Here is a 113,362-nt window from a genome sequence, read left to right as displayed (position 1 = left end):
TTGCCCCATCGTATCGTGTTGACTATTGTTTGATTTTTTTGTGTACGATTCTGTGGCTGCTCGTCTTGCCTTTAAAACGCTATTGGATAGCTGTGCGTTTTAATAGCGTTTCCGGGGATGTGAGTTAGCCGACGTATTGGCTTTGTCGTTTACGTCCTATGCGTTTTTAGTGAATGATACGTTGAACCTTTTCTCGTAAGGCTATTGGCATTGGCCGATAACCTGTTGTTATCGCTTGGTGGTAATTCCACTGCACCGAGATGCACGGCAGGCTTCCAGGCTGGCTGTGCGGCATTGGGTATCTCTTGTGGAAATATCTGTTGTGGCGGTACTTCGACCATTTCAAGTAAGGTATGAATGAAACATCGATGAAATATCACAAAACTCCAAAACAGTCGGATGAACGTGACAAGCTGCGTAAGTTTCGTGAGTTGGATGATGCATTTGCGCAAGCTTTGCGCCAGTTGGAAGGCCCTAATAGTGGCTTCGATATTCCAACTGGGCCGCCGGTACGCTCATTGGCAGCGTTAGAAGAAGATGACGCAGTAGAGCGCTCACAAGAACGAGCGCGCTTGTTTGAAGAGCGCCTGAAAGCGTTAATGGATGAGTACAACCAATCGGACCATGAGCTGCACGAGCTCATTTCAACGCTGTTGTTTTATGAGCTCTGGCCACAACATCAAGCCCCTGAGCTCACTGGTGGCTAGGGTTTGTACGAAAAGTCGCTGAGCGAAGGCCAGGCAAGGCAAAAATCAGCGAAAAAACGGACCGAGCTCGCGCACGAGTTTACATGTGTAAATGAGTATTTTGATCGGACTCGCGCACGAGCTGATTTTTAACGCCGTATGGTCGAGCGTAAGCAGTTTTCGTACAAAGCCTAGGCCTTTGATCAGGATCGGTAGCGATAAATACGCAAGCTGGGTAAAAATGCTTCGTGCTCAAGTTTTTCATCACGTCTTCTTGCCCGTGTGCGTTCCGTAGGGGGGTGTAGCGGCGGCAAGTTGATATGGGGCAGGCGTTGGTCAGGAGCGGGCACAAACAGCGGCATGGCAATATTGAGCGCCCGCCGTGAGTGCCCGTCGAGTAAAGGCTCAGTAAAAAAAAGGTTTGCCCGCATCAAAGGCGCCTGCGCTTGTACTTGTGCCAACGCCTCGTCGCCAGGAAGGCCAGCCAGCTTACGCAGCTGAATACGTATATGCGGCGCTTCGGTATCCAGTTGCATTAGTTTTTTCTCCGCTTCCTGCACGCTGAGACGCTTAATCGAGCGCCCGCTGCTGTACCAGGCAAGCCGTATACGCGAAACCGGCGCTTCCGCAATCGGTATTTGTCGCCAACACTGCTTCAGGTGGAGTTTGGCAAGCCCGGTACGGCGCAATACATTATCTACTTGAGGGTGGCGTTGTGGCAGGCGTTGCTTGATTTCTCCGAATGCTTTTGGAGAGAGCTCTTTTATCCTATGAATTAACTCGCTAATTGCTGTTTTAGCATGGTTAATAGTGCCAACTGCCTCAATAAGGGGGGCGTCAGCGGCAATCACTCCTATGTAATTACGCGTTTCACGACCGTCCTGGCCTTCCTGGTGCCACATATCCAGTAGTGCGTTTCGCAGCCAGTTTAATTCGACGGACGGCTGATGCATAACCCATGCCGCCGGGCGCTGCCTTTCGTAAAGCACCAGCGCCGCTTCAATAGCGCAAACCAGATTATCAAATCGATTATCAAGCTCATGCAATAAGTGATAAGCGGTTACATCGGGCTCTTGCATGACCAATATTTACCTCACCGTGAAAACCATTCGTTAAGAAAGAGGCGCATCTTTATCAGCTTGTGCCAGAAGGGTGTCCAGGTCAGCCTCGTCCATGGCTGGCTCGCCTGCGATACGGTGAGACTCTTCGGCCCATGCGCCAAAATCAATTAATTGACAGCGCTTACTGCAAAAAGGGCGGTAGGTGCTCTCTGGTGCCCAAGCCACTTTTTGGCCGCAGTGAGGGCAGTTAACTTCTATGGGAGTATCATTAGCAGGGTGAGTCATAATAATCCTGAAATATATAGATAAAATTGAATTAACGAGTGCGATAAATACTGTCCAGACGCTCAACCTGACGCATCATAAAGTCATAATCTCCGCTGTTATCTATCACATCGTCGGCGTTAGCCAAGCGCTCTTCACGAGACATTTGCGCTGCAAGAATGGCACGTACCTGTTTAGGGCTTACGCCATCACGGGCGAGTGTTCTTGAGAGCTGAACATCGGTGGGCACGTCAACCACAATTGTTCGAGCGACCAGCATGTTTTGTCCTGACTCAAAAAGTAACGGTGAAACGAGAAGTACATAGGGTGAATCGTGGGATAGAGAGGTTAAATGCGCGACTAACCGTTCTCTGATAATCGGATGAGTAAGTGACTCTAGCCATTCACGCTTGGATGAATCTTCAAAGATTAGTGAACGCAAGGCCGCTCTATCAAGCGTTCCATCTTGCTTGGCGACATCTGAACCAAAATAATCAATAATAGCGCTTAAGGCAGGCTCACCTGGTGCCACAATTTCACGGGCGACGATATCTGCATCTACCCAGCTGGCCCCTAGCGATTCAAACGCGCGCGCTACGGTTGATTTACCCGAACCAATGCCCCCGGTTAAGCCAATAATCATAGCGACCCTTTATTGCGTTCTTTAAAACGCTATTTTACGTGTTTTTACGTAGAAAGTCGGTACCTATAGCGCATTATGCCCATGTAGGCGCCGCTTTGGGCATGAGATGCAATATACCTTCTTGGTTTGTATTAAACCCCAGGAAAAAAGGACAAATAAAGGGCGATAAGGTCATGTCCAGCCAGGAGGCATGCCCAGCCTGCTAACGCGAGAAAAGGTCCGAAAGGAAGCGGCGCGCCTCGTAAGCGTGGAAAGCATGTCTGTGCCACAACGCCCACGACAGCACCCATCCCCGCTGAGAGCAGTAAGAGCAAGGGAAGGAAGCTCCAACCCAGCCAAGCACCAAGTGCGGCTAGAAGCTTAAAATCACCGTACCCCATTCCCTCTTTTCCAGTGGTTAGTTTAAATAGCCAGTAAAAACTCCAAAGGATCAGGTAACCCACCATCGCACCAACGACGGCATTAGTTAATAAGTAGGGCTGAAATAATAGCTGATATACAAGGCCAGCCCACAGCAAGGGAAGGGTGAGAACATCCGGTAACAAGTAGGTGCGAAAATCGATAACGGCCAGCACCAGAAGGGTTACACAGGCTGCATAAATAAACAGGCTGGAGAGGCTGATACCATGCAGTAGTGCTACTGTTAGGGCCAGTACGCCACTGATTGATTCAACAAAGGGATACTGCAAGCTAATGCGGGTGTGACAGTTTGCACAGCGGCCGCGTCGTTTAACCCAGCCGATTAAGGGAATATTATCGTGCCAGGCGATGGGGCTCTCGCAGCGTGGGCATTGTGAGCGGGGTGTCGCAATATTAAAGCGAGGTGCTTGTTCCATGGGCAGCTCAAGGGCCGCACGAGCCTCAAGCCGCCAGTGACGCATTAGCATGACAGGAAGCCGAGTGATAACAACGTTTGCAAAGCTACCCAAGCAGAGGCCCAGCAAACAAACCACCAAGCCGGTGCCCAGCGTAAGAGAACTCATAATGCTCCTCAAAATACCTAGATAACGGTACCCAGGTTAAAAATAGGTAAATACATTGAAACAACAATTCCACCAACCAAGATGCCCAGTACAACGATAATGAGTGGCTCCATTAAAGACGTCAGCGCATCCACCTGATTATCGACGTCATCTTCGTAGTAACTTGCTACACGGTGGAGCATCGTATCAAGGGCGCCGGCTTCTTCACCAATGCTTACCATCTGCACCGCTAAAGCAGGGAAACGGTTGGTCATTCGCATTGAAAAATGCAGTTGCTGACCTGTTGCTACCTCCTTTTGTGTCTGGAGTGCCGCTTGTTCATACACTTTATTGCCCGTTGAGCCTGCCGCTGTTGCAAGCCCTTCTACCAAAGGGATGCCGGACGCATACGTAGTGGCCAAGGTACGGGAAAATCGTGCAACAGCCGCTTTATTGATGATGTTGCCGATAACAGGAATACGTAGCAAAAGGCGATGAAGAAGGTAGACAAGCGCTGGTGAGCGTCGCGTTAGCCATCGCAGCAATAGAATCACTGCCGTGGCTGTTCCCAGCAAAGGTAGCCATAGTTGTTGGGCCAGCATCGATAAGTCGACGGTTAGCTGTGTCACCGCCGGTAGCTCAGCGTCAAAGCTTTGAAACATGCTTTCAAACTGAGGTACCACTTTAATAAGTAATAGCAGTGTAATCGCGATGCCCGTCAGCAAAACGGTAGTCGGATACCACAACGCCTTTTTGACACGCCCCTTTAGGGACTCTAGTTTTTCTTTATAAACAGCGTTTTGCTCTAACATTTTGTCAAGTGTGCCGGACTGTTCGCCTGCATCAACCAGATTAATAAACAAACGATCAAAATGTTGAGGGTGGCATCGTAAGGCGTCAGAAAAGCTTGTCCCTGATGCTACGTCATTGGTTAGCTGATGAACAAGCGCCACCATCGAAGGTTTTTTCAGACTTTCAGCCACTACCTGAAAAGCTTGTAATAGGGGGATGCCCGCTTGAATCATCGTTGCCAGCTGGCGTGAAAAAATCATGATATCGCGAGGCTTTATACGTCCTTGGCTATTCAGGTCGCTTTTTTTAGTGACACGCCGCACGTCAATATTTTGTTTACGTAGCTCGGCGGTAACGGCGACCTTACTATGGCCGATAATTTCACCATGTAGTAAGCGTGTTTGGCCCACCGTCCCTGTCCATTTCCAGCGATACAAGCGGGGTGACTTGGCTTTACGTTTAACGGCATATCGAGTCAAACGTTACTCCTTAATGACACGATTAATTTCCTCCAGGCTGGTAATGCCTTGGATAACGTAATAAAAGCCGCTTTGGCGAAGGCTGGCATGTCCTTCCTTTTTGATCTGCTCGTTAATCTCAAGTGCGGATGCGTTGTGCATAATGAGCTGCCGAATCGTTTCTGAAACGGGCACCACTTCATAGATGCCCACCCGGCCTTTATATCCATGCGTGCATCTTTTGCATCCTTCAGCACGGTAAAAGGTTGCTTGTTGAAGAGTATCTTCGTTGACAACTTCGCTGGATATGGCGTCTATGGGGATATTCGTAGGCTGTTTGCAATGACTGCATAATTTTCGAGCTAAGCGTTGTGCAATAATCAGACTCACCGAGCTTGCAATGTTAAATGACGATACTCCCATGTTGCATAAGCGAGTAAGGGTATCTGCCGCAGAATTGGTATGCACCGTTGAAAGTACAAGATGACCTGTTTGTGCTGCTTTTATTGCAATCTCCGCAGTTTCAAGATCGCGTATTTCACCTACCATCACTACGTCAGGATCCTGACGGAGAAAGGCACGCAGTGCATTGGCAAAATCCAGCCCAATATGAGGCAGCACGTTCACTTGATTAATACCCGCTACCTTGATTTCAACAGGATCTTCTGCAGTGCAGATATTCCGCTCTACTTGATTGAGTAGTGCGATGCCCGTATAGAGTGAGACCGTTTTACCACTGCCAGTAGGACCTGTGACTAAAATCATTCCCTGGGGCTGTTTGAGTGCCTTTTCATAGAGTCCCCTCTGGGTATCTGAAAAGCCCAATTGGTCAATGCCAAGCTGAAGAGAGGTAGGGTCAAGCAGGCGTAGTACGACCTTCTCACCGTAAACGGTCGGCAATGAATTGATACGCAGATCTAACGTTTGGTGGCGTTTTGCCGAGAATTTAATGGCTCCATCCTGAGGAAGGCGACGCTCCGAGATATCAAGGCGAGCCATGATCTTCAAGCGTGCTGCTATCTGATTTCGCATTGTCAGTGGTGGCTGGGCAACTTCAATAAGCACGCCGTCAATTCTAAATCGAATGCGGTAGTGTTGCTCATAGGGCTCGAAGTGAATGTCTGAAGCACCTCGATCGATAGCGTCCAACAGTACTTTATTAACGAATTCAACGACGGGCCCGTCTTCTATACTTTGGGCCATGTCCTCAAGCTGAAAATCCTCATCTTCAGAGGCCAATTTATAATCAGGCAGATGTTTTATGGAACCCAAAGAGGCATATTTATGATGGGTGAGGTAGCTATTTAATACGGTCTCGAGCTGATCGAACGGGGCCAAAATTCCTTCAATGCTAACGACATCCAGAGAGAATGTTAGCTCATCAAGTTGAGACAGGGCTGATGGGCAGAAAATGGCGACCGTTAGATGACGCCCCCGTTGAGCCAGAGGCAGGACTTTTAATGATGTTAAAAGATGGGCAGGAAAACTGGTAGCTTTTGGCAGTGCTTCTAACTGCAGAGCCTCTAAATCAATTACTGGAAAGCCATATTCCCAGGCAGCTGCAGAGGCGGCGGCGCTAGCGTCCACGAGTCTTTGTTCAGCTACATAGCGTAATAATGATACTCCCAAGGCGAGTGATGCTGTTTCTGCTTTTTCGGCCTGGTCGATGCTTAGCAGCTCACTATTAATTAAACGCTTGGCTAATCCTTCAAATTTCATCAATAATCTCGAAAAAGATGATCTTTTAAGCTTTTGATATTAAAGTATTAATTGTTGATTGTGAAAGATTGCTAACAATAATTCGCCTTCGCTCATGAATTAAAACGCTATTCTTCGACTAATAAATTGATTAATTATGATTAGTATTGTATCTGTGATACTGCTGCAAGACTAGTTGGTAATTTCAATAAAAAATGTGCGTGATGTCGATAAACAGGGGGCAGTTTGGATAAGCATAGCGGCAAGATCAAAGGGGATGAAGGTGGCTTCACGCTGATAGAGCTCATGATCGTCATTGCTATCGTAGGCGTTTTGATGGCAGTGGCAGTGCCCCAGTATGGGAATTACCTTGATAAAGCGTCTTTAACCGCATGCGAGGGAGAGCTAGCTTCCTATCGGAGTATGGCATTGGTAAATTATTCGCTGTCCAAAACAGCTCAATCAGACTCAGCTATTTCTGATGATTTCAGCTTTCAAGCCTGTGATAGCCACACGGATAGCCGTAAACAAGATTTGCTTGAAGCATTTACGAGCAGTGACACAAGTAGGGATGCCATCGAAATTCAGTCAGCACGCGGGGGCGTTATTAATATTGAAGCAGGAAAAATCGTGGTCAAAGGCTCTTAGTATCAGATAGGGAGTGGATGTTAAAAGACCCCGTATGATCTTTATATTTCCATACTCTGTGCGTATTTCCTCACTACACTACAAGCAATCGTGTTAGCCAATATGTTTAGTGAGAGGTTTTCAAATGAAGCGAACGAGTCTAGCCGTGTTGGTAAGCTGTCTGGGAGGCTTGATAGGTGCCAGCAACACGTTTGCACAGCCGCCTGCCCACGCACCAGCCCATGGCGCACGCGATAATGGGCAAGAGCAGCGGTATCAGCAAGGAAGCTCACGTTCGATGCGTGAAAGCCACAATAAGCAATATGTGGATTTGCCACGCGTCAATGAGCGCGAGCTGCTGCGCTTGCTACGCCAGTTTAATGCACCCGCTGCTGAATCACTGCCCCCCGGCATTCAACGACAAATTCAGCGTGGCAAACCGTTACCACCCGGTATAGCAAAGCGCTTTGACGGCTCATTGGCCGGTCATTTGCCGCGCTATCCTGGCTACGAATGGGAACGAGTAGGCGCTGATGTAGTGCTGATTGAAGCGGCCACGCGGGTAGTAGTCGACATTCTGGTGGGTGCACTGCGTTAATTTTCCTGCTTTTATTGCATCATCGTGACTTAAAAAGTCATATTGTGTGACTATGCTCAAAGTCCTCGCAATGCGTAGAAGGAAAAGCAGAGCAATGCATACATTGAAAGAGCGCCTGGATGTAGCCGTTTCTATTGCCCATGAGGCAGGAGAGCTTATTCGTCAGGCACGCGCAGACCAGTCATTTTCACAGCGGCTCAAAGCGGGTGATGAGCTAGTTACGGATGTTGACGTGGCCGTCGATCAGTTAATAAGAGAACGATTAAACACTTACTTCCCTGATGAAGCGCTCCTCAGTGAAGAACTATCGCCCGCGCATGCGTTAAATGCCGATGTCTCTAAACTTTGGGTGGTAGACCCCATTGATGGTACCGTCAATTTTGCGCAAGGGTTACGGCATGTTGCGGTGTCCATTGGGTGGATGGAAGAGGGGATAGCCAAGGTGGGTGTGGTCTATGCGCCTTTCCTGGATGAAACCTTCAGTGCGGCAGAAGGACAGGGCGCTTATTGCAATCAGCAACCTATCCAGGCCAGTAAGGTAACGAGGCTAGCTGAAACCCTGGTAGGTACAGGCTTTCCTTATCAAAAAGAGGCCCGCCAAAAACTACTAGCACGCTTGAATGAAGTATTGGCGCATTGTCGAGATGTACGGCGCAATGGAGCAGCAGCGTTGGACTTGTGTGATGTGGCCTGCGGACGCTTGGGTGCTTATTATGAAAGCGTTTCGCCTTGGGACTTTGTTGCTGGCTGGGTTATTGCCCGGGAAGCTGGGGCAAGCGTAGGGCACTTGAGTGCCGTTCCAAAAGGCGTGCCTGCGGATCTGTATCCTAATGAACTGCTGGTGACTGCGCCCGGCGTGTATGAAGCGATGCATCGCCTATTGCTAGATGCAGACCATGCCTAATGCCAAATACTTGAAAAGAAAGCGCAAAAAGAACTTTTCATTTGGTGCATAAAGCGATAGTATACGCACCGTCTTGAGGGAAATGCACAAGACATCGGAGTGTGGCGCAGCTTGGTAGCGCGTTGCAATGGGGTTGCAAAGGTCGCAGGTTCGAATCCTGTCACTCCGACCAGGAATACTGATAAAACGCCGTTTACGGGTCATGCCGAGCGGCGTTTTTTTGTGCTTGGTAATATTATGGCAAAGTATCGTCAGTTTTCACCCCGCTTGTGTCATAAGAGAAAGTGGAATCACACTAGGCGAAGGGCTTGATTCAGATAATTTTATTACACTGTATTAAGTGGTGGTTCATAACTAACCACACATATGTCTCCATAGGTATCGAGTAGCCGGTGTACTCCCTCACAGAGACGTTCAAACGAGAGGCAAGGTACGGCCTCGGCATATCCGCAACGAAAAACGTGGGGTAACGGTGTTTGGGGAAAGGGGCAGTCCAGTCAGCAAGGGCTTTGTGCAACAAAGAGCTTCTCCTGGGATAATCGAACTGATACCGTCGGGAAGTGGTGTCGCAGCCTCAAAAGGCTTGTGGAATATATGCATGAAAACATCCATTGGTCGGACTCTGAAAGAAATGCAAAAAAGCAGGTTTTGATAACCTGCGTATGTTGATCCAGTTGCAGCATCGCGAGGTGACATGAACGAGTTGCCGCATGTTCCTTCCGGCGGAGAAATCTTTACGCATATCCGCATCATCGTGGGTATGGTGCTAGGGCTCAGCGTTAGTCGCCTGATTATCGGCCTCACGCGTTTCGTTCAACATCCGGGGCGGGAGAAAATTTATCTCCTACACTTAGGCTGGGTGCTATTCCTTCTACTGTTTATCATTCATTTCTGGTGGTTTGAATTCGCGCTCGCCCATCGCCCGAACTGGTCCTTCGCAATCTATTTCTTCCTGGTATTCTATGCCAGCCTATTTGCAGCCTTGTCGGCGGTTCTGTTTCCGGATCGCATGGACGAATATCAGGGGTTTGGTGATTACTTCCAAAAGCGCAGCCGGAGCTTTTATGTTTTGCTGCTAGTGCTCTTGGTCGTCGATGTTATCGATACCCTGATCAAGGGCGGTGACTATTATGCAGCGCACTATGGCTGGTATTACCCGGTTCGTCAGGCGGTGCTGATTGCCGGAACCATATTGGCGCTGGTCTGGCGCTCGGAACGCTATCAGGCGGGGTTCGTTGTATTCGCGCTCCTGTTTCAGGTGATCTGGATCGTCAGCCTGTTCGAGGTGATCGACTGACCATAATAGCGTGTGGTGATACCCATGCCTCGTATAAATTGCTCGGCAACGTGGGTGCTGCATCGGCTAGTAAAATACGAACAGCCATGATCACGCGGTCAGTAGTGTTATCCAAGCGAGCGCCAGCACTATGCAAGCGGCGGCAACTGGAACGCCTGCACGGCAGAATTCTCGCATGCTAATGGTGATGCCGCGACTTGCTGCCTGCTCAACCACAATAATGCCTGCAAGACTTCCAAAAATGATGAGGTTACTGGAAAAGCCTGTACTCAATGCCAGCGCTGCACCAAGCGCATCCACATCCCCTGAATGCTGTAAAAATGGCGCCAGCAGCATCACTGCAGGATTATTCCCGATAACATTACTTAAGACTGAGCCGACAATAAAAAGTGTTGTTGGATCGGAAAAGTCGATACCTGCCGCCTGCATTTCGGTGATGATCTTTTGCGGCATCCCTGTCTGGGCGAGCGCGGCATTCACAACAAACAATCCCATCAATAAAAGCAGCAGATTCCCATCAACCGTGCCAAGCACTTCCTTGGAAGATAAGCGGCGGTTCACCAGAATAATACCTGCTGCTGACAGAGCAATAAGTTCGCGAGGTAAGTCTGAAAATACAAAAGCAGAAATTACACCAATCGTCACAATCGCAGCTTTAAGGGTTTCTCGTCGGTCCATTGATGCTATAGGCGCTGGCGACTCACGTGGCACGCTCGAATTATGCGGCGCAAGCTTCCAGTTGCCTCGATAGAGCAGGGCTACAACGCCCCAAACAAGTGGTAAGGAAAGCAACGCAGGTACCAGTGCAACCTTCATAAATCCGGTAAACGATAAGCCCAGCGCTTGGGCTGCAATCATGTTTTGTGGGCTGCCAATAATAGTGGCTACCGAACCGGTGTTGGTCGCAAAACAAAAGGCCAACAAAAATGGCGTTGGATTAAGGCCACGAGAAAGGGTTATCGACACTAACAAAGGTGTCATGGCAACCACGACTACATCATTCGTTAGCACCGCCGATAGGCCTGCCCCCGTTATTACCAACAGCGCAAGCAAGCGCGGAGGAGAGACGTCCATCGAGGCCACTTTACTGGCGAGCCATGCGTAAAACCCAGAAACGGAAAAAGCACCTGATACGATCATTAGCCCGAATAATAAGCCGATCGTTTCATAATCGATTGCATTCCAGGCCGCCTCATCGGTAATCCGCTGAAAGCCAATCATGGCGACAGCACCAACGACGGCAGCGCCCGTTCGATCAACACGAAAGCCAGGGAGATGGCCGAGAGCCAATGCCAAGTAGACCAGCAGAAAGATGATGACAGTTATATCCACTTTATCCTCGTGCCAACGATTTTGGTGCCTACGTATAAAAGACAGTAGTGCTAATGCCTAAAAGCTTATGCCAGGCCCGTTTTGTCGGCCCCCTTGGCTGCCGGGTTAATCTTGGCTTGCGCCAATGTTTTTTCGAGTAACTGGTCATAAATGGGGCGTCCGCCGATCCATTGAGCCACCATATTGGCAGTGACACACGTGGCTATCAGTGGCATAACCATTGTATAGGAACCTGTCAGTTCAAGGGTCAGGGCTACGCCGACCACGGGAGCGCGCACTGAAGCCGAGAATAGACCGCCCATCGCCGCTATACCGAATGCCAGTGGGACTATGTCGGCTGATGGCGCTAAGGCATCAAGGGTGCCACCAAAAGCCAAGCCAACGCACATTGATAAAGCCAGCATAGGCGCGAAGATACCGCCTGGTGTGCCGGCAGAATAGCTGGTAACCATCGTGCAATATCGCATGATCGCCAATAGCAGAAGAAACATTAATCCTTGGCTGTGATCAGCAATAAACGTCAGAGCATATTCGCCACCTGTCACGGATAACGGCATAAGAATAAGCAGCGCCCCAACAGCAAAGCCGACAAGCGCGGGAAAGAGATAGGGGACGCGTGCATTGATGCTCGATGCGAGTACCGCCATGTGCATAAGGCCTGCATTCAACGCAACACCGAGAACGCCGAGGAGACAGCCAAGCGCCACAAATGCTGGCAGCAGCCAATTTTCAGGGGCTGCAATCAACATGGAAAAATCGGGCGCTGTACCACCGATGACTTGCGTCATCACGGTTGCCAGCAGCGCGGCAACGATAATGCCCATATACGTCCGGAACGTATAAGGAAACTGGCGGTGTGTCTCTTCTATGATGAAAAGAATGGCAGCAAGAGGAGCGTTGAAGGCGCAAGCCAAGCCAGCCGCTGCACCAGCGCCAAGCATGCCGCGCCGCTCAGTTTCGCTTACCTTAAAAAACTCGGTGATCGCCGCGGAAAACGAAGCACCGATATGAATGGTGGGGCCTTCACGTCCAAGGACCAGGCCGGAAGCAATAGCCACCACACCCGTGAAGAACTTGATAGGAAGCACCCGGCGCCAGTGAACGGTCCTTAAGCCCAGCATGGCCCCCTCAATTTCCTGTACGCCACTTCCACGTGCCTCAGGGGCATAGCGGTTCACGAAATAGGCGGAAAGAACCGTAATGCACATCGTGATTAGTGCAGCCGAGATAATGAGCGCTGTACCGCTAATATGTTCAGCCAACAGGTGTGGCCAAACCTGGAGACGGTCGATCAAAAGGTGGAAAAACGAGCCGACCGTTCCTGTTAATATTCCCGTTATTCCGGCAAGTATGATATAGCGTATCTGGGCGTTACGATTTCCCGGTCTGTCTAGATTTTCGACAGGATCGTCCATCATTGAGTGTCTCAGTTTGGATAGTTCAGGGAGACATGCTCTGTCTCCCCGTTGGGTGCCCAGCACCTTGCTGAATATGCTTGAAGTAGTGAGCTTAAAAAATCACATTTCCGTTTGATTCAGTTCAGTAACCCCCATCTGAGAGGTTTCGCCTCACCGCGCATGTTATCAGAGTGAAACCTCTGCTTTTGTGATGGTGACGGGAATGGATTTATAAGCAGGGACCTCGCTTTCGTGGTCCTTGTCATCCAGACCAACAAGGCAGTTGGCTTCTGGAAAATACGTTGCCAATGAACCACGCGAAATCGAATAATCCACCAGTGTCAGCCCTGCCAAAATTCGATCTCCTGACCGTACATCGACGACATCACCTTCTTCGAGCCCCAAGTCTGCTAGATCATCACGATTTGCGAACAGTACATCACGCCTGCCGTGGACGCCTCGATAACGGTCATTCAAGCCGTATATTGTTGTATTGTATTGATCATGGCTACGTATGGTGGTCAGTGTGAGTGCTGTATCATCGCGTCCGTCATCCTCGTCTGTACCCGACAGGACAAGGAAATGCGCTTTGCCGTCAGGCGTATCCCATTCTCGCTGACTTGCACCAACTCTCAGACGAAAGCCGCCTGGTTTTTGAATACGCTCATTGAAGTCAAAGAAATCCGGAAAAACAGCCTCAATTTTGTCACGGATTTGGTTGTAGTCGGCAATCAGTGCCTTCCAGTCGACGGCCGTTTCGGGCAGTGTTGCCATGGCGAGGCCTGCAATAATGGCGGGCTCTGAGCGCAGTTCATCTGATGCGGGTTTTAGGCCACCCCTTGATGCATGGACCATCGACATTGAATCTTCGACAGTGATGCTTTGTGGGCCCGTTTCCTGGATATCATGCTCGGTTCGGCCTAAGCACGGTAGGATGATGGTTTCATGTGCTGTCAGCAGGCAGGTTCTGTTGAGTTTTGTGACAATCTGGATGTTGAGGTCAAGGCTGCGGAAGGCATCGTAGGCGATTTTGGGATCGCTCATGGCGACGGCAAAGTTACCGCCCAAACCGATGAATGTCTTTGATCGTCCATCACGCATTGCAGCCAGTGCGTTGACTGCATTATGACCATGGGCACGAGGGCTTTTAATACCGAATGCCTTATCTAGCCGCGACAGAAATGCCTCGTTTGGAATTTCTGTGATGCCGACCGTTCTATCACCTTGAACATTGGAGTGGCCCCGTAATGGGCAAATTCCAGCACCGGGACGTCCCATGTTTCCACGTAGTAGCAGCAGATTGGCCATTTGCTGGATGGCTTCGGTCCCGTGCCGGTGCTGCGTGATACCCATGCCATAGCAAAAGATAACGTTCTCAGCAGATGCATAGGTGTCTGTAAGCGCTTCAATTTGTTCACGCGGCAGGCCCGAACGGCGAATAATGGTATCCCAGTCTGTATTTTCAATATCCGACTTCAGCGCCTCGAAGCCGACCGTGTGTTCGGCAATAAAAGAGCGATCAAGCAGGCCGCTCCCACCTGCGGCCATGTCTTTCGAGTCAGCGTCAAACAACGATTTCATAATGCCTTTGAACACGGCTACGTCGCCGCCGACCTTCACTTGAAAGTAAGCGCGATCAATACCTGTTGCGCTATCAGTGAGCATTTCACCAGGCGATTGTGGGTCCTGAAACCGCTCCAGGCCTCGTTCACGTAATGGATTAATAACCACCACCGGCTTTCCGCGCTTCGAGACATCCGCAAGTGTTCTGAGCATACGTGGGTGGTTGGTTCCAGGATTGTGTCCTATACAGAAAACGGCATCAGCCTGTTCAAAATCATTAAGCGTCACTGTCCCTTTACCGATGCCAATCGATTTTGGTAGCCCGATACTGGTCGGCTCATGACACATGTTGGAACAGTCGGGAAAATTATTCGAGCCGAATTCACGTGCAAAAAGCTGATAGAGAAAAGCAGCTTCGTTGGACGCCCGCCCTGAGGTATAGAACTCCGCTTGCGTAGGATCGTCGAGATTATTCAGAGCTTCTGCAGCTCGGCTAAATGCTTCTTCCCAGCTTACTGGAACGAAACGATCGGTTTCGGCATCAAAACGTACGGGCTGAGTCAAGCGCCCTTGATTTTCCAACTGGTGATCCGACCATTCCCAAAGCTCTGAAACAGTGTGTGTTTCAAAGAATTCTGACGTGACGCGCTTGGATGTCGCCTCCCAGGTGACGGCCTTGGCGCCATTTTCGCAAAATTCGAACGATGACGTGTGCTCGGGGTCCGGCCATGCACAGCCTGGGCAGTCAAAGCCATCGGGCTGATTCATTTGCAATAATGCGCGCGTATGGGTACTCAGCCCCATTTCTTCACGCACAGCTTCGGCGACAGCTTTGAGTGCTCCCCACCCGCCAGCCGGTTTATTATAAATCTTGATTCCTTTGGCCATCGCTGGATCGTCCCCCGGTTTGTTTAAAGCATTTAATCAATCATTGGCAATATATATTAATTCTTAATGTTAGCTTAGCAAATGCTTTCGGCAAAACCGATTATTTTATATTTTGGGGAAACTGCCTGCCACAATAATGCATTATGTGTGGCTCGCTAATGATTTTGTCTATCGAGAACGCTTTAAAACGAAAAATGAAGTAAATGTGAGAAGGCTGCACAGGTTGGTGACACGGACATGTCACTTTTCACACCAAGAGATTTGTTGCCAAGGAAAGAGCGGGGCTTGCTCGTTACTCAAGTGCAAACTATTGGCATCAGTACACTGCTGAGCGTTATCCATTTCAAGGAGAGCCGTATGGACCGTATTTTTGCGTGGGATGATCATCATAACCGAGTGGTTTATCGCATACCCGGTTGTACTCATAAGGATGGACGTGAGGATAGCGATTTGTCGCCAGTATGGTTACCTGCAAAGGAGTCTGAGCTGCCGAAAAATGTGTGCCTTGAAGATCTTCGAAGAGTATCGGTGGACGAGTAAGTGAAAAAGCAAGAAAGTGCACTGGCGAGCTTAATCATATGCCCTGCCAGTGCCACTCCAATATTACGGTGTTAATATGTCAATGACTTTAACTTCATAATTGTCATCATGAATGGCGACTACCTTGATAAGAACGTCTCTCGACACCTGTTTGTATTTATCACGTTTATCAACTAGGCCAAAATGCTCTCGCTCCTCGCCGACAGTTAATGCGTCATTAAAATCCGTTTTTGGCAACATGAGTATATCGTCAATCATTATGGACATGGTATTTCTCCATCAGCCGTCGTTATTTCGTGCTACATCTTTTTTTAGGACTCCGTCAGAACGTTTTAGTTTGCTTGTGATCACACAATGGCTGCGTTAAAGGTGGCTTTAATGTTTGTTAATTTAGCGATAGAAAAGCCGCCGACAAATGGCGTGAGCGGCTTTTAGGAAAGCATAACGAATGAGCAGGTAATGAGCAGGTTACTCGCCAGCCTCAAGATCGGCTAGGGCTGCCGCGACAGCTTCTTCCCATTGGCCTTCCGTTATTCCCCAGTGCTTCATTTCAGCCGAATCAGCCTTACCTTCGGCTGCTGCACGGAGTTTTTCAACTGAGCTACTTTCAAAGCAGTGTTTTGCAAAGGCTTTTGTCATTCCGTCATGTAGTTGATCAATCATCTGCATAGCTAGCTCCATCCCTTGGTAAGTACCGAGCTTGATAAGGTAAGACAGACTAGAGTGTAGATTGTTTCTTATTTTTTGCTTTAGGATCCTAATCTTAGAGCATCAAGTTTGGAGTAGCGTATCAATAATAATTTTAATGGCGATACCCGTAAGCAGCAGCATGATTAAATTATCAAACCAACGGTGTGGCATTCGATTCCCCAGGTAGGCGCCCAGCGGCATGGCCGTCAAAATGATGCCTAGAGCAATGACGCTATAAAGCGAACGCTGCATGGTCAGTATGTCAGTCTTTAAGAGCGCGGGAATTTGCACGCAGGTAATCGCCACAAAAAAGACGGAAATTGAGCCAATAAACACAGGCCTTTCCAGCTTCATTGCATTCAAAAATGTAATTGAAGCGGGAGCGGACATGCCCGCAGCGCCTTGCAATATACCGCCCAGTAAGCCAGCCGGGATGACGATTCGTGAAGCCAGTGCGTAGGAAAGTACCAAGCGCCGTCTTGTTAGTTTGATGATTAGGTACAAGACAATCGCGCCAGCAACGCCTAACGAAAGCAGCTTTGGAGAGAGAACCACTAATCCCCAGGTGCCCAGAATAATACCCAACGCGCCCGCTATCGAAAAAGCAGCCAGAAACCGGATGGGCAGTAGGTAGCGCCGGTATTGCCACACCTGAAGTAGGTTACTAAGCAGGTTGGGAACAACCAGTACGGCAATCGCGAGCTTAACGTCATAAAGCATGGTAAATACCGGCACAACCAACACCGGTACACCCGAACCAATAGCACCTTTAATAATGCCAGCAGCTAACAGCGTCAATAGGGCGATGAGCAAGGTTTTCTTCCGGGCAAAAGTGAAGCAGCCGATTTCTCGGCTGCAGATATTGGCAATTGTGCTGCAAATAGCGCCTTGGAGCCGCGGTTATTTTAAAACATAACACGGCGTGTAGGGTTGGCCATCAAGCTTCATGCGTCCTTGGGCAACAAATGAGGTGAGTAACTCGTCCAGGCGCTGCATCAGGGCAGGTTCTGCGGTTAGCACAAAGGGACCGTGTGCTTTAATGGCTTTAATGCCTTGTTCCTTGACATTTCCAGCCACAATCCCAGAAAAGGCACGACGAAGATTGGCGGCAAGTTCATGCTTGGGCTGCTGGCGATGCAGAGCGAGTTCACGCATGGCTTCGTGTGTAGGTTCGAAGGTCGCTTGAAAATCTCGTGCAATGGTGAGGCGCCAATTATAGTAAAAGGCATCCTGCTGATTGCGCCGGAACTCTCTAATGGTATCAATCCCGGTACGCATCTTACGGGCGACCGCCACCGGGTCACCGGTAATGATAGTGTAGTAGCGACGAATTTCTTCACCCAGGGTATAGACCAGAAATTCGTCTATTTTTTGGAAATACGCTGCCGAATCTGCAGGCCCTGTGAAAATGAGAGGAAAGGGCGTTTCACTGTTATTTGGATGCAGCAGTATGCCGAGTAGATACAAAATTTCTTCAGCCGTACCGACCCCGCCAGGAAAGACGATAATGCCATGGCCTAGACGTACAAACGCTTCCAAGCGCTTTTCAATGTCAGGCATGACGACGAGCTCATTAACAATGGGATTGGGGGCTTCTGCGGCAATAATGCCTGGCTCGGAAATCCCTAGATAACGGCTATCCTGACGCCGCTGTTTGGCATGAGCAACATTTGCGCCTTTCATCGGTCCTTTCATGGCGCCTGGCCCGCAGCCGGTGCAGATATCTAAATCGCGTAGCCCAAGATGGTAGCCAACATCTTTTGAATACTCGTACTCATCACGTGAAATTGAGTGCCCGCCCCAGCAAACGACTAAACTTGGGTCACGCCCAGGTTTTAACGTGCCGGCTTTACGCAAAATATGAAAAACGGCGTTGGTGGTTCCTTCTGCCGTATTAAGGTCAAAGCGGTTGTGGTTCTGGATCTCATTATATACGTAGACAATATCGCGAATAATGGAGGAAAGGTGCTCACGAATGCCGCGTATCATCTGGCCATCGACAAAGGCTTCTGCTGGCGCATTGGTTAGCTTTAAGCGAATCCCTCTATCCTGTTGTAGCACCTCAATATCAAAATCTTTATACGCTTCAAGAATAGCCACACTGTCATCAGTGGGTCTTCCACAGTTCAAGACAGCCAGTGCACAGCGGCGCAGTAAATCATGTAAGCCGTTTTGTGAGGTGCTTTGTAGCCGATTAACCTCGTGCTGTGAAAGCACTTCAAGGCTTCCTTCGGGAGAAATAATACTAGAGATAGTGGCACGAGGCTGAATAATTGATGTCATTAGTGCGTCGATTCCTGGTCATTTTTTTAACTCCTTGCATACTAGCACGCTATAGCGGTGGGTACAGCGCAACCAGTGACAAGCCCAACTGTGCTACTCTATGCGCAAAATACGCGTACACGGTGGCTATAGAAAATGGCGTTTTATTATGTTTAATGCCCAGTACTTTCGGACATTTATTACGTTGGTTGAGACCGGTAGTTTTACACGTACGGCACATCGCCTGGAGATGACCCAGCCCGGGGTTAGTCAGCATGTACGTAAGTTGGAAAATTATCTTGATAAAACGCTAATTGAGCGTAAAGGGCGAAGCTTTACCTTAACGGAATCGGGTCGTCGTGCTTACGATTACGCGTTAAAACTCTTTGCTGAGCACGAACAATTTCGTCATGGCCTGGATGACGACTCCTTGGACAGTGGTGAGTGTCGTATTGCGTCGCCTGGAAGTGTTGGCCTTATGCTTTATCCGTTTATTTTAGGTCAGCAGCAAATGCATCCTAATTTAACCGTTAATTATAGCTTTGCGTTTAACCATGAAATTGTGAATGACTTGCTGGAAGGGCGCTACGATATAGGTATCGTTACGGAGGCGCTCAACCACCCTGATCTTACCTGCACGCTATGGCATAAAGAGCCGCTGTGCCTAGTGGTGCCCGCTGATTTTGCCGGAAGTACGCTGTCTGATTTAATGGGCATCGGCTTTCTTAACTACTACGATGGCATTAACCACGCGTATTCACTGTTGAGAGCGAATTATCCAGGTGAGTTTCGCTCAATGACACATTTTCGCTACCAGGGTTTTACCAACGAAGTCGGTATGGTGCTAGATGCGGTTGCTCGTGGGCTTGGGTTTACAGTAGTTTCTTTATTGGTATTAGAAACGTCACCGTGGCAGCGTCAGGTGAAAGCGTTAACCTTACCCATTGCGGTGAATGAAGAGCTCTATCTGTTACGTCGGCGTGACTCCGTACTTCCTAAACGCTATGAAAAACTGTTGGATGGTTTTTGTAAACAGCGCATCCAGGAAAGAACGCCTCTGGTACCCGAATAAGGGCTCAAAGGCGTTCACTTGATGAAGTGTTGGCTTACGTATTAAGCGTCTAGCGTATTTTTACTTCCTGTATTCATCGATACCTGGGCAAGAACAAATAAGCTGGCGATCCCCAAACACATTATCCACCCGATTAACGGTTGGCCAGTATTTGGCTGCAGTGACCGCTTCAGTGGGAAAAGCCCCCAGCTGGCGGTCATAAGGCCGTTCCCACTGGCTGTCCATAATGTCGGCCTGCGTGTGGGGTGCGTTAACCAAGGGGTTGTTATCCAGCGTCCACTCGCCACTTTCAACGCGCTTGATCTCTTCGCGGATGGCAATCATGGCATCGCAGAATCGGTCAATTTCATAGAGGGACTCGGACTCGGTCGGCTCTATCATCAGCGTGCCTGGCACCGGAAATGACATGGTGGGCGCATGGAAGCCATAGTCCATCAACCGCTTGGCAATATCTTCCTCACTGATACCTGACGCTGCCTTTAGTGGGCGAATATCAATGATGCATTCGTGGGCAACCCTGCCGTTAGTTCCCCGATAGAGAATGGAGTAGGACTCTTCCAGGCGCTTGGCGATGTAGTTAGCGTTTAAAATGGCTAACTGTGTTGCCTCGCGAAGCCCTTGGGCGCCCATCATTTTAATATAGGCCCACGAGATAGGCAGGATCGAAGCACTACCAAACGCTGCCGCTGAGACGGCACCGCTCTCTGGGTTCACACCATTGATAGGTGTCACCACGTGGTTGGAGACATAAGGCGCCAAGTGAGCTTTTACGCCGATAGGCCCCATACCCGGGCCGCCTCCGCCGTGGGGGATGCAGAAAGTTTTATGTAGATTAAGGTGCGATACGTCGCCCCCGAAATCGCCAGGACGCGTTAGTCCCACTTGAGCATTCATATTGGCGCCATCGACATACACCTGGGCACCGTGCTGATGCACCACGTCACAGACCTTGCGCACATGAGATTCGAAAACACCATGGGTCGACGGGTAAGTAATCATGATCGCCGAGAGCTTGTCGCTATGCTGGGCGGCTTTGTCCATTAGGTCATTTATATCGATATTGCCGTTCTGATCACACTCTACAACGACCACCTCCATGCCCACCATGGCCGCTGTTGCCGGGTTGGTACCATGGGCAGAGCTTGGGATCAGGCACACATTACGGTGTGCTTCGCCTTGAGCCGCCTGGTAACGGCGAATGGCCAGCAGCCCCGCGTACTCACCCTGCGCGCCCGAGTTAGGTTGCATGGAAATATGATCGTAACCGGTGATTTCTACGAGGAACGCGGCCAGTTCATCAATCATTTGATGATAGCCAGCGACCTGGTCGCGCGGCGCAAACGGGTGCAAGTCTGCAAACGCAGGCCAGGAAATAGGGATCATTTCGCTGGTAGCGTTAAGTTTCATGGTGCAAGAGCCTAAAGGGATCATCGCATGGGCAAGCGACAAGTCCTTATTCTCCAGGCGTTTTAGATAACGCAGCATTTCTGTTTCGCTGCGGTATCGGTTAAAGGTGGGGTGGCTCAAAAAATCACTTTCCCGCTGGCAGGCGGTGGGGATGCCCGTGATAGCGCTGGCAATTACCTGCTCGTCCAGCGCGGCAACAGAAAGCCCGTGTTCATTACCCAGCAGCACATCAAATAGGGTGGCAACATCGTGTGCGGTGGTTGTTTCATCCAGGCTGATGCCTACATCACCATTGGCGAAGTAGTGGAGATTGACATCGTGCGTCATGGCGCGGCCATGAATTTTACCTGCATCTACCTGGGTTAAGCGCAGCGTATCAAACCAGCTGTGATGCACCAGCGAAACGCCAGATTGCTGCAAGCCTTGCGCCAGCAATGTGGTGAGTCGATGGACACGCCCAGCAATTTTACGCAGCCCTTCAGCACCGTGATAAGTTGCGTAGAACCCTGCAATATTGGCTAAAAGAGCCTGCGCCGTGCAGATGTTGGAGGTGGCCTTTTCGCGACGGATATGCTGCTCGCGCGTCTGCATGGCCATCCGCAGGGCGGTGTTGCCTCGGCTATCTTTGGATACGCCGATAATACGCCCGGGAATAGAGCGCTTAAGCTTGTCTGATGTGGCAAAGAACGCCGCATGTGGGCCACCAAAGCCCATTGGCACCCCAAAGCGTTGCGAATTACCAATCACGATATCCGCACCTAACGCGCCGGGCTCCTTGAGTAGCACCAGGCTCAGCAAGTCAGAGGCTACACAGGTCATGATATTATGGGCAGTGGCCGCCTTTAACAGAGGTGCCAAGTCACGTACTTCGCCGCTGGCGGAAGGGTACTGAAGCAACGCGCCAAACACATCATGGTCGGCAAGCGTATCGGCAGGACCTGTAATGAGTTCAAAACCAAAAAAATCAGCGCGGGTTTTTACGACATCAAGGGTTTGCGGAAAAATATCGTCGGCAATAAAGAAAGCGTTGGATTTGCTCTTTTTATTACTCCGCTTACAGAGTGCCATGGCTTCTGCAGCCGCCGTGGCCTCATCCAGTAATGAAGCATTGGCAAGCTCCATTCCGGTCAGGTCCATAATAACCTGCTGAAAGTTTAATAATCCTTCCAACCGGCCTTGAGAAATTTCCGGCTGATAGGGCGTATAAGCGGTGTACCAACCCGGATTTTCGAGCACATTACGTTGAATAACCGCTGGCATATGCGTGCCGTAATAGCCTTGGCCAATATAGCTTTTAGCAACACGGTTTTGGCGCGCCAACTGGCCTAAGTACTCAAGCGCTTCAGCCTCACTACGTGGATCATCCAGGTTCAGTTCACGGCCAAGACGAATATCGCTGGGTATGGTTTGCTCAATCAGATCGTCCATGCGCTTGATATTGAGCACGTTTAACATGGTATCTACGTCGTCGGCATTCGGGCCGTTATGACGTTTGATAAAAGCATCGTGGTCGGCTAGTTCGGACAAGCGGCGTGTTTCAAATGACATGGGAAGATTCCGAGCGAGAAAGAGAAGCGTGGTAGAGGCATAAAATACAAAGCCTGCCGTAAAGGGCAGGCTTTGCGGTATTAATCGTCAGTGCTTAATGTGGCCTGGTAAGCATCAGCATCCAGTAAACCGTCCAGATTCTGGTCGGTCAGGCGTACCTTCATCAGCCAGCCGTCTTCATAGGGTGCGTCGTTCACCGTTTCGGGTGAGTCTTCAAGCGCGTCATTAATTTCGATAACTTCCCCGCTTACCGGGGCGTAGAGATCGGAAGCCGCTTTTACTGATTCAATAACGCCGAACTCTTTGCCCTGGGTAAGCGTTTGGCCCACTTCGGGTAGTTCAACAAATACCACATCGCCAAGCGCTTCTTGGGCGTGGTCACTAATCCCTACGCTGACGGTGCCGTCTTGATGATCAAGTACCCATTCGTGGCTTTTCGCGTAACGCAGATTTGCAGGAAGGTTGCTCATGATGATTCCCTTTATGAAACAATTGACTGGACAGGCTAATACTAGCGCTTGTCGGAAGTCTTGGCGACTACCAGCGTGCCAGCCAATAAGCGAATTTTTAAGCATGTTAACGTGTTTCTGATCGGAAACAAGTTTCCTGTAAGCTAAAAAATGCTCGGCGAGGGAGATTTTATGACTCAGTGTGCCTATCGGGCGGGGAGGTACGAAGGCATTTACTATTTAGAAGGGCCTGAGCATAGAAGCGAACAGGGTTAATGGTGTAAAACATACAGGTGGTTCACCTGAGCATGTTAATAATTGCCTCTATCATGCTATCAACGATGGGGCGTGCCCATGACATCGCTATATTAGCTAAACAAAATAATCGTGAATGCCCGTTTTCTGACGGCCAGACATCTATAAAAATTGAACTAATAGGGTAAGGAGAAGCGTGTGGAAACGTTAAATAGCCTTTTTGGGGCAATCAATGGCGTCGTATGGGGGCCATTGATGTTGATTTTGCTACTGGGTGTGGGGATCTACCTGCAAATTGGTTTGAAATTAATGCCCATCAGAAAGTTGGGCATGGGGTTCAAGCTACTTTGGCAGGGGCGTGAGCCTAAACCTGCCCACAAGGACTCCGTCGCTAAGGCTGGCGTCGACAAGTCCGATGAAGACGGCGAAATTTCCCCCTTTAATGCCCTGATGACGGCGCTTTCAGCCACCATCGGTACGGGCAATATTGCCGGTGTGGCCACCGCAATTGCATTAGGCGGCCCAGGTGCTGTGTTTTGGATGTGGATTACAGCGCTGGTAGGAATGGCAACAAAATTTGCCGAAGCGGTATTGGCTGTACGCTATCGTGAAACAGATAATACCGGCCACCACGTAGGCGGCCCCATGTTTTATATTAAAAACGGGCTGGGTAAAAAGTGGCTTTGGCTTGGCGCTCTGTTCTCGTTTTTTGGTGCTGTCGCAGCCTTTGGTATTGGTAATACGGTGCAGTCTAACTCGGTCGCAGATGCGATGGACGTCACCTTTGGCATACCGCATTGGCTAACCGGTGTTATCATCATGGTATTGGCCGGCGCGGTAATTCTAGGCGGCATCAAGCGGATTGCGAAAGTTGCTGGGAAGCTGGTACCGATCATGGGGATTGCTTATGTGATTGCCGGTGTGCTGGTGCTGATTGTTAACGCAGGGCAAATCGGCGAGGCCTTTGGTCTGATCTTCTACTACGCCTTTAATCCCATGGCGGCGGCGGGTGGTTTTGCGGGTGCCGCTGTGATGGCCGCTATTCGTTTCGGTGTGGCGCGGGGTATTTTCTCCAATGAGGCAGGTTTAGGTAGTGCGCCTATTGCTCATGCCGCGGCCAGAACTAAAAACCCGGTTCGCCAAGGGCTTATTGCCATGCTGGGCACCTTCATTGATACCATCATCGTTTGTACTATTACGGCGCTGGTGATCCTGACCTCTACGGTATGGCAAACGGGTGAAGAAGGCGCATCGCTTACCGCGCTCTCCTTTGACCAAGCACTGCCTGGATTCGGTAATCCCATTGTGGCTATCGCGCTGGCTATTTTTGCCTTCACGACTATTCTAGGCTGGTCGTTTTATGGCGAAAAATGTTTCCAGTTCCTGTTTGGAACGCGCTCCATCATGCTCTATCGCGTTCTGTTCGTATTAGCTATTCCACTTGGCGCTATTGCGCAACTCGGCTTTATCTGGCTCATGGCCGACACCTTTAATGCCATGATGGCCATTCCCAACCTGATTGCGCTGGCGCTGCTTTCCCCGGTGGTTTTCAAGCTGACCAAGGACTACTTTGCGGGCAAGGAAATTTTAGCCGGTGAAGAACTAGACCATGACAAGTAAGCGATATTTGCCGCTTAAGCAGTAATCGAATCGGGGAGCTATGGCAATAGCTCCCCGTTGTTCGTTTTTACCAAGGAACTATCATGAACGATCTAAAGCATACGCCACTTCACGCACTGCACCTTGAGCTCGGGGCAAAAATGGTGCCCTTTGCTGGATATGATATGCCGGTGCAGTATCCACTGGGGGTAAAAAAAGAGCATGAGCACACCCGGCAACAGTGTGGCCTATTTGACGTTTCTCATATGGGACAGATTCTTGTATCAGGGGAAGATACCGCCAAGGCTCTGGAAGCACTTATTCCAGCGGATTTAGTGGGGCTCCCAAAAGGTGAGCAGCGCTATGGTCTGTTTACCAATGCTGAAGGCGGAATTATTGATGACTTAATGGTCGTTAATGGTGGCGACCACTTCTATCTGGTGGTTAATGCTGCTTGTAAAGACCAGGATTTGGCGCATTTGCAGGCAAATTTGGGCGCCACCCACAAAATTGAGTTGTTAGACCGCGGCTTGCTTGCTCTGCAGGGCCCCCAGGCACATGCTGTTATGCAGCGCCTTTGCCCAGCGGCATGTGAACTGGTGTTCATGCAGCATCAACGTTTTACCATTGATGGGCATGAGGTATGGGTGAGCCGTAGTGGCTATACCGGCGAAGATGGGTTTGAAATTTCCGTGGCAGCCGATGCCTGTGAAGCGTTTGCCAAGCGTCTGCTGGCAGAGCCGGAAGTTGAGGCGATTGGACTAGGCGCTCGCGATTCGTTGCGCCTGGAGGCCGGGCTATGTCTCTATGGACATGATATGGATGCCACTACAACGCCAGTGGAAGCCGGATTGATTTGGGCAATTGGCAAGCCCCGTCGTCATGGGGGGGAGCGTTCGGCAGGTTTTCCTGGGGCGGATGTCATTCTTCATCAAATCGATGCCAAGGATCATTTACGCAAGCGTGTAGGGTTGCGGGCAGAAGGTAGGGCACCTATTCGAGAAGGTGCTGTGTTGCGGGATGCGTCAGGCAACGAGGTTGGAGTCGTAACGTCAGGCACGTTTGGGCCAAGCGTTGGGCATCCTGTCGCCATAGGGTATGTCAGCCGTGATTGGGAAGCGCCAGCAAGCAACCTGTTTGCTGATGTGCGTGGGAAGCAACTGCCGATGACTGTCACGCCTATGCCCTTTGTTAAGCCCAGCTATTATCGCGGTTAAGTCAACAGTAAAGAGTCGTTATAGAAAACAAAGCCCCTTTTGATAAGGGGCTTTGTTCGTTTAGCAAACGTGTTAACTAAGCACTGTGTTAACGCAGTACCTTGCCGGGGTCGATCGGCTTGCCTCCCTGACGTAAATCAAACAACAGATCGTAACGTTGAGTGGTATTACTTTGACCTACTTCACACAGCTCATCACCTGCTTTGACGTGCTGTCCGACCGAGACCAGCGTGCGTTCACACAGTGCATATACCGTTTGCAGATTATCAGCGTGGTGCACAATCACGACTTCACCTAGCTGGCGCATACCGTTTGCAAAGCGTACCTCGCCGGGGGCTACGGCCTGAGCACGCGCACCGGCTTGGGTCGCAAGCAGCATGGGTTGCAATGCTCCTCGGCTGTCTGCGCCAAAACGTCTAACAATGCGGTAGTCTTCCAGTGGCCAAGGCCAGCGGCGCGCGGATGCGGGTAATGAAGTAGGAGCGGTAGGCGCCGCAGCCGGGGTGCTGCTAGAGGGCGATGGCCGATTGCTGGGCGAGGCGTTGCTGGTGGGCGCTGGGCTACGCGTACCGCTGTTGCTTAAAGGAACGCTTATGATTTGGCCTATCCTTAACGCGGTGGGCGAAGTGCCGGGGTTGGCGCTCTGAATACGTCCACTGGTCGTGCCAAAGTGTCGTGCTATGTTGGAGTACGTATCGCCAGGCCGGATTTGATAACGGTAAGGGCCGCCGGAAGGAGCACGCTCTTGTTGAGTAGGTATCATCAAGCGCTGGCCGACCGCGAGACGACGCGCATTGACGCCTGGGTTAAAACGTTCCAGACGTTCAAGAGGTACGTTAGCGCGGTTAGCCAGTTTCCCCAGCGTATCCCCACGTTGAACGGCCACCCAGTTGCCACTGATTTGGCTCGCACTATGGATGGGTACGGCATCGCGTTGGGAGGAAGAGGCCGACGAACCCGCACAACCTGTTAATAAGCTAATTAGCAAGCAGGCACCAAGCCAGACAGTTAGGCGTGATCGGATTGGCTGTCCAACAAGGCATCTTTTTCCTGCCAGAGTGAATTGGTCCATGCGTGGAAGCGTTCCTTATGCTGCTTTTCTTCGTGGTAGTCGGATTCGTGCATCCACTGGGGAATGGGCAATGTTCGTGCCTGTAGTGTAATAGGCGCTTCCTGACCGCATAAAAAACCCCAAAACGTTGGCGACGGGTTAGCGTAACTGATCGTTACATCAAGAATACCATCCAATTGATCGCCAAGCAGGCTAAGTACCTGCGAAATTCCCCCTGCTTTTGGCCTTAACAAATGCTGATATGGGCTTTTCTGTGCGTCGCGCTTCGCTATGGTAAACCGTGTGCCTTCGATGAAATTAAATATGGCGATGGGCGCGCTCCGCGCCCGGTGGCACATGGATGCTGTGGATTGACGGTCTATCGTGGCAAGAGTGGGGTTCTTGGCGATCTGTTCACGGCTAAAGCGGCGCATAAACGGAAATTCAAGTGCCCAAAAGGCAAGACCTACAATCGGGATCCAGATCAATTGTCGTTTTAGAAAAAAACGCGGCATAGGGATACGGCGGTGCAAGGCCATGAAAAGAATAAAAATGTCGGTCCAGCTACGGTGATTGGATATGACCAGCCACCATTGGTGTGGGCTCAACGATTCAGGAATCGAAAAAGTGACATCTGGTCTCAGCCAGCGCTTCATCCACCAAAGATTAGCGCCGACCCAGTTAAGGGCCACGGCGCATAAGCCGTCAAGTACCCATGTTCTAAAGCGTTTCACTGGGATAACGACTTTTAGAAAAGTGAGCGCAATAAGGGGAATTCCCCAAAAAAGCGTGGTGAGCGTGAACAGCACAATGCTGACTAAGCCCTTTAAAATAGCCATATCCGTCCTTCAATGAAACGTATAACGATGCGTTTAATGCTAATGGATCAACGCTATGCTGCCCAGTACAATGGTAAAAAAGCACGTATTTTATCGTTGTTATCTTCTCGCGTTCCAAGAAGTAATTTTCCATCCAGCGACACTTCCGGCTCTTTAATGGCTAAGCTTAAGGCAGCCCGTGATAGGCATCACTTTTTGGGCTTGGGTAACCAAATATAGTAATAGACACAACACTGACAGTACCGATAAGCGCATTTTACGCACCACCGACAACTAGGCGAGGCATAATAATGGCAGGATTTGATAAGCGTGTTGCTTCCTATGCCGAAGCGATGGAAGGTATCGAAGACGGAATGACTGTACTGGCTGGCGGCTTTGGCCTATGCGGAATTCCAGAAAACCTGATAGCAGAAATAAAGCGTCGAGGTGTTAAGAACCTGACGATTGCTTCTAATAATTGCGGCGTTGATGGATTTGGTTTGGGCGTTCTGCTTGAAGATCGTCAAATCCGCAAAATATTTGCCTCTTATGTCGGCGAAAACGCGCTCTTTGAGCAGCAGATGCTCAACGATGACATTGAGGTTGTGCTTACCCCTCAAGGCACGCTGGCTGAAAAAATGCGGGCGGGTGGCGCAGGCATTCCAGCATTCTATACCGCGACAGGCTACGGTACCCCCATTGGTGAAGGTAAGGAGGTGCGCGAATTTAACGGGCGCCACTACATCATGGAAGAAGCCATCGTCGGTGACTTCGCAATAGTAAAAGGCTGGAAAGCGGATCGTTATGGCAATGTTGTGTACCGCCATACAGCGCAAAACTTTAATCCCTTGGTGGCGACCGCTGGAAAAATCACAGTGGTGGAAGTTGAAGAAATTGTAGAGCCAGGTGAGCTTGAACCCAGCCAGATCCATACCCCGGGTATTTATGTGGATCGGATTATTCAGGGTTCGTTTGAGAAACGCATCGAAAAACGCACGGTGCATGGCTAAATCGTTGACCGCTAACGGCTAAACAACTTTTTTAATCGCTGAATAATGAGGTTGCCACCATGGCTTTAACACGTGAACAGATGGCGCAGCGTGTTGCGCGTGAACTGGAAGATGGCTTTTACGTAAATTTGGGTATTGGTATCCCCACTCTGGTTGCCAACTACATTCCTGAAGGCATTGATGTGATGCTTCAGTCAGAAAATGGTTTATTGGGCATGGGGCGTTTCCCTACGGAGGAAGAGCTGGATGCTGACATGATTAATGCTGGTAAAGAGACGGTGACCGCTCGGCCTGGTGCTGCCATTTTTTCATCGGCAGAATCTTTTGCCATGATCCGCGGTGGGCATGTGGATCTCACCGTTTTAGGTGCGTTTGAAGTCGATCAGAATGGCAATATTGCGTCATGGATGGTGCCAGGCAAGTTGATTAAAGGAATGGGGGGAGCCATGGACTTGGTGGCTGGCGCTGAAAATATTATTTGCACGATGACCCACGCCTCCAAGCATGGCGAGTCGAAGCTGCTTGAGCAGTGTACTTTACCGCTGACGGGCGCTGGTTGTATTAACCGCGTTCTGACTGACTTGGCCTACCTGGAAATTAAAGACGGCGCCTTTGTGCTTAAAGAGCGCGCGCCCAGGGTCAGCATCGATGAAATTATCGAAAAAACGGCGGGTAAGCTGATAGTGCCTGACCATGTACCCGAAATGACGTTTGTGGAAGCGTAAACGCAAATGTAAGTACGTTACTTGTTATAAGCAGCCTTGGCGGGCTGCTTAGACAATCTCACAGCGGGCATGGGCAGGAATGAGTATTTCGGCGATGCGTTCATGGCCCGCATCGATATGTTTTTGAGTCAGCGCCAAACCGCCTAGGCAGAGGCGATGCTCATCGCCATCACTAAAGATGATGCGTTGCGGCATGGCAGGATAAAAATGATGCTCAATAAGCGTCGAAAGCGCAAACACGCCGTTTTGCGGCTCTTTTTCACCGGGCATGCCTGTTTTTTCTAGCTGGTCATTAAGCGCTGTTAGCGTATCGCCGAGCTCGGCACAATCAAAGCCTGCATGGTGTAGGCGCGGGCCCATAACCGCCAGCCAGGCAGCAAGTGGGTGTGCCTTTAGAAGCTGCTGATACAGCGACCAGGAGGGCATGGGCCACGGACGCCCGCGACACAGCAAGTTGTGGCCCTTGCAGTCCTGTGGGTGTGATTGATTCACCAGCGCAGCCAGCGCCTCACGAGGCAGTTTTGACAGCGTCCCCAACTGTAGCTCAGCTAATACTAGCCAACTTCCTTGGTCATCAGGTGCGAGAAGGCGAATGAGAAGGCCCTTGTCAGCCATCGCATAATGGGCAACCTGACGATACCCCATGTGCGCTAATCGGTTATTCAAAACGGAAGCAGCAAAAGGGCCATGGTTCAGCGTTACGAGCGTTAAGTATTCTGCCGTGGAGGAGAGAGGCCAAAGACGCAAACCGCCGATGTCGGGATGCGAATGAATATAGTCAAGCCAAAGCTGCTGTACGAATTCATCACGTTGCACGATGCTATCCTCGCCGCCTAAACAAGCGATGTTAGAAAGAGGGACTTGTTTAAAACCCAGTATAGGCAGGCGAGAAAAAGCGTGTTCAACGACTATAAACGGCAAATTTAACGTAACGAATCTTCATGGGGAGCTAATAACTGCTTCTCACGTACAAACCTGTCGAATTCGGTAAAGCCGCCTATGTGCGTTTGGTCGACAAATACTTGCGGAACCGTATGAATAGGCTTGCCTGCCGTTTTAGCGATATCCTCTTTAGTAACGCCTTCAGAGGGCATATCGACATAGCGATAACCCTCGATCGTACCGATTGTTTCCAAGTGCTCAGCAAGTTGCTTGGCACGGACACAGAAAGGGCAGGTCATTCTGCCAAAAATAACCACAAACATGCGAAAACTCCTAACGTCAAAATGATGGATAGCTCAATGGTGCCTATTGTGGCGTAGCTGTCCTTGCTTCGCCAATAGGGTAAGGCAATGACGCCGATGATATCGGCGTCTGCGGTGGTCGACTTGGGAGCCAATGCGGTAGGCAAACTCAGCGCGGCGAGTGCTGGCTCTGCCGCGGAGCAGGCCGCTGGTGCAGGGCTAACGCTTAACGGGGCGTTTTTGCAGCTTCCGCTGCAGTGTCCGGCGATGCATGCCGAGCGCGCGGGCTGTCGCGGAAATATTGCCGTCGTGTTCATGAAGCACTTTTTGAATATGCTCCCACGTGATTCGATTAATGGACGGTGGGTTATCAGCAAGCTCTATATTGGGGTCGCCTTCCTGGTGTTCAAAGGATGCGATAATATCGTCAGCGTCGGCTGGTTTGCACAGGTAGTTGACGGCTCCGAGCTTCATGGCCTCCACGGCCGTGGCAATGCTTGAGTAACCGGTAAGCACTACAATACGACAGCTTGGGACGGCGTCCAACATCTCAGGGAGCAGCTTTAGTCCTGAGCTGTTTTCAAGCTTGAGGTCGAGCGTGGCCATGGTGGGTTGAAATTGAACCGCTACCGCAAGCGCCTGGTCTGCATCATGCGCTGTCATTACCTCATAACCGCGGCGGGTGAACGCTCGGCTGAGCACGTGACAGAACATTTCATCGTCATCAATAATTAGCAGGCGCTGATCTGTCGTTTGCATGATGTCCTCAACGTTAGTGCTTGAAACACACTAAAACGCGTTTCAATTAGGCTGTGCCGTTAGTTTGGCTTAAAGGGGGGCGGAGCTACGCGGAAGTGTTACTTCTGTCAGCGTGCCACCTTCGGGATGATTATACAGACTAACACCTCCCCCAAAGCGATTGATCGTGGCATGAGTTAAAAACAGGCCAATACCCATTCCCTTGCTCTTGGTAGAAATAAACGTATCACCGAGCTGGTCAGCAATAGACATGGCAATGCCCGGGCCGTGATCACGAATATCAATGACAACGCTCTCTTCCTGCCAATCAAGGCGAATAGAAACCTGTTCGGGATTGGCATCAGCGGCATTGTTTAGCAGGTTCATTAGTGCCTGGTCCAGCGTTGTGTCAACGGCAAGCCAGGGTTTGCCGCGCCTTTCAATAATTTCAAATTGGTGGCTAACATCTGGCCGCAACACTAACCAGCGCTGTACAACGCCGGTTAGCCAGGTCTGGGCATCCAGTATTTCGGGTTCTGCCATGCGTCGCCGATCGGCACTGGTGACCAAATGCTGAAGACGAGATTTGCAAATGTCGACTTGCTGGCGCAGTAAGCGAATATCCTGCTGTAATGTTCCCCCTTCGGGGGCCTCATCCTGCATCTCTTTTAACAGTACGGCCATGGTCGAGAGCGGGGTGCCTAGTTCGTGTGCTGTGCCCGCCGCCTGAGTGGCTACCGCCAGCACCTGTTCGTTACGCAGCGCCGCTTCGCGAGTAAGAGAAAGTGCTTTATCTCGATTACGCAGTGCATGGGCCATTTTATAGATAAAAAACGTGACCAGACCTGCTGAAAGGCCAAAGTTAAGCCACATGCCCAGGACATGCAGGTTGAGCATTTCATCGCTATTAATATGCGCCAGTTGGGGGACATGGTGGTAAAAGAACATTAGAAAGCTGTAGCCAGCCATGGCGCAGATCGCACATATCCAGGCATGGCGCCACGGTAGGGTTGCCGCAGCAATCGTCACAGGCACCAGATAGTAGGTAATAAACGGATTGGTTGAGCCACCCGAAAAATAAAATACCAGGGTTAGGCCCGCAATGTCGGCCAATAAATGCAGCAGATACTCAATATGTTCCACCGCTCGCGGGCGCCCCAATCGCCACCAGGTGGCGATATTCAATAAGCCCATCGCGATAACGACACTGACGACCGCGGTTACGGGTAATTCAAAGGCCAGTAGCTCAACGCCGACTACTATGGCGATCAGAAACCCTGTCCAGGTGATTCCCCGAACAATAGTGAGGCGAACAAGATTGCGGTTCGGGGTCGAGAGGGGGAGCGGCAAAGCCGTTTGCATGGGCTACTACCTATTTACGTGAAGTTTTGATGCTGTGAATGACAACCTTAATGAGTAGCGTCATGACATAGGTCAGCCAGCCAGCGGATGCCATTAGATTGAATAACAGCATTTTTGGTGGCAGCCAGGTACTGCCGAAAGTCGCTTCCACCATGATATGAAAGAACATCGCGAGCAGAAGGGGTAATGCCAGAATATGAATCCACATATCCGTGCGCCGCTTACGGATATGGTAGCGGCGCAGTAGATAGCGCATTGGTCGGTGTGCCCAGCTAAATAGCACCAGTGCACCCACGATAAAAAGTGCTGCCAGCGTCGGCTCGGTATTGCCGGTATGTACGGAAATGGAAATCGACCAGGCGAGACCTAGCCATACCAGCCCCTCTATGCTGGCAATAATATCCGCATAGCGTCGCACATTTTGCATAAACAATTGGACCTTGAACCTCTAAAAGTGCCGTTATAATACGATACTTGTTAGGGTGTGTGACATTGATAAGCAGATTTCTCCGCCAAGTGGATCACGTATACTGTATTGGCTTTTTTCTTTAACCAGCTTAGGACTTACCGTGGACGCTATTACCCTGACCCGCCCCGATGACTGGCACCTTCATTTACGTGATGGCGAGGCGCTGAAAGCCGTGGTAGGCCATACCGCCGCCCAAATGGGGCGTGCGATTATTATGCCTAACTTAACGCCTCCGGTAACGACCACGGCTCAGGCGCTTGAATATCGTGAGCGTATTTTGGCTGCCTTGCCTAAAGGCAGCACGTTCGAGCCTCTTATGACGCTCTATTTAACCGATACCACGCCGCCTGAGGAAATTGAGCGCGCAGCACAAAGCGGCGTGATTAAAGCGGTTAAGCTGTACCCTGCTGGGGCAACCACCAACTCGGATTCTGGTGTCACCGATCTTGCGCACTGCGATGACACCATCGCGATGCTTGCCAAGGTAGGAATGCCGCTGCTCGTTCATGGTGAAGTAACAACTGCCGATATCGATATTTTTGATCGTGAAGCGGTATTTATCGAAACGGTAATGAAGCCTCTGCTGGCGCGCCATCCCGCGTTAAAGGTTGTTTTTGAGCATATTACGACCCAGCAAGCGGCAGAGTTTGTGGCAAACGCACCGGATAATATTGCGGCCACTATTACGGTGCATCACTTGCTGTTTAACCGCAACAAAATGCTGGTGGGTGGGATTCGTCCGCACTACTACTGCCTGCCTATCTTAAAGCGCGAACAGCACCGCCAGGCATTACTGAAAGCAGCCACCAGTGGCAGTCCCAAGTTCTTTTTAGGTACGGATAGTGCGCCTCACGCCAAGGGCGATAAGGAATCCAGTTGTGGCTGCGCTGGCGCTTACACGGCACCGGCGGCGATTGAATTATATGCAAGGGCCTATGATGAAGTGGGCGCGCTCGATAAGCTGGAAGCGTTTGCCAGTCTGAATGGTCCGCGTTTTTATGGCTTGGCGCCTAATACCGACAAAATCACGTTAGAGCGTAAACCTTGGCAGCTGCCGGAAGCCTATCCTTACGCGGGGGGCAAAACGATTGTTCCATTGCTGGCGGGAGAGTCGCTTGAGTGGTCCATTAAAGCGTAACTGTTGATGAAGTAAGAAATCTGTTGATGAAGTAAGAAACGAAAACGGAGCCATTCGGCTCCGTTTTCGTTAGTGGTAAACACCGGCTGTTGGTAAGACCTTAGCGCTGGCCAAGTGTTTGTAGCATGTGGTCCACCATGCGCGATGAGTGGGCGGCGGCTACGTCCAGGAACTGTTCAAAAGATAGGTGGTTATCATCGTTACCCGGAATATCGGATAACGCACGAATAACCACGAACGGGCATTGATACAGGTGACAGGTTTGCGCAATCGCCGCAGCCTCCATCTCAACCGCCAGCATGGAAGGGAACTGGGCCTGTGTCGCAGCCACGCGTGCAGGATCAGACATAAACGCATCGCCCGTCGCAATGAGACCCTCTCGGACGTTAACCTCGCCAACCTCTTTGATTGCCTGGCGGGCAATGGCGCGTAGCTGAACATCTGCCAGGTAAGCCGCGGGCATGCCGGGTACCTGACCTATTTCATAGCCGAACACCACTGCATCGACATCATGATGGCGTACTTCATCTGAAATGATGACGTCACCAATGTTGAGGTCGCTTGCAAATCCGCCTGCTGAACCCGTATTGATGATAGCGTCAGGGTGGTGGCGTTCCAGCAGAATGGCGGTACCCACCGCCGCATTCACTTTGCCAATGCCGGACTGTAGTATCACTACCTCAAGCCCATGTCGCATACCCGTATGAAATACAAACCCTGCATGCTCATAGCGCTCAGCATTGTCGAGCTGTCCGACCAGAATGCCGACTTCTTGCGCCATTGCGCCAATAATGCCAATACGCTTCATCGAATAGGCTCCTTCATCAAACCCTAAAAATTAACAGTACAGTGAACCTACGCGTTGGCGTCGTGATGCTCAGCCGCTTCAAGCGTATTTTCAAGCAAAGTGGCAACGGTCATGGGGCCTACCCCCCCCGGGACAGGTGTGATAAAGCTGGCCCGCTCGGCCGCGGCTGCAAAATCAACATCTCCCACCAGCGAGCCATCTTCCTGACGGTTGATACCAACATCAATCACAATGGCGCCTTCCTTAATCCATTCCCCTTTAACAATGCCAGGTTTGCCGACAGCCACGACCACCAGGTCGGCACGGTTAACATGGGCCTGCAAATCCTGGGTAAAGCGATGGCATACAGTGATGGTCGCGCCTGCCAGCATCAGTTCAAGTGCCATTGGGCGGCCCACGATGTTAGAAGCGCCAACGATAGTAGCGTTTAAGCCACGCACCGGCAGACCGCTTTCTGCCAACATGGTCATGACCCCTTTGGGTGTGCAGGGGCGTAGAGCCGGCAACCGTTGAGCAAGCCGCCCAAGATTGTAGGGGTGAAAGCCATCGACGTCTTTGTCGGGCTTGATGCGCTCTAGAATGGGATTTGCATCAAGATGAGCAGGCAGCGGTAGCTGAACCAGGATGCCGTCTATGCTTGCATCATCATTAAGCTGGTCAACCAATGCTTCCAACGCTTTCTGTGTGGTAGCTGTGGGGAGGGCATGTTGAAACGATAAGATGCCTGCTTGTTCGCAGGCACGATGTTTATTACTAACATAGACGTGAGACGCCGGGTCTTCACCGACCACAACAACGGCTAGTCCTGGTGCACGAGCGCCTACTTGCTGACGTTTAGCTATCTTCTCGGCAACGCGTTGACGGACATGAGCAGCGATGGCTTTTCCATCGATAAGTTGGGCGGTCATTTACAAAGATCCCTATGGAGGTTGGAGCGCTGATGCAAAAGCACGCTTGCTTGAGCATTTACTATCGGAAGTAATTTTCGCATGCCCAAGCGGCTAGGCAAAGCATCTACACAATCATTCGCTTTAAGTGTTGACTTTAATTTTAAAAATAGTAATATATGCCTCGCTTGAGACGAGCAGCGCGGTAAGCGTCAAAGGTGATAAATCGGGATGTAGCGCAGTCTGGTAGCGCGCCTGCTTTGGGAGCAGGATGTCGGGGGTTCGAATCCCTCCATCCCGACCACACTTAACGCGAAAGGCGTTACTTTGCTTTTCCAAGTTTGGTTGTGGTCAAGTGCTCATTGGCGTTCAGTGTTTTTTGGGATGCTTTATGTGCGCCCATAGCTCAACCGGATAGAGCAACGGCCTTCTAAGCCGTAGGTTGCGGGTTCAAGTCCTGCTGGGCGTGCCATTAGTAATGCTGTTCGATGGTCATTTGCCGGTTAGGAAAGTTTAAGTGCGTTAGTACTATCTATGGTGGGTGTAGCTCAGTGGTAGAGCCCCGGATTGTGACTCCGGTGGTCGTGGGTTCGAAACCCATCATCCACCCCATTCGATAGTAATATACGGCTACAGTTTTAGGTTGTGGTGGATGTAGCTCAGTGGTAGAGCCCCGGATTGTGACTCCGGTGGTCGTGGGTTCGAAACCCATCATCCACCCCATTCGTATTGCCTATTTAATATCTTCTCTTCATATCTGATACCACTTAATTGTGGTTTTTTTGTTTTTGATTTCTGCGTTTTCCTTTCATATTCCTTTCTGCATGTTGTAATGTCTGTTTAAAGACAATTCGTCATGCTTCCCTTGTTGTGCTTACTCTCCATGCACCCTGTGTTTAATTGCTGCTTAAGCTTTTTTTGTGGCTTTGTCCGCTTGCAAAGCTTTAAAGCAGTGGAGTTGTCTGCGGGTGATATTTTTACAGCGTTAATTGCTGCAAAAAGTCTTGAAAAAAGCTTTTTAAGCTGTGTAAATGCCCTTTGTTTAGTGATATTTTTCAATCAGTTGCTGGCGTTGTTTTCGCCTGTATTAAACGTGGGTATTAGCGCTGAGGAGAATGCAAGATGACGCGACAAACGGTAGTGCTAGGGGCGGGTATGGTGGGTGTCAGTATTGCATGGCATTTACAGCGTCGCGGGCACCAGGTCACATTGGTGGACAGGCGCCAGCCTGGTCGGGAAACGTCGTTTGGTAATGCGGGCATCATTCAGCGAGAGGCGGTGCGTCCTTATGCATTCCCCCGTGATATGAAAACCATTTTAAGCGTGCTGCCTAATAAGCGCGTGGATATTCGCTATCGCCCGGCAGGCATGCTGAATGCCGCTTCACCCTTGTTAAGCTATTGGCATAACTCTTCGTCAGGGCGCTATAAAAAAATCGTTCCTGAGTGGGCTTCTCTCATCCAATTGTGCTTAAAAACGCACGGTCCGATGATTGAAGCTGCTGGCGCCGAGCACTTGGTGCGCCGTGAAGGGTGGTTAGAGATTTACCGCACGCAACCGCGCTTGGAAAAACGTATTAAAGAGGCTGAAGAAGCTCGTGAGCGTTATGGGGTGCAGTTTAACGTGCTGGATCGTGCAGGCGTTGAAAGCAAAGAGCCGAATTTAGGTAAGGATATTATTGGTGCTATTCATTGGCTGGACCCTTGGACGGTGGCCGATCCGGGGGCCTTGGTGGCCGCCTATGCGCAGGATTTTATGGGCAACGGAGGTAAGCTTCTTCAGGCAGATATCCAAAAGGTTGAGCAAGCAGGCGAGCGCTGGCGGGTTGTTACTGAAACGCAAACCCTTGACGCTGATGAAGTGGTGGTTGCCTTGGGGCCATGGTCTGGCGAATGGATGAAAGGGCTGGGCTATCATTTTCCTACCTTTGTTAAGCGTGGCTATCACATGCACTATGCTGCCCAAGCGCCAGCCAGGCTGAATTACTGGTTAATGGATGCTGAAGTTGGCTATTTGTTGGCGCCAATGAACGCAGGAGTGCGCCTAACGACCGGTGCTGAGCTTGATCGAATAGAGTCGCCCGCTGATGAGCATCAGTTGGAGGCGGCGGAAAAAGTGGCCAGGACTATTTTTCCGCTTGGAGAGCGCCGTGATGCGGCCGCCTGGAAGGGCGCGCGCCCCTGTTTGCCGGATATGAAGCCGATTATTGGTCCGGCACCACGTCATCTTGGGTTATGGTTAGCATTTGGGCACGGGCATCAGGGTTTTACCCTTGGGCCAGCAACAGGTCAGCTATTGGCTGACATGATTGATGGCAAGCCGACAGAAATTGATATGTCACCCTTTCGAGCTGAACGGTTCTAAATCGTCACGCCGCTTTGTAGGTTGTTCGGATATTTGCTAAGCTGATTTGACGTTTGACTTCTGAGGGCAGGCTTTATGGATGTATCTATAAGCAATACGGTGAGTACAGCGCTTTATATGAATCAAGCGCAAACTGCTGAACAGGCCCAAATGCAGATTTTCAAAGACGCATTGGATATTCAGGCTCAACAGGTCACGGAAATCATGGCGTCAGCGGATATGGGCGCTGAGTCCAACCTTGCTCAAGAAGGTAATGTGGGTACGCAGGTTAATACCTACGCTTAGGCGGGTGCAAGCGACCACAATTAGCTATTATCTTTAAAACGCCGACCTGTTCGGCGTTTTTTCATTGGGCTCAAAAGTGATTTTTCATGCTTAAACGGCAGTCAGTTGTTAAACATTTTGACGGGTGAATATGTTGCAGTTATAAAATTTATTGCTTGCTGCGAACCTTGATAAATACGGCTGCTACTGCGGCAACGCCACCCAAGCCCAAAACAGAGGCAGCTATTTCTTGATCGTGTCGGTGTTTTTGTTGTTGTTCGGCCATGAACAATATGCGGTCAGCCGCACCAGGCATTATTGACTCGTAACGTTCCATTTCAGAAGACGGCGGTAGCGGCCCGGAGTACGTAAGGCTTCTCGCCTCATAAGAGCGCAGCCCCAGATCGGGCTACTTCACATTTTGAGAAGATGTAGTGGTCAACTGATTCCGGACATCGGTATATTGTTGATCCATAGCCATTACGCGGCCCTCATCGAAACAAGCTGCTGACGCAGCTCTGCATTACCTGCTTCGAGCGTAGCGATACGCTCCGATAATGTCCTATTTTCGGCAATTAACGCCGCTTTATCCGCCTCAATGTCCTCATTTCGGGATGCTAACTGCTCGTTAATGGCCTCTAGGCTTTCAAGTGCTTGGCCCATGTTTATCTCCGGTAATAATGTAACGGTCGCGGCTCGTCCGGCCAGTAGGCAGCGCTTGGTCAGGGCTTTCAATATGCCGCTCCCAGGCTTCCCGCGCTTCGACCTTAGTCATCTTGGTGAGCATCAGTTTGCTGTAGTCGAGATAACCCATAACTTGCCTCTACTGTTTCTAAGAAACCTCTATCATGCTGCCGCTACCTTAAGGATTCCTTACCTTGCGCTGCTCGTTTAATCCTTGGGGTTGAATAGGTAACGCTGACCTCTGCTTCAATCGTGAACGTGTCATCGCATCGCTCGCATTCACGCTCTTGCTCACTATTGACCATGCCGTCGATTTCTTCGCTTTCTACTTCAAACTGTAAATCGCAATAGGGGCAGCGCGGATTATCCTCAAGGCGGTAATCAATCTCGTCGTGCTCTTCCGGCATCGCTGCAAGCGCTTCTACCTTTTCTGCCTCGTGCTCAATCTCGGCGCAGGGCTTGCATTGCCAGCCGTGTTTGCCGCCCCATGGGGATTCTGTTAACTGGCTTCGAGGCGTTTTGCATGTACGACAAACGTCGTGCTTATCGCACTCGATATAGGTCATCCAATCGCGTGGCTTACCATTACATTCAGCGCAGCCGTTCACCCAGCACCATTGCCCGCCAATCAGCTCGGCAAATAAATGACGCTCAGGCGGACGCAGCACAACATCAGCGTTTTCTTCACTGGTGAATTGCCGGTCTTTGTAGTCTTTACGGAAAAGCTGAGTAGCTCCACTCCGGGTGCGCTTCATATCCGGCGTTAACAGCGGCTCGTTAATGAGGATTGGTGCCTGCATAATTTCCTCCAGACAAAAAGAAGCCCACTGGCGACGCACGTCATCACAGTGGTAGCCTTCGCTAATAAAAAAGGGGAATCACATGGCTTTCCACAACCCTGACCCGAAAATGCGGGATATTGAAAAGCGCAATGCTGCCGCACGTGCCGCGCTGTATCGCAGAATATGGCGCGCTCTGCGCAAGGCGGTGATGGCGAAGTCTAAAAAGCCCCGTAATGCGAGGCGCTAGGCTCTACGTTTTCGGTATTTGAACGCCCCGATCAGGCGTCAGTTAAAAGGGATTTCGTCGTCAAAGTCGTCATACTGCGCAGGATTTGGGGCGCCATATGACTGCCTGAGCCGTTAAAAGTAAAGACTATTCGGATTAACGTGCAGGAATAGCCTTTAAGATAGCAGCAGGTTCAATCTGATCACTTCGACGATGATATATATACAAGGCAGCTAGATATGGTGGAGGCGAAGTTGCTTCAGCCGACCATCTTATCAATGTCGCGAAAGATCGATGCCCACTTGTCGTCGTCAATCCTCAAGCCAACGAGGTTGCGCAAAAGAAAGGCGCCTTCTGCCGCCAGATAGGCAAGTCTGCGCTGTCGACTCTCCCTGTCATTCGCTTCCAGACCGTCCATGCGAACCCGATACCAGTTCTGCATTTCTGAACTTGCGTAGCCGCTGCTTACTAGCGTGGCGAGCATCGCAGAGACGGTCCTGCCGACGTCACTCTCTTCTCGTTGTGTAGACTGGAGGTGGGCTTTTAGACGGGCACCGGCAGTGCTGTCATTCCCGAGAATGGCTTGATACTTCTCGGCCCCGCGGGCCATCCACCTTTCCAATAATGCCTCGATCATCGCCTCGCGAGTCATTCTGATTCCTCTATTCATGTGGTGGTATCAAGTGGGGCCGCTTGGTGCACTTAAAATGGAAGCGGCGCTACTGGTATTCTTCCTGGTCTTCACCTTCGTATTTACGTGGATTTTCGATCAACTAGTGCAAACCAAGCGCGAAGCTTGAATTGCAAGCTGCCTCTAGCCAAAAACGTCCAATTTTGACCGATCTTTGCCTGTAACGTTTCTGGCGTGGCGACACCTCATCAATTTGATGAACATGGCGCTACAACCTTCATAACGATACAATCGCGACCAATTTGAAATACTAAGCACTGGTCACTTTTGTACTTGAGTACAAAACTGAGTACAAATTTATATTGAGGCAAGATGAAAGATACCCAATTAGCCCAGGAAGCGGATCTGCGCCGCACATTCGCTATCATTTCGCACCCGGATGCGGGCAAAACAACCATCACCGAAAAAATGCTTCTGTTTGGGAATGCTATTCAGCTGGCAGGCTCGGTGAAAAGTAAGCGTAATGACCGACACGCGACGTCTGACTGGATGAAGATGGAGCAGGAGCGGGGAATCTCGGTGACGACCTCCGTTATGCAGTTCCCCTATGGCGGTCGTATTGTGAACTTACTGGATACGCCAGGGCACGAAGACTTCTCGGAAGACACCTATCGAACCCTGACAGCCGTTGACTCCGCTTTGATGGTTATTGATGGGGCCAAGGGTGTTGAAGATCGGACCATCAAACTGATGGAGGTGTGTCGTTTACGTGCCACACCCATCCTGACCTTTATTAACAAAATGGATCGTGATATCCGTGACCCTATTGAGGTGATGGACGAGGTCGAGACCGTTTTAAATATTCAGTGCGCGCCCATGACATGGCCTGTCGGTATGGGGCGTCATTTCAAGGGTGTCTACCACCTTTACAATGATGTTATCCATCTTTATACCCAAGGTCAGGGCAGCCATATTCCGGAAGACAAGCGCATCGAGGGCTTGGATAGCCCTGAAGTGGATGCTGTTCTGGGCGAAGAGCAGGCTGAAGAGCTACGTATGGAAGTTGAGCTGGTGCGGGGCGCTTCGCACACGTTTGACCTTGAGGCTTATCGGCGAGGTGAGCTTACGCCCGTCTACTTCGGTACTGCGATGGGGAACTTCGGTGTACGCGAGATGCTGGACGGCTTCGTGGAGTATGCGCCTGCCCCTCAGCCGCATAAAACCGACCTGCGTGAGGTAACCGCCCACGACGAGCGTTTCACCGGATTTGTATTTAAGATCCAGGCCAATATGGATCCCAATCATCGTGATCGCATCGCTTTTTTACGTGTTTGCTCTGGCAAATATGAGAAAAATATGAAGATGCGCCATGTGCGTATTGGCAAGGATGTCAAAATAGCCGATGCGTTGACGTTTATGGCATCTGATCGCTCCCATGTAGAAGAAGCTTGGCCGGGTGACATCATTGGCTTGCATAACCACGGCACGATCCAAATCGGCGATACCTTTACCGTCGGCGAGGATATGCGTTTTACCGGTATTCCTCACTTCGCGCCTGAGCTCTTCAAGCGAGTCCGCCTGAAAGACCCGCTGAAAATGAAGGCGCTTCAGAAGGGCTTGCAGCAGCTTTCTGAAGAGGGCGCTACTCAGGTCTTCATGCCTATGGATAACAACGATCTAATCCTGGGGGCGGTGGGCACCTTGCAGTTTGACGTGGTCGCCCATCGGCTAAAAGAAGAGTACAAAGTCGATTGTTTGTATGAGGGGGTCAACGTACAAACGGCACGTTGGATATATTGCGACGATGCCAAAATGCTCGAAGAGTTTAAGCGTAAAGCCAGCACGAATTTGGCTATTGATGGAGGCGGTTACTTAACCTACATCGCACCTACTCGGGTTAATTTACAAATGACTCAGGAGCGCTGGCCCGATATTCGCTTCCAGCCCACACGAGAGCATTAAGTTAGCTACTTTTAAGATAAGCAAAGGTTGGCAAGCCCAGGGAGGGGCTTGCGTGCTCTATAAAAAGGGAAATTAGACAATGCTTATCGATGCCCATTGTCATCTGGACTTTAGCGCGTTTGACCAGGACCGCGATGCTGTTTTTGCTGCAGCACACGCGGCCGGCGTCTCTCATTTCATTGTGCCTGGTACTACTCGGCAACGCTGGCAACAGGTGCTGGCGCTAGGCGAGCGCAGTGATGTTAGCGTGTGCTTGGGCCTCCATCCCTATTTTATGGAACAGCACCAGCGCGATGAGGATATCCTTGCGCTGGAGCAGGCGCTGGGTTCAAATCCACGGGTCGCAGCGGTTGGGGAGTGCGGTATTGATGCACGCTTTAAAGATTCCTGGGAGCCGCAGTGGCGCCTTTTCGATGATCAACTGCACTTGGCCAAGCAGTACAAGCTCCCTGTCGTGGTTCATTGTGTGCAGGCCAATGACAAGGTCAGTAAACGGCTGCGCCAGTTAGCGCTTCCCCAAGCGGGGCTGATTCACGCCTTCTCAGGCTCTATAGAACAAGCCCAAAAGTTTTTAGACGGAGGATTTGTGCTGGGGCTTGGGGGCGCTGTTACCTATGAGCGTGCTCAGCGGCTGCGGCGAACGGTAGCGGCACTGCCCAATGATGGCTTTGTGCTGGAAACGGATAGCCCCGATATGCTGCTTAGGGGCCATCAGGGTGAGCGTAACGAACCCCAATGTGTCGCTCACGTGTGTCGCGTTGTGGCAACGCTGCGCAACCAAACAGAAGAAGAGGTGGCGGCACATAGCAGTGCCAATGCCGCCCGATTGTTTAAGCTTAAGGCTTTTCAGAATTCTTAAACGAGTGAGCTTGGCCTTTTTAAGCCTAGCCCTTTTAAACCTGGCCCTTTAACGTGGCCGCCAGTTGTTCAGGGTCAAGCCGTTCAATAGCGTAGGGTAGCGGCAGTAGGGTGAGTGCGTTGCCTTCCCAGTAAAGCGGCATCGCTTCTTCTGTCGCCTTGGTATTCATCACAGCCAGCAGCTCCACACTATCATTATCGCGTCTTACGCTTGCAACGATCTCGCCCATGGCTTTATCCAGCTCGGTTTTTATGCTGGCGCCTGTCTCGGGTAGCGTTGTCGATGTAAGTTCAGCGTGAACCAAGCGTTTTTTAACTTGTCCACGAAAGTGTGCTCGGGCTACCACCTCCTGTCCTGTGTAGCAGCCCTTTTTAAAGCTAATACCCCCTAATGCTTCCCAGTTCAGCATTTGAGGCAGAAATTGATCCTGCTGAGCCTCTGAGAGCCAAGCAATCCCGCTGCGAATGTCGGCAAGTTGCCAAGCAGCCTGCTGGGCTTCGTCATCCACCACCTGTTGAGAAGATGCCTCTATCGTTGTTTCAGTCGTGCAAAACAGCCAGCGTGGCATTTCCCCGGCAACGCGTACAACGCTCGATTGCTCATTAACGCTTTGTGCGTATGGCTGCTCAGGAAGGGTTAATCCCAGTGACTCAGCTAAGGTGTCTGCTTCTTTGCTGGCGCCAATAAACGTGATGTTCGTGTCATGGATTAATTCAGCTCGATAGAACGCGGCGAATTTTTTTAAATGGGCCGCTAATGAGTCGGTAAGAGACACACTAAGGATGAGTCTAAAGTGCTCAGCGTTAAGACGCAGCAGCTGTCCATTGGCGAGCATTCTTCCTTTGGGTGTGCAAAAACACGTAAGGGGGGCAAACTCGCCGTCAGCTAAACTGACCTGAGCGCTTGTTTGGCCCTGCAGAAATTTTTCAGCATCTGCCCCTATTACATCCAGCGCTGCCAAGTGATTAAGGCGCACATTGTCGGTGATCGTAGTAGAGGGGATAACCATTGCCATATAAACTCCTGATGGGTCGCTGATCGCTGAAAGTAGGGTTAGGACACCGAGCTTCTCAACCTGTGGGCGAATGATACTAATTGCAAGGTGTAATAGCGTGCTAGAATCTTTCTGTTGTATCAGTTTTGCATAAGATTAAGTGAGGAAGACAGCGTAATGGCACAGCAATCGTTAACATTTCAAGGCGTAAAAAATGCTGATCAAGTCAACAAGATTACCACGGCATTGATGATGTTGGAGGGTGTTGATAGTGCAGAGGTAGGTCGCCACGGTGCAGATGTGGATGGCCGTGTTAAACGTGAGGCACTGATTAACGCCGTAGAGAAGCTCAAGCTGGGAGTGAAAGTATCTTGATGCATCCACCTATTACGGTAATCAGCCAGCGTAACCATGTATTTCGCCAGCGTATTGAGGTCGATAGCCTGGAGGCCCTGTATGCCGATGTTCCCACTTTGGTCGGAGGCGAAGGCAGTGCGCCTGACCCGCACGACTATTTCGATATTTCTCTGGGAACGTGTAAGGCCATTACGGTGCAGATGTACGCCAAGCGCAAGAAGTGGCCGCTTACGGCGATTACTGTCACGGTGCAGCGGGACGACAGTGAGGAAGCGCATGGAACTTATAAATTGAATGTAGCGTTAACACTGCATGGGATCAGTGACCCGGAACAGCGAGCGCGCCTGGAGGCGATCAGTCATCGCTGCCCCATCCAGCGCCTGATGACGCAGGCAACTGTCGATATCACTACGCACGTTATTTAACTTTCCATTCAGGAGCAATGATGAGCAAAGAGTTTCGGTTGCAGTCGAAATTTAAGCCTGCCGGTGACCAGCCAAATGCGATAAAAGGACTGGTAAGCGGCCTGGAGTCAGGACTTGCCCATCAAACGCTGCTTGGGGTAACCGGGTCGGGCAAAACATTCACCATGGCGAATGTGGTTGAGCAGCTTCAGCGCCCGACCATTGTGATGGCACCTAACAAAACCCTCGCGGCTCAGCTTTATGGAGAGTTTAAGTCCTTCTTTCCGGATAACGCTGTCGAGTACTTTGTTTCGTACTATGACTACTATCAGCCCGAAGCCTACGTGCCATCGTCGGATACATTTATCGAAAAAGACGCAGCTATCAATGATCATATTGAGCAGATGCGTCTCTCGGCAACCAAGGCTTTGCTTGAACGTCGTGATGCGCTCATCGTTGTTTCCGTTTCGGCTATTTACGGGTTGGGTGACCCCGACCAGTATTTAAAAATGCGTCTGCACTTTACCCGCGGTGAGTTGATAGATCAGCGCGCCTTTTTGCGCCGCTTGGCGGAGCTTCAATACACCCGCAATGACATGGACTTTCGCCGAGGCACGTATCGCGTGCGCGGGGATGTCATTGATATCTTTCCTGCTGATTCTGATGAGAATGCGGTACGGGTTGAACTGTTTGATAACGAAATCGACTCTATTCGGATTTTTGATCCGCTAACAGGGGACATACGGGGCCAGGTGCCGCGTATGACGATTTACCCCAAGTCCCACTATGTAACACCGCGTGAAACCATTTTAGGCGCGATTGACTCGATAAAGGGTGAATTGAAAGAGCGTCTTGAATGGATGCGCAAGCATGAACGCCTGGTAGAAGCGCAGCGCCTTGAACAGCGTACGCTTTACGATATCGAGATGATGCTGGAACTGGGTTACTGCAACGGTATCGAGAACTACTCCCGCTATCTATCCGGGCGTGCGCCTGGCGAGCCGCCGCCCACGTTTTTTGACTACTTGCCTGATGACGCGCTGCTATTTATTGATGAGTCTCACGTCAGCGTGCCTCAGGTGGGCGGTATGTATAAGGGCGACCGTTCGCGTAAAGAGACATTGGTAGAGTACGGCTTTCGCTTGCCTTCGGCACTGGATAACCGACCCATGAAGTTTGAAGAGTGGGAGGCCATTGCTCCTCAGGCTATTTTTGTTTCGGCAACGCCTGGCAAATATGAAGCGGAGCATGCGGGCCAAGTGGTGGAACAGGTGGTGCGCCCTACAGGGCTGCTGGATCCTGAAATTGAAGTTCGTCCGGCCAGCACCCAGGTGGACGATCTGCTTTCCGAGATCGGTTTGCGTACTGCCGTCGGTGAGCGCGTATTGGTGACAACGCTTACCAAGCGCATGGCTGAAGATTTAACAGAATACTTTGATGAGCATGGGGTGCGTGTTCGCTATTTACACTCCGATATCGATACAGTCGAGCGCGTAGAAATTATTCGTGACCTGCGCTTGGGCAAGTTTGATGTACTGGTGGGTATTAACCTGCTTCGTGAAGGGCTGGATATTCCCGAGGTGTCGCTAGTCGCCATTCTTGATGCTGACAAGGAAGGATTCCTGCGTGCAGAGCGCTCTCTAATTCAGACGATTGGGCGTGCGGCACGTAATGCCCACGGTAAAGCTATTTTGTACGGTGATCGTATTACCGACTCCATGCGCAAAGCGATAGATGTGACGGAGAGTCGTCGGGCTAAGCAGCAAGCTCACAATGAAAAGCACGGCATTACGCCTACAACCGTGACGCGCTCCGTGGCAGATATTCTGGAAGCTGCGCAAGCACCCGGCAAAAAGAACAGCCGTAAGCGTGGGGCAGAGCGTAAGGTGGCAGAAGGTGCCGGTGATTACGATATCGCCAGTATGGGGGCACATGATTTGTTAGCCGCTATCAGCAAGCTTGAAGACGCGATGTTTGAGGCAGCGCAGAATCTGGAGTTTGAAGAAGCAGCGCGCCTGCGCGATCAACTGCATCAAATGAAAGAAAAACAGCTGGCGCTAGGATAAGGATATGCCAGAAGGACCCGAAATCCGCCGGGCAGCTGACCGAATTGAAAAGCAGATTGGCGGGCGGGTAATTGATGATGCCTGGTTTGTTTTCCCAGAGCTTGCTGCTCAAGCCGATTCACTGGTAGGTGTTGAGGTGACAGCGGTAGACACACGCGGTAAAGCCATGCTGATACGCTTTGCCAACCAAAAGGTGCTCTATTCTCATAATCAGCTGTATGGCGTCTGGAAGCTTCATCGGGTCGATCAACCACCTGTCACCAATCGCGCTCTACGTGTAAGGCTAGAAACCGAGGGAAGGGTAGCCAGCCTTTATAGTGCCTCGGATATTTCTCTTTGGGAGTCGAGCGAGCTTGAGAAGCATCCTTTTCTGGCTCGCTTGGGCCCTGATTTGTTAAGCCAGCAGGTAACGCCTGAGAAGGTGCTGGCGCGATTAACCATGAGGCAATTTTATCGGCGAAGCCTAGGGGCGCTGCTGCTTGATCAAGGCTTAGTCGCGGGGTTAGGCAACTATCTTCGCTCCGAAATTTTGTTTTTCGCCCAATTACACCCCAAACAGCGCCCAGCCGATCTAAGTGATGTTCAGCAAATGCAGTTGGCAGCGCTCATTGTAGAAATTACGCGGCAGGCTTACCGGTTAGCGGGCGTAACGAATGCACCTGCCTGGATTGAACAAGCAATAGCGGCAGGCGAATCTCGCCGCCAATGGCGATTTGCCGTGTTTGATCGGGCCGGGCTCTCTTGCCACCGCTGCGGCGACATTATCGAGCGAACGATGGTGGGCTCACGACGCTTGTATTGGTGCCCAGCCTGCCAGCCAGATGTGTAATTACTAGTTATACCGTTATCTTGTATGATTGCTAAAACGAATAATCCGCTTACTTGCCGATAGTTAACAAATCGTAGAAGCTGCCGCTTGGGGATCAATACGGTATACTGCTTGCACGCTTAAACGGCTATTTCCACCTTCGTTAAAGTAGCCGTAGACAAGACGAAAACCAAGGAGCTGTTACTCCATGACCGTGATTCGCCAGGACGACGTGATCCAAAGCGTTGCCGATGCTCTGCAGTATATCTCTTACTATCATCCTAAAGATTTTATTGATGCCATGGATGCAGCGTATAAACGGGAACAAAACCCGGCTGCAAAGGATGCTATCGCGCAGATTTTGATTAACTCGAGAATGTGCGCCACTGGCCATCGGCCTATCTGCCAGGACACGGGTATTGTTACCGTCTTCGTTCATGTAGGCATGAACGTTACCTGGGACGCGGATATGAGCCTGGACGACATGGTAAACGAAGGTGTTCGCCGCGCTTACCAGTTGCCCGATAACGTGCTGCGTGCCTCCGTGCTGGCAGACCCGGACGGCAAGCGCCAAAACACCAAAGATAATACGCCTGCTATTATCCACCACAAGTTGGTGCCTGGTGACAAGGTCGACATTCACGTTGCGGCAAAAGGCGGCGGCAGTGAGGCGAAATCCAAGTTCGCGATGCTCAACCCCTCTGACAGCGTTGTCGATTGGGTCATGGAGCAGCTTCCAAAAATGGGGGCAGGGTGGTGCCCACCAGGCATGTTGGGTATTGGGATTGGTGGCACGGCTGAAAAAGCGATGCAGATCGCAAAAGAGGCACTGCTTGACCCTATTGATATTCAGGACCTGCAAGCACGTGGCCCGAGTAACCGCGCTGAAGAACTGCGGTTAGAGCTTTTTGATAAGGTCAATAAAAGTGGTATTGGCGCTCAGGGTCTCGGCGGCCTTACCACCGTGTTGGATATAAAAGTAAAAGATTACCCGACCCACGCGGCGAATAAGCCGGTTGCGATCATTCCTAACTGTGCGGCAACTCGCCATGCGCATTTTACGCTGGATGGCTCAGGCCCTGCAGCGCTTGATCCGCCGAAACTGGAAGACTGGCCAGAAATTACCCGTGAAATGGGTGATAACGTGAAGCGCGTTAATCTCGATACCGTAACACCCGAAGAAGTTAAAACCTGGCAGCCAGGTGATACGCTGTTACTGAATGGTAAATTACTGACTGGTCGTGATGCTGCTCATAAGCGCATGGTGGATATGCTGGCGAAAGGCGAGCCACTGCCTGTTGATATGAAAGGCCGGTTTATCTATTACGTTGGCCCAGTTGACCCGGTACGTGATGAAGTGGTGGGGCCAGCAGGGCCCACAACGGCGACGCGGATGGATAAATTCACGCGCACCATGCTCGAAGAAACCGGACTTTTGGGTATGGTCGGTAAAGCAGAACGTGGCCAAGTGGCCATAGATGCAATCCGTGATAACCAGGCTGTCTACTTGATGGCAGTGGGTGGCTCGGCTTACCTGGTCGCTCAGGCGATTAAAAAATCTCGGGTCGTCGGTTTTGAGGACCTGGGGATGGAGGCCATCTATGAGTTTGAAGTAGAAGATATGCCGGTCACGGTAGCGGTTGATAGCCAAGGCACTTCGGTTCATCAAACCGGACCGGCCAAATGGAAGGAGATTATTGCTCAAACGGCGTAAGGCAGTCTGTGCTGTGATGAGTGATTAAATTAGAAGCCCCGTTCATACGGGGCTTCTGTGCATTGAGAACCATAGCGATACCCTGTTTGAAATATCCATACGTTTAATGGAGATGTAGGTATGGTCTCTTGGCTGCTAGGGACAGGCATTATGCTGATACACCTTTTAGGGGTGATGTCGGCGATCATGGCGCTAATGTCTAGCCGGACATCACAAGGCGCCATCGCATGGATTATCTCTCTTCTTACCTTTCCTTATGTCGCTTTACCGGCCTATTGGTTCTTTGGTCGACCGCGCTTTTACGGATACGTAATGGCCCGTGGGGAGCGTGATAACGTGTTAAGACGAGTGCTTGCTCGCTATCAAGAAAGCTCCTTACCTTATTTAGTCCCGTTTTCTAACTCTGATACACAAGCGGTAGAGCAGTTGGCCATGATGCCTCTCACTCGGGGCAATAGCGCTGAGTTGCTCATTGACGGTGACGCCACGTTCAATAGCTTGTTTGACGGTATTGATGAAGCAGAGCACTATTTACTGCTGCAGTTTTTTATTGTGCGTGATGATGCGCTGGGTCGCCGCCTTCAACAGCACTTGCTGGATGCCGTTCACCGCGGCGTACGCGTGTATTTTCTTTACGATGAAATTGGCAGTCGTAAACTCAATGAGCGCTATCTTCGGGAACTGGTCGCAGAAGGCGTAGAAGTCAGCCCGTTTCGCTCCTCAAGAGGCTTTAAACATCGTTTCCAGCTCAATTTTCGTAATCATCGCAAAGTAGCTGTTGTTGATGGCAAGCGGGGTTGGTTAGGGGGCTTTAATGTTGGGGTTGAATATCTGGGCCAGGACCCACGCCATGGGCCTTGGCGAGATACGCACCTGGTACTAGAAGGCCCCAGCGTATTGGGGCTACAAGAAGCTTTTTGGGAAGATTGGCACTGGGCTACGGGGGAGGTCGCCAGCTTGAATTGGAGGGCGGGAAGCCATCCTAAGATTGATCAGAATGTTGTTATTGTCCCTTCAGGCCCCGCGGACAAACAGGACACAGCCAGCCTGTTGATTCAGCAATTGATTCATAGTGCAACGCATCGGCTATGGGTCACCAGCCCCTATTTTGTACCCGACCAAGGCGTTCAGGATGCGCTACGCTTGGCTGCCATGCGGGGAATTGATGTACGAGTGATGATTCCTGAGCGGCCAGACCACCTGCTGGTATTTCTCTCAGCCTTTGCTTTTTTGGCCGATATGTTAAAAGCAGGCGTTAAAATATACCGTTATCAACCTGGGTTTCTGCACCAAAAAGTAATTCTGATTGATAATGATGCTGCCACCGTAGGTACGGTAAACTTGGATAACCGTTCATTTCGCTTAAATTTTGAAATTACAGCGTATATTCCTGACACCATATTTGCCGCCGAAGTGCACACTATGTTGGTGAAAGACTTTAATGATTGTCGGCGTATCACAATTGATGAAATTCAACAGCGTCCATTATGGAAAAAAGTAGTATCACGGGCGGCGTATTTAATGTCGCCTGTTCAATAGCAATAATCGGCAAAGGAGTGTTGGGTGAATCTTGAAACAAAATGGCTAGAAGATTTTGTCGCACTTGCGAATACACGCAGCTTTTCAGCGTCTGCCCGCCAGCGTCATGTTACTCAACCTGCTTTTAGCCGCCGCATTCGAGCACTGGAACAAGCCATTGGCGTAACCCTTGTTGACCGTTCAACAACCCCCGTAGGGCTTACGTCAGAAGGGCAGTTGTTTCTGGTGACTGCGCGAAACCTCGTTGAACAGCTTAACGAGTCATTAAGTCATTTGCGTGGTTTGTCGATTGCCAATGAAGCACTTGATATTGTGGCCGCCCACTCATTGGCATTAAGCTTTTTCCCCCCTTGGATTTCACGCCTTCAGAAAGGCCTTGGGGAGCTGCCAACGCGTTTGGTCGCCATGAATGTAGGCGAAGCGATCCACGTGCTGCGCGAAGGTAATTGCGATCTCATGCTGGCCTATTATGACCCCTTTGCCACTATGCAGTTGGATGCCGAGGTTTTTCCGTCCTTCTCGATAGGCAAGGTCAATATGCTGCCCGTCTCGCTACCCGACGAAACGGGGAAACCCTGTTTTTCGCTGCAGCAAGAGGCCTCAATTCCCTACCTGGCCTATACCCAGGGCGCTTTTTTAGGACGCAGTGTGCGAATGCTGTTAAAGAATGACCCTCTGCGCATGAAATTACGTACGGTTTATGAAACCGCCATGGCAGAAGGATTAAAAGGCATGGTGCTTCAAGGTATTGGAGCGGCATGGATCCCTGATTTTTGTATTCGTGAAGAGCTCAAAAGTGGGCGCTTGGTCAGGGCTGGTGATGAAAGTTGGGACATTCCGCTCGAAATTCGCCTTTATCGCTGCTCTTTGGTGCATAAACCTGGCGTAGAGAAGCTTTGGCGACAGATGATGAAGCTACCACGTGATTTTTTACAAGCGTAATGGGTTAAGTTGACGTGCCGAAGTCAGCAGGCAGGCCAAGAAAGTTTTGAATAATAAAAAAATGATCTTCGAATAGGCTGTCTGGCTCTAAATCAGCCAGTGCCACCCACCGCGCTTGGTCGCCACCTTTCACAGGTTTTAAACGCGGTAGCTGTTGGTCTGGGCGTAGCGCAAAGTAGAAGGCTTCCGCTAGTGTGCGTCCTCGCCAGCTTCGGTGCGGCTCATCAAAAAGGCGCTGCCCACGTAATGATCCTTTTAGAACGGGCTCTGGTACTTTCAAGCGCAGCCGTTCTCTGAGCTCACGTAGGCACGCATCCAACAGACGCTCATGGGGGTTAATAAACCCACCAGGCAGCGCAAGTAATCCTTTGCCGGGCGCTGCATTACGGCGCACCAGAAGTACATGCCCAGATTGCACAACCACCGCATTCACGGTAACAAAAATAGGCGGGTAGGGAGCATGTGACCAGGCTTGGTGGTACTGGTCCAGTAGTCGTTGCTCTTCCAGTAGTTGTTGATAGGCGCTTTCGTGACAAAATTCGCTAACGCGACTGACCACGCCGGGCGGCAGGTCATGATAAGCCCCCGTGCTCAAATAATCGTCTGAAGCGCTTGGCGATCGAAATAGTCGTTCACGAATCTGGCTGGCTGAAATGCCTTCAATCAGCGGAACGCTGACGGATTCCCACTGCGGAAACAGAGACAAGTAGTAGCTTGACTGGCCACGGCTTGCACCAATCAAACCAATGCGTGGTAAACGAATATTAGCCGGTGCGGCTAAGTCTCGTACCTTTCGCTGTACATCTCTTACCCAAACATCATCGTTATAAAGAGCATCCAGCAGTGGCGTGATTTCTAACCGCTGGTTATCAGCGTCATCAAACCCGGAACGAATCATTGCCTGGCGTTCATCAAAGCGCCATGGGTTTCTCAGCGAGCGCGCCTGCCATGCAGAGCCTGCCAGTACAATGACCTGACGTGCCTGGTTAAGCGCTTCACGGATAACGGCCAAGTGGCCTAAGTGAGGAGGCTGAAAACGCCCAATAAATACCAAACAATCAAAGGTGTAATCAGGCGTAGAGCATGTTGCATCAAGGGCCATGGTGCTTCCTTTAACATTTGGTCAAATAACAGCGTCATTATGAAGAGAGCGGTTCAGCGGCGCAATCTAGCGAAGACTACGTACTGCACCCGTATTGGGTATGCTGCTAAGCTATTGCACATAAAGGCATCCATAAATGACTCAAGGGACTGAATATGACTAAAGGCACCCTCACTTTTTGGTGGAAGGTGGTTCAGGATGCAACGAAGCTATGGTTAGAGCGTCATGCGTTTACCTTCGCGGGCTCATTAGCGTTTTATACGCTTTTTTCATTAGCCCCTACTATCATTATTGCCGTTACGGTTATCGGTATTGTCTTTGGTGAAAACGCTGCTCAGGGTCAAATCGTGGCCCAGCTGCAGGACTCACTGGGTACCGATGTGGCCTCCGCGATTGAAGAGGCTGTTATCCACTCTCGGTTCGAAGAGTCTGGTGTATTACCTTCTGTGTTAGGCGTTGGTGCTTTGCTAGTCGGTGCAACAACCGTCTTTGCTCAGATGCAGCTTTCACTGAACACCATTTGGGGAGTGATCGCCAAACCGACCAGTAACAGTTTGTTTGTATTTATAAAAACGCGCTTTTTATCGTTAATGGTTGTCTTTCTTATTGGAATTATTCTATTAATTTCTTTGGTATTAAGTATTGCTTTGCGAGGCATCCTGCAAATGGCGGGCGATCTTGTGCCGCTCGCCAGCTATATCACGACACTATTGGATTCTCTTGTGTCACTTGGCGTTGTTACCTTGCTGTTTGCTGCTATTTTCAAAGTGTTACCTGATGTAGTGCTACGTTGGCAGGATGTCTTAACCGGGGCTGTTGTTACGGCCGTCTTGTTTACTATCGGCCGCACCGTGATTGCGATTTATCTAACCTATACCGCAACGGCATCGACATACGGCGCTGCCGGGTCGGTGGTGATGGTATTGCTCTGGGTGTATTACTCGTCGCTTATTTTATTGTTTGGTGCCGCCTTTACACGCTCGCTTTTACTGCGTCGAGGCAGAAAGCTTATTCCGCGAAACAGTGCCGTTCAGGTTAGACAGGAAGTCTTGGAAACAGAGGCGTTTACGCCCAGAAGAGCAGGAGACGAATAGTGTCAGCGTGTTGCATAAAAGCCTCGGTTACCGGAAAAGTGCAGGGCGTAGGGTATCGCCGCGCCGTTCAAAAGCAGGCGCTACAGGCGGGAATAACCGGTCATGCCAAAAACCTGACTGACGGCCGGGTTGAGGTACTTATGTGTGGCGAGCGTCATCATGTAAATATGCTAGGTAAGTGGCTTTGGCAAGGCCCTGCTAATGCGCAGGTAACCCATGTCGAATATGAGGCATTAGCCCAATGCCACGCTCCTGAGGCTTTCACGACGCATTAGGCTAATGTTTATTTTAGGCTTACTTGGCGTGCTTCCATTGCGTAATGTTTTCCGCCGTTAGAGCGATAATGTTTTGGCGCGCTTCTGGCGTTACCCATGCATTGTGGGGGGTGACAATCAGATTGAGCGGTTCATCCAGCGCTGCCAATAGTGGATGCCCCTCCCTTGGCGGCTCTACAGGAAGCACGTCTACCGCTAACCCGCCGATACGCCCTTGGCGTAATGCCTCAAGCGCCGCTACTTCATCAATAATGCCACCGCGAGCGCAATTTACGAGCAGAAGGGATGGTTTGGCCGTGGCCAAGCGCTCTTGGTTAATAAGGTGCTGCGTATCAGCATTAAGCGGGCAGTGCAGGCTGATAATATCGGCCTCAGGCAGCACATCATCGAGAGAAGGGCGTGCGTCGTTAGCCTCATTGCCAGGGCGTGCCGTAAAGGTCACCTGCATGCCAAAGGCCTCCGCCAAGCGCGCCACTTCAGTTCCCAGCTCGCCCTGGCCCACCATCACCAGCCGCTTGCCCGCTAACTGTAGCGTTACGTGGTCCTGAAGACAGAAAAAGTCGCTTTGCTGCCAAACACCTTTGGCGACTTCCTGTTGGTATAGAGGTAGCCGGTTTGCCAGGTTAAGTATCAGCATTAATGTGTGCTGAGACACGCTTGCCGTGCCGTATGCCGCAACATTCTTAACGCTGATATTAAGTGCTTTTGCTGCCTCAAGGTCGATATTATTTAGACCAGTAGCCATGACACAAATCAGGCGAAGCGAAGGCAGCTGTTTTAACGTTTCCCCATCCAGCACCACCTTGTTTACCAATGCGATGTCAGCATTTGCCAAGCGCTCTTTAGCTTGTTGCGTTGTACTTTGATCGAAGACATCCAGTTGAGTAACCGCACCGCGAATAGCGCTTAAATCTATTTGAGGCCCAAGACTTTTCGCATCCAACATGACCGCATGAGGCATTTTATTCTCTCCAGTTACTGCCAGGGCTCGTTTACCTTGCTCGGCAGGGGGCACAAAAGGGTATAATATTGTCGCTTTATCAACCGCAGCCTTGGATTTTATATCGGCAGGCCACATATTCGCAGCTGGCTGCGTTTATATTCGCCAATATTCTGCCGTCGTTGAGCTTTTAGGAATTATCAACATGCCTATCTATGAATATGAGTGCAAGGCCTGCGGCCATCGCATGGAAAAATTACAGAAAATCAGCGCAGATCCGTTAAAAGAGTGCCCTGCGTGCAATCGTAATGACTTGGCGCGGCTTGTATCCGCGGCTGGGTTCCGCCTGGCGGGCGGTGGTTGGTATGAAACCGATTTTAAAACGGGAAGTAAAAAGAACCTGGTCGCTGATGCAAAAAGCACAACGGGTAACACCAGTGCTAAAAGCGACACTACTTCCACGTCAAAAGACACTGCAGCTTGACTGTAGCGGTCGGGGCCTGGTTGGCCCGTGACACCTTATTTGCCACGAAACAGAACAGGATTTGACATGCGCAGCCATTATTGCGGCCAGCTAAACGAGACATTGGTAGATCAAACGGTCACCGTTTGCGGGTGGGTACACCGTCGTCGCGACCACGGCGGGGTAATTTTCCTCGATATGCGTGACCGTGATGGCATCGCTCAGTTTGTGGTAGACCCGGATACTGTTGATGCATTTGCCAATGCCGATCGTGCGCGCGGTGAGTATGTTCTGCGTATTACCGGCCGCGTTAGGCTACGCCCTGAAGGTACCCAAAACCCCAATATGCCCACCGGCATGATTGAGGTGCTGGCCAAAGATGTTGAAGTGCTGAACACTGCTGCCACGCCTCCGTTCCAGCTTGACGAACATGGCAAGGTGGGTGAAGAAGTTCGCCTGAAGCACCGCTATATTGATCTGCGTCGCCCGGACATGATCGAAAAACTGCGTCTGCGTTCGCGCATTTCGCATAACGTTCGTGCATTCCTGGAAAACCAGGGCTTTCTGGATATCGAAACGCCGATCCTAACGCGCGCAACGCCGGAAGGCGCCCGTGACTACCTGGTGCCTAGCCGTACTCATGCGGGCAGCTTCTTTGCACTGCCTCAGTCACCACAGCTATTTAAACAGTTGCTGATGGTGGCGGGCTTTGATCGTTACTATCAAATTGCCAAGTGCTTCCGTGACGAAGACCTGCGCGCCGACCGCCAGCCTGAGTTTACTCAGATTGATATCGAAGCGTCGTTTGTCGAAGAAAACGACATCATGGGCATCACTGAAGACATGATTCGTCAGCTCTTCCAGGAAGTACTGAGCGTTGAACTGCCAGAATTTCCGCGTATGACGTGGCAAGAAGCTATGGACCGTTTTGGTTCAGACAAGCCGGATCTCCGTATTCCGCTTGAGCTGACCGACGTTGACGACCTGATGAAACAGGTCGATTTTAAAGTTTTCTCTGGCCCCGCTAGTGCCGAAGATGGCCGTGTGGCCGCGCTTAAAGTGCCGGGTGGTGCCAAGCTCTCGCGTAAGGAAATCGACGAATATACCAAGTTCGTGGGTATTTACGGCGCGAAAGGGTTGGCCTGGATTAAAGTCAACGAGCGTGCCAAAGGGCTTGAAGGGCTTCAGTCGCCTATCGTCAAGTTCATGGAAAACATCGTTGAAGAGCTGCTTGACCGTCTTGGCGCAGAGGATGGCGATATCATCTTCTTCGGTGCTGACAAAACGCGCATCGTCAACGAAGCCATTGGCGCGCTACGCGTTAAGCTGGGTGCTGATCTGGATCTGTACACTCAAGTGTGGGCACCGCTGTGGGTGGTCGACTTCCCGATGTTCGAGGCGGATGACAATGGCCGCTTGAGCCCGTTGCACCACCCGTTCACCGCGCCTTCCTGCTCACCTGAGGAACTCAAGGCTGACCCTGCAAAAGCGCTTTCACGCGCCTATGATATGGTACTCAACGGCACCGAGCTGGGTGGCGGCTCTATCCGTATCCATAATCAAGATATGCAAAGCACGGTGTTTGAGATTCTGGGGATTGGCCAGGAAGAAGCCCAGGAGAAGTTTGGCTTCCTGCTGGACGCACTCCAGTACGGTGCGCCGCCCCATGGTGGTTTGGCCTTCGGTCTGGACCGCCTGGTGATGTTAATGGTCGGCGCAAAAACCATTCGTGAAGTTATCGCTTTCCCGAAAACGCAAAGCGCCGCTTGCTTAATGACGGATGCACCAGGTGAGGTTAGCCCTGACCAGCTAAAAGATCTTAATATACGCTTGCGTCAAAAAGCCAAGCCTGAAGCGGCCAGCGAGTAAGCCTGACGCCATTTGATGTAACGGCTATGAGTTGCACAATGGCTAAAAACACCGACGCCCCGGCGTCGGTGTTTTTGTATCAGTGCTTTTTGGCGTGTGGAATTTGTAACCTTGAACGGATAAACGTTAATGGATAAGGCAGGCGCTGCGTTACCCGTGCGCATATTAGGCATCGACCCTGGGTCCCGAATTACTGGCTACGGTGTTATCGACCTTATCGGTGTTAAACCCTGCTATGTTGCTAGCGGCTGTATTCGCACCTCAGAAGGGCCACTGGAGCAGCGTTTAGCGCAAATATATGCAGGACTAAGCGAAGTAGTGGGTTTGTACAAACCCACAGATACTGCGATAGAGCGCGTTTTTATGGCTAAAAACGTCGATTCCGCGCTGAAGCTTGGTCAAGCGCGTGGTGCTGCGCTGGTATGTATGGCAAACCACGGGCTAAGCGTCGCCGAATATGCCGCACGGCGTATCAAGGAAGCGGTAACCGGGCAGGGAGGCGCAGATAAAGAACAGGTTCAGCACATGGTGACCGCGCTTTTAACGCTGTCTGCCACACCCCAAGCGGACGCGGCAGACGCCTTGGCCATCGCATTAACCCACGCTTATACCAACAATGCAGTTCCCAGTACGCCTCGTGGGCGCGGTCGGCGCACCTCAACAGGGCGCTGGCGACTCTAACGACTACTGGTCACCTGTACAGAGTAGCATTATAGTAACCGTCTGTTTTTACTATCGCGAGCGTATTTATGATCGGACGTCTAAGTGGCTATTTGCTGGAAAAACAACCGCCCTGGATCGTTATTGACGTTCATGGCGTGGGTTATGAGCTTGAGACTTCAATGAATACGCTTGTCTCGCTTCCTGCGTTAGGCGAAAGCACATCTCTGTATACTCATTTAACCATTCGTGATGATGCCCACCTGCTGTACGGGTTTGCGCGACAGCACGAGCGCGCCTTGTTTCGGGCGCTGATTAAAGTCAACGGTGTAGGCCCTAAGCTAGCGTTGGCGATCTTGTCAGGAATGGATGAAGACGCCTTCATGCGCTGTGTTCGTGATGATGACAGCAAGGCGTTAACCAAGCTGCCCGGTGTCGGCAAGAAAACCGCCGAACGGCTTATTATCGAAATGCGTGACCGTTTTCCCGAGTGGGAGCAGGGTGCCGATGCGCCGCTTGCCCTGGAAGCCACCAATGGGCAACCGAGCCGTAATAACCTGGCCGATGCTGAGTCCGGACTCGTTAGCCTGGGCTACAAGCCAACCGAAGCCAGTAAAATGCTGTCGGACCTTGATCCGCATCAATCGGCAGAGGCCTTGATCAAGGCGGCGTTAACACGGCGAATGAACGGCTGATAGCGGTCACCGTTTTGCCGTCATCCAGTGCAAGCAGATCGCCAGATATTCAAAAAGAGCATCTATGTTAGAACATGATCGGTTGATAGCGGCTGAACCAGAGCAGGGAGAAGGGCGGGTTGATTATGCCATTCGCCCCAAACGACTGGATGATTACATCGGCCAGCCACGGGTTCGCGAACAGCTTGAGATATTTATTGGCGCAGCCCGATTACGCGAAGAGAGCCTTGACCATACCCTTGTGTTTGGTCCTCCAGGGCTGGGTAAAACCACCTTGGCCAACATCATTGCAACGGAAATGGGCGTAGGGCTTAAGTCAACGTCTGGCCCCGTTTTGGAGCGTGCTGGCGACTTGGCCGCCATGCTGACCAACCTTGAACCGGGCGATGTCTTGTTTATCGATGAGATCCATCGGTTATCGCCGGCAGTTGAAGAGGTCCTTTATCCCGCCATGGAGGACTTTCAGCTGGATATCATGATTGGCGAAGGGCCCGCTGCACGATCCATCAAGCTGGACTTGCCGCGCTTTACGCTGGTGGGGGCGACGACCCGCGCAGGCCTTTTAACGGCACCGCTACGTGATCGGTTCGGGATCGTTCAGCGGCTGGAGTTTTACAATCTCGAAGAACTCACTGAAATTGTTACCCGTTCAGCTCGCCTGTTGGGTGTAAAAACCAACCATGAAGGCGCGGTTGAGGTTGCCCGGCGCTCCCGAGGGACGCCACGTATTGCCAATCGCTTACTACGCCGAGTACGTGACTACGCAGAAATTAAAGGAGATGGCACCGTAGACGTGGCATTGGCGGATGCGGCGCTTAATATGCTCAATGTGGATCACTATGGTCTGGACCACATGGACCGGCGGCTGCTGCTTGCGATGATCGATAAGTTCGAAGGTGGCCCTGTAGGCGTCGACTCTCTCTCGGCCGCCATTGGAGAGGAGCGCACAACGATAGAAGATGTCATTGAGCCGTATCTTATTCAACAAGGGTTGATGATGCGCACGCCGCGCGGACGTACCGTTACGCGTCAGGCATGGCGGCACTTTAACCGCGTTCCCAACGAGCACTCGGTTGATATGGAGGGGGAGCGTCGCCCATGAGCACTTCGTTTTCAATGCCTCTACGTGTTTATATGGAAGATACTGACGCTGGCGGCATTGTCTACTACGTTAACTATTTGAAGTTTATGGAGCGAGCGCGCAGTGAGTGGCTGCGCGAGCAAGGGCTCAACCAGCAAACGTTACTAGACGAAGGCACGCAGCTAGTGGTATATCGCTTAGCCTGTCACTATGCGAAACCGGCTCGCTTGGACGAAGCGCTTGAGATAACCGCACGCGTCACGGATATAGGGCGATGCCGAGTAACGTTTGAACAGTTTGTAATGCGCGGTGAGGAACTCCTTTGCAGCGCGACAGTCGAGATAGCGTGCTTGAGCGCTGAACGGATGCGGCCCAAAGCCTGGCCCGCTTCTTTTCAGTCCCAGCTGCAAACGTTAGTGATTTCTTAATGCTCGATTTTTAACAGTCGATTTCTTAACACTGCGGTTTCGTAATTTAGAGACCATCATTTGTCGGGCTTGACCGACAATCATTGATTGATGAGGGCACCTGTGAACGATAACACCATGTCCATCCCGCACCTGATTATGAATGCCAGCACGGTTGTACAGCTGGTAATGCTACTCCTGGTGGTGGGGTCAGTCCTCTCTTGGGTGGTGATTTTTCAGCGCAGTATTGCGCTGCGCCGCGCCAAGCAGGAATACGACCAATTCGAAGAGTCGTTTTGGTCAGGTGTCGACTTAAACGAACTTTACCGAGAAATACCAGCTGATGACCCGCGCCATGGCGCCGAACATATCTTTCAGTCTGGGTTTCGCGAATTCAATCGACTAATGCCAAAAACTCACAATGCCGACACCGTGCTTGAAGGTGTGCAGCGCAGCATGCGTGTTGCCTGGTCACGCGAAGAAGATCGCCTGACCCAACACCTGGTGTTTTTGGCAACGGTTGCCTCTGCCAGCCCCTATATCGGCCTGTTTGGTACCGTCTGGGGCATCATGGGCTCTTTCCAGTCCCTTTCAATGACCCAACAAGCGACACTGGCAACCGTAGCACCCTGGATCGCCGAGGCGCTCATTGCGACCGCTATGGGGCTTTTCGCGGCTATTCCTGCTGTTATCTTCTATAACCGGTTATCTAACAGTGCGTCTCGCTTACTCGGTAAATATGAAGACTTCGCCGAAGAGTTTCACGCTATCTTGCACCGTAATTTGCAAGGCCGTGATGGCAAGCCTAGCGCCAGTTAAGGGAGTTAGCCATGCAAGGTCCATTTAATCGCAGCGGCAAAAGTAAGCCGATGGGGGAGATTAACGTTGTCCCCTTTATCGACGTTATGTTGGTACTGCTGGTCATTTTTATGATTACCGCTCCGATGCTAACGCAAGGCGTTCAGGTGGATTTGCCTCAGGTGTCATCCGAACCGATCGATACTCAGGACAGTGACCCGATCATTATTTCGGTGGATCGTGAAGGCGGATATTTTATTACGCTGGGTGAAGATTCAACCGCCGTTTCGCTTGAGCAAATATCAGAACGCGTTTCGGCCATATTGCAACGTCGCCCGGGCACGCCCGTCATGGTGCGTGGCGACCAAGGCGTACAGTATGGACAAATTGTTCTACTCATGAGCACGCTCCAGCGCTCGGGCGTTGAAAATGTAGGACTGCTTTCAGAGCCACCGCAAGATGGGTAAGGGCAAGCCGCAAGTAACCGTTGCTGCGCCGCATGACCCGCAAGACGTTGGCTACACGTTGCCAATCATCCTCGCGGTCGCTGTGCATTTGGCTATTATTGTTTTTAGCCTTATTAATTGGCCCAGTTCAACCCCGGAGCCTGACTCTTCATCCATTGTTCAGGCCACGTTTGTGAGTACCGAGACGTTCACAGATCAGGCCCAGCAGGTAACTGAACAGCAGGCGGCAATGAACAGCTCAACTGAACCTGTTCCTGAGCCGGAAGTGAGTGAGCCGGATGTAGCTGAACCGGATAACCAAGAGGCCGAGCAGCAGGCTGCCGCTGAAGCTGAAGCTGAAGCGCAGGCACAAGCTTTGGAAGAAGCCCAAGCCGCAGCAGAAGCCGAAGCGCAACGCCGTGCTGAGGAAGCCGAACGACTAGCGCAAGAACAGGCGGCGCAAGCTCAAGCCCGTGAGGCAGCGGCCGAAGCAGAAGCCCAGGCAGCAGCTGAAGCAGAAGCCCAGGCAGCGGCCGAAGCAGAAGCCCAGGCAGCAGCCGAAGCAGAAGCCGAAGCAGCAGCCGAAGCAGCAGCCGAAGCAGCAGCCGAAGCAGAAGCCGAAGCCCAACGTGAGCGTGAAGCTGAAGAGCAGCGTGCTCGTGAAGAAGCTGAACGCGAAGCTGCTGCCGCAGCGGAAGCCGCCATGCAGCGCCAGTTAGAAGGTGAGGCGGAAGCTGCAGCCAATGCACAGCAAGCGCAGCAGGCCGCCAATAGCTTTATCAATATTGTGCGTCGAGCGGTTGAACAGGCATGGTTGATTCCACCTGGAGCAAGCGATTCATTGAGTGCTACGCTACAAATACGTTTAGGCCCTTCGGGCGAGCTGCTTGCAACGTCAATTGCTACATCAAGTGGTGACAGTGCATTTGATCGGTCTGCCATGCAAGCAGTTGAACATGCTGCACCGTTTGGTGAATTAAGAGATTTACCTGCGGAACAGCAGCGGAACTTACGTCAATTTAATCTGCGATTTACCCCGGGGGATGTTCGCTGATGCAAAAACTAAGGAAAGTGTGGTTATTTTGCGTACTACTGCTAGTGAGTGGTTTCGCAGCTGCGAATGCAAACTTGACCATCGAAATTACACGGGGCAGCGACCAGGCATTACCCATTGGGGTGGTGCCTTTCGCAGGCAATCAGGGCATGTCGGAAGATGTTGCTCAAATCATTCAGGACGATCTTGAGCGTAGTGGTCTATTCTCACCGCTAGAGCGTAGTGCCATGTTTGACCAGCCAAGCCAAGCGGATGACGTTGAGTTTGGAACCTGGCGGTCATTGGACGTGCGTTATCTGGTCGTCGGGCGTGCCGAACAAACGGGCAACGGCTATCAGCTACAGTTTGACCTGATGGATGTCAGTGGCCAGCGCCGGATGATTGGCGAAACTGTCACAGCGAATGCCGATGATCTGCGTGGGGCAGCACACTATATCAGCGACCAGATATTTGAGGCGATTACTGATATACGTGGTGCTTTCTCAACCAGCATTGCTTACGTGACGGCCCAAGGGGTTGGCGATAATATGCAGTTCGGTCTCTACATAGCTGATGCTGACGGTCGCAATAGCCAGCAGGTATTAACGTCTGATCAACCGATCATGTCGCCCGCTTGGTCGCCGGACGGACGCAAGCTTGCTTATGTTTCCTTTGAAACGGAGCGTCCAGCGATTTATATCCAGGATGTCGCCACCGGTCAGCGTGTCATGGCAACATCATTTGACGGTATCAATGGTGCACCCACGTGGTCCCCCGATGGTCGCCGTATCGCCATGTCGTTATCCAAGGATGGGCAGCCTGAAATCTATATCATGGATATCGCTAACCGCTCGGTAGAACGCGTTACCAACAGTAATAGCATTGACACCGAGCCCGCTTGGTCGCCGGATGGTCGTAGCCTGCTGTTCACCTCTGATCGCAGCGGCGGCCCTCAGATTTACCAACTATCGTTAGGTAGCGGCGAGACAAATCGCGTGACGTTTACCGGCAATTATAATGCCCGTGCGCGTTACTCTCCGGACGGCGATCAGATCTTTTTAATCCACCGTTCCAGCCGAGGATACCAGGTAGCACGCCAGGATTTGGATGGAGGACGGCTGGTCGTAATAAGCGATTCAATAAGAGATGAATCTCCTAGTGTTGCGCCGAACGGGACCATGGTAATCTTCGCTAACCAAGAGGGTAACAATGGGGTGCTAAGTGCCGTTTCTGCCGATGGGCGGTCGTCATTCCGGCTTCCTGCTGCTCAAGGCGAAGTGCGTGACCCCGCATGGTCACCGTTTTTAAACTAATGATCTATAGTGTTATTTTTTTCAGGCAAGGAGTCTGATTATGCAACTTAAGCCGTTGGCTCGCTCATTGGCCGTAGCGTTATCTATCGTAGCGATTGCTGGCTGCTCCAGCACCGGCGGAACCCAGGATGGGGATTCTTACGGAAGCCAGGATGGCAGCAGCATGGGCGCTGGCACCTCTGGTGCGGGTACCGGTGGTCAATATGGCTCTACTACCGGCTCTGGTACAGGCGCTGGTCAACAAGCGGACTCTCGCATTCCTGAGGTACGCACGATTTACTTCGATTATGACCGTGATACTATCAAGAGTGAGTATGAGTCTGCGGTAATGGCTCATGTACGCTACCTGCGCGCTAATCCGAGTGCCCAAGTTGTGTTACAGGGACATACCGATGAGCGTGGTACCCGGGAGTACAACATGGCATTGGGCGAGCGTCGCGCACGCGCTGTTCAGCGTTTCATGAATATCCAAGGCGTTTCTCCTTCACAAATGACTGTTGTAAGCTATGGCGAAGAGCGTCCGGCAGTAAGTGGTCATAACGAAAATGCTTATGGCCAAAACCGTCGCGTTGTATTTAATTACTGATATTGTTGGCGTGTAAACTGCACGCCGACTTTGTCTACGGAGTCGTCATGAATCACAGTCTCAAACGCTATTTTGAGAGGCTGTGCGGTGCGGGAGCCTTAGTGCTCCCGCTGTCCGTATTGCCCCTTGCAGCTATTGCCCAGCAGCCGCTGGTCCAGGATCTTTCTTCCGGTAATTCCAGCGGATTTTATCAGCAGACTCAGCGTCAGGAAGCATCCGGTGGCAACCTTGTGCTGTTCAATCAGGTGGAAGAGCACTCGCAGGAAATCCAACAGTTGCGTGGCCAAATTGAAGAGTTACGCCATCAGCTTGAACAATTGCGTCGCCAATCGCAGCAGCAGTATCTGGACATCGAAGACCGCCTAATGAGCAGTGGACCCTCGCCCATAGAGCAGTCTACGCCACAGGTTGAACCTGAGGCCGCTCAAGAAGTTATCAGCGCACCCTCGGCACGTAACGTGAGTGATGATGCCCAGGCGGACTATCAGGCTGCATTTGCCCATGTTCAGGCACGCCAGTTTGAAGAGGCGATTCAAGCATTTGATGAATTCGTCACTGCTCATCCTGATACCAGCTTGACCTCTAACGGCTATTACTGGTTAGGTGAGCTGTATGCCGCTGAAGGCCAGCTTGATAATGCCGATGCAGCCTTTAGCCGGGTTATTACCGACTTTGATAGCAGCAGTAAAGTGCCCGATGCCCTTTATAAACTTGGTTTGGTTAAAGCACGTCAAGGCGATGCAGAGCGCAGTCGCGAACTGTTAGAGCAAGTGCGTGACGACTATCCGCAAAGTAGTGCGGCTGGACTTGCCAATGATTTTCTCCGCCAGTCGGCTGGGTAATATCACGTTAAATGTTTGTTTTCAGGAAGTGTCATGAGTTGCAAAATCGACTATCAAGCATTGCCGCATTTGCTTGAAAACCGTGTCGTATTGGTCACTGGAGCCGGCGATGGGATTGGTCGTGCGGCAGCGTTGCAGTATGCGCAACACGGTGCGACCGTTATCTTACTAGGCCGTACTATCGAAAAATTGGAGCGGGTCTACGACGAAATTGAGGCGTTAGGCGGGCCACAGCCCGCTATTTTTCCGCTTAATTTTGAAGGCGCAACGCTTAGTGACTTCGATGACATGGCAAAAACACTCGATAAAGAGTTTGGTCGTTTGGATGGGCTTTTGCATAACGCTGGATTGCTGGGCCGGATTACTCCCTTTGAGCAATACGATGCTGAGCTATGGGAGCAGGTCATGCAGGTGAATATCAATGGCCCAGTATGGATGACTCAAGCGTTATTACCGTTGCTTAAGCAATCAGACGACGCCTCAATTATTTTCACCTCATCCAGTGTGGGACGAAAAGGGCGCGCGTATTGGGGGGCCTACTCGGTTTCCAAATTTGCCACCGAAGGGTTTGTTGAAGTGCTGGCCGACGAGCTTGAGCATCAAACCAATATCCGGGTGAATACCCTTAACCCAGGAGCTACCCGTACTCAAATGCGCCGAAGCGCCTACCCTGGCGAAGACCCTGCCACGCTTCGGACGCCCAATGACATTATGCCGACCTATTTATGGCTAATGGGTCCCGATAGTACCGGCGTTAGCGGCCAAAAGTTTGATGCGCAGCCGGCGCGTGTTTAATCTTTAATTCTACCGTTAGGGCTTGAATGCAGCGCCTTTAAAAAAAGAGCCCTTAAAAAGAGCCTTAAAGCAAGGCCCTAACGGTGGTTATTACGCCAGCTGTGGTGATAGCTCACTACGCCGCATCATTAAAAGCGTTTAATGCGTCAACCAGCATTGAGCACTCTTCAAACCACAGGTCGGCGGGCCACTTCTGATAATCATCCTCTTCACTGATATAACCATATCCTACCGCAACGGCTGTCATGCCAGCGGCTTTCGCTGCTTGCATATCGCGTACGTGGTCGCCGACATACCAGCACTGTTCCGGCGCGACGCCCAAACGACGGGCCGCTTCCCACAAAGGTTCCGGGTCGGGCTTTTTAACACTCAGGTCATCGGCACACAGTAATGCACCTGGCTCCAGCGCTAATGCGGTTAGTAAAGGCTCGGTATAGCGGCGCGGCTTATTGGTGACAATCCCCCAGGGCCGTTGATTTCCGTGCCACTCAATAAGCCATTGGTCAAGCGGGATAAATACTTGGCTATGCACCGCTACGGCTTGTTCATAGGCGTCGAGCAGAAACTGGCGGGCGGTATCATGGCCTGGGGCTTTGTGATCAATATCCAACGCCAGGGTGACTAGCGCGCTCCCCCCGTTTGAAACCTGGCGACGAATCTGCTCGTAGGCTAGGGGCGCCAGCCCGTGGTGGGCGCGTAAGGCGTTAGTTGCTTGAGCAAGATCGGGCGCGGTATCCACCAGGGTTCCGTCAAGATCAAACAGAATGGCAAGCGGTGGCGTCGTCGGCATCTATTGACTCACTTTGCGGCAATACATCATGTAGTTTACAGAGACATCGTCAGCCACTAAGCGGTAGCGACGAGTAAGAGGGTTGTACGTCAGCCCTGCTTGCTCACGTACTTCCAGGCCCACTTGGCGTGACCATGCCGCCATTTCAGACGGACGAATAAATTTGGCATAGTCGTGGGTGCCGCGGGGCAGTAGCCTAAGGACATATTCGGCGCCTAATATCGCAAATGCGTAGGATTTTGGCGTACGGTTGAGCGTTGAAAAAAACACATAGCCGCCAGGGCGCACCAGCGTACAGCAGGCCCGAATCACTGAAGCGGGGTCAGGTACGTGCTCCAGCATCTCCATGCAGGTAACGACATCAAAATGTCCCGGGGTTTGAGCAGCCAACGCCTCAACACTAATATTTTGGTAGTCAACGGATACGCCGCTCTCTTCTGCATGCAGCCTGGCAACGCCAAGCGGCGCTTCGCCAAGATCAATGCCCGTTACCTTGGCACCGCGATGTGCCATGGACTCACTCAGGATACCGCCCCCGCAGCCCACATCCAGCACCTGTTTTCCGGCTAAACCGGCACGTGCATCAATAAAATTCAGGCGCAGGGGGTTAATCTCATGTAGCGGCTTGAATTCACTCTTTGGGTCCCACCAGCGGCTAGCAAGTGCTTCAAATTTAGCAACTTCCGCTGCATCGACGTTGCCTTGGTAGCGATCAGCAGTGCTATCCTGAGGTGTCGCTTGCATGTGTTGACTCCCATCGTCAGTCAGCAATGGATAGTGTTTTCCTATCCAGCCAGGTTGTTAGCATCAAGTGCGAGTGGCATCCACTCAATCATTCAGTATTATGGACATTCTAACCACTCCCAGGTCAGAACGCATGAAAAGGACCATTGTATGAATCTTATGGCTATATTTTCTCGCTTTTCCGCCGTACAAGGAGTTCGGTAAATGCGAGTATTTCTTTACGGCAGTGAACTAAGTGCGGTGACAGCAGCGTCCGCATTAGCCTGGGTAGGTCATCAAGTAGAGTGGTTACCCCATCAGAGTGCGCCCTGGGCGGTTCTTTCGCAGGTGGATTGGCTGCGCAGTGAGCCGGAGCTAATGCCGCATATCCAGCAGGGATTGGCCGATGGCACGTTAGTACTGATTGATGATGTAGCACAAGCGTCTTCGGCGGATGTTGTCTGGCTTGCACTTTCGCCAAGCCAGCGTAACGACGCCAGCATACTGCTTCAACAGTCGGAACTATGTCTGCAGCAAGGTGCCGTTTTAATTAATAACTCTACGTTTCCGGTCGGCGAAACGGAGCGCTTGGATGATTTAATGAGAGGCCAGCATAGCAGCGTGGCCTTGCCGGATACGCTTGAAGAAGGGCGTGCCTGGGCGTCGTTTACTCGCCCCTCGCGTTGGCTGCTTGGATGTGATGATGCCCACGGAGAGCACGTTGCGCGCGAGCTTTTACGTGCGTTCAACCGCCGACAAGAAGTTTTCCAGCCCATGCCGCGCCGGGCGGCAGAGCTTACCAAGCTTGCCATCAATGGCATGCTGGCTACACGAATTAGCTACATGAATGAAATTGCCGGTTTAGCCGATACACTAGGCGTGGATGTTGAGCATGTTCGCCAAGGTATGGGGGCCGACACACGTATCGGTTTTGAGTATTTGTATCCTGGCTGTGGTTTTGGTGGCCCCAACTTTTCGCGGGACTTAATGCGCCTGGCAGATGTTCAGTCAAAAAGCGGTCGATACTCCGCGTTGCTTGAACAGGTCATGGACATTAATGAGCATAAAAAAGAGACACTGTTCCGTAAACTTTGGGCCCATTTTGAAGGCGAGTTAGCTGGTAAAACGATCGCTATATGGGGGGCTGCGTTCAAGCCTGGCACAGCACGTATTGACCATGCGCCGGTATTGACGCTTTTAGACGCTTTGTGGGCACAAGGTGTAAAGGTAAAACTGCATGATCCCGCCGCTACCAGTGCATTGCATCAGCTTGTTGGGCAGCGCGATGACCTTCAAACATTTGATCAAGACCTATATCAGGCATGTGAAGGTGCCGATGCGCTAATGCTGGTTACGGAGTGGAAGTCATACTGGAACCCAGACTGGCATCGACTTGCAGGGCTACTCAGCGCTAAGCTGGTGTTAGATGGCCGAAATATTTACGACCCTACATTTGTTGCCAACTGCGGCTTAAAGTACCGTGGTATTGGTCGTCGTGCTGACCCTACGTCTTTTTGAGAAAATGCCATGCCTAATCCGACGCCTTCCCAACGTATTGTTCCCGATGTAGGCCAAAGCTTAACGGCCCAGCATCTGCGCCATCGAAAAGGACCACTTGTATGGCCCTTATGGCTTGGAATGCTCTTGCTCTGTGCGCTACTCGCAGGCGCCGCTGTCGCGCTGTGGTTTGAACGCGAGCGTTTATTAACCGAACTCCACCGCGTCAGTGGCGAGGTCTCTAACGTTCATGCTCGGTTGGACTCAGGTGATACTGATGTGCAGGATACAATTGCGCTTGTGCAGGCTCAGATGACAACGCTGTTCCAGGAGCAGGAGCAGCTGTCTGTTGCGTTAATCAATACGCGTGAAGAGCTCTATGGTGCGCTGACAGATGACGAAGAGCGCCCATCCAATGAGATGATGACGTCGTTTAACCAGCGCCTTTCCCAATACCAAGAGCAGGCTGCCTTACGTGATCGTCGCTTGGCAGCGTTTAGCACCTCCTTGGATGCACTGGAACAGGCGGGCATATCCGGTCGGCAAAACCTTGTTGAAGAGGTTAATCATTTGGAGCAAACCACCGCTCAGCAGCTTACGTCACTGGAAGAGCAGGTCAATCAGTTAAACCAAACAGTAACAGGGCAGATGGAAGAGCAAATTGCTGCTTTTAGCGAGCGCTTTAATCAATTGGACACTCAGCTAAATACGCTACAGTTAGCGTCATTCTCTCCAAGTGATGAAGTTGAGGCATTTGAAGAGCAGTGGAGTCAGCGTTTATCTGCCCTTGAAAGTGACATACGGCAAATTCGCCAGGCCCAACTAGCTTTTAGCGCCCAAATAGAAATGCTTAGATAGTATAGAAATGCTTAGATAGTAGTGGAACAGGCTATAACCGCCAACGAAACGAGTTTGTTAGGGAGTTTATTGTATGGGAAGACAGTGGCGTTGGCTTTCAGCTACTCGGATGGTTTGTTTTATTGCGCTCCCTCTGTGTTTTGCCTATGTTCCATCAGTTTTGGCGTTAACGGCGACCATCAACGGGATTGGAGGCGACGTTGAAGATAATATCAGTGCCTATTTAGAGAGCATTGATGCTGAACAATATACCCAAACTCGTTTAGAAGGTGAGATACGCAGCCGAACAAGAGTAGCGATGCGTGTCTATGGCTATTATGAACCCACCGTTGAGGTTGAAATTGAACCCGCGATTGTACTCAACATTGATCCAGGTCCTCGGGTCGAAATCCAGGACCTGTCGATTAACGTTACTGGCGATGCTAAAGATGACCCTCCCTTTAAAGATGCTCTGGATAGTTTTCCCTTAAAAGTAGGCGACCCGTTAGTTCAGCCGCCCTGGGATCAATTGCGTTCACAATTTTCGGGGTTAGCTATCGAACGTGGCTACTTTGATTGGGCTTTTACCAAACGGCGTATGGAAGTGCGCCCTTATTTACGAAGTGCGCGCCTCTATATGGATTTTGATAGTGGCCCACGCTTTCGGTTTGGTGAAACCAATATCACAGGGAGCCACATTGTTCTTGATCGCCTGCATAACATGCAGACGTATGAGAATAACGATCCCTATCTCGCGGAGTCGCTTGCTACTTATACGCAGCGCTTGGTTGAAACCGGTTGGTTTAGATCCGTTTCGATTCGCCCTCGTTTGACAACGGCCCAAGAGCTGGTTGTTGCGCCTCCTGAGGGCGGTGCCTCGCCTTGGTGGGAGTCAGCCACGGCTTCCCAGCCGAAGCGTCCGCGGATTAGTAGTGCGGCCCTGGCGAGCGTACTGACTATCAATAAAAATGACGATATTCGTTTGCCCATTGATGTGAACGTTGATCCTGCGAACCGCCACCAGTTTGAGGTGGGTATCGGTTATGCGACAGATGTAGGACCCCGTTTACGCTTTAGCTGGCACCAGCCATGGATTAATAGTTTAGGTCACAGCCTGAATCATGACCTTTATCTTTCCACGCCGGAACAGCGCTTTACCGGTGTGTACAACGTTCCCCTTGAAGACCCGCTCCGCGATAGCTATCGATTGCAATACGGGGTTCGCAATATTGATGATAGCGATACCCGGTCGATGCAAGGCTCTGTTGAGCTTGCTCGTCGTTGGCAATTTGACAACGACTGGATCCAGTCGGTGTATTTTCGAACAACGTATGAAGACTTTACTCAAGGGGGAGAGGCAGACAAAGTCTGGCTCTATTACCCAGGAATCCAGTGGTCTCGAACGCGGACACGGCCACAGCGGTTCCCTCTTTGGGGCGACCGTCAGCAGCTCTCGATTGAGTATTCCGACACAGTGTGGGGATCAGACGCACAATTTGTACGTTTAACCGGTGATGCCGAATTTATCCGCACTATCAGCAACGATAATCGCTTTTTAGCACGGTTAAGCATTGGCGCTATCGAAACAGATGATTTCTCCAAGATTCCACCGTCATTGCGTTTCTTTGCAGGGGGCGATCGCAGCGTGCGCGGTTACTCCTATGAGACTTTGTCGCCACGTAACGCAGAGGGTCGCTTGCAGGGCGGGCGTCAAATGATTACCTCGAGCCTTGAATATCAGCGTCGTGTTAGGGGCGACTGGTGGGCGGCGACGTTCGTGGATACCGGTGATGCCTTCGATAACTGGGGTCCACACGATTTAAAAACCGGCGCTGGGGTGGGTGTCCGCTGGGTATCGCCGGTAGGGCCAATTCGCTTTGATGTAGCGCACCCCTTCGATAACGACGATGCATATCGTGCGCATTTCTCCATCGGCCCGGAATTCTAGGAGCACGCTTTGTCCCAGGTTGAATCTTCTACTTCTACGACGCGCCAGCAGTACTCAACTAGACACCGTGCATGGCTATTGATCTGGAGTCTGATACGGCTGGCCATTGTTCTGCCACTCTGGCTATTTGGGGTCGTTGCACTGCTTTTGGGTACGGCATTATCGCCTTGGGGGACTGATTTTTTATTCTCACAAGGGGAGAAGCGAGGATACTTTTCTTACGAGCAACAAGAAGGCGCGTTACTGGAACAATTTTCCTTAAAGGGATTTCATCTTGATCTAGGCAATCTAGCGGTCAGCATTGATGACCTTGAGCTTGCCTGGGGCGGTGACTGTCTCCTCTCTGGGCGACTCTGCCTGGATACATTGCACACTGATGGGTTAAATGTGCGCTTACGTGCAGATGAAACACCTGATGAGCCACAAGCGTCAGACGAGCCCTTCAGACTGCATCTGCCATTTCCTATCGAGCTGCGCTCGGTTGTTGTCAATAATAGTAATGTGCAGCTTGCGGATGGTACGCGTATTCAATGGGCGTCGTTTGAATCATCTGCCAGTGCCGCGTGGAGCAACGTTGATTTAGCGCCAACTCATCTTGATCAGTTGATCATTTATTTACCGCCCTCAGCGGGTGTTCAACTTACGCAGAATGCTCAAACCTCGCTAGCGGCTGAGGGCATTGACGGCGCCATTGCCGTGGCCACGCCTCAACCTCAAGATGACGCCTTACCTGCCCCGTCACCCGAGCAACGCTTGGCTGACAGGGAGCGTATCGAGCTGCCCGAGATCGCTTTACCTGTCGATATTAGCGTGAGCGACCTGACAGTAACCGATACTCAGTTGACAGGTGCCTTTGAATACGCTGTCGAACGCTTGCAGTTAGCGGGTAGCACAAAGGAAAGTAAGGTAGATATCACATCTTTTGATGTGGTGACCAAGGATGTTGAAGCCACCCTTGTAGGCAATGTGGACTTAACCGGTAGTTATCCACTGGAAGCGCAGTTAAATGCCGAGCTGTTTTTACCCGAACTTTATCCAGAATTAAGAGGGGAAAAACTGGCCCTTACGCTGTCCGGTCCGCTAAACAATCTACAGGCTGAGCTTAGTGCCTCAGAAGTAGTAACTGCATCACTTGCAGTAAGCGTAGATGCATTAGCACCCGACGTACCTTTCCATGCGCGGCTGCAAAGCGACCGGTTGCAATGGCCTTTGGTAGAGGAAACGCCGCCAGCAGGCGAGAGTGCTCTTGAGCCTTATGTAATTGAAGCCGTTGACCTTACGGTAGAGGGTAGTCTTGAGGCTTACCGCACCGAGGTTAGCCTACGCGCGCAGGGTCCTCAGTTACCACCTACTCAGGTAACGCTTACTGGCGATGGAGACGTTGGTCATTTTCAGTGGCAGCCTTTAGTTCTGCAATTGGGGGAAAACTCGCTGCGAAGTGAAGGGCATGTCGATTGGTCAACACCCGATTTATCCTTTCAGGCGCGTTTGCAAAGTGAACGACTGCAATGGCCCTTGGTAGACGAACCTGTGGCCGACGGTGCGAGCGGAACTCAGCCGTATGTGGCCGAAGCGGTCGACCTAACGGTGGAGGGCAGTATGGAGGCTTACCATGCGAAGGTTAGTCTTGAGGCATATGGCCCTGAGTTGCCACGCGCTAGCGTTACTCTTACTGGCGACGGCGATGCTAATCATTTCCGTTGGGAGCCGCTGGTTCTTCAGGTAGAAGAAAGCAGGCTGCGTAGCGAAGGGCGTATCCACTGGGTGGCGCCGCTAACGGTCGATGCACAGGTCTGGTTGGATCAATTTAATCCCGGCAATTTTGTTGACCAAATGGAGGGTAGCTTAACCGGCGATATTGATCTCAACGTACGCCAGCTAGACGATGTATGGTCGGTTAGCGTGGCAAATATCGATATTGAAGGCAAGCTTCGCGATTATCCCTTGACCTTGCAGGCGGCGCTGGATGCTAACAGCAATCTGGAGATCGATATTCACCAACTTCAGTTCGCTCAGGGCAACAACCGGCTTCACGCGTCAGGCCAGCTAAGCGAGCAGGCAATGTCCTTGAAGGCTGATATTGATCTGCGTGAACTCAATACGCTCTCGCCTGAGTTGGGCGGTACATTAACGGGCAACCTGCAGGCCGGAGGTAGTTTTGAGCAACCTACCCTTGTTGCCGACTTGTCAGGCAGTGATCTGCGCTTCACCGACAGCCTTGTGCAGCAGCTCTCGCTTAACGCTAATGTGCAGGGGCTTGAGGATCCAAGGCTTGATGTTCAGCTAGGCTTGAAAGAGATTTTTGCAGGCGGGCAGGATCTTGAGGCCGTTGACCTGAACCTAACCGGCCGACTTTCTCAGCACCAGCTTGAAGCGACCGTGCAAGGTCAACCAGAGAGTCCATTAAGCCGTGCGGTGGTGGCGTTGAATGGTCGCTTTGATCAACAGCGCCAAGTCTACCAGGGCCGTTTGACACCGCTGGAAATTGACTCCGAGGCGGGCACTATTCGCCTGGCGGAACCCTTGGACCTAAGCTATAACCTCGCCAATGGTCAAGCGCGTCTATCCGCGTTTTGTTTGCGCCGTGAGGAAGGCGGGCTGGTGTGCTCTGAAGAGCCGATTAATGCCTCGGCTAACCAGGGCCGTGCGGTGGTAAGTGTACGCGAAGTACCTATGGAAATGCTCGAGCCTTTCCTGCCCGAAGAGTGGACGTTTGAGGGTGATACAACGGCCGATATGGTTGTTGACTGGCATCAAGGCGGAGCGCGCTGGCAGGCTGATGTAGAGCTGCTAAGCAATCTCGCCATTACCGCTGTTAACGATTATGGACAGCCGGTTCAGCTTCCTGCTATTGACCTCAATGTTCAGGTGCAGGCGAGTCAAGCGCAAGCGGACGCCAACATCGTACTCTCGTTTTCTGAGGCGGGAGAGCTAACCCTGAACCTTACCCTCGATGATCCAATGGGCCGAGGCACGCTAGATGGCGATTTGCGCGCGAATAAACTGTTGCTTGAACCTTATCTACCCATGGCTATCGGTTTAGACCGTCTTGAAGGCGAGTTTGATGGGCGAGTACTCATTGGCGGAACCACAAGCCAGCCCGATTTACAAGGTGCGTTAGCGTTGCGTAACCTGCATGTCCATGGGCCAGGTATCCCTGTTGACGTCCGTGATGGCGAACTTACGCTTTTATTTGATGGAGAACAGGGGAATATCAATGGGTTTGTGGAAGCCGAGAAAGGTCGGCTTAACATTACCGGCGACAGCTATTGGCCAGCGTTGGATGATTGGCGTATCGGTGTCGATCTTGAAGCAGTTCAGGAGCCAATTCTGCTGGTGCTGCCTCAATTTGGCCGTATAGAAGTCGCCCCGGATATTCGGGTGCGTGTTACACCCGAGTATTTACAGGTGCGCGGTAATGTTGATTTACCGTGGTCCCGGCTTGTTATTGGTGCCAGATCCTCGTCCGCTATTGAGCCAAGTCCTGATGAGGTCATCATTACTGAGCGCGACGACCGCATGGCAGAAGAGGCCGCGCTAAGGGCAGCGGCAAATGGGGGGATTAGCAACTCGGAGGAGCTAGGCCAAACGGGTATGGCGCTTGATGTATTGATTGACCTGACACTAGGTCGCGATATGCATATTTCCGCTTATGGTCTGGAATCCGATTTGGGCGGGACACTTCAAGTTCGCCAGAATAGCGGTGGACTTCAGCTTTTTGGGGATGTAAACCTGGTTGACGGGCGTTTCCAAGCCTTTGGGCAGGACTTGCTGATTCGCCGTGGCCGACTACTGTTTAGTGGTCCACCATCGCTTCCCGCGCTAGACTTTGAGGCAATACGTAATCCTGATAGAACAGAAGATAACGTTATCGCTGGGGTGCGCGTGACCGGAAGTGCCGCAGAGCCTAACGTCAAGATTTTCTCTGAACCTTCCATGGGTGAAACGCAAGCGCTTTCCTACTTGTTGCGCGGTCGCAGCCAGGACTCGAGCGGAGGGATGGATAGCGCACTAACGACCGCTTTAATTGGGATGTCATTAGGTCGTGTAGGTGGTGCTGTCGGCTCTATTGGGCAATCATTTGGCATTGATGACCTCGCCCTGGATACAACCGGCGCCGGGGATGATAGTCAGGTTGCCCTTAGCGGTCAGCTGACCGAAGACATTAGAATTAGCTATGGTGTGGGAATTTTCTCGCCCATTGCAGAACTAACCGTTCGCTATACGCTATGGCGGAACTTATACGTGCAGGCTGTATCGGGTACTAATCAGGCGATCGATTTGATTTATACTTTTACTCGCCGAGGCAACCCAGTGATTCAGCGCGAAACGAATAGAGAGTGATATGACACGATTAACCGAGAACTATGTTCATACTATTAGCGGACACTCCCTGCAAGCGCAGTATCCTGAAGGTTATCAGGAAATCGTTCTGGGAATGGGGTGCTTTTGGGGTGTCGAGCGGCTCTTTTGGCAGCAACCAGGCGTATACGTGACTGCCGCAGGCTATGCGGGTGGCCAAACGCCTGACCCCGATTATGATGCAGTCTGCTCGGGGCGGACCGGGCACGCTGAAGTGGTTCGCGTGGTGTATGACCCCAGCAAGACCGATATTGACGCCTTGCTCCAGATATTTTGGGAGCAGCACGACCCGACCCAAGGCAATCGGCAGGGAAATGACATAGGCTCGCAGTATCGTTCTGCTATCTATACAACCACCGATGAACAGCAGCAGTCGGCTGAGCAGAGTGCCAAAGCGTACCAAAAGGCGTTAGAGGCGGCAGGTAAAGGTACTGTTACCACCGAGATAAAGCCGCTGGATACTTTCTATTTTGCAGAAGCGTACCATCAGCAATATCTGGACAAAAATCCTAACGGATACTGCGGGTTAAAAGGAACAGGGGTAACATGCCCCATTGGCGGGTAGATAACGCGGTATTAGCAGGCAAAGGCGACTATTGCGTCGGGCAATAGTCGCCTGGGGCTTAATCGGTTGGCTGCACTCGATCAATGCGGTAAAGCGTTTCTACCTGATCCAGCCCAGTGACGGTGCATTTAAGGTCTTTAACACGACCATCGCTTAAGCCGTAGACCCAGCCATGTACTGAAATATTCTGGCCGCTTTGCCAGGCGCGTTGCAAAATTTTAGTGCGACATAAGCTTTTAACCTGTGCTTTAACATTAAGCTCACACATACGGTCAATTTGCTCATCCAACGGAAGGTGATCAAGCGAGTGGCGATGATGGTTATATTGCTCACGGACGGAGTGCAGCCAGTAATCAACGACACCGCACTCACCCCCCGTCACTGCCGCTCTAATACCGCCACAGCCGTAGTGCCCCACAATCATGATGTGGCTCACGTTAAGGACATCGACCGCATACTGCACAACAGAGAGCGCATTCATGTCGGTGTGATGTAAAAGGTTGGCGACATTGCGGTGAACAAACACTTCGCCCGGTGGCAATGAAATAATCTGATTAGCGGGAACCCGGCTATCAGAACAGCCTATCCATAAATAATCAGGATTTTGCTGATTAGACAGGCGCTTAAAATACTCGGGATCCTCTTCGCACATGCGTTCAGCCCAGGCACGATTATTTTCGAGGAGCGTCGCAATAGGGTCAGACATTGAGTCTCCGTATCGTTACATCGTCAAGTTAAGGCGAAATCAAGCAAGCGATGAAGGTTTTAACCTTCATCGCGACTAAGGTCAATAAGCATGTGCCGTCGGTTTCTTAACGCGCATGCCAATTTTTAGGAGCAAATAATGGTAGCCGACTCTGAGTATCAATATGACTTATTAGTGATTGGCGCAGGTTCAGGGGGCGTTCGCGCTGCACGCATGGCTGCAGCAACGGGTGCCAACGTCGCTATTGTGGAAGACCGCTATCTCGGGGGGACTTGTGTCAACGTAGGCTGCGTACCCAAGAAACTTTATGCCTATGCCGCACATTTTCATGACAGTTTTGATGACGCTGCAGGTTTTGGCTGGCAGCTATCTGAACCGGCCACCTTTGACTGGGCCACATTGCGAGACAATAAAACAAGTGAAATTAAGCGTTTAAACAATATTTACCAACGCATGCTGGAAGGGGCAGACGTCACTCTGCTTAGCGCTCGCGGTCGACTGGTCGATGCGCATACGGTGGCGTTAGAGGATGAAAACGGCGTTACTCACGTGAGCGCAAAAAAAATACTGTTGGCCACAGGTGGCTGGCCATGGGTGCCTGATTTCCCGGGTAATGAGCATGCGCTGGACTCTAACCAGGTGTTTGATCTGGATACATTTCCCAAGCGTTTTATGGTCCTGGGCGGCGGGTACATCGCCGTTGAGTTTGCGAGTATTTTTAATGGCCTGGGTAGCGAAACGCATTTGATTTATCGTGGTGATCTATTTTTGAAAGCCTTTGATCATGAAGTGCGTGAATTCACTCGTAAGGAAATGGATAAAAAAGGTGTCAATCTCCATTTCAACGCCAATATAGAGCGTATTGAAGCCATTGAGACCGGCTACAACGTTCATCTGACGACCGGCGAGACGTTAGAGGTAGACGCTGTACTGGCAGCAACAGGGCGTAACGCCAATATTCAGGGCCTAGGCCTTGAAGAGCTGGGTATTCAGTTGGATGGCAACGGTAAAATTCTGGTTAACGCACATTATGAAACGCAGCTCCCGTCTGTGTTAGCGCTTGGAGATCTAACGGCTGGTCCAGAGCTCACCCCAGTGGCGCTGGCTGAAGCCATGCAGTTGGTGGATTATCATTTCAAAGACACCACGCCGACACGGCTTGATTACACTACGGTGCCTACCGCGGTTTTTTGTCAGCCCAATATTGGCACGGTTGGCTTAAGCGAGGAGGGCGCCCGCCAAAAGTTTACTAACATTCGGGTTTACTCCACGGAGTTCCGGGCGATGAAGCACACCTTGTCGGGAAGCCAGGAGCGCACGTTGATGAAGCTTATTGTTGATGATGCAACGGATATTGTAGTCGGAGCGCACATGGTAGGCGAAGAGGCCGGGGAAATTATTCAAGGCATTGCCATCGCCGTTAGAGCTGGTCTTACCAAACAGGATTTTGATCTCACCGTTGGTATTCATCCAACCGGTGCTGAAGAGTTTGTCACCATGCGGACCGTTACTCGGCATTAACCTGCCAGCAGCTTCCTAACGTGCAGTACATCAAGCGAGCCAGTGGCTCGCTTTTTTAATATCAACGTTTTTTAAAAGTTGGACTAAACTCATATTTTTATTTAGCCAGTGGCGGTGTCAGTATTAAAAAACCAAGCCTAGTATAACCATAGGTTATGGAAAACGGGGTGGTGGATAATATGGCTTTTGAATTGCTAATAATCAGCTGTTATAATGATGATCAAATTCGCTACAGCGAAGCATAACCATGAATACGCCAATACAACCTTTTACCCCTTCATCTGAGCTCGCACGACCCACGGTTGCCGACGCGGTCGTTGGGTTTTCAGAAGCGCCTCTCTATATCCGAAAGCCAAATGCAGAGGACGGCTGGGGGATATACGAGCTGGTAAAAGCATGTCCCCCACTGGACGTTAACTCTGCTTACGCTTACTTGCTGTTAGCCACCCAATTTCGTGATACCTGCGCTGTTGCCACCAACGAAGAGGGCGAAATAGTCGGATTTGTATCTGGCTATGTAAAAGATAATGCCCCCGATACCTATTTCTTATGGCAAGTAGCCGTAGGTGAAAAAGCACGCGGTACAGGGCTTGCCCGCCGCCTTGTTGAAGCCATCCTTTCTCGTCCTGAACTCGCCGATGTTCACCACCTGGAAACTACTATTACACCTGACAACCTGGCTTCCTGGGGACTGTTTCGGCGTTTAGCCACTCGCTGGCATGCGCCGTTAAATAGCCGTGAATATTTCTCTACCGAACAGCTTGGTGGGGAGCATGACCCAGAGAACCTGGTTCGCATCGGCCCATTCCAAACTGATCACATCTGATTTTTCTTTCTCTATTCGTATTGCCACGATGTTCTCGACATCTCTCGGCTTAACGATGACACAAGGAGGTCGCCAATGAAGACCCAATCGCTTGAACGTATGGAATCTAATGTTCGTACCTATTCACGTTCATTTCCCGTTGTGTTTACTAAAGCGCAAAATGCTCGTTTAACCGACGAAAACGGTCGCGAATATATCGACTTTTTGGCGGGTGCCGGAACGCTCAATTACGGCCATAATAACCCGCATCTCAAGCAAGCCATGATTGACTACCTGTCTAGCGACGGTATTGTCCACGGTTTGGATATGTGGACGGCAGCTAAACGGGAATATCTCGAAACACTCGAAGAACTCATCTTTAAACCGCGTGGGCTGGATTATAAAGTTCATCTGCCTGGCCCGACCGGGACGAATGCAGTTGAAGCGGCTATTCGTTTGGCACGCGTAGCCAAAGGTCGCCACAATATTGTGACGTTCACTAACGGTTTCCACGGTGTGACCATGGGGGCGTTGGCCACCACCGGTAACCGTAAATTCCGTGAAGCAACCGGCGGCATTCCGACGCAAGGGGCAAGCTTTTTACCCTATGATGGCTATATGGGAGAGCATGCCGATACGCTTGATTACTTTGAAAAATTACTGGGCGACCAGTCAGGCGGCTTGGATATTCCCGCAGGGGTTATTGTTGAAACCGTGCAAGGCGAGGGCGGTATCAACGTAGCAGGCTTGGACTGGTTAAAACGGCTTGAAAGCATTTGCCGTGAACACGATATTTTACTCATCGTGGACGATATCCAGGCAGGCTGTGGCCGTACCGGTAAGTTTTTCAGTTTTGAGCATGCCGGCATCAAGCCGGATATCGTCACTAACTCGAAGTCACTGTCTGGCTTTGGTTTGCCCTTCGCTCATGTATTGATTCGTCCAGAGCTGGACATGTGGAAGCCTGGCCAATATAACGGCACCTTCCGTGGCTTTAACCTTGCCATGGTAACGGCGACTGCCGCGCTTAAAAAATACTGGGCAAACGATACGTTTGAGCGTGACGTACAACGCAAAGCCCGTATTGTTGAAGAGCGTTTCCAGAAGCTGGCGGCGCTGTTGACTGAAAATGGTATACCGGCTACCGAGCGCGGCCGCGGCCTGATGCGTGGTATTGACGTTGTTTCGGGTGACATCGCCGACAAGATTACCAGCGAAGCGTTTGCAAACGGCTTGATTATTGAGACAAGCGGCCAAGGCGGTGAAGTCGTTAAATGTCTCTGTCCATTAACGATTAGCGACGAAGATCTGCTTGAAGCGCTGGATATTTTGGAAGCGGCCGTCAACACGGTTATCAACGGATAACCTGACGTTACTTTGGGTAGTTAATGTACCTTAACGATAAACTCAACGGCTGGTATCGCCAGCCGTTCAGGCATGGAGCATATTATGATCGTCCGCAATCTTGAAGAAGCGCGTAAAACAGACCGACTGGTAACTGCTGAAAATGGTAACTGGGACAGTACCCGTTTGGTGCTTGCCGAGGATAATGCTGGTTTCTCTTTTCACATCACACGTATCTTCCCGGGTACAGAGACTCACATTCAGTATAAGCATCATTACGAAGCCGTTTTTTGCTATGAAGGCGAAGGTGAAGTCGAAACCCTAGCGGATGGCAAAATCTGGCCAATCAAAGCAGGCGATATCTATCTACTGGACAAGCATGACGAGCACCTGCTGCGCGGCAAAGAAAAAGGCATGACCGTGGCCTGTGTCTTTACACCGGCACTCAGTGGTAAGGAAGTGCATCGTGAAGATGGTTCTTATGCGCCGGCTGATGAGTAAGCCTTAGTTCTCCCGCGCTTATAAAAGCAGCCTTGCTAACGCAGGCTGCTTTTTAGTGCCTGTAGGATTAGACGACCAGGCAAAGCGCTAAGCCAGAATCCTACAGGTCTTTAACGATGCGCAGGGCATCATAAATCGCTGCGTGGGTATTTCGATGCGAAATGGCATCCCCAATCCTGAACAGCTGAAACTTTCCTTCGGTAGCGATAGGCTGCGGTGTGCCTACAATCAGGCTGTCATAGTTGACGGCCCCTTGGTTGCTCGACAGCGGCTTCAGCTCTTCGTAAAGATCGGCCATGGGTAACGTGCCGAAGTTGACGACTACCTGGTCTACGCGTCGCTGTTTGATGACATTGGTGTAATCACTGCTGACCGAGGCAACCAGTTCACTGCCGTCGCGCTTAATACCAGTCAGGCGGAAGGTTGGGGTGAACGTGGTATCCAGCATTTGTAGTGTACGCATATAAGGCACCAGGTTCATGGCCATGACCTCCGGCGCCAAGGCGCGGTCGGCTGTCATGTATTCGACCTTGCCGCCTGCTTTGGCAATAATCTCAGCCGCTTGCAGGGCGGTATGATCGCCTGCATCATCATACACCAGTACGTTTCTGCCTGGCGTCACATGGCCAGAAAGCAAGTCCCAGCCGGTGACGGCCAGCTCGTTGCCCTCTTGAAGCGCCTCTTCATTAGGCTGCCCGCCCGTTGCCACAATGACCACATCCGGCGATTCGGTGAGCACTTCATCCTGTTCGGCAAAGACATTGAAGTGAAACGTGACACCCATGGCCTGACAGCGCTCAAAGCGCCAATCGATGATGCCCATCATTTCTCGACGGCGCTCGCTCTGTGCCGTTAAACGAATTTGCCCCCCGGGGGCATCTGCCGCTTCAAACACGACGACTTTGTGTCCGCGTTCGGCACCCACGCGGGCGGCTTCCAGCCCGCCGGGGCCTGTGCCAACGACCACCACCTTACGTTTGGTATCGGCGGGAGGAATGGTATGGGGCATGGTGGTTTCACGTCCAGTCGCGGCGTTGTGAATACAGTACGCAGCGCCGCCCTGGTAAATGCGGTCCAGACAGTAATTGGCGCCCACGCAGGGGCGGATCTCTTCTTCACGGCCTTCGATAACCTTTTTCATTATGTGTGGATCGGCCATATGAGCACGAGTCATGCCGATCATATCGACCTTGCCGGAGGCAATCGCATGACGGGCCGTCGCAACATCCTGAATTTTGGCTCCATGGAAGGTCGGGAAGTCGACCTCACGTTTAATGTCGCCCGCAAAATCAAGGTGTGGTGCGCTAGGCATGCCTTGGATAGGAATCACGTCCGTCAGACCGGGGTCGGTATCAATGTGCCCTTTGACGACATTAAGGAAGTCCACCAAGCCGCTGTCTTTCAATCGGTGGGAAATGGCCATGCCATCACGGGCATCGAAGCCGCCGGGTAAGCACTCGTCACCGGTATAGCGCACGCCAAGTAAGAACTTCTCACCAACACGCTCACGGATGCTTTGGAGCACTTCAAAGGTAAACCGTAGCCGGTTATCCAGGCTGCCGCCATAAGGCGCATCAAGCTCGTTGGTTAACGGTGACCAGAACTGATCCATCAGGTGGCCGTACGCCTGAATCTCCATGCCGTCCAGGCCTGCTGCGTACATGCGTTCGGCGGCGTCGGTGTAATCCTTGATTAATCGCTCAATATCCCAAAGTTCGGCTTTTTTAGGATAGGCGCGGTGGGACGCTTCCCGATGATTGGAGGCTGAAATCGTCGGTAGCCAGTCGCCTTTGTCCCACCTTGTTCGGCGGCCCAAGTGCGTTAGCTGAATCATTACCGCCGTGCTGTGTTCGTGGCACGCCTCGGTGAGGTCGCGCATCCACGGCACCACTTCATCTTTATACGCCAGAATATTGTTAAACACCGGCGGGCTGTCTCGGGAAACCGCCGCCGACCCAGCAGTCATGGTCAGGGCAATACCTGCCTTGGCACGTTCAACATGATAAGCCCGGTATAACTCTTTAGGCATGCCATCTTCGGGGTAGGCGGGTTCGTGAGAAGTCAGCATTACCCGATTTTTCAGCGTCAAATGTTTTAGTTGTAACGGCTGTAGCAAAGGGTCATTTTTCACGGTCGTCTTCTCTTGTTGTTTTGATGATTAACACAAGCTAGTCTTCTCTGTTCATAGTTGTCAATATAATTGACAGCTGTGTACATAAAGGTGACAGGCTTCCTGTATGATCGACTGCATCGCCATGGCAAAGAGAGCAATACGTGAAAAACGGACGCACCACGATTAACCAAACTGCTTGGATTGATGCTGCTTACGAGCTGCTGATTACCTCGGGAGTCAGTGCCGTCAAGATCGTACCGCTAGCAAAGAAGCTAAAAACATCACGAACCAGTTTTTACTGGCTATTTAAAGACCGCGAAGAGGTGCTTGCCGCGCTGCTGGAGCGGTGGGAGCGTCAAAACACCCAGGCTGTAATTGAGCAATCGGAGAAATATGCATCTTCCATCGTGGAAGCCACGCTCAATATCTTTGATTGTTGGTTTGACTCAGCGGTATTTGATTCTGAGTTCGAGTACGCCATTAGAAGTTGGAGCCTGCAAGATCAAGTGGTTGCTGAGCGCGTTAGCCAAGCCGATAGCCTGCGGCTACAAGCGCTGCAAGACATGTTTATTCGCTATGGCTATGACGTGCTGGAAGCTGATACCCGTGCACGCACGGTGTATTTGATTCAGATCGGCTATATCTCGATGCATACCCAAGAGACTCAGGATACTCGCATCGGCCGAGTGGCTCAGTACATCAATATTTTTACTGGGCAGATGTGTACCCATGCTGATCTTGAGCGGTTTGCTGCGCGGCATCAAGCGCGGTTTACGCCCGAAGAGATGGCGGCTCAACAGGAGATAACAGATGAAACCGACATTAATGCTCGGCATTATCGGGGGGAATGGCTGGCTGGGTAGTGCGCTGGGTCATTCCGTGTTGGCCAGTGGGAATCTGGGTTTGTCTTCAGCATAAATATCATCTCCGCGGTCGGAATCGGTCCAGGAGGAAGCAATCGGCATCTGATTATGTAAGAATGTGCACGTTAAAACGATTGGTACCCAAGAATCAGTATGTTAGGAGGAGGTAGTCCATCTTAATTGTTCTATGTGGAAATTAAGCACCTTGGTGTTCGCATAATATATATTATGTTAAATGGTAGATTAGGTAGCTTCTAAAAAGTTAATACGGCGTTGGACAACCGGTCTAGCTTCTCCTTATTATTCCTTTTTAATTTTCAAGGATGTCTCTTGTTATGCGCCCAGGTGTTTTGTGGCTGATGGCTGGTTTATCACTTCTATTTTCTGGCTGCGCCCTTCAGCAACCAGATTCTAATGAGCCACCGTTATTGAACGAGGTAGCATTCAATACCCGAATGCTCGAGCTACAGGATGCATTAGGGCAACAATGCAGTGCCAATGCTCAGCATCAGGCGCAACAACTTAGCCAGCAGCAGGTGCTTACCGCTGATGTTCGTGAAGTGGGTAGCCTACTACGCCTTTTACGCGATGATATAAAGGAGCTTGAAGCTCGGGGTGACGAGCCCATCATTATCCGCGAAGAGTGTGATGTGGATACCACGCTAGATATGAAAACCATGCTGGGACGTAGCGAATGGGTTGGCCTGCCGGGCGTAGGTACCTATTTAAAAGCACGCGTGGACTCCGGTGCAGAGACGTCGTCATTATCGGCCTCCGACATTACGCGCTTTGAGCGCGATGGCGAAGATTGGGTGCGCTTCAAGCTAGCACTGACTGAGAATGATAGTGTCGTGGAGTCATTGCGTAACGAGTGGATCGAGGCACCTGTTCAGCGACGTGTCCGCATTGTTCAAGCGTCTGGTGAAGAATCTCGCCCCGTTGTTTCTCTATTAATGACGCTCGGTCCTATTCGTGAAAACGTCGAATTTACGCTGAATGATCGTACCCACCTCGATTTCCCCGTCTTACTAGGCCGCCGCTTCTTAATGGATATTGCTATTGTGGATGTGGCACAAACCTATTTGCATGAGCGTCCAGAGTTCCCCGGCGGTGACCCTGCCGAGCAAGCCGCTGAAGATGAAGCGGTCGACCAAGACGATATCGAAGAGTAAAAGCTCCCCTGCCGCTTTTCGCTGAAAGGAATTTTAATGTCACGCCTTCCGTTTTATATCATTGTAGGTCTACTTCTTGTGGCAGGTATTGCCACCAGTGTGCATAGACATCTTCATTTTGAAATTCCTTGGGTACCAAGCGAGCAGCGTCAGGTATGGGAAATTGAGGCTGTTATCAATTTCAATGCCCAGAATGGCCCAGTAAAAGTGGATTTAGCGCTGCCCTCCCATCAGGCAGGCTTTCGTGTACTGACCGAAAATACCGCTTCTTCTGGCTATGGTTTGGCCTATCAGGCGGATGATTTCGGGCGCCAAGCCCAGTGGACCATTCGGAATGCTGCTGGCAGTCAGCAGCTCTATTATTCGGTACAAATGCTGGTATCACCTGATTCCCGCCCGCCGGTACAAGCACCGCCAACGCTGGCGTCAAGCACGCCTTGGGAAAGTCCTTATGACTCAGCAGCTACCCAACTGATTGATAGAGCGTGGGCTAGAAGTGCGAATAATGCGACCTTTGCGCGTGAGCTAATTCTTGATGTAAATGGCGAGCGTCAGGGTGAAAATGCCCGTTTACTGCTCACCCAGGAAGCGCCGTCAGCTCTCATCGTGCGCTTGCTAAATCAAGCGGGTGTACAAGCACGAGAAGTAAGCGGACTGCTGCTGGAAGATGGGCGTCGGCGTCAATTATTAAGCAGTTGGATTCAGGTATTTGATGAGCCTGCAGAAAGCTGGAATATATTCGACCCCGTAACTGGCGAGGAAGGCCAACCCGAAAACCTGCTGCTCTGGGAAACCGGTGGCCGGGCGGTGCTTGAAGTGGAAGGTGGTACAAACTCGCGGGTTAGCTTCTCTATGCTAACGCACCATCAGCCAGCGTCTGCAGCTGTGCGCAACCACTTTTCTGATGATACGCTGCTGAACTTCTCAATCCATAGCTTACCGCTTGAAGAACAAGCACTTTTCCAAACGATCCTGCTGATTCCCATTGGCGCTTTGGTCGTTGTGTTTTTGCGTGTATTGGTTGGGGTGAAAACATCAGGCACGTTTATGCCTGTTCTGATCGCCCTCGCCTTTATTCAAACCACCCTGCTGACGGGCTTGATTGGCTTCCTGTTGATCGTGGCTGTTGGCTTGGTTATTCGTAACTATCTGTCTTATTTGAACTTATTGTTGGTGGCGAGAGTGTCAGCGGTCATCATAACAGTCATCGCGATTATCTCGATCTTTACCGTATTGGCTTACCGCATGGGTCTAAGCGCGGGGCTCACTGTCACCTTCTTCCCCATGATTATACTGGCCTGGACGATTGAGCGGATGTCGATCCTCTGGGAAGAAGAAGGTCCAAAACAGGTCATTATTCAGGGGGGCGGCAGCTTGTTGACAGCCGTGCTCGCATATCTTGCCATGAACAACCCCTGGGTGCGCCACATTACCTTCAACTTCCTGGGTGTTCAGCTGATTTTGATGGCGCTCATTTTGATTTTGGGCAACTACACCGGCTACCGTTTGCTTGAGTTACGCCGCTTCAAGCCGATTACTGATGACGAGAAGCCGTCATGAGTTGGCTTAACAACTGGACATGGCCAAGCTGCCTACGCGACAAAGGCATTATCGGTATGAATCGGCGTAATATCCGCTATATCGGCCGCTACAATTCACGGCGTCTTTACCCGCTGGTGGATGATAAGCTCAAGACTAAACTTTTGGCGCAAGAGTATGGCATTACCACGCCAGAGCTTATTGGTACGGTAACCACGCAGTTTGGCGTTCAGCATATTGGCAATATGCTGACAGGTCATAATGGTTTTGTTATCAAACCTGCCAAAGGCAGTGGCGGTAAGGGTATTCTGGTTATCGAAAAGGTAGTTGATAATCAGTTTGTTAAACCCAGCGGAGCACATTTAACGCTTGAGGCTGTAGAGCGTCATGTCTCTAATATTCTTTCAGGGCTTTACTCTTTGGGCGGCTCTCCGGATGTAGCCATCATTGAAACGCTGATTAATTTTGAAGAAAGTCTGATGGCGTATACCTACGAAGGCGTGCCGGATATTCGGGTCATCGTTTTTAAGGGTTACCCAGTCATGGCGATGATGCGCTTATCAACGGCGGCCTCCGATGGCAAAGCCAACCTGCACCAGGGAGCGGTCGGCGTTGGTTTGAATATTGCCACCGGAGAAGCCCTTCGCGGCGTGCAATTTGACCGCCCTTGCTTTAACCACCCGGATACCGGGCATGATCTGGCAAGCCTGGTGGTCCCTCAGTGGGATACCCTGCTAAACTTGGCGGCGGGTTGCTATGAAATGACCGGATTAGGCTATTTGGGAACCGATATGGTGCTGGACAGGCAACATGGGCCCATGTTGCTTGAGCTGAATGCACGGCCGGGCCTTGCGATTCAAATGACCAACGGAGAGGGTTTGCGTCGCCGGCTTGATCTCATCGAGCGTCAGCAAGAAGGGGTGCCAGTTGCCGAGCGTGTAGCCTTTGCTCAGCACCACTTTGCTCGCAAGAGTGAGCTAACAGAAAGCCCTGACACAACTATCGCAAGCGCGTAGACTAAGCTGATGACGTTTAATGAGTGCACCAATGACTGAAGCGAATACGCTACTTCAACAAGCGGAATCACAGTGTCACAGCCGCGGCGTTCGATTTACCCCCATTCGACGCCGTGTGCTTGAGTTGATTGCTCATAATGGCGGCGGTTTAAAAGCCTATGACCTGTTGGATAAGCTTTCAACAGAGCATGCGGCTGCCCGCCCTCCTACGGTTTATCGAGCGCTGGAATTCTTGATTGACCAAGGATTAGTGCATCGTATCGAGTCGCTAAACGCCTATGTGGCATGCGCCTGCCCTGAACATATTCATGGGTTCCAACTGCTGATTTGCCGTCACTGTGGTTACGTCGAAGAACTGCATTTGGATGAAGTCAGCGATCAGTTATCAGCCTTTGCCAGCCGGCAAGGATTTAGTGTTGAACGACAGACGATTGAGTTGCAAGGCCTTTGCCAAAACTGTCGAGCCAAGAGTGAATAATAGTTATGTCTCGTTTTGATCAACTACCGGCTGATACGTTATTTAAGGCACTTGAGGCGGCAACGCCACAAGATACATTACCCGCCACCACGACATTATTGGATGCTGTTAGATTTAACGCGGAAGGTTTATTGCCTGCTATCGCTCAACAGTATGACACCAAAGAAGTGTTAATGATGGCCTGGATGACTCGTGAAGCGCTGGAGGAAACGCTGAGCACGCATCGCGTTTGCTACTATTCGCGTTCACGCAAAAAGCTCTGGCGCAAAGGAGAGTCATCCGGGCAGCAGCAGCATCTTAAGTCGGCGGCTCTGGATTGCGATGGCGATACATTGCTGCTACAGGTAGACCAGACAGGTCCTGCTTGCCATACCGGTCGCCGAAGCTGCTTTTATCTGTCGCTAACCAGCGCCGATGCCACCATCAATAGTGAACCGCTTATTCACCCTGATGAGCTTTACGGTAACCGCTAGTCATGCGCTGGGTGCATTGCACATTACACGTTCTACGCAAACTGGCGGTTTTATTGATGGTTGGCGCAATACGTGCCTACCAATACCTTATTAGTCCCCTGCTCGGGCCTCGCTGCCGATTTTGGCCAAGCTGCTCCTCCTACACCATTGAGGCCCTTCAGGTGCACGGCCCTGTCAAAGGAGGCTGGATGGCTATCAAGCGAATCCTAAAATGCCATCCTGGAAACCCTGGCGGAATGGATCCTGTACCCGGTGGGCGTAGTGAGCAACTTTGTAAAGAGGACGACGAGTCGCCGCCCTCTCCTTCATGCTGTCATCAACATCAACGATAATGCCTGATTAGGCTTGCTGCGCCACTTGGTAAATACGCTCAAGCATGGCGTGGAGGCCATTGCTGCGCGTGGGGGAAAGATGTTTATCCAGCCCAAGATCCGCTAAAAAGTGCGGTTCGGTAGTGCGGATTTCAGCCGCTGTGCGCTCGCTATAGATGCGTAATAGAACCGCAATCAACCCAGAAACAATTGCCGCATCAGAGGTAGCACTAAAAATCAGCGTCTCGCCCTGCTGTTCATGGCGCATCCACACATTGGATTGGCAGCCCTGAATTTTATACTCCGCAGTTTTACACGCCTCTGGAAAATCAGGAAGCTGCTTGCCCATATCGATAATGTATTGATATCGGTCCATCCAGTTATCAAACATTTCAAACTCTTCGATTAGCTCTTGCTGGGCCTGCTCGGCGCCGGAAGTGCTCATACTCGTTCCTTTTCACATTCGATTTAAAAGCGTCATACCATTATACGGGTTCAAGGTGGCTTGCGTGGATAGCTTTATCAGCCTGAAGTGCCTTATGGCGTAAGCCGGTGACGCTGTTGTTCACTGTGCCACTCGTTATCTTCGGTGTGCAGGTAGCGCGACGTGGTGTCCAACCGTGCATGGCGGGCACTTTCTGCCAAGTGTCGCAAGCTAATGCCCGCCTGAGCCTGGTGGGTAATCGAGGTGTGCCGCAGCCAGTGCGGTGTTGCCTTGCGCAGCGCAGCCACATAGGCGGGTGCCCCCTCTTCACTTTCAAGCACGTCGGCCGCTTCTGTAAAGGTTTCACGGATCAGCCGGTAAAGCTGATTATCACCAATACCACGCTTTCCATCCAGCGCTCGGATAGCAGGCGTCTCGTCAAAATGCATGGGCAATCCATCAAGCCCTAGCGCTTGTCGCCAATCAGCCAAACATGCCTGCATATCATCAGGCACAGGGACGCGAGCAAGCTTGCTGCCTTTGCCCACCACGGACCACCACCAGCGCCCTTCTGATTGGGAAAAATCGCCCATGCGGGCACCCGCCATTTCGCTAATACGCGGTGCTAATAAGTAGGCGAAGCCAAAGATAAATCGGCGTCGGGCCTGTTCATACTCGGCACGACTTCCCTTCCCGTCACCCATTGGCTTATTAAGCCAACACCAAAACCACTCCCATAGCTCACGTTCCATATAGCGCTCAATACGCGGTGACTGATTGTTTAAGCGGCGAGATTTATCGCGCATCAACCGAAACGGGTTATGGCTGACCCACCCTGCTTCTACCAGCCAGCTAAACAGACCCTGCAAAATAATCAAACTTTGTCGGCGACTGGCGGGTGCTAACGCCCCACGAAATGGCCGCCACCCCGGATGGTAACGAGGTTTTGAAGGCCCAACCCAATGCTGGGCGGGCTGCGGGTCTGCCAGGAATGCCTCAAATTGGCGCAGCGTTTCCCGGTCCATCGCTTTCAGCGTTAAGTGCTGGTGGTCGAGCCAGAGCAACAATCGCTCGGTTTCACGCCGGTAGCTTTTCCAGGTTTGTGGGCTGCCCTGATACTCGGCAAGCCATGCTGCAACGGCCTGAGCGTCTGTATGCGCATTAATGCGTGATGACTGAAACGGCTGCTCCACTACAGCGCTTGACGCCTGCATGTCGCCCTTCTGCCCGGCAATTACATCCATTTGATCATAAACATACTGATACCTACCTCGATAACGCTACCTGGCTCTATTTTAGCCTGTATCGCTATGCCGCTGTTTGATAAGGGATAAGTATGGTGCCAAGTCTGTATAAATTCAAGATAATAAGAGTAATCTTGAATTTATACACTTAATGATAAATATAATTACGTAATACATATAACGTAATTATTGTATTTATAAGTCATTACGCGGAAAATAGGGCGATTCAATAGGCAAACATCAGGAAGAGACAGCATGGCGCGCAGTGGCATTCAGTACAGTGACGTACAGCACGCAATCGATACGCTTCTTACCCGTGGCGATACGCCCAGCGTGCAAAGAATCCGCGAAGTGTTGGGTACCGGCAGTTTTACGACGATCAGCGAACACTTCCGCCATTGGCGCACCGAGCGCGAACAAAATCGCGACGTTCCTCCACCAAAAGGCGTCCCTGAGGTGGTTGTTAATGTCGCCAGTGAGCTATGGCGTGAAGCGCAAGAAGTCGCCAATCAGGCGCTGCTGCACTACCGCGAAGAGGCGAATCGACAAGTCGAAGAAGCTCAGCAGTTGGCTGAGAATGCTGAACAGTTAGCAGCGAACGCCGAACAGCGCGAAAGCGCCCTAGCGGAACACTTCCGCCATACCGAGCAGCGTCTTGAAGCACTTAACCGTGAGCTGGCCGCAAGCCAAGCCAAAGAGCAGCATTGGCAGCAGGCTGCTACAGAGGCGCATGAGGAAAACCAGCAGTTAAAAAAAGCGAATGAAGCCTTACAGCAGCATAATGTGGCCCTTGGCCAGCAACATACCACTGCGTTAAAAGAGCAGCAGAGCGTATGGGAAAAACGCTTGGCCCAAGAAGAGCTGCGCAATGAAAATGCCGAGGGAAGATTGATGGCAATGCTGGACGAGTCTCGCCAGGAGCGTGCTCAGGAAGAAAAAGCCTCGCAAAAGCGGCTCCAGCAGAAACAGCAACGCATCGAGGCATTAACGGAGGAGCTAAAGCAGAATCGCGGCGATCTACTAAAGCAGCAGACTCAGGCAAACCAATACGCCCAGCAGGCAAAAGAACAGGAGCAGCACATCGCCACCCAGAAAGAGCGCATTACATCGCTCACTCAGCAATTGACGGATGCTCAGGAAAATAGCAAACAGCAGCGAGAGCAGATGAAACGTGAGCGCGAATGGCAGGCCACAATGGGTCAACAAATGACGGCGTTACAGCAGCAACTTTCTGAACTACCTGCTTCGATAAACGTCAGAGAAAGGCAGCTCAATGAGAATGACTGACTGACGCTGACACCAGCTAGTCTGCCGACGTCATTAGGGATGAAGTAAGCCATTACGGATAAAACACGCACCCATAGCGTTTGTTATCGCTAACCAGCCGATGGTTGTTGACCGGCAGGAGCATCACCATGCTGATTAAAATTGCTAAACCTAGTGACTTGCATGAATCAGAGATTACTCCTGAGTCGATTTACTTATCACGCCGACGCTTTATGAGCGGGCTCGTGGGCCTCGGAGCTGGGCTGGCATTAGCAGGCCACGCCTCAGGCAGTGAGCAAATACCTGACTACAACGATGCTCCCGAAGGCGATGCGCCTGAATGGTTTAAGGCCAAACGCGATGCGGCCGAGTGGCGGGCAGTTGTGCCTGCCGACCCGAGCCAGGACAAAATGGCCCCTTATGCGGATGCCAGCAGCTACAACAATTTTTTTGAATTTGGTACCGGCAAAAGCGACCCCTCACGCAGAGCGGGTTCGCTGGTGACTAAGCCTTGGAGCGTAGTGATTGATGGTGAGGTCAATAATGGTGGGCGCTTCGCCCTTGAGGATCTCGTCAACCCTTCCCAGTTTGAAGAACGCATTTACCGGCTACGTTGTGTGGAAGCCTGGTCGATGGTTATTCCTTGGCTAGGCATTTCGCTTGCCGATGTTATTCAACGCGCAGAGCCTACGTCAAAAGCCAATTACGTGCGCTTTGAAACGCTAGTAGATCCTGAGCAAATGCCTGGGCAAGGCTCCGCTTTTGCCCTAATCGACTGGCCCTATGTAGAAGGGTTACGCCTTGATGAGGCAATGCATCCGCTAAGCTTTCTAGCGATGGGCATGTATGGACGAGAGCTGCCTAATCAAAACGGCGCACCGCTTCGCCTAGTGGTGCCATGGAAGTATGGCTTTAAAAGCATTAAATCGATTGTGCGCATTTCACTGGTTGAAGAGGAGCCGCTCAATTCTTGGCAGCAAATCGCCGCCAATGAATATGGCTTTTACGCCAACGTGAACCCTGAAGTCGATCATCCTCGTTGGAGCCAGGCCACCGAACGCCGTTTACCGAACAGCCTCTTCAATACCAATATCATCGACACGCGTATGTTCAATGGTTATGCCGATGAAGTCGCTGGCTTATATGCAGGCATGGATCTTCGGACCCACTACTGATGCCGACTTATTTTATTACGCTATGGCGCATAGGTGTTTTCATTGGTGCCTTAGTGCCCCTGGGCTGGTGGAGTTTGCACGTAGCCACCAATATGGCGGGCCCAGAGCCCGGGCGCTATTTGCTGTTAAATATTGGCCAAGGCGCGCTATGGCTATTGTTGCTTACCTTGAGCCTTACGCCCCTTACCCGGCTGACACGCTGGAAAGGCTTTAGCGTCATTCGTCGCCAGTTGGGACTGTGGACGCTTGCCTATGCATTTTTGCATTTCGTTTGCTACGTGTTGTTTATTCTGGGGCTTAATTGGGCCCAGCTAGGCAGTGAGATCGTTAAACGACCGTATATTATTGTGGGCATGCTGGCTTTATCAGGTTTAGCCGCTCTTGGCGCCACGTCTAATCGTTGGGCTATGCGAAAATTGGGCAAGCGCTGGAAAACACTCCATAAGCTCATCTACATTATTTTAGCGCTGGTGCTGCTGCATTTCTTATGGATAGTCCGCGCGGATATGCAGGAGTGGTTTTTATACGCGATGGCGGGTGCGTTGTTAATGTGTCTGCGGATTCCGGCTATATCGCGCATATTGCCTAAGGTACGCCAACGACTAAAACACTCCGTGTAACTAAAAAGGCCACCGTTTGGGTGGCCTTTCCGTTGGCTGAAGTACTGCTGAATAAAACAAAAAACCCAGCCGGAAGGCTGGGTTTTGAGGTTATGGCGCGTCACCTAGCGGTAATAAGCGTTGGTGGTATCGGTGTGGTCGGTGACATCACGAATACCGGCAAGCTCTGGAATACGCTCCAGAAGAGTTTTCTCAACGCCATCTTTGAGGGTTAAGTCTACCGCTGCGCAACCTTGGCAGCCGCCGCCAAAGGCGAGAACGGCCATTTTCTGTTCCGTTAACTCAACCAACTTGATCTCGCCGCCGTGAGAAGCAAGGCCTGGGTTGATTTCGCTGTACAGTACATAGTTGATACGGTCTTCCAAGGGGCTGTCGGCATTCACCTTGGGCATCTTGGCATTAGGTGCCTTGATGGTCAGCTGCCCACCCATTCGGTCGGCGTTAAAATCAACAACGGCTTCTTCTAAAAACGCCAAGCTGTTTTTATCAAGAAACACGTTGATTTTTTCAAGCTCTAGCTTAACATCGGTGGGTTCTTCTTCACCGGGACGGCAGTATGCCAGGCAGGTTTCTGCATAAGGCGTACCAGGCTGGGTAATAAAGATACGCACGGAGATACCCTCAACGTTTTGCTTTTCAAGCAATTCCGCAAGGTACTCTTGGGCGCTGTCGGTAATGTCGATACCGGGTGCTTCGATAATCGTGGTCATGAGGCTATTTCCCTCCCGTGAACGGTGGCAATACCACTTCACATGTCATTTTCACGCTATGGTAAGCAAAACGGCGCGTCGACACAATCCCGACTGTTTTAGTAGGCTATTTAAATGGCTAACGGGCTAATGAATCTTTAACAGCTGTATTGTATAGCTGCCCTGCTTGGCGGCCTTTGGTATCATATTGCCCGTTTGGTTATTGATATGTTGTAAAACGTCGCTCATCCCCCTTTTCGAAAACGTATTTTAATAAAACATTTTCGATTAAGACGCTGGAGAATTTTCCCTGTTATGGCCGCTAGTGATTTGAACGCCTCGCTCACCCAACGCCTTGCCCAACGCATTCTTATTCTGGATGGCGGTATGGGGACCATGCTGCAAAATGCCCAGCTGAGCGAGGAAGACTTTCGCAGTGAACGCTTCAGCGATTGGCCGTCGGATTTAAAAGGCAATAATGACCTGCTGGCGCTTACCTGCCCCGATGTGGTTTCGCGTATTCACCGCGCTTACCTGGAAGCGGGCGCGGACATTATTGAAACCAATACTTTTAACAGCACGCGTCTTTCTCAAGCCGACTACGGCATGGAAGAGATTGTTGTCGAACTTAATCGTGAATCTGCGCGCCTGGCCCGGGAAGTGTGCGATGCGGTCGCGGCAGAAACCGGCGTGCCGCGCTATGTCGCGGGCGTCTTGGGCCCTACTTCACGCACCGCCTCACTGTCGCCGGATGTGAACGACCCGTCCAAGCGCAACGTGACCTTCGATGAGCTGCGTGAAAACTATTACGAAGCTGCTCAGGCGCTGATTGAGGGCGGTGCTGACCTGATCATGATCGAAACCATCTTCGATACACTCAACGCCAAAGCGGCGATCTACGCGCTTGAAGTGCTGTTTGAAGATCTGGGCAAGCGGCTGCCGGTCATGATTTCAGGCACGATCACCGATGCCTCGGGCCGGACACTTTCCGGGCAAACCACTGAAGCATTCTGGAACTCGGTTCGCCATGCCCAGCCACTGTCAGTAGGCCTTAACTGTGCACTAGGGGCTGAAGAGCTACGCCCTTACCTTGAAGAGCTGTCCACCAAAGCCGATACGTTTGTTTCTGCACACCCTAACGCCGGCCTGCCTAACGAGTTTGGTGAGTATGACCAAACGCCGGAAGAGATGGCGGCGATCGTTAGCGAGTTTGCCGAGAGCGGCCTGGTCAATATCATTGGTGGCTGCTGCGGCTCGACCCCTGAGCATATTCGTGCAATTGCAGATGCAGTGCGCCCCATGGCACCGCGTCAAATTCCTGAGCGTAGCTCCGCTTGCCGCTTGTCCGGGCTTGAGCCTTTCAACATTGATGCTGACTCGCTATTCGTCAACGTGGGTGAGCGTACCAACGTCACCGGCTCAGCGCGTTTTAAACGGCTTATTGTCGAAGAAGATTTCACCACTGCCCTGGAAGTAGCACTTGAGCAGGTTGAAAACGGCGCGCAAGTCATCGATATCAATATGGATGAGGGCATGCTGGAGTCTCAGGAAGCGATGGTGCGCTTTCTGAATCTGATTGCTGGCGAGCCGGATATTGCCCGCGTACCGATCATGATCGATTCGTCCAAATGGGACATTATCGAAGCAGGCCTAAAATGCGTTCAAGGCAAGGCCATTGTTAACTCAATCTCTTTAAAAGAAGGCGAAGCGGCGTTTCGCGAGCAGGCCACCAAATGCCGTCGTTTTGGCGCGGCTATCGTGGTTATGGCCTTCGACGAGGATGGTCAGGCCGATACGTTCGCACGCAAGACGGAAATCTGTGAGCGTGCCTATCGCCTGCTGGTCGATGACATCGGCTTTCCGGCCGAAGATATCATTTTCGACCCCAACATCTTCGCCATTGCCACTGGCATAGAAGAGCACAACAACTACGCCGTCGACTTTATCGAGGCGTCTCAGTGGATTCGTGAAAACCTGCCGCATGCCATGATTTCAGGCGGCGTTTCCAACGTCTCCTTCTCGTTCAGGGGCAATAACCCGGTACGTGAAGCGATCCACTCCGTGTTCCTGTATCACGCCATCCGTGCAGGTTTGAGCATGGGCATCGTTAACGCTGGGCAGCTTGCGGTATACGACGACTTACCCGCCGAGCTTCGCGATGCCGTGGAAGACGTTGTGCTGAATAAGCGCAGCGACGGTACCGAGCGCTTGCTGGACCTTGCAGACAAGTACAAGGATGACGGTAGCGGCCCGGCCAAGAAAGAGGACCTTGAGTGGCGCGGCTGGCCGGTTAACAAGCGCATTGAATATGCGCTTGTTAAAGGCATCACGGCCTATATCGAAGGCGACACCGAAGAAGCCCGCGTTCAGGCCGAGCGCCCTATCGAGGTCATTGAAGGGCCGCTAATGGATGGCATGAACGTGGTCGGCGACCTGTTTGGTGCCGGTAAAATGTTCCTGCCCCAAGTAGTGAAGTCCGCACGGGTCATGAAGCAGGCGGTTGCCTATTTGATTCCGTATATCGAAGCGGGAAAAAGCGAAGGCACTCAGGCCAAGGGCAAAATTGTCATGGCCACGGTTAAAGGCGACGTTCACGATATTGGCAAAAATATCGTCGGCGTGGTGCTACAGTGTAATAACTACGAAGTTATTGATCTTGGCGTGATGGTGCCCGCTGAAAAAATCCTTCAAGCCGCTATTGATCACAACGCCGATATTATTGGCCTGTCAGGGCTGATTACGCCGTCGCTTGATGAAATGGTGCACGTAGCCAAAGAGATGCAACGCCGGGGTATGAACCTGCCCTTGCTGATCGGTGGCGCAACGACGTCAAAAGCGCATACCGCGGTTAAAATTGAGCCACAGTATGAGCATCCGGTCATTTACGTGACCGACGCTTCACGCGCGGTAGGTGTGGTTGGCCGACTACTCGCCCCGAACCTCAAAACAGCGTATGTCGCGGAAATTCGTGAAGAGTATGTCAAGGTACGTGAGCGTAACGCCAAGCGCCGTCCTAAAGCGGCGGACCTGGATTACACTCAGGCGCGCAAACGTCGTTTCCGCACCGACTGGAACACCCAGACGCCAGTTGAACCCAAGTTCCTGGGCCTCAAGACGTTCGATAACTATGACCTTGAAGAACTGATCGAGCGTATCGATTGGACCCCCTTCTTCATGAGCTGGCAGTTAGCGGGTAAGTACCCAAAAATTCTTAACGATGAAGTCGTTGGCGAAGCGGCGCGCAATCTGTTTGCCGACGCGCAAGACATGCTACGCAAGCTTGTCGATGAAAAGCGCGTTCAGGCTCGGGGCGTTATCGGCCTGTGGCCGGCCAACAGCGTGGATGATGACGTCGTTGAAGTGTATGCCGATGAATCGCGCAGCGAGGTCATCGAGCGCCTTCACCATATTCGTCAGCAAACCACTAAGGGGCGAGACGGTATCTGCTACAGCCTGGCGGACTTTATTGCGCCTAAAGAGAGCGGCAAGGCCGATTGGATCGGCGGGTTTGCGGTAACCACAGGGCATGGCGTGGACGAGCTTACCAAGGCCTATGAAGCCGCAGGCGATGACTACAACGCCATTTTGGTTCAGGCACTTACCGACCGTTTGGCGGAAGCTTTTGCAGAGCGCATTCATGAGCGGGTACGTAAAGAGTTCTGGGGATACGTACCTGAAGAAACACTGGATAACGACGCGCTGATTGCAGAAAAATATCAGGGCATTCGCCCCGCCCCCGGCTATCCTGCCTGCCCGGACCACACTGAGAAAGGCACCTTGTTCAAGCTGCTAAACGCCACAGAAAATACCGGCCTTGCGCTGACGGAAAGCTACGCCATGTGGCCAGCCGCTGCCGTTGCGGGCTGGTATTTTGCTCATCCGCAGTCAAAGTACTTCTCGACGGGCAAGATCACCCGTGACCAAGTGGAAGCAATCGCTGAGCGTAAGCAAATGACAATTGAGGAGATGGAGCGCTGGTTGTCGCCAGTCCTCTCCTACGACCCCAACTGATATGGCAGTAGCTGCACATCGTCACGGCAAGGTAATGCGCTTGGCGTTTCCTGTTATGTTGGGCATGCTTTCTCAAAGCATGCTCAACATTATTGATGCCGCCCTGGTAGGGCATCTCGGTCAGGTCGCACTGGCGGGTGTCGGCGTGGGCGGTTATGCCATGTTTATGGTAACTGCGCTGGTCTTTGGCCTCTCCTCAAGCGTTCAATCGCAAACGTCCCAGCGCCTTGGAGCGGGCCGTGAGTATTCGGCTCAGCCTTTACAGGCAGGAGTTGCGGTTGGCCTGGTAGTTGGGCTGCCGCTATCGCTGCTGGCCTGGTGGCAAGCGCCTGCCCTGCTATATTTGATAACGCAGGTGCCAGAGGTGCATCACTTTGCGGTTGATTACTTTCGCTGGCGGGTTATCGCCCTGACAGCCATTGCGTTAACACTGTGTTTTCGCGGTTATTGGAATGGCCGCCAACAAACGCATCTTTATCTGCGTATCATCATTGTTGTTCAGCTGTTTAACGTAGCGGCCAGTAGCGGTCTGATCTATGGTCTATTTGGGCTGCCCCGCATGGGGGCAAGTGGTGCAGGCGTAGGCACCACCCTTTCGATGATTTTAGGGCTTTTTATCTGGCTTTGGGTGACCGTAAGCCAGCGAGAAAAAAACGGCTTTATGTTCAGTTTGCCTACCCTTGATACATTGCGTATGACGCTGGCGCTTGCCCTGCCGCATTCGCTACAGCAGGTGTGTTTTGCAGCGGGCTACGTCGTGCTTTTCTGGCTATTAAGTCGGTTGGGCACAGCAAGCGTTGCGGTTGGCCATGTACTGGTTAATCTATCACTACTGTTAATACTGCCTGGCGTGGGCGTCGGCGTTGCGGCCATGAGCCTGGTCGGCGAAGCGCTGGGGCAAGATGATCAGCGTGCCGCCCATCGATGGGGACTGGATGCACTTCGCGTTGCGGGCTTGCTACTCACGCTTTTGGCACTACCGATGCTGGCATTTCCAGCGCAGTTGCTCAGCATCTTCTTTTCCAGCCATGAGCTTATTACGTTGGGTACTCTGCCGCTACAAATTACCGGCGCGATGATTGTGCTGGATGCAGCGGCCTTGGTGCTGGCTCAAGCATTGATGGGCGCTGGCGCGCAGCGTACGGTGATGCTGCTGACCTTAAGCATGCAGTGGCTTTTGTTTCTGCCCCTTGCCTGGTGGGTTGGCGTTGGTTTACAACAAGGCCTGCTTGGAGTTTGGCTGGTACAGCTTTTTTATCGACTAGCGAATTCAGCGGGTTTTTTGTGGATTTGGCAGCGTAAGCGCTGGCTAGCTCCCAATGTTTTAAATATCGTTTAGCGATAAAAAGATAATTATATATTCTTTTGTAGAATATGAGATACGCGTTAAGGTAACACTACATTAATGTCCGCTTTGACGTGACCATTTCGCTTTTTAGCAGGATCGTGCCACATGTACCGTTATGATATTCATGACCAGACCCTGGTTGATGAGCGTGTCGTCCAGTTTCGTGACCAGATGGATCGCTACCTGGCAGGACGCTTGGGAGAAGAAGAGTTTCGTCCGCTGCGGCTGCAAAATGGCCTATATATCCAGCGGCATGCACCGATGCTCCGGATCGCCATTCCCTATGGCATGCTCGCAAGTTACCAGTTACGCTCGCTTGCCGATATTACCCGTCGCTATGACCGGGGTTATGGGCACTTTACGACCCGGCAGAATCTTCAGTTGAACTGGCCTGCGCAGGAAGATGTGCCAGATATTCTGGCCGAGCTTGCTAAAGTGCAAATGCACGCCATCCAAACCAGCGGTAACTGTATCCGCAACACGACCAGTGACCAGTTCGCCGGTATTGCTAACGACGAAGTGGAAGACCCGCGCCCTTGGTGTGAGCTAATCCGCCAGTGGTCGACGCTACACCCTGAATTCGCCTATCTACCGCGCAAGTTCAAGATTGCGGTAACCGGTGCGGCCAAGGATCGTGCGGCTATCCAGGTTCACGATATCGGCCTACGCCTGTGGCGCAACGAAAAAGGCGAACTGCGCATCAAGGTGCTCGCCGGTGGTGGTCTCGGTCGTACGCCGATGATTGCTGAGGTAGTGCGTGAAGACCTACCCTGGCAGCATCTGCTGACTTACCTTGAAGCCTGCGTACGCGTTTATAACCAGTTTGGTCGTCGGGACAACAAGTTCAAGGCACGTATCAAGATTCTGGTCAAAGCGCTGGGCATTGAAGAGTATCGCCGCCGCGTTGAAGAAGAGTGGGCACATTTAAAAGATGGCCCGCAGACGCTTAATCAGGCAGCGGTTGATGTCGCTAAAGGCCACTTCCCCGAGCCGGAGCGTCGCCCGGTAGCAGAAAGTGCTGCGGTTGATTTTGAACGCTTGCGCAGTGAAAACCGCAGCTTCGCACGCTTTGTGACCAATAACGTTACCGACCACAAAGTGCCTGGCTATAAGGCGGTGACACTGTCGCTCAAGCGCCGTGAACACGCCCCAGGCGATGTCACTGCCGATCAGATGGATACCGTGGCAGATTTAGCTGATCGCTATAGCTTTAGCGAAATACGCGTGACCCACGAACAGAATCTGGTGCTTTCCGATGTTCCTGTCGATGAAATCGAAGCGCTGTGGAACGAGCTTGAAGCGCTGGGCATGGCCAACCCTACCGTGGGTACGCTGAACGATATTATCTGCTGCCCTGGCGGTGACTATTGCAGTTTGGCCAATGCCGTTTCCATTCCTATCGCCCAGGCGCTGCAGGAACGTTTCGAAGATCTGGATTTCCTGTATGACCTGGGGCCGCTGGATCTTAATATTTCGGGCTGCATGAACGCATGTGGTCACCATCATGTGGGTCATATCGGCATCCTCGGTGTCGACAAGAAAGGTGAAGAGTTTTATCAAATATCGATTGGTGGCAATGCCACCGACGATGCATCACTCGGCAAAATTCTGGGCCCCTCTTTCTTCCGCCAGGACGTTCCGGACGTGGTTGACAAGGTGCTGCAGGTTTATGTTGCCGAGCGTCATGAAGATGAGCATTTCCTCGACACCTATCGTCGGATTGGCCTGAAACCTTTTAAAGAGCGTGTGTATGCCAAATAACGTGGATACCCCGACTGAAGAAACGCTGAACCCGGTGCATGTTGATCACCTTCTGCTTAACGGAGAACTGGCCGCTGAAAACGCTTGGTGTGTTTCTTACGACGACACCCATCTTCCTGAACAGCGTCCGGCATTTGTGCCGTTAACGTTATGGCAGGCGAACAAGCAGGATGCAGAGCTTGCTCCATTACTGCTGAGTGACACCGAGCTTAACGCTGAGCTGGCAGCTGAACTGAATCCGCTACCCGCTGTGGCAATCGACTTCCCAAGCTTTACCGATGGTCGTGGCTATTCAACCGCTCGCCTGCTGCGCGAACGCTTTGGGTACGCTGGTGAAGTACGCGCCGTCGGTGATGTGCTGGTTGACCAGCTCGACTACATGCGCCGCTGTGGCTTTAACGCCATGGCGCTACGCGATGATCAGCACCCTGACGATGCGCTACGCCTGTTCAACTCATTTAGCGTTCGTTATCAGCCCGATGTAGAAGAGCGCCATGCGCTCTTTGAACGTCGTCTGACAGCCAGCCTGTAAGCCGCTGAAAAAAACCGGCCAGGGAGCAATGCCCTGGCCGGTTTTTATTTTGAAAGGGGCTTTTTTAAACGCTTAAACGCGGCATCGTCTACAGCTTCAGACGAAGATGGGAAGCTACTTCGTTTATCAGTGAGGCGGGCACTTCGTGCTCCTTCGCTAATACATTCCACTGCGCAACGTGCTCAACGGTTTCATCGATCATGGCGTTGATTTTTGACCGGGTAAAACGTGGGCTAAGCTTTTCAAGTGAGTAAAAATCGTCTCGCGTAAAGTGATCGCGCTTACCGTTTAAGCTCATCCAGTGGTTGTTAATCCACCGACTTCCCGGTTTATAGCTATACGCAAGGTCATAAGCTGGCGCGAGTGCCCATCGCTCTTTTCTCAGGATAAAGGCAAAGTTTTTGGCATGATCATCATGGTTTCGCGCCACGATGTTAAACACCATACGTCTAAAAAGCTGGTCGGCCTCTTCTGCAGAAAGGCGCAGCTGCCTTGCGATGCCAAATAGCTCTGCGTAAGAGAAAGAACCAGGTTTGTTGTAATCCACGTGGGCGATGCCATTTAGCGTCTGCACATGCCGCTTTTGATTCCCGATACGGTCAAAGCGCTGGGTTATAAAGTGTCGGCGTTTACCTTCTTGCAGCAATTGGCTAGGCATCATATCGATACCGCAGGATTTTGCCAGCCGATAGTACACATACTCCATGGCACCATAACCCAGCGGGTCACCAAAAATCTCACGGTTTTGGTTATGCTCACTTACGCCATCAAATTTCATTAAGTAGTGCGTAAACCCTTTAGGCACATCCGCTTGGCCTGAACGCACCTCGGAGAAATCCTGGTTAAATGCCAGCACGGCTTTGGGCCGAGCGCCGCCAGCACTCATTCCCACCGAAAGCAGTGCCATCATCGCTTCGCGATCGTCCTGGCCCTCTTTCGCAAGTTCAACGGAAAAATTCGCACGGTTATCCAGAATTTCCTGAGCAATGCCTACCAGTGAGGCTATTTCTACTTGGCTTGAGGCATTCAGGCTTTTTAGCCGCGTAGCGGGCGTATATTCAAGGGCGCCCATGCCCCGCTTGCCAGTATATTGAAGTCGCTGAAGCGGCGTAATATCGCTGGCCTGCCCCCCTCTGCTGGCAATCCAGGCGTTTAATACCGCGTTGCCAAAATCATCGGGTAACGAGTCGGCAATTAATCCAGGCAGCCCTTTAAAGGTTTTAAAATCAAGTTCAGGAAACGCATATATTCTATTGGCTAATGGCATCTTCAGAGGAGAAAGTTCAATCCCCTTTTTCACAAACGACTTATCGTACTCAAACGCGCCTTGTCCGGTACGCGTATCGAAACTAACAGCGCCTACGTAGTGCTCCATGCAATGAACATCGACAGCTTCCATTACCATTCAAGCGTCTCCCCTTCATCCGCGCTACTCTGCTCGGAAGTGCTCTGTCCAGAAGTACTCTGTCTAGAAGTACTCTGCCCCGAAGCACGCTGGCGCTGCTTCCCCTGGAGTTTGGAGAGCTGTAAGGGCGAAATCATCGGGGGTGGCAAGAAGTAATCCAGCTGTGAGGTCATATTCAGGGCCATCATAATAGCGACGAGCGCCTCCAACTGAACTCTGCCTTTTTCCGCATTCAGCACCACCTTTCTGGACAGCCCCGCACGCCTAGCCACTTCTAATTGCGTCATATCCTGGTTAAGGCGTGCCTGCTTCAAGCGCTGCCCCAGCTCTTCCGCAAGAGCTGCAGGCGACATGTCGTCAATGCCCATAAAGCCCCCTAATAAGCACTTATAAGCGTAAAAAGCTCTTTGTGCCCTTATAATAGCACATTAATACAAGCAGTTTACAAAGTCCTTTTATGCGGACTTTAATGACCATAATTAGCATTAAGTGCCTTTTAAGGCACTTAATGAGGCAGTGAGAAAGAATGGCAATAGCGAGAAGAGAGATAACCAAATCCTGGTTAACCGCGTCTTTTTTGCTGACGCTCACGGTTATTGGCTTTAGCCCGCTGACTTTTGCGTAGCATGACCCAAGTAGCTCCCAACCCTCCTTCGGATGGCTGAGCCGAGACATACGCTTGGACCTCTTCAAACTGACCAAGCCACTTGGCTAAGTAAGAGCGCAGTACGTTGGCGGGGCTATCCAGCTCGCGTCCTCGTCCATGCACGATCATCACCGAACGCAGGTCATGAGCATAAGCCTCCTGAATAAACGGAAACAGCATGCGGCGACATTCAGCCAACGGCCGACGCAATAAATGAAGTTGTGCCTGTACGCTATATCCTCCATGCCTTAATTTATCGACAACACCCTGCTGAATGCCTTCTCGACGGTATTCGATAGGATCAAAAGGGGGCAGTAAATCAACAAAGTCATCGGATAGAAAATTACGTTCACTAAGCTCTTCTTGAGCGCTTTCTCTGCGTGCAAGCTGTGCTGCAGAAGGCTTCTTCCGGTGATTACCTGCGTCGGCCTGATTACTACGTGCCAACGGCGTTACATCACCCACAGAGGCTCGGAAATCCATATCATCACGAAGTGACTGGTTCATTGCAGGCTCCTCCGATAAGGTCTACCCCTATCCTAGCAAACCATATCGTATTGCTTAAGCAGATTGCTCAACACTTGCTTAAGGTAAAACGGCACGCCAGGCTATCCCACTCACGTTTTTAAAAGGGCAACGGATGGGCTGGGTTAAAAAAACAATCGCTCTGGCAGGTTTATTACTGCTGTCAGCGGCCACATGGCTGTGGCTAACCCTGTTAAGTCCTTGGCTCTATTCCCCGCCTGATGAGGTGCCAACAGTAGAGCAACGCACACATCAGCTGTTTGTCTATGGAACGCTACGTTATCCACTGATTCGCTGGTTAGTCACTGGCAGTTTAGGCAATCCAGAACCGGCGGTTCTTCAAGGGTATCAGCGTCAAGATCTGGACGTAGCTCCCCAGCCTGGTAGTCACGTCGAAGGCCTAAAATTAACCGTGACGCCGGAAGCGTTAAGGCGGCTTGATCGCTATGAACGCTTGGGCGTTCGGTACGAGCGCGTTAAAAAACGGTTAGCGGATGGAAGCGACGTCTGGGTTTACGTCAGGTTACCCGAAACCAGCTACCATCTTTTAAAGCCATCTCCTGCCAAGTACATAGCTCTGATACCATAAGGCATTAGACAGGGCTTTCATCGGCGTTCATCCAGGACCAAGGAAAATTTATGAGTAACACCACCCCCTACGTGTTGGTTCTTTATTATTCTCGCTCAGGGGCGACGGCCGACATGGCCCGTCAATTGGCCGCGGGTATTGAAAGCATTGCAGGCATTGAAGCACGTTTACGCACGGTGCCACCAGTTTCAACAACTTGCGAGGCCGTCGCGCCGGAAATCCCTGATGAGGGAGCGGTGTATGTTGAACTTGATGATCTTCGTGACTGCAGCGCGCTTGCCTTGGGCAGCCCCACGCGCTTCGGCAATATGGCCGCTCCCTTAAAGTACTTTTTAGACAACACGAGCAGCCTATGGATGAACGGTGCCCTGGTCGATAAACCAGCCTGCGCATTTACATCGACCTCCAGCCTGCACGGTGGCCAGGAAAGTACGCTGCTGACCATGTTAGTACCCTTGTTACACCACGGAATGGTCTATGCAGGCATTCCCTATAGTGAAACGGCCCTTTTAAACACCCAAGGCGGAGGCACGCCTTACGGTGCCAGCCATTTGGCAGGCCCACGTAGCGACCGTTCGGTGGATGAACATGAACGAGCACTATGCGTGGCACAAGGCAAACGACTGGCTAAACTAGCAGTAGCGCTTAATGCCATGCGCCAGAGGACATCATGAGGCAGTGGCTATCTAGCCTGGAACAGCGCCACGGCATAAATACGTTAACACTGCGTGCTCGGCAGTGCGTATTGATCAGTTTTACGCTGCTCTTGCTGCTGGTTATTTATCGTGGCTTTACATTGCAAAGCGATACGTTTGATTGGCGGCCTGTGGTGGCCTTTATTTTACCGCTGGTGCTTTTTTTACCTTCCATTCTTGGCCAGCGTGCACGTGGCCATGCCTGGCTCGCCTTTGTCAGCCTTCTCTACGTTACACAAGGTGTCATGTTAGCCGCTGTACCCGGGCAAACGGTGCATGGCATTGTGGAAGCGCTCGTATCACTGGCGCTTTTTGTAGGTTGCATGGGGTACGCACGTTTTCGTAGCCAACAACAGCGCCAAACAGGTAAGTGAACGTTTTGGGCGTTATCTAAAGAGTGACGAACATTATTAAAATTCAGGGCGTTATTAAAACTTAGGGAGTTCCGCTAATGACTCACAACATAGCCGACATTCGGCGTGATTACGAAGGTGGCAGGCTTGATGAAACCCATGTCACTCAAGGGCCTTTCGTGCTGTTTGATGAGTGGTTTAGCCTGGCCATGGAGAAGGAGAACAAAGACGCCAATGCCATGACGCTTGCAACAGTGGATAGCCAAGGGCGGCCGCATGCACGCGTTGTATTGCTGAAAGGCTTTGATGAGCAAGGTATGGTGTTTTACACCAATTATCATAGCCATAAAGGTAGCGAGCTGAGCAATGTGCCGTTTGCGGCAATGACGTTTTGGTGGCCATCGCTCGCTCGCCAAGTGCGTATTGAAGGTTCCGTCGAACAGGTTGCGCCGGATGAATCGGATGAGTACTTTGCCAGCCGCCCTCGCGGTAGCCAGTTAGGCGCCTGGATTGCAACGCAAAGCGTTGTCATTCCTGATCGTAACTGGATTGAGGAGCGTCAGAAGCGCTTTGAACAGGCCTATGAGGGGCAAGAAATTCCGCGGCCCATTCATTGGGGTGGCTATCGCCTGCAACCTGACATGATTGAATTTTGGCAGGGCCAGCCCAGCCGACTACATGACCGTATACGTTTCGAGCGTCGCGATGGTGGAGAGTGGAGCCAGTTCCGCTTGGCCCCATAACCCCTATAAAGATCGCTCATTATTGTTCAGCGCAGGTCTGTTTCGGTGATACGTTAATTAGGCAGGCCTGCTGTCTTGGTGATGCACTTGGTCGGGTTAATCGGGCAGGCTTTCCAGGCGAAGGCGTTGCCACTCGCTTTCGGGTTCATTTAAGCGTAGGACAGCATCAATCACCTGTTCTTCCATGTTATAGCGGCACGTGAACCCCAAGTGTTTCATTAGTGCCCGCATTGGGTGGTTATCGACCATGATTTTGCCCACCATTTCGAGCGTGCCGATATGCGTGCAGTAATTGACCATTTTCTTCATCAGCAGGCTGCCAATCCCAAGCCCTTGTAAATCATCGCGGATGATCACCGAAAATTCGGTGCGTATATTGTCAGGGTCGTTCCACACGCGTACGACGCCTAACATCTCTTTGCTCCCATCTGCGTGCTGGTGCTCAGCGATAAATGCCATTTGTCGATCATAATTAATATGTGACAAAACCGATAAATCGCGCTGAGTGAGGTTGGACTTATTGTGGAAGTATCGGAAACGAATACTCTCTTCCGATAGCTGACGATGAAAGGCGGTAATTAAAGGCGCATCTTCGGCCCTGATGGGGCGCACCTCTACCTGCCAGCCATTTTTAAGTGTTACCCATTCTCGCAATTCTTCCGGGTATGGCATGATGGCAAAGCGCGCAGGCGTGCCTAAATCCATCGCAAAATCCACCGCCAGCATGCCATCACGATTAAGCAGCAGCGGGTTTATCTCCAGCCCTCGCAGGTCCCCCAAATCAGATGCCATTTGCGAAAGCTTGACTAACAGCTGGCATAGCCGCTGAATGTCGCGCTCAGGTTCAGCGGAGTGTTCACGAATTAAAGAGGCCGCGTGCGTCCTGCCGACGACGTCGGCCGCCAGGCTCATGTTCAACGGCGGCAGAGCGACTTGGCGGTCTGCCAAAATATTGACTTTATAGCCGCCAATGCCAAACACAATCAGCGGGCCGAAAACCGGGTCGCGGGTAATACCGGCACAAATCTGCATGGAGTGCTTACCCCGCTGCATAGGCTGTAAGCAGAACTCGCGAATAGTGTATTGGGGAAACTTCTCACGTACTTTATCACCCAGCTGATGTACCCCTTGCGCCACTTCAGCAGGCGTTTCCAGGTCTTGTAGCAGCCCGGCAGACATTTTATGGGGGTGTTTACGGTATCGGTAAGGCCGGCAATTACCTTCATGAACCACTTTCAGAGCCATCGGCCCCTGGATTTTTTGGGCTGCGGATTCGGCCTCTTCAGGGTTGCTCAGATACACACTTGGCGCCGTAGGAATACCATACGCTTTAAGTACCTGGGCTGTTTCTGAATGGCTGAGTGTCTTTCTCCCCTGCTCTTTTGCCTGGGTGATCAGCGACCGACACTGGGCACGTATTTCCGGGCTAGTTGAAAATGGCAGGCTCGGTGGAATTTCATGCAGCAAGGCTTGAACACGCTGGTAAATTACCATGTGCATGAAGGCCTTAACGGCTTTTTCCGGGGAAATATAGGTCGGTATACCCGCGATGTTGCAGAGATGGCGTGCATTCAGGGCTTCCTTCAGGCCCATCCAACTGGTCAGCAAGTTACGCCGAAATTTTTTGCGATTATCAATTAGTGCTTGAGCCGTCATCGCTGAAGGTGCCAACCGTGTTGGGGCATGGACCACCAGCACCGCATCGACATTGGCATCGGCGGCCACAATTTCCAGCGCCTCAACAAAGCGCGCGGGGGTTGCGTTGCCACCCAAGTCAACCGGGTTTTCGCCGGGCTTACTTATATCGACTTGGCTTTTATGTAGCGCCGCTTGGGTTTCCTCGCTAAACACGGCAAGCTTACCGCCTGCGCTAACCAACTTATCAATCGCCAGCATGGCTGGACCCAAGCCATTAGAAACAATGGCTAACCGATCACCGCGTAATGGCTTCATGCGCGAGAGCGTTTCCAGAGCATCCAATAGCTCATCGGAATCATCGACCCTTACCACCCCAGCGCGCGCAAACGCCGCATCGAAAACGACATCACGATTAGCAATACCCGGCGTAGGTGCCATCCCCGAAATATCGGATTGCGGCGTACGGCCGCTTTTAATGGCAAGTACCAAGCGGTTACGCGAAGCATCGCGCACAGAGGTCATAAAATGTTGTGCGTCATTCACCCTTTCCAGGTGTAATAAGATGGCCTGAGCGGGTGAAAACTGATTTACGTAGTCGATTAAATCCGGCAACAAAACATCGACGCTATCCCCCACCGTAATCAAGTGAGAGAACCCCACATCGCGTCCAGCGGCCCAATCAATCATGGCGTTGGCAAGCATGCCCGATTGGCCCAGGTACGCAACACGGCCCGCTTTGACAGGCTGGCTGGCGTAAGAGGCATTCAAACGCTTGCTTGGGACGATGACACCCATGCACTCTGGGCCCAACACTCGAATACCTGAGGCAATGGCGGCTTTTAACATCCGCTCACGAATAGAACCGGTATTGTCGCTATCGCGATCCAGGTAAGCGCCTCCGGAAAGCACCAACGCAGCTTTCACACCAAACTCGCCCAAGCGTTTAATTAATTTGGGAACGCCTTTAATCGGTGAGCAGACAACTGCCAAGTCCGGCACTTCGGGTAAACCCGCTACACTGCTGAAACAGGGCACGCCAAATACTTGGTCATAGCCTTTTGGATTGACCGCCCACAAGGTGCCTTTAAAGCCGCTCTCTTGCAGGTTATTCAGCACTAATCCGCCCAGCGAGGCCGGCTTTTCAGAGGCGCCAAACACGGCGAGCGTGCGAGGTTCAAAAAAATGATGCAAAAAGCGCGTACTCAAAATTGAGCCTCCCCTGAAGTAGATAACGACGGTGTACGACTTATTGACACTGTCGCGCAAGCCCCAGAGGCGATTAAGGTGGCCTCAATACAATGGAGCGCTTGAATGATCACCTCTTACCTTACCCATCCAGACTGCTCATTGCATCATATGGGACCAGAACACCCTGAAAGTCCACAGCGTCTGGAAGCAATTCGCGCTCGCCTCTCACTTGCCGGTTTATTACAGCAGACCATGCAGTCTGATGCCAAAGAAGCCAGTTCTGAGGCGTTGGCAAAAGTACACCCTCCCCGACACCTTAATGCTTTAGAGAAATGTGTGCCTACTGAAGGCATTGTCGCCCTGAACAGCGAAACACTCATGAATCCGGATAGCTTAAAAGCTGCCCGGGTAGCCGCTGGTGCTACTATAAAAGCAGTTGATCAGGTGTTTAAGGGCCACGCTGATAATGTTTTTTGTGCCGTTAGGCCTCCCGGCCATCATGCCGAAGCAAGCGAGGCGATGGGCTTTTGCTTTTATAACAATATCGCCGTAGGTGCCGCCCATGCACGTGACGTATATGGTGCCAAGCGTATCGCTATCCTTGATTTTGACGTCCATCAGTGTAATGGAACTATCGATATTTTTAAGGACAGATCAGATGTTCTGATCTGTACAAGCTTTCAGTACCCGTTTTACCCGTGGCGTTATCTGCGTAGTGAGTGGCACAATGTTGTTAATACGCCGCTAGAATCAGGCACTGACAGCGCTGAATTTCGACGCCTCATTGAGCATCAGTGGCTACCCGCCCTTCATGCGTTTAAACCGGACCTGGTGATGATATCGGCAGGATTTGATGCTCATCGCGACGATACGATGGCCGATATCAGCCTGGATGATGAAGATTTTTATTGGATAACGCACTTGGCAATGGAGATCGCGGCGCTTTATGCTGATAACCGCGTTGTCTCTGTACTGGAAGGTGGCTACGAACCTAAATCATTAGGAAGAGGTGTGGAGGCGCATATTAGAGCCTTGCTGGGGCTACCTTTTTCAGAAGAAGGTTAAATATTCTGTACTCGCGAATACCATGGCAGACGCTAACGCTATGTTACTATGGTCCCTATTGCTGTCTCTTATGTGACCATTATGACCGCCACTTCTGAAGAACATGCCGCACTGCGTATTGCCTCCGGCAGCAAACCGTTTGTAGAACCGCTTCTCTTGGGCGCGCGGCTCAAGCAAATTCGCTTGGCTAACCAGTGGACGCTGGAAGATGTCAGCCAGCGTACTGGGCTAGCACGCTCTACTCTTTCAAAGATTGAAAATGATCAAGTCTCGCCTACGTTTAGCGTCGTTCAAAAACTCACCACTGGGCTTAATATCGACCTGCCTCAGCTCTTTACGCCGCCCAAACGTGAACGCTATACCATGGGGCGGCGAGACTTAACGCGTAAAGGCAAAGGCCAGCTACATCCAACGCCTACTTATGAGCATGAGTTACTGGGGCACCAGCTGGCTCAAAAGCGCATGATTCCCTTTAAGACCATTGTGC

Annotated in this window: 113 protein-coding genes and 5 tRNA genes (1 of these 118 running past the window's edge); 75 read left to right on the top strand and 43 right to left on the bottom strand. The window is 51.4% G+C overall.

What is annotated here, in order from left to right; all coding sequences use genetic code 11:
* The first annotated feature begins 368 nt into the window (after window positions 1-368).
* Window positions 369-707, top strand: a complete 339-nt coding sequence (locus CZ787_RS01330) for a hypothetical protein (RefSeq protein ID WP_087105524.1) — start codon at window positions 369-371, stop codon at window positions 705-707.
* Between the two features lie 182 nt (window positions 708-889).
* On the opposite strand, the gene CZ787_RS01325 is transcribed toward CZ787_RS01330, so the two are convergent.
* The 6 genes from CZ787_RS01325 to pilB form a co-directional block, all read right to left on the bottom strand.
* Window positions 890-1,765 carry a DNA replication terminus site-binding protein gene (locus tag CZ787_RS01325; RefSeq protein ID WP_087105523.1) on the bottom strand — a complete coding sequence of 292 codons (876 nt, stop codon included), beginning with the start codon at window positions 1,763-1,765 and terminating at the stop codon, window positions 890-892.
* Between the two features lie 33 nt (window positions 1,766-1,798).
* Window positions 1,799-2,032 carry a DNA gyrase inhibitor YacG gene (yacG, locus tag CZ787_RS01320; protein ID WP_087105522.1) on the bottom strand — a complete coding sequence of 78 codons (234 nt, stop codon included), beginning with the start codon at window positions 2,030-2,032 and terminating at the stop codon, window positions 1,799-1,801.
* Window positions 2,033-2,063: 31 nt separating this feature from the next.
* The gene (gene coaE / locus CZ787_RS01315) at window positions 2,064-2,654 is read right to left on the bottom strand and encodes a dephospho-CoA kinase (protein WP_087105521.1); all 591 of its coding nucleotides are present in this window, start codon (window positions 2,652-2,654) and stop codon (window positions 2,064-2,066) included.
* Window positions 2,655-2,785: 131 nt separating this feature from the next.
* Entirely contained in the window at window positions 2,786-3,637 is an 852-nt protein-coding gene (locus CZ787_RS01310; protein WP_087105520.1) for a prepilin peptidase, read from the bottom strand.
* A 17-nt stretch (window positions 3,638-3,654) separates the two neighbouring features.
* On the bottom strand, window positions 3,655-4,887 hold the full coding sequence (locus CZ787_RS01305) for a type II secretion system F family protein (RefSeq protein ID WP_087105519.1): 1,233 nt from the start codon (window positions 4,885-4,887) through the stop codon (window positions 3,655-3,657).
* Window positions 4,888-4,890: 3 nt separating this feature from the next.
* Window positions 4,891-6,585 carry a type IV-A pilus assembly ATPase PilB gene (gene pilB / locus CZ787_RS01300; RefSeq protein WP_087105518.1) on the bottom strand — a complete coding sequence of 565 codons (1,695 nt, stop codon included), beginning with the start codon at window positions 6,583-6,585 and terminating at the stop codon, window positions 4,891-4,893.
* Window positions 6,586-6,810: 225 nt separating this feature from the next.
* On the opposite strand from pilB, the gene CZ787_RS19190 reads away from it, so the two are divergent.
* The 5 genes from CZ787_RS19190 to CZ787_RS01270 all read left to right on the top strand — a co-directional run bounded on the left by CZ787_RS19190 (window position 6,811) and on the right by CZ787_RS01270 (window position 9,990).
* Window positions 6,811-7,212, top strand: a complete 402-nt coding sequence (locus CZ787_RS19190; protein WP_303393860.1) for a pilin — start codon at window positions 6,811-6,813, stop codon at window positions 7,210-7,212.
* Window positions 7,213-7,336: 124 nt separating this feature from the next.
* Complete coding sequence (locus tag CZ787_RS01290) at window positions 7,337-7,789, top strand: anti-virulence regulator CigR family protein (RefSeq protein WP_087105517.1); 453 nt, start codon at window positions 7,337-7,339, stop codon at window positions 7,787-7,789.
* Window positions 7,790-7,883: 94 nt separating this feature from the next.
* A complete protein-coding gene (locus tag CZ787_RS01285) occupies window positions 7,884-8,693 on the top strand; it encodes an inositol monophosphatase family protein (protein ID WP_087105516.1) in 810 nt (269 codons plus the stop codon).
* A 95-nt stretch (window positions 8,694-8,788) separates the two neighbouring features.
* Window positions 8,789-8,865 (top strand) — tRNA-Pro (locus tag CZ787_RS01280).
* Between the two features lie 522 nt (window positions 8,866-9,387).
* Window positions 9,388-9,990, top strand: coding sequence for a hypothetical protein (locus tag CZ787_RS01270; protein ID WP_087105514.1), 603 nt, complete (start codon window positions 9,388-9,390; stop codon window positions 9,988-9,990).
* Window positions 9,991-10,080: 90 nt separating this feature from the next.
* Here the strand turns inward: CZ787_RS01270 and CZ787_RS01265 are convergent, their stop codons facing one another.
* The 3 genes from CZ787_RS01265 to CZ787_RS01255 form a co-directional block, all read right to left on the bottom strand.
* Entirely contained in the window at window positions 10,081-11,322 is a 1,242-nt protein-coding gene (locus CZ787_RS01265) for an SLC13 family permease (protein WP_087105513.1), read from the bottom strand.
* A 65-nt stretch (window positions 11,323-11,387) separates the two neighbouring features.
* The gene (gene clcA, locus CZ787_RS01260; protein WP_217883826.1) at window positions 11,388-12,740 is read right to left on the bottom strand and encodes a H(+)/Cl(-) exchange transporter ClcA; all 1,353 of its coding nucleotides are present in this window, start codon (window positions 12,738-12,740) and stop codon (window positions 11,388-11,390) included.
* Window positions 12,741-12,905: 165 nt separating this feature from the next.
* Window positions 12,906-15,170: an FdhF/YdeP family oxidoreductase gene (locus tag CZ787_RS01255; protein WP_087105512.1), complete on the bottom strand. Its 2,265-nt coding sequence runs from the start codon at window positions 15,168-15,170 to the stop codon at window positions 12,906-12,908.
* Window positions 15,171-15,455: 285 nt separating this feature from the next.
* On the opposite strand from CZ787_RS01255, the gene CZ787_RS01250 reads away from it, so the two are divergent.
* Window positions 15,456-15,710, top strand: coding sequence for a hypothetical protein (locus CZ787_RS01250; protein WP_254908523.1), 255 nt, complete (start codon window positions 15,456-15,458; stop codon window positions 15,708-15,710).
* Between the two features lie 63 nt (window positions 15,711-15,773).
* Here CZ787_RS01250 and CZ787_RS01245 read toward each other — a convergent pair whose 3' ends face one another.
* The 4 genes from CZ787_RS01245 to ppnN all read right to left on the bottom strand — a co-directional run bounded on the left by CZ787_RS01245 (window position 15,774) and on the right by ppnN (window position 18,683).
* On the bottom strand, window positions 15,774-15,977 hold the full coding sequence (locus CZ787_RS01245) for a hypothetical protein (RefSeq protein WP_087105510.1): 204 nt from the start codon (window positions 15,975-15,977) through the stop codon (window positions 15,774-15,776).
* 201 nt (window positions 15,978-16,178) lie between these two features.
* A complete protein-coding gene (locus CZ787_RS01240; protein WP_087105509.1) occupies window positions 16,179-16,379 on the bottom strand; it encodes a hypothetical protein in 201 nt (66 codons plus the stop codon).
* A 102-nt stretch (window positions 16,380-16,481) separates the two neighbouring features.
* Complete coding sequence (locus CZ787_RS01235) at window positions 16,482-17,213, bottom strand: sulfite exporter TauE/SafE family protein (RefSeq protein ID WP_087105508.1); 732 nt, start codon at window positions 17,211-17,213, stop codon at window positions 16,482-16,484.
* A gap of 87 nt (window positions 17,214-17,300) precedes the next feature.
* Complete coding sequence (gene ppnN / locus CZ787_RS01230) at window positions 17,301-18,683, bottom strand: nucleotide 5'-monophosphate nucleosidase PpnN (RefSeq protein WP_087105507.1); 1,383 nt, start codon at window positions 18,681-18,683, stop codon at window positions 17,301-17,303.
* Window positions 18,684-18,831: 148 nt separating this feature from the next.
* Here ppnN and CZ787_RS01225 point away from each other — a divergent pair, with 148 nt between their 5' ends.
* A complete protein-coding gene (locus CZ787_RS01225) occupies window positions 18,832-19,734 on the top strand; it encodes a LysR family transcriptional regulator (protein ID WP_087105506.1) in 903 nt (300 codons plus the stop codon).
* Between the two features lie 60 nt (window positions 19,735-19,794).
* Here CZ787_RS01225 and gcvP read toward each other — a convergent pair whose 3' ends face one another.
* Entirely contained in the window at window positions 19,795-22,689 is a 2,895-nt protein-coding gene (gene gcvP, locus CZ787_RS01220) for an aminomethyl-transferring glycine dehydrogenase (RefSeq protein ID WP_087105505.1), read from the bottom strand.
* Window positions 22,690-22,769: 80 nt separating this feature from the next.
* Complete coding sequence (gcvH, locus tag CZ787_RS01215; protein WP_087105504.1) at window positions 22,770-23,159, bottom strand: glycine cleavage system protein GcvH; 390 nt, start codon at window positions 23,157-23,159, stop codon at window positions 22,770-22,772.
* Between the two features lie 432 nt (window positions 23,160-23,591).
* Here gcvH and CZ787_RS01210 point away from each other — a divergent pair, with 432 nt between their 5' ends.
* Both CZ787_RS01210 and gcvT read left to right on the top strand, forming a co-directional pair.
* Window positions 23,592-25,013 (top strand): alanine/glycine:cation symporter family protein, encoded by a 1,422-nt coding sequence (locus CZ787_RS01210; RefSeq protein WP_087105503.1) that lies wholly within the window; start codon window positions 23,592-23,594, stop codon window positions 25,011-25,013.
* Between the two features lie 83 nt (window positions 25,014-25,096).
* A complete protein-coding gene (gene gcvT / locus CZ787_RS01205) occupies window positions 25,097-26,209 on the top strand; it encodes a glycine cleavage system aminomethyltransferase GcvT (protein ID WP_087105502.1) in 1,113 nt (370 codons plus the stop codon).
* Between the two features lie 88 nt (window positions 26,210-26,297).
* Here the strand turns inward: gcvT and CZ787_RS01200 are convergent, their stop codons facing one another.
* Together CZ787_RS01200 and CZ787_RS01195 are read right to left on the bottom strand one after the other, a co-directional pair.
* Window positions 26,298-27,095: a LysM peptidoglycan-binding domain-containing protein gene (locus CZ787_RS01200; protein WP_087105580.1), complete on the bottom strand. Its 798-nt coding sequence runs from the start codon at window positions 27,093-27,095 to the stop codon at window positions 26,298-26,300.
* Window positions 27,096-27,217: 122 nt separating this feature from the next.
* On the bottom strand, window positions 27,218-28,099 hold the full coding sequence (locus CZ787_RS01195; RefSeq protein WP_087105501.1) for an acyltransferase: 882 nt from the start codon (window positions 28,097-28,099) through the stop codon (window positions 27,218-27,220).
* 290 nt (window positions 28,100-28,389) lie between these two features.
* On the opposite strand from CZ787_RS01195, the gene CZ787_RS01190 reads away from it, so the two are divergent.
* Both CZ787_RS01190 and CZ787_RS01185 read left to right on the top strand, forming a co-directional pair.
* Window positions 28,390-29,088 carry a CoA transferase subunit A gene (locus tag CZ787_RS01190; RefSeq protein ID WP_087105500.1) on the top strand — a complete coding sequence of 233 codons (699 nt, stop codon included), beginning with the start codon at window positions 28,390-28,392 and terminating at the stop codon, window positions 29,086-29,088.
* A 59-nt stretch (window positions 29,089-29,147) separates the two neighbouring features.
* Window positions 29,148-29,813, top strand: coding sequence for a CoA transferase subunit B (locus tag CZ787_RS01185; RefSeq protein WP_087105499.1), 666 nt, complete (start codon window positions 29,148-29,150; stop codon window positions 29,811-29,813).
* Window positions 29,814-29,861: 48 nt separating this feature from the next.
* On the opposite strand, the gene CZ787_RS01180 is transcribed toward CZ787_RS01185, so the two are convergent.
* The 5 genes from CZ787_RS01180 to CZ787_RS01160 form a co-directional block, all read right to left on the bottom strand.
* Window positions 29,862-30,629: a DUF1338 family protein gene (locus tag CZ787_RS01180; RefSeq protein ID WP_087105498.1), complete on the bottom strand. Its 768-nt coding sequence runs from the start codon at window positions 30,627-30,629 to the stop codon at window positions 29,862-29,864.
* Window positions 30,630-30,736: 107 nt separating this feature from the next.
* Complete coding sequence (locus CZ787_RS01175; protein WP_087105497.1) at window positions 30,737-31,018, bottom strand: GrxA family glutaredoxin; 282 nt, start codon at window positions 31,016-31,018, stop codon at window positions 30,737-30,739.
* Window positions 31,019-31,216: 198 nt separating this feature from the next.
* Entirely contained in the window at window positions 31,217-31,756 is a 540-nt protein-coding gene (locus CZ787_RS01170) for a response regulator transcription factor (protein WP_087105496.1), read from the bottom strand.
* Window positions 31,757-31,825: 69 nt separating this feature from the next.
* The gene (locus CZ787_RS01165) at window positions 31,826-33,097 is read right to left on the bottom strand and encodes an ATP-binding protein (RefSeq protein WP_087105495.1); all 1,272 of its coding nucleotides are present in this window, start codon (window positions 33,095-33,097) and stop codon (window positions 31,826-31,828) included.
* Window positions 33,098-33,107: 10 nt separating this feature from the next.
* On the bottom strand, window positions 33,108-33,524 hold the full coding sequence (locus CZ787_RS01160; protein WP_087105494.1) for a hypothetical protein: 417 nt from the start codon (window positions 33,522-33,524) through the stop codon (window positions 33,108-33,110).
* Window positions 33,525-33,666: 142 nt separating this feature from the next.
* Here CZ787_RS01160 and pyrC point away from each other — a divergent pair, with 142 nt between their 5' ends.
* Entirely contained in the window at window positions 33,667-34,704 is a 1,038-nt protein-coding gene (gene pyrC / locus CZ787_RS01155) for a dihydroorotase (RefSeq protein WP_087105493.1), read from the top strand.
* Between the two features lie 100 nt (window positions 34,705-34,804).
* Here the strand turns inward: pyrC and mtnN are convergent, their stop codons facing one another.
* Entirely contained in the window at window positions 34,805-35,512 is a 708-nt protein-coding gene (mtnN, locus tag CZ787_RS01150) for a 5'-methylthioadenosine/S-adenosylhomocysteine nucleosidase (protein ID WP_087105492.1), read from the bottom strand.
* A gap of 47 nt (window positions 35,513-35,559) precedes the next feature.
* The gene (gene folD / locus CZ787_RS01145; protein WP_087105491.1) at window positions 35,560-36,420 is read right to left on the bottom strand and encodes a bifunctional methylenetetrahydrofolate dehydrogenase/methenyltetrahydrofolate cyclohydrolase FolD; all 861 of its coding nucleotides are present in this window, start codon (window positions 36,418-36,420) and stop codon (window positions 35,560-35,562) included.
* 206 nt (window positions 36,421-36,626) lie between these two features.
* Here folD and CZ787_RS01140 point away from each other — a divergent pair.
* The 7 genes from CZ787_RS01140 to CZ787_RS01110 all read left to right on the top strand — a co-directional run bounded on the left by CZ787_RS01140 (window position 36,627) and on the right by CZ787_RS01110 (window position 39,048).
* Window positions 36,627-36,703 (top strand) — tRNA-Pro (locus CZ787_RS01140).
* Window positions 36,704-36,794: 91 nt separating this feature from the next.
* Window positions 36,795-36,871, top strand: a tRNA-Arg gene (locus CZ787_RS01135).
* Between the two features lie 65 nt (window positions 36,872-36,936).
* A tRNA-His gene (locus CZ787_RS01130) sits at window positions 36,937-37,011 on the top strand.
* A 36-nt stretch (window positions 37,012-37,047) separates the two neighbouring features.
* Window positions 37,048-37,122 (top strand) — tRNA-His (locus tag CZ787_RS01125).
* A gap of 133 nt (window positions 37,123-37,255) precedes the next feature.
* Window positions 37,256-37,525 (top strand): hypothetical protein, encoded by a 270-nt coding sequence (locus CZ787_RS01120; RefSeq protein WP_087105490.1) that lies wholly within the window; start codon window positions 37,256-37,258, stop codon window positions 37,523-37,525.
* Window positions 37,522-38,763 carry an NAD(P)/FAD-dependent oxidoreductase gene (locus tag CZ787_RS01115; RefSeq protein WP_087105489.1) on the top strand — a complete coding sequence of 414 codons (1,242 nt, stop codon included), beginning with the start codon at window positions 37,522-37,524 and terminating at the stop codon, window positions 38,761-38,763. Before CZ787_RS01120 ends, CZ787_RS01115 begins: the two co-directional genes overlap by 4 nt.
* A gap of 75 nt (window positions 38,764-38,838) precedes the next feature.
* Complete coding sequence (locus CZ787_RS01110) at window positions 38,839-39,048, top strand: putative motility protein (RefSeq protein WP_087105488.1); 210 nt, start codon at window positions 38,839-38,841, stop codon at window positions 39,046-39,048.
* Between the two features lie 148 nt (window positions 39,049-39,196).
* Here CZ787_RS01110 and CZ787_RS19030 read toward each other — a convergent pair whose 3' ends face one another.
* The 4 genes from CZ787_RS19030 to CZ787_RS01095 form a co-directional block, all read right to left on the bottom strand.
* Window positions 39,197-39,424 carry a DUF2335 domain-containing protein gene (locus CZ787_RS19030; protein WP_254908530.1) on the bottom strand — a complete coding sequence of 76 codons (228 nt, stop codon included), beginning with the start codon at window positions 39,422-39,424 and terminating at the stop codon, window positions 39,197-39,199.
* An 83-nt stretch (window positions 39,425-39,507) separates the two neighbouring features.
* On the bottom strand, window positions 39,508-39,690 hold the full coding sequence (locus tag CZ787_RS01100) for a hypothetical protein (protein WP_087105486.1): 183 nt from the start codon (window positions 39,688-39,690) through the stop codon (window positions 39,508-39,510).
* The gene (locus CZ787_RS18770) at window positions 39,674-39,841 is read right to left on the bottom strand and encodes a hypothetical protein (protein ID WP_176372150.1); all 168 of its coding nucleotides are present in this window, start codon (window positions 39,839-39,841) and stop codon (window positions 39,674-39,676) included. The genes CZ787_RS01100 and CZ787_RS18770 overlap by 17 nt, the downstream gene beginning before the upstream one ends.
* A 43-nt stretch (window positions 39,842-39,884) precedes the next feature.
* Entirely contained in the window at window positions 39,885-40,511 is a 627-nt protein-coding gene (locus CZ787_RS01095; protein ID WP_087105485.1) for a hypothetical protein, read from the bottom strand.
* Between the two features lie 82 nt (window positions 40,512-40,593).
* On the opposite strand from CZ787_RS01095, the gene CZ787_RS18765 reads away from it, so the two are divergent.
* On the top strand, window positions 40,594-40,740 hold the full coding sequence (locus CZ787_RS18765) for a hypothetical protein (protein ID WP_176372149.1): 147 nt from the start codon (window positions 40,594-40,596) through the stop codon (window positions 40,738-40,740).
* Window positions 40,741-40,978: 238 nt separating this feature from the next.
* On the opposite strand, the gene CZ787_RS01090 is transcribed toward CZ787_RS18765, so the two are convergent.
* Entirely contained in the window at window positions 40,979-41,371 is a 393-nt protein-coding gene (locus CZ787_RS01090) for a hypothetical protein (RefSeq protein WP_087105484.1), read from the bottom strand.
* A gap of 16 nt (window positions 41,372-41,387) precedes the next feature.
* Here CZ787_RS01090 and CZ787_RS19250 point away from each other — a divergent pair, with 16 nt between their 5' ends.
* From CZ787_RS19250 to CZ787_RS01075, 3 genes are all read left to right on the top strand, one after another.
* Window positions 41,388-41,519 carry a chlorhexidine efflux transporter gene (locus CZ787_RS19250; protein ID WP_087105483.1) on the top strand — a complete coding sequence of 44 codons (132 nt, stop codon included), beginning with the start codon at window positions 41,388-41,390 and terminating at the stop codon, window positions 41,517-41,519.
* A gap of 203 nt (window positions 41,520-41,722) precedes the next feature.
* Window positions 41,723-43,312 (top strand): peptide chain release factor 3, encoded by a 1,590-nt coding sequence (locus tag CZ787_RS01080; protein ID WP_087105482.1) that lies wholly within the window; start codon window positions 41,723-41,725, stop codon window positions 43,310-43,312.
* A 79-nt stretch (window positions 43,313-43,391) separates the two neighbouring features.
* Complete coding sequence (locus CZ787_RS01075; protein WP_087105481.1) at window positions 43,392-44,171, top strand: TatD family hydrolase; 780 nt, start codon at window positions 43,392-43,394, stop codon at window positions 44,169-44,171.
* A 34-nt stretch (window positions 44,172-44,205) separates the two neighbouring features.
* Here CZ787_RS01075 and CZ787_RS01070 read toward each other — a convergent pair whose 3' ends face one another.
* On the bottom strand, window positions 44,206-45,186 hold the full coding sequence (locus CZ787_RS01070; protein ID WP_087105480.1) for a YgfZ/GcvT domain-containing protein: 981 nt from the start codon (window positions 45,184-45,186) through the stop codon (window positions 44,206-44,208).
* 156 nt (window positions 45,187-45,342) lie between these two features.
* On the opposite strand from CZ787_RS01070, the gene CZ787_RS01065 reads away from it, so the two are divergent.
* The 7 genes from CZ787_RS01065 (at window position 45,343) to CZ787_RS01035 (ending at window position 52,995) form a co-directional block, all read left to right on the top strand.
* Window positions 45,343-45,540 (top strand): hypothetical protein, encoded by a 198-nt coding sequence (locus CZ787_RS01065; RefSeq protein ID WP_087105479.1) that lies wholly within the window; start codon window positions 45,343-45,345, stop codon window positions 45,538-45,540.
* Window positions 45,540-45,947 (top strand): OsmC family protein, encoded by a 408-nt coding sequence (locus tag CZ787_RS01060; protein ID WP_087105478.1) that lies wholly within the window; start codon window positions 45,540-45,542, stop codon window positions 45,945-45,947. The genes CZ787_RS01065 and CZ787_RS01060 overlap by 1 nt, the downstream gene beginning before the upstream one ends.
* Before the next feature lie 20 nt (window positions 45,948-45,967).
* On the top strand, window positions 45,968-47,992 hold the full coding sequence (gene uvrB / locus CZ787_RS01055; protein ID WP_087105477.1) for an excinuclease ABC subunit UvrB: 2,025 nt from the start codon (window positions 45,968-45,970) through the stop codon (window positions 47,990-47,992).
* A gap of 4 nt (window positions 47,993-47,996) precedes the next feature.
* Window positions 47,997-48,821 (top strand): endonuclease VIII, encoded by an 825-nt coding sequence (gene nei / locus CZ787_RS01050; RefSeq protein ID WP_087105476.1) that lies wholly within the window; start codon window positions 47,997-47,999, stop codon window positions 48,819-48,821.
* Window positions 48,822-49,008: 187 nt separating this feature from the next.
* The gene (locus CZ787_RS01045) at window positions 49,009-50,514 is read left to right on the top strand and encodes a fumarate hydratase (RefSeq protein WP_087105475.1); all 1,506 of its coding nucleotides are present in this window, start codon (window positions 49,009-49,011) and stop codon (window positions 50,512-50,514) included.
* 120 nt (window positions 50,515-50,634) lie between these two features.
* Window positions 50,635-52,053, top strand: coding sequence for a cardiolipin synthase (gene cls / locus CZ787_RS01040; protein ID WP_087105474.1), 1,419 nt, complete (start codon window positions 50,635-50,637; stop codon window positions 52,051-52,053).
* Between the two features lie 24 nt (window positions 52,054-52,077).
* Window positions 52,078-52,995 carry a LysR substrate-binding domain-containing protein gene (locus tag CZ787_RS01035; protein ID WP_087105473.1) on the top strand — a complete coding sequence of 306 codons (918 nt, stop codon included), beginning with the start codon at window positions 52,078-52,080 and terminating at the stop codon, window positions 52,993-52,995.
* Window positions 52,996-52,999: 4 nt separating this feature from the next.
* Here the strand turns inward: CZ787_RS01035 and CZ787_RS01030 are convergent, their stop codons facing one another.
* A complete protein-coding gene (locus tag CZ787_RS01030; protein ID WP_087105472.1) occupies window positions 53,000-54,097 on the bottom strand; it encodes a bifunctional nicotinamide-nucleotide adenylyltransferase/Nudix hydroxylase in 1,098 nt (365 codons plus the stop codon).
* 155 nt (window positions 54,098-54,252) lie between these two features.
* Between CZ787_RS01030 and CZ787_RS01025 the strand changes: the two genes are divergently transcribed.
* Together CZ787_RS01025 and yccX are read left to right on the top strand one after the other, a co-directional pair.
* On the top strand, window positions 54,253-55,191 hold the full coding sequence (locus CZ787_RS01025) for a YihY/virulence factor BrkB family protein (RefSeq protein ID WP_087105471.1): 939 nt from the start codon (window positions 54,253-54,255) through the stop codon (window positions 55,189-55,191).
* The gene (gene yccX, locus CZ787_RS01020) at window positions 55,191-55,466 is read left to right on the top strand and encodes an acylphosphatase (RefSeq protein ID WP_087105470.1); all 276 of its coding nucleotides are present in this window, start codon (window positions 55,191-55,193) and stop codon (window positions 55,464-55,466) included. Before CZ787_RS01025 ends, yccX begins: the two co-directional genes overlap by 1 nt.
* A 19-nt stretch (window positions 55,467-55,485) precedes the next feature.
* Here yccX and CZ787_RS01015 read toward each other — a convergent pair whose 3' ends face one another.
* Window positions 55,486-56,427, bottom strand: coding sequence for a D-2-hydroxyacid dehydrogenase (locus CZ787_RS01015; protein WP_087105469.1), 942 nt, complete (start codon window positions 56,425-56,427; stop codon window positions 55,486-55,488).
* Window positions 56,428-56,611: 184 nt separating this feature from the next.
* Between CZ787_RS01015 and CZ787_RS01010 the strand changes: the two genes are divergently transcribed.
* From CZ787_RS01010 to CZ787_RS00950, 13 genes are all read left to right on the top strand, one after another.
* Window positions 56,612-56,890, top strand: a complete 279-nt coding sequence (locus CZ787_RS01010) for an FmdB family zinc ribbon protein (protein ID WP_087105468.1) — start codon at window positions 56,612-56,614, stop codon at window positions 56,888-56,890.
* A 66-nt stretch (window positions 56,891-56,956) separates the two neighbouring features.
* Complete coding sequence (aspS, locus tag CZ787_RS01005; protein WP_087105467.1) at window positions 56,957-58,738, top strand: aspartate--tRNA ligase; 1,782 nt, start codon at window positions 56,957-56,959, stop codon at window positions 58,736-58,738.
* Window positions 58,739-58,894: 156 nt separating this feature from the next.
* Window positions 58,895-59,419: a crossover junction endodeoxyribonuclease RuvC gene (ruvC, locus tag CZ787_RS01000; protein ID WP_419866529.1), complete on the top strand. Its 525-nt coding sequence runs from the start codon at window positions 58,895-58,897 to the stop codon at window positions 59,417-59,419.
* 68 nt (window positions 59,420-59,487) lie between these two features.
* Window positions 59,488-60,093, top strand: coding sequence for a Holliday junction branch migration protein RuvA (gene ruvA, locus CZ787_RS00995; protein WP_087105465.1), 606 nt, complete (start codon window positions 59,488-59,490; stop codon window positions 60,091-60,093).
* A 64-nt stretch (window positions 60,094-60,157) separates the two neighbouring features.
* A complete protein-coding gene (ruvB, locus tag CZ787_RS00990; RefSeq protein ID WP_087105464.1) occupies window positions 60,158-61,195 on the top strand; it encodes a Holliday junction branch migration DNA helicase RuvB in 1,038 nt (345 codons plus the stop codon).
* Window positions 61,192-61,602: a tol-pal system-associated acyl-CoA thioesterase gene (gene ybgC / locus CZ787_RS00985; protein ID WP_087105463.1), complete on the top strand. Its 411-nt coding sequence runs from the start codon at window positions 61,192-61,194 to the stop codon at window positions 61,600-61,602. The genes ruvB and ybgC overlap by 4 nt, the downstream gene beginning before the upstream one ends.
* Before the next feature lie 102 nt (window positions 61,603-61,704).
* On the top strand, window positions 61,705-62,400 hold the full coding sequence (gene tolQ / locus CZ787_RS00980) for a protein TolQ (protein ID WP_087105462.1): 696 nt from the start codon (window positions 61,705-61,707) through the stop codon (window positions 62,398-62,400).
* Between the two features lie 11 nt (window positions 62,401-62,411).
* Window positions 62,412-62,846 (top strand): protein TolR, encoded by a 435-nt coding sequence (gene tolR, locus CZ787_RS00975; protein WP_087105461.1) that lies wholly within the window; start codon window positions 62,412-62,414, stop codon window positions 62,844-62,846.
* On the top strand, window positions 62,839-63,879 hold the full coding sequence (tolA, locus tag CZ787_RS00970) for a cell envelope integrity protein TolA (RefSeq protein ID WP_087105460.1): 1,041 nt from the start codon (window positions 62,839-62,841) through the stop codon (window positions 63,877-63,879). The genes tolR and tolA overlap by 8 nt, the downstream gene beginning before the upstream one ends.
* Window positions 63,879-65,171 carry a Tol-Pal system beta propeller repeat protein TolB gene (gene tolB, locus CZ787_RS00965; RefSeq protein ID WP_087105459.1) on the top strand — a complete coding sequence of 431 codons (1,293 nt, stop codon included), beginning with the start codon at window positions 63,879-63,881 and terminating at the stop codon, window positions 65,169-65,171. Before tolA ends, tolB begins: the two co-directional genes overlap by 1 nt.
* Before the next feature lie 40 nt (window positions 65,172-65,211).
* Complete coding sequence (pal, locus tag CZ787_RS00960) at window positions 65,212-65,757, top strand: peptidoglycan-associated lipoprotein Pal (RefSeq protein ID WP_087105458.1); 546 nt, start codon at window positions 65,212-65,214, stop codon at window positions 65,755-65,757.
* 47 nt (window positions 65,758-65,804) lie between these two features.
* Window positions 65,805-66,599, top strand: a complete 795-nt coding sequence (ybgF, locus tag CZ787_RS00955) for a tol-pal system protein YbgF (protein ID WP_087105457.1) — start codon at window positions 65,805-65,807, stop codon at window positions 66,597-66,599.
* 33 nt (window positions 66,600-66,632) lie between these two features.
* Complete coding sequence (locus CZ787_RS00950; protein ID WP_087105456.1) at window positions 66,633-67,394, top strand: YciK family oxidoreductase; 762 nt, start codon at window positions 66,633-66,635, stop codon at window positions 67,392-67,394.
* 115 nt (window positions 67,395-67,509) lie between these two features.
* Here CZ787_RS00950 and CZ787_RS00945 read toward each other — a convergent pair whose 3' ends face one another.
* Together CZ787_RS00945 and ubiG are read right to left on the bottom strand one after the other, a co-directional pair.
* A complete protein-coding gene (locus CZ787_RS00945; RefSeq protein WP_087105455.1) occupies window positions 67,510-68,184 on the bottom strand; it encodes an HAD-IA family hydrolase in 675 nt (224 codons plus the stop codon).
* Window positions 68,185-68,928, bottom strand: a complete 744-nt coding sequence (gene ubiG / locus CZ787_RS00940; RefSeq protein WP_087105454.1) for a bifunctional 2-polyprenyl-6-hydroxyphenol methylase/3-demethylubiquinol 3-O-methyltransferase UbiG — start codon at window positions 68,926-68,928, stop codon at window positions 68,185-68,187.
* A 204-nt stretch (window positions 68,929-69,132) separates the two neighbouring features.
* Here ubiG and CZ787_RS00935 point away from each other — a divergent pair, with 204 nt between their 5' ends.
* From CZ787_RS00935 to msrA, 5 genes are all read left to right on the top strand, one after another.
* On the top strand, window positions 69,133-70,425 hold the full coding sequence (locus tag CZ787_RS00935) for a nucleotide sugar dehydrogenase (RefSeq protein WP_087105453.1): 1,293 nt from the start codon (window positions 69,133-69,135) through the stop codon (window positions 70,423-70,425).
* Window positions 70,426-70,434: 9 nt separating this feature from the next.
* Entirely contained in the window at window positions 70,435-71,262 is an 828-nt protein-coding gene (locus tag CZ787_RS00930; RefSeq protein WP_087105452.1) for a hypothetical protein, read from the top strand.
* 73 nt (window positions 71,263-71,335) lie between these two features.
* Window positions 71,336-73,189, top strand: a complete 1,854-nt coding sequence (locus tag CZ787_RS00925; protein ID WP_087105451.1) for an autotransporter assembly complex protein TamA — start codon at window positions 71,336-71,338, stop codon at window positions 73,187-73,189.
* A 9-nt stretch (window positions 73,190-73,198) separates the two neighbouring features.
* On the top strand, window positions 73,199-77,533 hold the full coding sequence (locus tag CZ787_RS00920; protein ID WP_254908519.1) for a translocation/assembly module TamB domain-containing protein: 4,335 nt from the start codon (window positions 73,199-73,201) through the stop codon (window positions 77,531-77,533).
* 1 nt (window position 77,534) lies between these two features.
* Window positions 77,535-78,116: a peptide-methionine (S)-S-oxide reductase MsrA gene (gene msrA / locus CZ787_RS00915; RefSeq protein ID WP_087105450.1), complete on the top strand. Its 582-nt coding sequence runs from the start codon at window positions 77,535-77,537 to the stop codon at window positions 78,114-78,116.
* A gap of 58 nt (window positions 78,117-78,174) precedes the next feature.
* On the opposite strand, the gene can is transcribed toward msrA, so the two are convergent.
* The gene (can, locus tag CZ787_RS00910) at window positions 78,175-78,822 is read right to left on the bottom strand and encodes a carbonate dehydratase (RefSeq protein ID WP_087105449.1); all 648 of its coding nucleotides are present in this window, start codon (window positions 78,820-78,822) and stop codon (window positions 78,175-78,177) included.
* A gap of 138 nt (window positions 78,823-78,960) precedes the next feature.
* Between can and gorA the strand changes: the two genes are divergently transcribed.
* The 4 genes from gorA to CZ787_RS00890 all read left to right on the top strand — a co-directional run bounded on the left by gorA (window position 78,961) and on the right by CZ787_RS00890 (window position 82,993).
* A complete protein-coding gene (gorA, locus tag CZ787_RS00905; protein WP_087105448.1) occupies window positions 78,961-80,343 on the top strand; it encodes a glutathione-disulfide reductase in 1,383 nt (460 codons plus the stop codon).
* Window positions 80,344-80,590: 247 nt separating this feature from the next.
* Entirely contained in the window at window positions 80,591-81,169 is a 579-nt protein-coding gene (ectA, locus tag CZ787_RS00900; protein ID WP_087105447.1) for a diaminobutyrate acetyltransferase, read from the top strand.
* A 75-nt stretch (window positions 81,170-81,244) separates the two neighbouring features.
* Window positions 81,245-82,513 carry a diaminobutyrate--2-oxoglutarate transaminase gene (gene ectB, locus CZ787_RS00895; RefSeq protein WP_087105446.1) on the top strand — a complete coding sequence of 423 codons (1,269 nt, stop codon included), beginning with the start codon at window positions 81,245-81,247 and terminating at the stop codon, window positions 82,511-82,513.
* A gap of 84 nt (window positions 82,514-82,597) precedes the next feature.
* Entirely contained in the window at window positions 82,598-82,993 is a 396-nt protein-coding gene (locus tag CZ787_RS00890; protein WP_087105445.1) for an ectoine synthase, read from the top strand.
* A 100-nt stretch (window positions 82,994-83,093) separates the two neighbouring features.
* On the opposite strand, the gene CZ787_RS00885 is transcribed toward CZ787_RS00890, so the two are convergent.
* Window positions 83,094-85,124 carry an NADH:flavin oxidoreductase gene (locus CZ787_RS00885; RefSeq protein ID WP_087105444.1) on the bottom strand — a complete coding sequence of 677 codons (2,031 nt, stop codon included), beginning with the start codon at window positions 85,122-85,124 and terminating at the stop codon, window positions 83,094-83,096.
* 143 nt (window positions 85,125-85,267) lie between these two features.
* Here CZ787_RS00885 and CZ787_RS00880 point away from each other — a divergent pair, with 143 nt between their 5' ends.
* The 7 genes from CZ787_RS00880 to yidD all read left to right on the top strand — a co-directional run bounded on the left by CZ787_RS00880 (window position 85,268) and on the right by yidD (window position 90,979).
* A complete protein-coding gene (locus tag CZ787_RS00880; RefSeq protein WP_087105443.1) occupies window positions 85,268-85,969 on the top strand; it encodes a TetR/AcrR family transcriptional regulator in 702 nt (233 codons plus the stop codon).
* Window positions 85,970-86,304: 335 nt separating this feature from the next.
* Window positions 86,305-87,141 carry an ATP-dependent zinc protease gene (locus tag CZ787_RS00875; protein ID WP_087105442.1) on the top strand — a complete coding sequence of 279 codons (837 nt, stop codon included), beginning with the start codon at window positions 86,305-86,307 and terminating at the stop codon, window positions 87,139-87,141.
* Window positions 87,142-87,177: 36 nt separating this feature from the next.
* Complete coding sequence (locus tag CZ787_RS00870; RefSeq protein WP_087105441.1) at window positions 87,178-88,701, top strand: inactive transglutaminase family protein; 1,524 nt, start codon at window positions 87,178-87,180, stop codon at window positions 88,699-88,701.
* A complete protein-coding gene (locus CZ787_RS00865; RefSeq protein ID WP_087105440.1) occupies window positions 88,698-89,696 on the top strand; it encodes an alpha-L-glutamate ligase-like protein in 999 nt (332 codons plus the stop codon). The genes CZ787_RS00870 and CZ787_RS00865 overlap by 4 nt, the downstream gene beginning before the upstream one ends.
* Before the next feature lie 31 nt (window positions 89,697-89,727).
* Window positions 89,728-90,174, top strand: coding sequence for a Fur family transcriptional regulator (locus CZ787_RS00860; RefSeq protein ID WP_087105439.1), 447 nt, complete (start codon window positions 89,728-89,730; stop codon window positions 90,172-90,174).
* A 5-nt stretch (window positions 90,175-90,179) separates the two neighbouring features.
* A complete protein-coding gene (hisI, locus tag CZ787_RS00855; protein ID WP_087105438.1) occupies window positions 90,180-90,647 on the top strand; it encodes a phosphoribosyl-AMP cyclohydrolase in 468 nt (155 codons plus the stop codon).
* Window positions 90,648-90,703: 56 nt separating this feature from the next.
* Entirely contained in the window at window positions 90,704-90,979 is a 276-nt protein-coding gene (yidD, locus tag CZ787_RS00850) for a membrane protein insertion efficiency factor YidD (RefSeq protein ID WP_412767826.1), read from the top strand.
* 7 nt (window positions 90,980-90,986) lie between these two features.
* Here the strand turns inward: yidD and CZ787_RS00845 are convergent, their stop codons facing one another.
* Both CZ787_RS00845 and CZ787_RS00840 read right to left on the bottom strand, forming a co-directional pair.
* The gene (locus CZ787_RS00845) at window positions 90,987-91,403 is read right to left on the bottom strand and encodes a SufE family protein (RefSeq protein WP_087105436.1); all 417 of its coding nucleotides are present in this window, start codon (window positions 91,401-91,403) and stop codon (window positions 90,987-90,989) included.
* A gap of 92 nt (window positions 91,404-91,495) precedes the next feature.
* Complete coding sequence (locus CZ787_RS00840; protein ID WP_254908529.1) at window positions 91,496-92,596, bottom strand: tyrosine-type recombinase/integrase; 1,101 nt, start codon at window positions 92,594-92,596, stop codon at window positions 91,496-91,498.
* A 285-nt stretch (window positions 92,597-92,881) separates the two neighbouring features.
* Between CZ787_RS00840 and CZ787_RS00835 the strand changes: the two genes are divergently transcribed.
* The 3 genes from CZ787_RS00835 (at window position 92,882) to msrQ (ending at window position 95,687) form a co-directional block, all read left to right on the top strand.
* The gene (locus CZ787_RS00835) at window positions 92,882-93,913 is read left to right on the top strand and encodes a DNA-binding protein (protein WP_087105434.1); all 1,032 of its coding nucleotides are present in this window, start codon (window positions 92,882-92,884) and stop codon (window positions 93,911-93,913) included.
* A 128-nt stretch (window positions 93,914-94,041) separates the two neighbouring features.
* Window positions 94,042-95,067, top strand: a complete 1,026-nt coding sequence (msrP, locus tag CZ787_RS00830; protein ID WP_087105433.1) for a protein-methionine-sulfoxide reductase catalytic subunit MsrP — start codon at window positions 94,042-94,044, stop codon at window positions 95,065-95,067.
* Entirely contained in the window at window positions 95,067-95,687 is a 621-nt protein-coding gene (gene msrQ / locus CZ787_RS00825; protein ID WP_087105432.1) for a protein-methionine-sulfoxide reductase heme-binding subunit MsrQ, read from the top strand. The genes msrP and msrQ overlap by 1 nt, the downstream gene beginning before the upstream one ends.
* 104 nt (window positions 95,688-95,791) lie before the next feature.
* Here the strand turns inward: msrQ and nfuA are convergent, their stop codons facing one another.
* Window positions 95,792-96,397 (bottom strand): Fe-S biogenesis protein NfuA, encoded by a 606-nt coding sequence (gene nfuA, locus CZ787_RS00820; RefSeq protein ID WP_087105431.1) that lies wholly within the window; start codon window positions 96,395-96,397, stop codon window positions 95,792-95,794.
* A 294-nt stretch (window positions 96,398-96,691) separates the two neighbouring features.
* Here nfuA and metH point away from each other — a divergent pair, with 294 nt between their 5' ends.
* From metH to CZ787_RS00800, 4 genes are all read left to right on the top strand, one after another.
* Window positions 96,692-100,387, top strand: a complete 3,696-nt coding sequence (gene metH, locus CZ787_RS00815) for a methionine synthase (protein ID WP_087105430.1) — start codon at window positions 96,692-96,694, stop codon at window positions 100,385-100,387.
* Between the two features lies 1 nt (window position 100,388).
* A complete protein-coding gene (locus CZ787_RS00810; protein WP_254908509.1) occupies window positions 100,389-101,726 on the top strand; it encodes an MATE family efflux transporter in 1,338 nt (445 codons plus the stop codon).
* A 114-nt stretch (window positions 101,727-101,840) separates the two neighbouring features.
* Window positions 101,841-103,496, top strand: a complete 1,656-nt coding sequence (locus CZ787_RS00805; protein ID WP_087105429.1) for a nitrite/sulfite reductase — start codon at window positions 101,841-101,843, stop codon at window positions 103,494-103,496.
* A complete protein-coding gene (locus tag CZ787_RS00800) occupies window positions 103,486-104,028 on the top strand; it encodes a DUF934 domain-containing protein (protein WP_087105428.1) in 543 nt (180 codons plus the stop codon). The genes CZ787_RS00805 and CZ787_RS00800 overlap by 11 nt, the downstream gene beginning before the upstream one ends.
* 88 nt (window positions 104,029-104,116) lie before the next feature.
* Here CZ787_RS00800 and CZ787_RS00795 read toward each other — a convergent pair whose 3' ends face one another.
* The 3 genes from CZ787_RS00795 to smrA form a co-directional block, all read right to left on the bottom strand.
* Window positions 104,117-105,433: a type II toxin-antitoxin system HipA family toxin gene (locus CZ787_RS00795; protein WP_087105427.1), complete on the bottom strand. Its 1,317-nt coding sequence runs from the start codon at window positions 105,431-105,433 to the stop codon at window positions 104,117-104,119.
* The gene (locus CZ787_RS00790; protein ID WP_087105426.1) at window positions 105,427-105,801 is read right to left on the bottom strand and encodes a helix-turn-helix transcriptional regulator; all 375 of its coding nucleotides are present in this window, start codon (window positions 105,799-105,801) and stop codon (window positions 105,427-105,429) included. The genes CZ787_RS00795 and CZ787_RS00790 overlap by 7 nt, the downstream gene beginning before the upstream one ends.
* A 194-nt stretch (window positions 105,802-105,995) precedes the next feature.
* The gene (gene smrA, locus CZ787_RS00785; protein WP_087105425.1) at window positions 105,996-106,586 is read right to left on the bottom strand and encodes a DNA endonuclease SmrA; all 591 of its coding nucleotides are present in this window, start codon (window positions 106,584-106,586) and stop codon (window positions 105,996-105,998) included.
* 133 nt (window positions 106,587-106,719) lie between these two features.
* Between smrA and CZ787_RS00780 the strand changes: the two genes are divergently transcribed.
* From CZ787_RS00780 to pdxH, 4 genes are all read left to right on the top strand, one after another.
* The gene (locus tag CZ787_RS00780) at window positions 106,720-107,193 is read left to right on the top strand and encodes a gamma-glutamylcyclotransferase family protein (RefSeq protein WP_087105424.1); all 474 of its coding nucleotides are present in this window, start codon (window positions 106,720-106,722) and stop codon (window positions 107,191-107,193) included.
* Between the two features lie 50 nt (window positions 107,194-107,243).
* A complete protein-coding gene (gene wrbA, locus CZ787_RS00775) occupies window positions 107,244-107,867 on the top strand; it encodes an NAD(P)H:quinone oxidoreductase (protein ID WP_087105423.1) in 624 nt (207 codons plus the stop codon).
* Window positions 107,864-108,262 carry a DUF2069 domain-containing protein gene (locus CZ787_RS00770; protein WP_087105422.1) on the top strand — a complete coding sequence of 133 codons (399 nt, stop codon included), beginning with the start codon at window positions 107,864-107,866 and terminating at the stop codon, window positions 108,260-108,262. The genes wrbA and CZ787_RS00770 overlap by 4 nt, the downstream gene beginning before the upstream one ends.
* Before the next feature lie 77 nt (window positions 108,263-108,339).
* On the top strand, window positions 108,340-108,984 hold the full coding sequence (gene pdxH / locus CZ787_RS00765) for a pyridoxamine 5'-phosphate oxidase (protein ID WP_087105421.1): 645 nt from the start codon (window positions 108,340-108,342) through the stop codon (window positions 108,982-108,984).
* A 96-nt stretch (window positions 108,985-109,080) separates the two neighbouring features.
* On the opposite strand, the gene CZ787_RS00760 is transcribed toward pdxH, so the two are convergent.
* Window positions 109,081-111,828, bottom strand: a complete 2,748-nt coding sequence (locus CZ787_RS00760) for a bifunctional acetate--CoA ligase family protein/GNAT family N-acetyltransferase (protein WP_087105420.1) — start codon at window positions 111,826-111,828, stop codon at window positions 109,081-109,083.
* A 105-nt stretch (window positions 111,829-111,933) separates the two neighbouring features.
* On the opposite strand from CZ787_RS00760, the gene CZ787_RS00755 reads away from it, so the two are divergent.
* Window positions 111,934-112,875 carry a histone deacetylase family protein gene (locus tag CZ787_RS00755; RefSeq protein WP_087105419.1) on the top strand — a complete coding sequence of 314 codons (942 nt, stop codon included), beginning with the start codon at window positions 111,934-111,936 and terminating at the stop codon, window positions 112,873-112,875.
* A gap of 81 nt (window positions 112,876-112,956) precedes the next feature.
* Window positions 112,957-113,362 carry the 5' portion of a helix-turn-helix domain-containing protein gene (locus CZ787_RS00750; protein WP_087105577.1) on the top strand. The gene runs 227 nt beyond the window's last position, so 406 of the gene's 633 nt are visible here — the first part of the coding sequence; its start codon is at window positions 112,957-112,959; its stop codon lies beyond the right edge, outside the window.

Origin of the sequence: Halomonas citrativorans (genome assembly GCF_900163645.1) — a bacterium.
In the GTDB taxonomy this organism is placed as follows: domain Bacteria; phylum Pseudomonadota; class Gammaproteobacteria; order Pseudomonadales; family Halomonadaceae; genus Vreelandella; species Vreelandella citrativorans.
Note: the sequence above shows the minus strand (reverse complement) of the source record. Positions and strands in the feature narration are given on the sequence as shown.

Excerpts from the sequence above, each read along its gene's own strand:
- CZ787_RS00870 (WP_087105441.1), top strand. The coding sequence starts at position 87,178 with ATGTCACGCCTTCCGTTTTATATCATTGTAGGTCTACTTCTTGTGGCA.
- ruvB (WP_087105464.1), top strand. The coding sequence starts at position 60,158 with ATGTTAGAACATGATCGGTTGATAGCGGCTGAACCAGAGCAGGGAGAA.
- CZ787_RS00835 (WP_087105434.1), top strand. The coding sequence starts at position 92,882 with ATGGCGCGCAGTGGCATTCAGTACAGTGACGTACAGCACGCAATCGAT.
- CZ787_RS00860 (WP_087105439.1), top strand. The coding sequence starts at position 89,728 with ATGACTGAAGCGAATACGCTACTTCAACAAGCGGAATCACAGTGTCAC.
- gcvT (WP_087105502.1), top strand. The coding sequence starts at position 25,097 with ATGAACGATCTAAAGCATACGCCACTTCACGCACTGCACCTTGAGCTC.
- CZ787_RS00845 (WP_087105436.1), bottom strand. The coding sequence starts at position 91,403 with ATGAGCACTTCCGGCGCCGAGCAGGCCCAGCAAGAGCTAATCGAAGAG.
- CZ787_RS01015 (WP_087105469.1), bottom strand. The coding sequence starts at position 56,427 with ATGCCTCATGCGGTCATGTTGGATGCGAAAAGTCTTGGGCCTCAAATA.
- gorA (WP_087105448.1), top strand. The coding sequence starts at position 78,961 with ATGGTAGCCGACTCTGAGTATCAATATGACTTATTAGTGATTGGCGCA.
- wrbA (WP_087105423.1), top strand. The coding sequence starts at position 107,244 with ATGAGTAACACCACCCCCTACGTGTTGGTTCTTTATTATTCTCGCTCA.
- yidD (WP_412767826.1), top strand. The coding sequence starts at position 90,704 with ATGGTTGGCGCAATACGTGCCTACCAATACCTTATTAGTCCCCTGCTC.
- smrA (WP_087105425.1), bottom strand. The coding sequence starts at position 106,586 with ATGAACCAGTCACTTCGTGATGATATGGATTTCCGAGCCTCTGTGGGT.
- CZ787_RS00770 (WP_087105422.1), top strand. The coding sequence starts at position 107,864 with ATGAGGCAGTGGCTATCTAGCCTGGAACAGCGCCACGGCATAAATACG.
- CZ787_RS01270 (WP_087105514.1), top strand. The coding sequence starts at position 9,388 with ATGAACGAGTTGCCGCATGTTCCTTCCGGCGGAGAAATCTTTACGCAT.
- CZ787_RS01100 (WP_087105486.1), bottom strand. The coding sequence starts at position 39,690 with ATGGGCCAAGCACTTGAAAGCCTAGAGGCCATTAACGAGCAGTTAGCA.
- msrA (WP_087105450.1), top strand. The coding sequence starts at position 77,535 with ATGACACGATTAACCGAGAACTATGTTCATACTATTAGCGGACACTCC.
- CZ787_RS00840 (WP_254908529.1), bottom strand. The coding sequence starts at position 92,596 with ATGCAGGCGTCAAGCGCTGTAGTGGAGCAGCCGTTTCAGTCATCACGC.
- can (WP_087105449.1), bottom strand. The coding sequence starts at position 78,822 with ATGTCTGACCCTATTGCGACGCTCCTCGAAAATAATCGTGCCTGGGCT.
- CZ787_RS00890 (WP_087105445.1), top strand. The coding sequence starts at position 82,598 with ATGATCGTCCGCAATCTTGAAGAAGCGCGTAAAACAGACCGACTGGTA.
- CZ787_RS01095 (WP_087105485.1), bottom strand. The coding sequence starts at position 40,511 with ATGCAGGCACCAATCCTCATTAACGAGCCGCTGTTAACGCCGGATATG.
- CZ787_RS01115 (WP_087105489.1), top strand. The coding sequence starts at position 37,522 with ATGACGCGACAAACGGTAGTGCTAGGGGCGGGTATGGTGGGTGTCAGT.
- CZ787_RS01185 (WP_087105499.1), top strand. The coding sequence starts at position 29,148 with ATGGCTTTAACACGTGAACAGATGGCGCAGCGTGTTGCGCGTGAACTG.
- tolB (WP_087105459.1), top strand. The coding sequence starts at position 63,879 with ATGCAAAAACTAAGGAAAGTGTGGTTATTTTGCGTACTACTGCTAGTG.
- CZ787_RS00805 (WP_087105429.1), top strand. The coding sequence starts at position 101,841 with ATGTACCGTTATGATATTCATGACCAGACCCTGGTTGATGAGCGTGTC.
- mtnN (WP_087105492.1), bottom strand. The coding sequence starts at position 35,512 with ATGAAGCGTATTGGCATTATTGGCGCAATGGCGCAAGAAGTCGGCATT.
- CZ787_RS01190 (WP_087105500.1), top strand. The coding sequence starts at position 28,390 with ATGGCAGGATTTGATAAGCGTGTTGCTTCCTATGCCGAAGCGATGGAA.
- CZ787_RS00935 (WP_087105453.1), top strand. The coding sequence starts at position 69,133 with ATGCGAGTATTTCTTTACGGCAGTGAACTAAGTGCGGTGACAGCAGCG.
- CZ787_RS01120 (WP_087105490.1), top strand. The coding sequence starts at position 37,256 with ATGCTTCCCTTGTTGTGCTTACTCTCCATGCACCCTGTGTTTAATTGC.
- ectA (WP_087105447.1), top strand. The coding sequence starts at position 80,591 with ATGAATACGCCAATACAACCTTTTACCCCTTCATCTGAGCTCGCACGA.
- CZ787_RS00925 (WP_087105451.1), top strand. The coding sequence starts at position 71,336 with ATGGGAAGACAGTGGCGTTGGCTTTCAGCTACTCGGATGGTTTGTTTT.
- pilB (WP_087105518.1), bottom strand. The coding sequence starts at position 6,585 with ATGAAATTTGAAGGATTAGCCAAGCGTTTAATTAATAGTGAGCTGCTA.
- aspS (WP_087105467.1), top strand. The coding sequence starts at position 56,957 with ATGCGCAGCCATTATTGCGGCCAGCTAAACGAGACATTGGTAGATCAA.
- CZ787_RS00795 (WP_087105427.1), bottom strand. The coding sequence starts at position 105,433 with ATGGTAATGGAAGCTGTCGATGTTCATTGCATGGAGCACTACGTAGGC.
- CZ787_RS00950 (WP_087105456.1), top strand. The coding sequence starts at position 66,633 with ATGAGTTGCAAAATCGACTATCAAGCATTGCCGCATTTGCTTGAAAAC.
- CZ787_RS01070 (WP_087105480.1), bottom strand. The coding sequence starts at position 45,186 with ATGGCAATGGTTATCCCCTCTACTACGATCACCGACAATGTGCGCCTT.
- ybgC (WP_087105463.1), top strand. The coding sequence starts at position 61,192 with ATGAGCACTTCGTTTTCAATGCCTCTACGTGTTTATATGGAAGATACT.
- CZ787_RS01025 (WP_087105471.1), top strand. The coding sequence starts at position 54,253 with ATGACTAAAGGCACCCTCACTTTTTGGTGGAAGGTGGTTCAGGATGCA.
- CZ787_RS01325 (WP_087105523.1), bottom strand. The coding sequence starts at position 1,765 with ATGCAAGAGCCCGATGTAACCGCTTATCACTTATTGCATGAGCTTGAT.
- ppnN (WP_087105507.1), bottom strand. The coding sequence starts at position 18,683 with ATGACATCAATTATTCAGCCTCGTGCCACTATCTCTAGTATTATTTCT.
- CZ787_RS01110 (WP_087105488.1), top strand. The coding sequence starts at position 38,839 with ATGGATGTATCTATAAGCAATACGGTGAGTACAGCGCTTTATATGAAT.
- CZ787_RS01160 (WP_087105494.1), bottom strand. The coding sequence starts at position 33,524 with ATGCAAAATGTGCGACGCTATGCGGATATTATTGCCAGCATAGAGGGG.
- ruvA (WP_087105465.1), top strand. The coding sequence starts at position 59,488 with ATGATCGGACGTCTAAGTGGCTATTTGCTGGAAAAACAACCGCCCTGG.
- CZ787_RS01075 (WP_087105481.1), top strand. The coding sequence starts at position 43,392 with ATGCTTATCGATGCCCATTGTCATCTGGACTTTAGCGCGTTTGACCAG.
- CZ787_RS01045 (WP_087105475.1), top strand. The coding sequence starts at position 49,009 with ATGACCGTGATTCGCCAGGACGACGTGATCCAAAGCGTTGCCGATGCT.
- pal (WP_087105458.1), top strand. The coding sequence starts at position 65,212 with ATGCAACTTAAGCCGTTGGCTCGCTCATTGGCCGTAGCGTTATCTATC.
- CZ787_RS18770 (WP_176372150.1), bottom strand. The coding sequence starts at position 39,841 with ATGGGTTATCTCGACTACAGCAAACTGATGCTCACCAAGATGACTAAG.
- folD (WP_087105491.1), bottom strand. The coding sequence starts at position 36,420 with ATGACCGCCCAACTTATCGATGGAAAAGCCATCGCTGCTCATGTCCGT.
- CZ787_RS01080 (WP_087105482.1), top strand. The coding sequence starts at position 41,723 with ATGAAAGATACCCAATTAGCCCAGGAAGCGGATCTGCGCCGCACATTC.
- CZ787_RS01310 (WP_087105520.1), bottom strand. The coding sequence starts at position 3,637 with ATGAGTTCTCTTACGCTGGGCACCGGCTTGGTGGTTTGTTTGCTGGGC.
- clcA (WP_217883826.1), bottom strand. The coding sequence starts at position 12,740 with ATGATGGACGATCCTGTCGAAAATCTAGACAGACCGGGAAATCGTAAC.
- CZ787_RS01170 (WP_087105496.1), bottom strand. The coding sequence starts at position 31,756 with ATGCAAACGACAGATCAGCGCCTGCTAATTATTGATGACGATGAAATG.
- tolR (WP_087105461.1), top strand. The coding sequence starts at position 62,412 with ATGCAAGGTCCATTTAATCGCAGCGGCAAAAGTAAGCCGATGGGGGAG.
- CZ787_RS00875 (WP_087105442.1), top strand. The coding sequence starts at position 86,305 with ATGCGCCCAGGTGTTTTGTGGCTGATGGCTGGTTTATCACTTCTATTT.
- CZ787_RS01240 (WP_087105509.1), bottom strand. The coding sequence starts at position 16,379 with ATGCAGATGATTGATCAACTACATGACGGAATGACAAAAGCCTTTGCA.
- CZ787_RS01330 (WP_087105524.1), top strand. The coding sequence starts at position 369 with ATGAAATATCACAAAACTCCAAAACAGTCGGATGAACGTGACAAGCTG.
- msrP (WP_087105433.1), top strand. The coding sequence starts at position 94,042 with ATGCTGATTAAAATTGCTAAACCTAGTGACTTGCATGAATCAGAGATT.
- nei (WP_087105476.1), top strand. The coding sequence starts at position 47,997 with ATGCCAGAAGGACCCGAAATCCGCCGGGCAGCTGACCGAATTGAAAAG.
- CZ787_RS19250 (WP_087105483.1), top strand. The coding sequence starts at position 41,388 with ATGTGGTGGTATCAAGTGGGGCCGCTTGGTGCACTTAAAATGGAAGCG.
- CZ787_RS01165 (WP_087105495.1), bottom strand. The coding sequence starts at position 33,097 with ATGCAAACGGCTTTGCCGCTCCCCCTCTCGACCCCGAACCGCAATCTT.
- CZ787_RS00790 (WP_087105426.1), bottom strand. The coding sequence starts at position 105,801 with ATGGGCATTGACGACATGTCGCCTGCAGCTCTTGCGGAAGAGCTGGGG.
- msrQ (WP_087105432.1), top strand. The coding sequence starts at position 95,067 with ATGCCGACTTATTTTATTACGCTATGGCGCATAGGTGTTTTCATTGGT.
- CZ787_RS00930 (WP_087105452.1), top strand. The coding sequence starts at position 70,435 with ATGCCTAATCCGACGCCTTCCCAACGTATTGTTCCCGATGTAGGCCAA.
- CZ787_RS01010 (WP_087105468.1), top strand. The coding sequence starts at position 56,612 with ATGCCTATCTATGAATATGAGTGCAAGGCCTGCGGCCATCGCATGGAA.
- CZ787_RS18765 (WP_176372149.1), top strand. The coding sequence starts at position 40,594 with ATGGCTTTCCACAACCCTGACCCGAAAATGCGGGATATTGAAAAGCGC.
- ubiG (WP_087105454.1), bottom strand. The coding sequence starts at position 68,928 with ATGCAAGCGACACCTCAGGATAGCACTGCTGATCGCTACCAAGGCAAC.
- CZ787_RS01090 (WP_087105484.1), bottom strand. The coding sequence starts at position 41,371 with ATGACTCGCGAGGCGATGATCGAGGCATTATTGGAAAGGTGGATGGCC.
- gcvP (WP_087105505.1), bottom strand. The coding sequence starts at position 22,689 with ATGTCATTTGAAACACGCCGCTTGTCCGAACTAGCCGACCACGATGCT.
- CZ787_RS01225 (WP_087105506.1), top strand. The coding sequence starts at position 18,832 with ATGTTTAATGCCCAGTACTTTCGGACATTTATTACGTTGGTTGAGACC.
- CZ787_RS01195 (WP_087105501.1), bottom strand. The coding sequence starts at position 28,099 with ATGGCTATTTTAAAGGGCTTAGTCAGCATTGTGCTGTTCACGCTCACC.
- ybgF (WP_087105457.1), top strand. The coding sequence starts at position 65,805 with ATGAATCACAGTCTCAAACGCTATTTTGAGAGGCTGTGCGGTGCGGGA.
- ectB (WP_087105446.1), top strand. The coding sequence starts at position 81,245 with ATGAAGACCCAATCGCTTGAACGTATGGAATCTAATGTTCGTACCTAT.
- nfuA (WP_087105431.1), bottom strand. The coding sequence starts at position 96,397 with ATGACCACGATTATCGAAGCACCCGGTATCGACATTACCGACAGCGCC.
- CZ787_RS01255 (WP_087105512.1), bottom strand. The coding sequence starts at position 15,170 with ATGGCCAAAGGAATCAAGATTTATAATAAACCGGCTGGCGGGTGGGGA.
- yacG (WP_087105522.1), bottom strand. The coding sequence starts at position 2,032 with ATGACTCACCCTGCTAATGATACTCCCATAGAAGTTAACTGCCCTCAC.
- CZ787_RS01290 (WP_087105517.1), top strand. The coding sequence starts at position 7,337 with ATGAAGCGAACGAGTCTAGCCGTGTTGGTAAGCTGTCTGGGAGGCTTG.
- CZ787_RS00945 (WP_087105455.1), bottom strand. The coding sequence starts at position 68,184 with ATGCCGACGACGCCACCGCTTGCCATTCTGTTTGATCTTGACGGAACC.
- metH (WP_087105430.1), top strand. The coding sequence starts at position 96,692 with ATGGCCGCTAGTGATTTGAACGCCTCGCTCACCCAACGCCTTGCCCAA.
- hisI (WP_087105438.1), top strand. The coding sequence starts at position 90,180 with ATGTCTCGTTTTGATCAACTACCGGCTGATACGTTATTTAAGGCACTT.
- CZ787_RS00865 (WP_087105440.1), top strand. The coding sequence starts at position 88,698 with ATGAGTTGGCTTAACAACTGGACATGGCCAAGCTGCCTACGCGACAAA.
- CZ787_RS01285 (WP_087105516.1), top strand. The coding sequence starts at position 7,884 with ATGCATACATTGAAAGAGCGCCTGGATGTAGCCGTTTCTATTGCCCAT.
- CZ787_RS00810 (WP_254908509.1), top strand. The coding sequence starts at position 100,389 with ATGGCAGTAGCTGCACATCGTCACGGCAAGGTAATGCGCTTGGCGTTT.
- CZ787_RS01245 (WP_087105510.1), bottom strand. The coding sequence starts at position 15,977 with ATGTCCATAATGATTGACGATATACTCATGTTGCCAAAAACGGATTTT.
- tolA (WP_087105460.1), top strand. The coding sequence starts at position 62,839 with ATGGGTAAGGGCAAGCCGCAAGTAACCGTTGCTGCGCCGCATGACCCG.
- uvrB (WP_087105477.1), top strand. The coding sequence starts at position 45,968 with ATGAGCAAAGAGTTTCGGTTGCAGTCGAAATTTAAGCCTGCCGGTGAC.
- CZ787_RS01175 (WP_087105497.1), bottom strand. The coding sequence starts at position 31,018 with ATGTTTGTGGTTATTTTTGGCAGAATGACCTGCCCTTTCTGTGTCCGT.
- CZ787_RS01060 (WP_087105478.1), top strand. The coding sequence starts at position 45,540 with ATGCATCCACCTATTACGGTAATCAGCCAGCGTAACCATGTATTTCGC.
- pdxH (WP_087105421.1), top strand. The coding sequence starts at position 108,340 with ATGACTCACAACATAGCCGACATTCGGCGTGATTACGAAGGTGGCAGG.
- CZ787_RS01030 (WP_087105472.1), bottom strand. The coding sequence starts at position 54,097 with ATGGCCCTTGATGCAACATGCTCTACGCCTGATTACACCTTTGATTGT.
- gcvH (WP_087105504.1), bottom strand. The coding sequence starts at position 23,159 with ATGAGCAACCTTCCTGCAAATCTGCGTTACGCGAAAAGCCACGAATGG.
- cls (WP_087105474.1), top strand. The coding sequence starts at position 50,635 with ATGGTCTCTTGGCTGCTAGGGACAGGCATTATGCTGATACACCTTTTA.
- CZ787_RS00800 (WP_087105428.1), top strand. The coding sequence starts at position 103,486 with ATGCCAAATAACGTGGATACCCCGACTGAAGAAACGCTGAACCCGGTG.
- coaE (WP_087105521.1), bottom strand. The coding sequence starts at position 2,654 with ATGATTATTGGCTTAACCGGGGGCATTGGTTCGGGTAAATCAACCGTA.
- CZ787_RS00780 (WP_087105424.1), top strand. The coding sequence starts at position 106,720 with ATGGGCTGGGTTAAAAAAACAATCGCTCTGGCAGGTTTATTACTGCTG.
- CZ787_RS01065 (WP_087105479.1), top strand. The coding sequence starts at position 45,343 with ATGGCACAGCAATCGTTAACATTTCAAGGCGTAAAAAATGCTGATCAA.
- CZ787_RS00755 (WP_087105419.1), top strand. The coding sequence starts at position 111,934 with ATGATCACCTCTTACCTTACCCATCCAGACTGCTCATTGCATCATATG.